Consider the following 115343-nt stretch of genomic DNA (forward strand, 5'->3'; position numbering starts at 1 on the left):
ACCACAAACCATTGATGCCGGTGCAGAAGGTCGCGCGGTGGTGAATCTTAACCGCTTCGACCTGGCGATGCTAAAACCGTTTATGCCGGAGACAACCCAGGCCAGCGGTGTGTTCACTGGCAAAGCTGATGTGAGCTGGGACACCACCAAAGAGGGGCTGCCACAGGGGCAGGTCACCCTGAGCGGACGTAACGTCAAGGTCACGCAAAGCGTGAATGATGCCCCGCTCCCCGTGGCGTTTGAAACGCTGAATCTGACCGCCGACCTGCACAATAACCGTGCCGAGTTGGGCTGGCTAATTCGTCTGACCAACAACGGGCAGTTTGACGGACAGGTGCAGGTAACGGACCCGCAAGGGCGTCGTAATCTGGGCGGTAACGTCAATATTCGCAACTTCAATCTGGCGATGGTGAACCCTATCTTCTCGCGCGGTGAAAAAGCGGCAGGGATGATCAACGCCAACCTGCGGCTGGGCGGCGATGTGCAAAGCCCGCAGTTGCTCGGACAGCTGCAACTGAGTGGTCTGGATATTGACGGTAACTTCATGCCGTTTGACATGCAGCCAAGCCAGTTAGCCGTTAACTTCAATGGAACACGCTCAACGCTGGCGGGCGTGGTGCGTACGCAGCAGGGAGAAATTAACCTGAGCGGCGATGCCGACTGGAGTCAGATAGACAACTGGCGGGCGCGTGTTGCGGCTAAAGGCAGCAGGGTGCGTATTACCGTACCGCCGATGGTCCGCCTCGACGTATCGCCGGACGTGGTCTTTGAAGCCACGCCGAGCCTGTTTACTCTCGATGGCAACGTGGATGTGCCGTGGGCGCGTATCGTGGTACATGACCTGCCGGAAAGTGCGGTTGGGGTTTCCAGCGATATGGTTATGCTTAACAACAACCTGCAGCCCGAGAAACCGCAGACCGCCGGCATTCCGATCAACAGCAACCTGAACATCCACGTCGGTAACAACGTGCGTCTTGACGCCTTTGGTCTGAAAGCGCGTCTGACGGGCGATCTGAAAGTGGTGCAGGATAAGCAAGGTCTGGGGCTTAACGGGCAAATTAATATCCCGAGCGGTCGCTTCCACGCCTATGGTCAGGATCTGATTGTGCGTAAGGGCGAGCTGTTGTTCTCCGGTCCGCCGGATCAGCCGTTGCTCAACATCGAAGCGATTCGTAACCCAGATGCCACCGAAGACGACGTGATCGCTGGCGTTCGCGTCACCGGTACCGCCGATGAACCGAAGGCGGAGATCTTCTCCGACCCGGCAATGTCGCAGCAAATGGCGCTTTCCTACCTGCTACGTGGACAAGGGCTGGATAGTGAACAGAGCGATAGCGCAGCGATGACTTCAATGCTTATTGGTCTGGGGGTTGCACAAAGTGGTCAGGTTGTGGGTAAAATCGGGGAGACATTTGGCGTAAGCAATCTGGCACTGGACACGCAAGGGGTGGGCGACTCATCTCAGGTGGTTGTCAGCGGATACGTACTGCCAGGTCTGCAGGTGAAATATGGTGTGGGTATATTTGACTCCTTAGCGACACTCACGCTACGTTATCGTCTGATGCCTAAGCTATATCTGGAAGCAGTGTCTGGCGTAGATCAGGCACTTGATTTGCTCTATCAGTTCGAGTTTTAGCAATGCGAATATTTGTCTACGGCAGTTTACGAACCAAACAAGGCAACAGCCACTGGATGACCAATGCCCTGTTGCTGGGAAATTTCAGTATCGATAACTACCAGTTGTACAGCCTGGGCCACTATCCAGGCGCGGTTCCGGGAAATGGAACAGTACACGGGGAAGTTTATCGTATTGATAACGCCACGCTGGCAGAGCTTGACGCTCTGCGTACCCGCGGCGGTGAATACGCACGCCAGTTAATTCAAACGCCGTACGGAAGTGCATGGATGTACGTGTACCAACGTCCGGTTGATGGCTTAACGCTGATTGAAAGCGGTAACTGGTTAGACAGAGACCAGTACTGATATATCGTCTACCAGAATAAACAACGCCGCCTTCGGGTGGCGTTGTTTATTAAAGGCTTAAAACTCCACGCGCGCGCCGAGGTTATAGCGGCGTCCTTCCACCTGCGCGGATTCATTCCATGCAGTCGTCAGTTTCGGATCTTCATCCAGCACGTTGTAGATCCCTGCCATCAGCTGCGTGTGCTTATTGAGCTTATAACGTACGCCTACGTCGACCATCGTGTAGTCATCGTACTTATAGTTATTGCCGCTGTTGCGGTTACTGCTGCGGTAATTCACCGTACTCCATACGTCCAGACTCTGCGTTGCCGCCCAGTTCAGCGACAGGTTCGCCATATGGCGCGGATAATCGTTGAGCGCGTAGCCTTTGTTTACGCCGCTTTTCTGTTCGCTATGGTTCCAGGTGTAGTTAGCGTTGGCTTTTACATCGGCGCTAATCTGCCAGTCGGCATTCAGTTCTATGCCGTACACGTCCGCTTTGCTGACGTTGAAGTATTTACTGACGGAGTCCGCCTTGTAGCCATTCACGGAGCACTGATTCGTCGATGTAGTTTCGCAAATGGTTTGTTCAGCAATTTTGTCTTTGAACTGCGTATAGAAGACGGTGCTATCCAGTGACAGCGCATTCCCCGTCCAGTAGAGGCCCAGCTCAGAGTTAACGCTTTGTTCTGGTTTCAGATCGTCGTTACCGACGGTCAGGAAGGGATAAGGTACGGTCGAGCCGTATGGGGTGACAAAGTCGCTGGATGTCGCACGCAGCTCAGGTTTTTTATAACCTGCGGAAACGCCGCCCTTCAGCGCCCAGTCATTGCTGAAGGCCCAGTTACCGTACATTTTCGGCGTAATATGTGTGCCAAAGTTATCATCCTGGTCCATACGCGCTGATGTGGTCAGGATGAAGTCGTCAATGCTCCAGCCGTCTTCAGCAAACAATGCCCAACCGTTACGGCTGATTTTTGTCACTGGCTCAGATCCGGGCAGCGTTTTGTTGGTCACATCAAAGCGGTCATTCAGCTCTTCGCGGGTGAAATTCGCCCCAACTGTCAGTTTATGGTTGTCGAGCGTGAAGGTGGTTTGCGAATTAGCGACGTAGTTCTCCATCTGTACATACTGCGGCGACTGGCCGTCATAAACGTACTTCGAACGGCCTTTTTCATAGTTTATGTAGTTGGTCGTTGCAATGGTGTCGTCGGCATACCAGCCGGTATGCGTTAAGGTGGCGGCGTTACGATCGAACAGCCATGACCACGGCGCGCCGCGCTTCTGGGTACGGTTTTTCTCCTGCTCACCGGTGACCACATTGAGGTCGAACAGGTTATTTTCGCTAGCGGCCAGGCCCAGCGTCATATCAACGGATTTACGGTTGTGTTTACCGAAATAGTTATTGCGATCGTCATCGCGACGGTCGAGCCAGTCGGCCGCTACGCTAAGGCCGAGAACATCGGGCACAATCGGCCCCATGGTAAACAGATTCATCTGGCTGGTATTACCCAAATACTGGTGTTCCTGAAGCCAGGTATTGGCGGCAATTGCCGTCGTCCACTCTTTTGCGCCATACGGTTTTTTGGTAATCACGTTGACCACACCGCCGATGGCATCTGAGCCGTACAGCGAGGACATGGGCCCGCGGATAACTTCGATACGCTCAATGGCCTCCATCGGCGGTAAGAAGTTGGCTTCAGTACCGATGTCATGTCCGTAAGGGCGAGATTCACCGGTATTTTGTTTGACGCTGTTGACCATAAACGCGGTATAGGACGGGTCCATGCCGCGAATCATAATGCTGCCAGCGTTCATACCGCTGCTGTTGGTGACCGAGACGCCAGGAAGGTTTTTAATCGCTTCACCAATGCTACGGTCCGGCTGAATATCCAGCGTTTTACGATCGATAACGGAAATGGTGGCCGGCGCTTCGCGCTTTTGCTGCGAGAACCCGGATGCGGTGATCACCATTTCATCTTCGCTATTGCGTGAGGTTTCGGTGAGTTCTTCTGCCTGAGTGGGGAAAATAACACCGCCTGAGAATGCAACGATCCCTGTCAGCGTAATAAGTTGACGCGTTTTCATAATATAGACACCTGAAAAGTAAAAAATAAAAGCATCACCTTGCAGCCCAGAAAAGCTGCAAGGTGTCAGAAGCGTTTTTAATTATTAATATTTGGAGAGGTCGATTTTCAGCACGTAGTCGGGCTTCACACCGGTCATTTTTTCCGGCTGTTTGACGCTGACATACAGGGTGTTGGCATCAGACGAGAGCGCCAGGCTGTTAGGTAACGCATTGGTTTCAATGCTTTGTTTTACCTGATAAGTCTTGCTGTCCACAATGCTGATGCGCTTTGCATTACGGTGGGTGATATACACTTCCTGGCGCTTTTCGTTATATATCACTGCCAGCGAGTTGATAACCTTAATGGGCGCAATAACCTTACCGGTATTAATATCAACAACCAGTACATCCGCTAAATCAGGATCGGTCAGGAATGCGCGATTATTTTTTGCATCCAAAGCAATATTCAGGAAAAAATGTTTTTTGCCTGGCTCAATACTAAAGCGGTTAATAATTTGATGGTTAGTGGTATCCAGCGTAATAAGTTCGTTGCGGCCATTTACGACATACAGGCGGTTCTTATTGGCATCTACGGCCATGCCGGTCGGATACTGGCCCATGTTTTCAAGGGTGGCGATTTTCTCGCGCTTTTGCGTATCCACCACCCAGACAATACCCTTTTCAGCCACGCCGGAAACGTACAGGCGGTGATGCTGTTTATCGAGCACCATTTCGCGGGTATGGACAATTTCTTTCGGGTTTTTGGCTTCGCTCAGTTGCAGTATCGCCAGCTCTTTACCGCTGCGGGTATCAATGAGCGTGACCGAACCCTCCAGCGTGTTGCCGACATAGAGCACCTGGTTTCCTGCATCCAGGGCAGTGGCAAAGGCACGACGGCTGGTTTCGATAACTTCAGTCGTGGTGAGCTTCTCCAGATCGAGTTTATAGATAAGCCCGCTGGTTTTATCTTTATCAAACGACGGCGACGAGGCAGCAAAAAGCGCATTCTGCTGGCTATCAACCGCCAGTTCATACACGCCGTTGCCAACGTCGCGGGTCAGAAAATCTTGCTCAGGTAGCGTCTGCGCCACGCTGGACAGGCTGGTAAATAACAGTGCTGTGGCGAGAGCCACGCAGGAATAGCGTTTCAGGGACTTCACATTGTGGAGGTTCATTGACTTTTATTCACATTTATTTACATGCTGAGAATGATAATGAGATCAAATCTCATTCGCAATTAAGATAAATGAAATGTGACTACCCAATCTGGTAGGTCAAAAAGAAAACAGCGAAGGGGAGGGGGAAAAGAAAGTAGAAATTAAAAAACCCTTACTAACCAGGGGCTGGCGTTCAGGGCTTTAAGCTAACGCGAACTTACTTCTTCGCGCGCTCGAAGGAAGCAACGATTTCAGCTTTAGCAGCTTCAGCGTTGTCCCAACCATCAACTTTTACCCATTTGCCCGCTTCGAGATCTTTGTAGTGCTCGAAGAAGTGGGTGATCTGCGCTTTCAGCAGGTCCGGCAGGTCGTTCACATCTTTGATGTGATCGTATTCTTTGCTCAGCTTGGTGTGCGGTACCGCAACCAGTTTCGCATCTTCACCGGATTCGTCAGTCATTTTCAGTACGCCAACCGGACGGCAGCGGATCACTGAACCTGGCTCCAGCGGGTACGGAGTCGGGACCAGAACGTCAACCGGGTCACCGTCCAGAGACAGGGTGTGGTTGATGTAACCGTAGTTGCACGGATAGAACATCGCGGTGGACATGAAGCGGTCAACGAACAGGGCGCCGCTCTCTTTGTCAACTTCGTATTTGATCGGATCTGCGTTGGCAGGGATCTCGATAACAACGTAGATATCTTCCGGCAGGTCTTTACCGGCAGGGACGTTGAGTAAGCTCATGTCTGTTTCCTTTAAATAAGCTATGGCAAACAAGTGGCGGGTATTATAGCCAACTCGCGCGGAATGTCTCCGCTTGTTTTCGCTTTCTCTGCGTGCATTTTCTTCTTTTTACCTCTCTCTCGTGACAGAAAAATCCATATCTTCAGCCGCATTTTTCATAGTGAGATGAAAGCGATTACAAAGTTGTGATTAACGTTTTATTTACTTTTTTGAAGTGTGATGTAACGCAATCCGTTACATGCTCAATTGTCTATAGTTTTTTCGCAACGGTTAATTAACCAACAATAATCACCCTACGAGGACGCACTTATGTGGAAGCGCTTACTTTTAGTCACAGCAGTTTCGGCAGCCATGTCGTCTATGGCAATGGCAGCCCCTTTAACCGTAGGATTTTCGCAGGTTGGCTCTGAATCCGGCTGGCGCGCCGCAGAAACCAACGTCGCGAAAAGCGAGGCCGAAAAGCGGGGAATTACGCTGAAAATCGCTGATGGCCAGCAAAAGCAGGAAAACCAGATTAAAGCAGTCCGCTCATTTGTTGCGCAGGGCGTCGACGCCATCTTTATTGCGCCGGTCGTGGCAACGGGTTGGGAGCCGGTTTTAAAAGAAGCTAAAGATGCCGACATTCCGGTCTTTTTGCTCGATCGTTCCATCGATGTAAAAGACAAATCTCTCTATATGACCACCGTCACTGCCGACAACGTGTTGGAAGGTAAATTGATCGGCGACTGGCTGATTAAACAAGTGGACGGCAAGCCGTGTAACGTCGTTGAGCTGCAAGGGACCGTTGGGGCCAGCGTGGCGATCGATCGTAAGAAAGGCTTTGCTGAAGCTATTGCCAGTGCGCCAAACATCAAAATTATTCGCTCTCAGTCCGGTGACTTCACCCGCAGTAAAGGGAAAGAAGTGATGGAGAGCTTTATCAAAGCGGAAAACAACGGCAAGAACATCTGCATGGTTTACGCCCACAACGATGACATGGTGATCGGTGCGATTCAGGCGATCAAAGAAGCGGGCCTGAAACCTGGCAAAGATATTCTCACCGGTTCTATCGATGGCGTACCGGATATCTACAAAGCGATGATTGACGGTGAAGCCAACGCCAGCGTCGAGCTGACGCCAAATATGGCTGGCCCGGCATTCGACGCACTGGAGAAATTCAAAAAAGACGGCACGATGCCTGAGAAGCTGACCATTACCAAGTCGATCCTCTATCTGCCGGATACGGCAAAAGAAGAGTTAGAGAAGAAGAAAAACATGGGCTACTAAGCCTTCATGAAAATGCCGGGGGCGCTGCGCTTGCCCGGCCTACATTACGCTCTTTTGTAGGCCGGATAAGCGTAGCGCCATCCGGCGTGATGCAGGGGGAACCATGACCACCGACCAACATCAGGAAATCCTCCGCACCGAAGGATTAAGCAAATTCTTTCCCGGCGTCAAAGCGTTGGATAACGTGGATTTCAGCTTGCGTCGTGGCGAGATTATGGCGCTGCTGGGAGAAAACGGAGCCGGCAAATCGACGCTCATCAAAGCGCTGACCGGCGTTTACCATGCCGATCGCGGCACTATCTGGCTCGAAGGCCAACCGATCACCCCCAAAAACACCGCCCATGCCCAACAACTGGGGATTGGCACCGTGTACCAGGAAGTGAACCTGCTGCCCAATATGTCGGTTGCCGATAACTTATTTATTGGCCGTGAACCGCGGCGCTTTGGCCTGCTTCAGCGCAAGCAGATGGAAAAACGCGCGACGGAGTTGATGGCATCATACGGTTTTTCCCTCGACGTGCGCGAGCCGCTGAACCGCTTTTCCGTGGCGATGCAACAAATCGTCGCCATCTGTCGGGCGATCGATCTCTCCGCGAAAGTGCTGATCCTCGATGAGCCGACCGCCAGCCTTGATACTCAGGAAGTTGAAATGCTGTTTGGCCTGATGCGACATCTGCGCGATCGGGGCGTCAGCCTGATCTTCGTCACCCACTTTCTTGATCAGGTTTATCAGGTCAGCGATCGCATTACCGTTCTGCGTAACGGCGGCTTCGTTGGCTGCCGTGAAACCCGAGAACTGCCTCAGATCGAACTGGTCAAAATGATGCTGGGCCGTGAACTGGATACCCATGCGCTACAGCGTGCGGGCCGCACGTTGCTGAGTGATAAACCGGTGGCGGCATTCAGCGGCTTTGGCAAAAAAGGCACCATCGCGCCATTTGATCTACAGGTGCGTCCCGGTGAGATCGTCGGTCTCGCCGGACTACTGGGATCCGGGCGAACGGAAACGGCGGAGGTGATCTTCGGTATTAAACCCGCCGACAGCGGAAGTGCGCTGATCAAAGGCAAACCGCAGCCTTTGCGCTCGCCACATCAGGCTTCGTGTCTGGGGATCGGTTTCTGTCCGGAGGATCGCAAAACGGATGGCATTATTGCCGCCGCTTCGGTGCGGGAAAACATCATTCTGGCATTGCAGGCACAGCGCGGCTGGCTGCGGCCTATTCCTCGGAAAGAGCAAAACGAGATTGCCGAGCGTTTTATCCGCCAGCTTGGTATTCGTACTCCGAACGCTGAGCAGCCGATCGAATTTCTCTCCGGCGGTAATCAGCAAAAAGTACTGCTCTCGCGCTGGTTACTGACCAAACCACAGTTCCTGATCCTCGATGAACCCACGCGTGGTATCGACGTTGGCGCGCATGCGGAGATCATTCGCCTGATCGAAACGCTGTGCGCGGATGGTCTGGCGCTGCTGGTCATTTCATCCGAACTGGAAGAGTTAGTGGGCTATGCCGATCGGGTCATTATTATGCGCGATCGCAAACAGGTGGCCGAGATCCCCCTGGCTGAACTGTCCGTACCGGCGATCATGAACGCCATTGCGGCCTAAGGAGACTATGGTGATGCCTCAATCTCTCCCTCAATCCAATCCGTCTAAACGGCGGTTCCGTTGGCCAAAGGGGATGCCACAGCTGGTGGCGTTACTGCTGGTGCTGCTGGTGGATAGCCTGGTCGCGCCGCACTTTTATCAGGTGATTTTGCAGGATGGTCGGCTGTTCGGTAGCCCGATTGATATTCTCAACCGTGCCGCGCCCGTGGCGCTGTTGGCGATTGGTATGACGCTGGTGATTGCTACCGGCGGCATCGACCTTTCCGTGGGGGCCGTCATGGCTATTGCTGGCGCCACTACCGCGGCGATGACGGTGGCCGGGCACAGTCTGCCGGTGGTTCTGCTTGCCGCCTTAGGATCCGGTATTCTGGCTGGGCTGTGGAATGGGATTCTGGTGGCCATCCTCAAGATCCAACCGTTTGTCGCCACGCTAATCTTGATGGTGGCCGGGCGCGGGGTGGCGCAGCTTATCACCTCCGGGCAGATCGTCACCTTTAACTCGCCCGAACTGTCATGGTTTGGCAGCGGCTCGCTCTTACTATTCCCCACGCCGGTAATTATTGCACTGCTCACGCTGGTGGTGTTCTGGCTGCTGACGCGGAAAACGGCGCTGGGTATGTTTATCGAAGCGGTGGGTATCAACATTCGTGCGGCAAAAAACGCCGGGGTGAACACCCGCATTATCGTGATGCTCACCTATGTGCTGAGCGGCCTGTGCGCGGCTATCGCTGGCATTATCGTCACAGCGGATATTCGCGGGGCAGATGCCAATAACGCCGGATTATGGCTGGAGCTGGATGCCATCCTGGCGGTGGTTATCGGCGGCGGGTCGCTGATGGGCGGGCGCTTTAACCTGCTGCTGTCGGTGGTAGGCGCATTGATTATTCAGGGCATGAACACCGGGATTTTGCTGTCGGGCTTCCAGCCGGAACTGAATCAGGTGGTCAAAGCCGTGGTGGTGTTGTGTGTGCTGGTCGTGCAGTCGCAACGCTTTATCAGCCTGATAAAAGGAGTGCGTGGTCATGATAAAACGTAATTTACCGCTGATGATCACCCTCGGCGTGTTTGTGCTGGGTTATCTCTACTGCCTGACGCAGTTTCCCGCTTTTGCTTCCACCCGGGTCATTTGCAATATCCTGACCGATAACGCCTTTCTGGGCATCATTGCCGTAGGCATGACTTTCGTAATCCTCTCTGGCGGGATCGACCTTTCCGTTGGCTCGGTGATCGCCTTTACCGGCGTATTTCTGGCAAAGGCCATTGGCTATTGGGGCATTTCTCCGCTGCTGGCGTTCCCTTTGGTTTTGCTGATGGGCTGCGCGTTTGGTGCGTTTATGGGGTTACTGATTGATGCGCTGAAGATCCCGGCATTTATTATCACTCTGGCGGGAATGTTCTTCCTGCGCGGCGTCAGCTATCTGGTCTCTGAAGAATCTATACCGATTAATCATCCGGTTTATGACACGCTCTCAAGCCTGGCATGGAAAATTCCCGGCGGTGGTCGCCTGAGCGCGATGGGATTGCTGATGCTGGCGGTTGTCGTCATCGGCATATTCCTGGCGCACCGTACGCGCTTTGGTAATCAGGTTTACGCGATTAGCGGCAACGCCACCTCTGCCAACCTGATGGGCATCTCAACCCGCAGCACCACCATCCGCATTTATATGCTGTCTACCGGGCTTGCGACGCTTGCCGGCATTGTCTTTTCCATTTACACCCAGGCGGGCTATGCGCTGGCAGGCGTTGGCGTCGAACTGGATGCGATTGCTTCAGTCGTGATTGGTGGAACGCTGCTCAGCGGTGGGGTCGGTACAGTGTTAGGGACGTTGTTTGGCGTCGCCATTCAGGGGCTGATCCAGACCTACATTAATTTTGACGGCACATTAAGTTCCTGGTGGACGAAGATCGCGATTGGCATTTTATTGTTTATATTTATAGCGTTACAACGCGGTCTGACGGTGCTTTGGGAAAATCGTCAAAGCTCGCCGGTTACCCGAGTGGGTACGGCGGCAACACCAAAGTAACATACTGATTTTGCACAAAACATTTAAATACCTAAACTTTTTCCGGTTGTAGTCGATAGGTTCTGTACAGGTCTGTTTTAACCCTACAACCGGAAATATAACGATGCCAAAATCCCTTTCAATTCGATCAAGTTTGTTGGTGTTATTGTCTCTGCTGACGTTCCTTCTGCTACTGACCGGTAGCATGGGGCTATATGCGTCTACCCGTGTCATTACCTCATTGATTTATCACGGTATTATGAGCGCTGCAATGTTGGCTGCTATCGCATTGCTGGCGGTCATTTGGTTTATGCTGCGAAATAAGTTTCTCAAACCGTTGGATAACATGGTTGAGCAACTGGAACGTCTGGCTACGGGGGATTTGTCGCCGGTTACCGCGTTGTCGGCCAGCGCCGAATTCAACCGCCTGAACGCAGCAATGGATGACATGCGCCATGCGCTGGGCGACTCGGTACAGCGCGTACGCGATGCCAGCTCGCAAATTGATATTGGCAGTCGTGAACTGACGGCCGGTAACCAGCATCTGGCGCAACGCACTGAATCGACAGCCACTTCGCTGGAGCAGACCGCCGCCAGCATGGAAGAACTCACGGCGACGGTGAAACAGAATGCGCAGAACGCGGAACAGGCGCACCAGCTGGCAAAATCGGTGTCGGATACTGCCGATCGCGGTAGCGAAATGGTGTGCTATGTGATCGAGAAAATGCGCGATATTTCCGGCAGTTCCAGCCGAATCGCCGATATCCTCAGCGTGATTGACGGCATTGCTTTCCAGACCAATATTCTGGCGCTCAATGCTTCCGTTGAAGCGGCGCGAGCTGGTGAGCAGGGGCGGGGCTTTGCGGTTGTGGCAGGTGAAGTGCGTAATCTGGCCAGCCGCAGCGCCGAGGCGGCCAAAGAGATCCGTACGCTAATCAGCGATTCGCACACCCATGTGGGGGAAGGCAGTGAACTGGCGCAGCAGGCGGGCGAAACCATGGATGAAATCGCGACCGAGGTTATGCGTATGACCAAACTGATGCGTGAAATTGCCAGTGCGTCCCAGGAACAGAGTCGCGGCATAGAGCAGGTGAATATCGCGGTAATTCAGATGGATGAAACGGCGCAGCAAAACGCGGCGCTGGTGCAGCAGTCTTCAGCGGCTACCCGCTCGCTGGAAGAGCAGTCTTCAGCGCTAATCGAAGCAATGGCCGTATTTAAGCTACAGAAAGCGTAAGCAGACGATGGATTTTGTAGGCCGGATGGCAACGCTACGCGTTTTATCCGGCCTACGTCCGTGCGATGAATGATACTTACGCGTCCGGGAACTCGCGGATAAAGCGTTCTACATCTTCAACCATATGGTCGTTACCCACGAAGAAGGAGCGGCGCTGGTGCAGGCTTTCTGGGGTGATATCCAGAATGCGTTCTTTACCATCGCTGGCTTTGCCGCCCGCCTGCTCGGCCAGGAAGGCCATCGGGTTGCATTCATACAGCAGACGCAGTTTCCCTTGCGGGTGGCTGGCGGTGCTTGGGTACAGGTAGATCCCGCCTTTCAGCAGATTGCGATGGAAATCTGCAACCAGAGAGCCAATGTAGCGCGAGGTATACGGGCGCTGGGTTGGCTTATCTTCTTCCTGGCAGAATTTAATGTACTTCTTCACGCCGTTCGGGAATTTGATGTAGTTACCTTCGTTAATGGAGTACGTGCTGCCTTTCGCCGGGAAGCGCATACGTTCCTGGCTGAGGCAGAATACGCCCAGAGAAGGATCGTAGGTGAAGGCATGTACGCCACAGCCGGTGGTATACACCAGCATGGTGGAAGAACCATAAACAACGTAACCTGCAGCAACCTGCTTGTTGCCCGGTTGCAGGAAATCCTCTTCCGTGACCGGTGTGCCGACTGGGGTTACGCGGCGGTAAATAGAGAAAATCGTACCGACAGAGACGTTAACATCGATGTTGGATGAGCCATCCAGCGGATCCATTAGCACAACGTATTTAGCGTGTTCACAGCCTTCAAAGACGACGATTTCATCTTCTTCTTCTGAGGCAATGCCCGCCACAATGTCGCGCGCCTTCAGTGCAGCTTTCAGTTTTTCGTTCGCGAACAGATCGAGTTTTTGCTGAACCTCTCCCTGCACGTTCTCAGCACCGCTGGCACCCAGGATATCGACCAGACCGGCCTTATTGATATCGCGGTGGATGATCTTGGCGCCCAGCTTTATTGCCGACAACAAAGCAGTGAGCTCACCGGTAGCATGAGAAAACTCGTGCTGCTTTTCGACAATAAATTCACCTAACGTTTTCATAACACTTTCCCTGCAATTTATGTGGAGTAAAGCGACCGCAACAATATTAACAAATATTTCCTTTGTTGCGCTTAGGTGAATCGCGCCAGCAAACTGCGGAATATCCTGAAATGCGTTTCTCACTTGCCGGACATGTGCGTAAAATGGCCCCCAGATTAAAAAAGGATAGTGACGTATGCGCATTCATATTTTGGGAATTTGTGGCACTTTCATGGGCGGTCTGGCGATGCTGGCGCGCTCGCTCGGTCATGAAGTAACCGGTTCGGACGCCAATGTGTATCCGCCGATGAGTACCTTACTTGAGAAGCAAGGCATTGATCTGATTCAGGGTTACGATGCCAGCCAGCTCGACCCACAGCCGGACCTGGTGATCATTGGCAATGCCATGACCCGTGGTAATCCGTGCGTGGAAGCGGTGCTGGAAAAGAACATTCCGTACATGTCGGGCCCGCAGTGGCTGCATGACTTTGTCTTGCGCGATCGCTGGGTACTGGCGGTTGCGGGTACGCACGGCAAAACCACTACCGCCGGAATGGCGACCTGGATCCTCGAAGCCTGCGGCTATAAACCTGGCTTTGTGATCGGCGGCGTTCCGGGCAACTTTGAGGTTTCCGCGCGCCTCGGCGAGAGCGACTTCTTCGTGATTGAAGCGGATGAGTACGACTGCGCGTTCTTCGACAAGCGTTCTAAATTCGTGCATTACTGCCCGCGCACGCTGATCCTCAATAACCTTGAGTTCGATCACGCGGACATCTTTGACGATCTGAAAGCTATTCAGAAACAGTTCCACCATCTGGTGCGTATCGTGCCGGGCCAGGGACGCATCATCTACCCGGAAAACGACATCAATCTGAAACAGACGATGGCGATGGGCTGCTGGAGCGAACAAGAGCTGGTGGGCGAACAAGGTCACTGGCAGGCGAAAAAGCTGACCACCGATGCCTCCGAGTGGGAAGTGTGGCTGGACGGTGAAAAAGTCGGCGAAGTGAAGTGGGGCCTGGTGGGCGAGCACAACATGCACAACGGCCTGATGGCGATTGCAGCCGCGCGTCATGTTGGCGTCGTGCCTGCGGATGCGGCTAATGCATTGGGTTCGTTCATCAACGCCCGTCGCCGTCTTGAGCTGCGCGGTGAAGCCAATGGCGTGACGGTGTATGACGATTTTGCCCATCACCCGACGGCCATTCTGGCAACGCTTGCGGCACTGCGCGGTAAAGTGGGCGGCACGGCGCGCATCATCGCGGTGCTGGAACCTCGCTCGAACACCATGAAAATGGGTTTGTGCAAAGATGACCTGGCGCCGTCGTTAGGGCGTGCAGACGAAGTGTTCCTGCTGCAACCCCCGCACATTCCGTGGCAGGTAGCAGAAGTCGCTGAAGCCTGCGTTCAGCCGGCACACTGGAGCGGCGATGTGGATGCACTGGCAGATATGGTGGTGAAAACCGCACAGCCTGGCGATCACATTCTGGTGATGAGCAACGGCGGGTTTGGCGGTATTCATCAAAAACTGCTGGATGGTCTGGCGAAGAAAGCTCAGGCAGAAGAAGAGTAAAAAAATGCCCGGTGGCGCTACGCTTACCGGGCCTACAACGGATCGTAGGCCGGATAAGGTATTTGCACCGCCATCCGGCACTTTCGGCGGACGAAGAGGTTAGGCCTCGTTTTCCGCCAGTTCACGCAGATACTGGAAGATCTGGCGGGAAGATTTTGGCGGCTTGTTGCCCGCTTTTTCTTTCCTGGCGTTACGCACCAGCGAACGCAGTTGCTGACGGTCGGCGTCAGGCCACAGGTTCATCACTTCTTCGATAGCTTCATCGCTACCGTCAACCATACGGTCACGCAGTTGCTCCAGCTTATGGAAGACAACGACCTGTTGGTTGTGACGGTTTTTCAGCTTGTCCAGCGCCTGACGGATAGGATCAACATCGCGCTGGCGCAACATTTTGCCAATCAGCTGCAGCTGACGACGGCGACCTTCCATCTTAATACGCTGGGCCAGCTCAATCGCGGCACGTAAATCCGCATCGAGCGGGATTTTATCCAGCGCGTTTTTCCCCAGTTTTACCAGTTCCACACCCAGGTGTTTTAACTCCTCGGCGTCACGTTTTATTTCACTTTTACTGACCCAGATAATTTCATCGTCTTCGTCTTCGATGTCATCACCGGGAACGTCGTCGAGCCAGTCTTCGGGCTGCTTAGTCATGTCAGGCTCCTTAAAAAAAGAGGCTAATGTTACCAGTTAAGATGCGCACTGAAAAACGGTTCTCTGTTAGACTTCAGAGAAACTCTCTCTACATTATGGCATTTGCGATGAAAGTAATCTCACAAGTTGAAGCGCAGCGTAAGATTCTGGAAGAAGCAGTCTCGACGGCACTGGAATTAGCATCAGGTAAGTCGGATGGCGCGGAAGTCGCTGTGAGCAAGACCACGGGTATTAGCGTCAGCACCCGTTATGGTGAAGTGGAGAACGTCGAATTCAATAGCGATGGTGCACTGGGGATTACGGTTTACCACCAGAACCGTAAGGGCAGCGCATCGTCCACCGATTTAAGCCCGCAGGCGATTGCACGCACCGTGCAGGCCGCGCTGGACATTGCACGTTACACTTCGCCGGATCCGTGTGCGGGCGTGGCAGATAAAGAACTGCTGGCCTTTGATGCGCCCGATCTGGACCTGTTCCACCCGGCGGAAGTTTCCCCTGACGAAGCTATCGAACTGGCTGCCCGCGCTGAACAGGCGGCGTTGCAGGCCGACAAACGCATCACCAACACCGAAGGCGGCAGCTTTAACAGCCACTATGGTATCAAAGTGTTTGGCAACAGCCACGGTATGCTGCAGGGCTACTGCTCCACGCGCCATTCCCTTTCCAGCTGCGTAATCGCAGAAGAAAATGGTGATATGGAGCGTGATTACGCCTACACCATTGGCCGGGCGATGGGCGATCTGCAAACGCCGGAGTGGGTGGGGGCAGACTGCGCTCGCCGTACCTTATCTCGCCTGTCTCCGCGAAAGCTTTCCACCATGAAAGCGCCGGTGATTTTCGCCAATGAAGTGGCGACCGGACTGTTCGGACACCTGGTTGGCGCCATTGCAGGCGGCTCGGTGTACCGCAAATCCACCTTCCTGCTCGACTCGCTGGGCAAGCAAATTCTGCCGGAATGGCTGACCATTGAAGAACATCCGCACCTGCTGAAAGGGCTGGCGTCTTCACCGTTCGACAGCGAAGGCGTACGGACCGAACGCCGCGACATTATTAAAGACGGTGTGCTGACTCAGTGGCTGCTGACCAATTATTCTGCACGTAAGCTGGGGCTTAAGAGCACCGGTCATGCAGGCGGGATCCACAACTGGCGAATTCCGGGACAGGGTCTAAGCTTCGAGCAGTTGCTCAAAGAGATGGGTACAGGTCTTGTGGTTACCGAGCTGATGGGACAGGGCGTAAGCGGCATTACCGGCGATTACTCGCGCGGCGCGGCGGGCTTCTGGGTCGAAAACGGTGAAATTCAGTACCCGGTGAGTGAAATTACCATCGCCGGTAACTTAAAAGAGATGTGGCGTAATATCGTCACCGTCGGCAACGATATTGAAACGCGCAGTAATATTCAGTGTGGTTCGGTCCTGTTGCCGGAGATGAAGATCGCCGGGCAATAATATCCGTCATACTTCAAGCTGTGGCGTGAATTATTGAGGGTATCTGGCGTTTGTTTATTTTTGAATAATAAAAAAGGAAGTGAGCAATGCGTAAACACCTGTTAGCGATCGTCGCAGCTTCAACGCTGGTTCTTGGTTCTTCTGCGTTTGCAGCCGATCTTGAAGACGATATGGGGATCCTCAACGACAACCTGAAAATCGTCGAAAAAACGGATAATGCGACTGAACTGAAAGATGCGTTAACCAAAATGCGTGCAGCCGCGCTGGACGCGCAAAAGGGAACGCCGCCGAAGCTGGAAAACAAATCCCCGGACAGCCCGGAGATGAAGGATTTCCGTCACGGTTTTGACACGCTGATCGGTCAGATCGACGGTGCGTTGAAGCTGGCGAACGAAGGTAAAGTTAAAGAGGCGAAAGCCGTTGCGGAAGAGCTGAAAACCACGCGCAACGAAAACCACAAGAAGTTCCGCTAATCTGCGCTATCCGGCCTGCATACCCGTAGGTCGGATACAACACCCCGCTACTGCACGTCCCATAAGTAAACGCTATCCCCATCACATTTTTTCATTTTTATCGCCCATTCATTGTTCGCACTTCCTTCCATTTTTCTGTTCGCTCTTGCGATCTCAATCACATTCTTCCAGTGATAAATCGTGGTTCCAGCTCTTTTTGCGGCACAGATCACTATCGCTGCACACCTTTCCACTTCGAAGTGGAAAACAACTCGCTACAAACTCATAACCTCCGTCGCTAATTTACCCTCAGAGACATTAACGGGGTAAGACGAGTGAATAACGGAGCTGTAATGAATGACATGGGGGAATCGGTGGAACTGGCCGACCGCATGCTGGCGCAGGTGTATGCCTTGCTGCGTGAACGCAACATTATTCCCAACGCCGTACAGGAACAGATGCTGACGTCGCATGTTCGCGCCATGGCGCACCGCTCGGTAACGGGTGAACCCTTACCAGAGGTCGATGCCAGCTTGTTTGATGAAATATCTGCCGAATCAATGGCGCTTGCCCGCGACGTGGTCGCCGAGTTTGGCAATCTTCCTGAGGAAGAGGCCTGGCTGCTGTCGGTGCACTTCGAAGTCGCGAAAGACAACCTTTAAGGAGCAAAAGATGGAACAGATTACCGTAGTGATTGGCGATCGTCTGGGTAAAGGCCAGAAAGTGGCGGCAGGCGTAGAGAAAGCGGGTGGCCGTGCCGTTGTGGTGCCGGGCGTTGCAGCAGATATGAAGCTGGGTGACGTGATGAAAGCGGAAAACGCCACCTTTGGTATCTCGTTTTGCGGCAGCGGTGGTGCGGGTGCGATTACCGCGCAGACCAAATACGGCTACAAGGCGAAATACGGCATGCGCTCGGTCGATGAAGGGGTAACCGCCATCAACGAAGGGTGCAACGTACTGGGATTCGGCTTTATGGACAAAGAAGAGCTCGGCGAGCGCCTGGTGCAGGCGTGGCAAAAGAAACACGGCGCTTAAGCATGAAAGAGCAATTCACCACCACGGTGAGAGTCACGGGTAAGGGCGAGACCAAAGCTCGCGCCTTTGCCGATGCCCTGAACCACGTTCAGGCTGCGGTGATGAAAGCGTCGCCGCATATCTTACTGCGTATTGAGCCACAGGATGTGCAGGTTGTTCAAGCGCGTGAATCGGTGCGTAAAGAGGCGTTTTTATTCCTCTTTTTGCGCCGGGAAAGACGCACTTTCAGCGTGGAGCTGGACGTGACCGTCAACGTGACTGCCATCAATCTCGACAAGGTGGATTTCGTTACGCAACGCTGATTTTTCTATTAAAAGGCATAATTATGTTCCTGATAATATTAATAAAATCGCTCATCATCGGCGCGTTGGTTGGCGTTGGTGTCGGCGCTGGGGCTGCACGCATGTTTCATGCGCCTACCACTCAAGGGATGGGCGCGTTTCGTACTCTGGGAGAACTGAATTCCTGCGAAGGGGATCCGGCTTCTCACTTCTCGTTCGGCCTGGGTTTCTTCTTTAACGCGTGGGCTTCCTCTGTTGCGGCGGGGGCGTTCACGCAGGACGTCGACCATCGCATCATCCCCAACTGGGGCGCCGCCGCGCTGATGATTAAAAATCGCAACGTCGGTGAAACGCTGCACGACCCCAAACGCATGGCAATTGCCTGCGGCGTTATCGGGATGATCGTGGTGACCTTCCTGAACCTCACCGCATCATCCGTACCGGAAGCGTTGCAGGTTACCGCCGTCAAGGTGCTGGTGCCCGCGGCTAACCTGCTGGTTAACACCGTGATGCCAGTAATCTTCTGGCTGGCGGCGATCGATGCCGGTAAGAAATCTGGCTTCTGGGCCACCGTTTTTGGCGGCGCGGCGCAGCTGATCATGGGTAACGCCGTTCCGGGTCTGGTTCTCGGCATTCTGATCGGCAAAGGTGTTGAAGAGAGCGGCTGGAACCACGTCACTAAAGTGATGATGGTGGCTATCGTCGCGCTGTTTGTCCTGAGCGGCTTCTTCCGTGGCTTCGACATGAAGATGATCGAATCCTTCCATCTGACCGTGCCTAACTGGCTCGAACTTATCCACAACTCGCTCAGCGGCAAATAACGGAGGTCATCATGGAACAGAATAAAGGTTTTTGGTTCGCTGACTGGTCGTTCCCGATCTTCGTGGGCCTGCTCTCCTCTGGCGTGTTTGCCGGAACACACATGTACTACCTGTACGGTATTGGCGCATTTAACGAAGTGGCTTTTGTGGCGATGCTGAAGGCGGGAATGGATACCGGCTCCTACGGAGCGGTGGCGGCATTTGGCGCAAGCTTCCTGTTTGCCCGCATCATTGAAGGTTCGCTGGTGGGGATTTTGGATATCGGCGGGGCGATTCAAACCGGGGTTGGGTTAGGTGTTCCGGCGCTGCTGCTGGGTGCGGGCATTATATTCCCGGTCGCCAACTTCGCCGCCTCGCTGGTCACCGGTCTGGTGATTGGTCTGGCGATTGGCTACATCATCATTCTGGCGCGTAAGTTCACCATCAACCAGAGCGACTCGACCTACGGTGCGGACGTCATGATGGGGGCCGGTAACGCCTCCGGACGTTTCCTCGGGCCGTTGATTATCCTCAGCGCGATGACGGCTTCTATTCCTATCGGAATCGGTTCTCTGGCGGGCGCGCTGCTGTTTTACCTGTGGCAAAAACCGATTACCGGCGGGGCGATCCTCGGCGCAATGATCCTCGGGTCCATCTTCCCGATTGCCATTAGTTGATGGTGTGTCGTTGTAGGCCTGATGGCGGCTGCGCCTTATCAGGCCTACACGACCGCCCCCATTTCAACAGGAGAGAGACATGTTTGATTTACTCCTGCGCCGTGCGCGCCTCGTTGACGATACGGTGAGCGATATTGCGCTCAAAGACGGCAAGATCGCGGCGTTGGGCGACGTTGATGGCCCGGCGCTGAAAACCATCGAGCTGGGCGGTGAGTGCTACGTCAGCGCAGGCTGGATTGACTCCCACGTTCATTGCTACCCGAAATCCCCGATTTACCACGACCAGCCGGATAGCGTTGGTATTGCGACCGGCGTCACTACCGTAGTGGATGCGGGCAGCACCGGAGCGGATGACATCGACGATTTTTACACCCTGACCCGGGAAGCTGCCACCGAAGTGTACGCGTTGCTGAATATCTCCCGCGTTGGGCTTATTGCCCAGAACGAGCTGGCCAACATGGTCAATATTGACGCTGATGCGGTGCGAGAGGCGGTGAAACGCCACCCTGATTTTATCGTCGGTCTGAAGGCACGTATGAGCAGCAGCGTAGTCGGTGAAAATGGCATCACGCCGCTGGATCGCGCCAAAGCGATGCAAGCGCAGAACGGTGACCTGCCGCTGATGGTGCACATCGGCAACAACCCGCCGGACCTGGATGAGATCGCCGAGCGCCTGAGCGCGGGTGACATCATTACCCACTGTTACAACGGTAAACCGAATCGCATTCTGACGCCGCAAGGCGAGCTGCGGGCGTCAGTGATGCGGGCAATTTCACGCGGCGTGCGTCTGGACGTTGGGCATGGCACCGCCAGCCTGAGCTTTGCGGTGGCAAAACGCGCTATCGAACTGGGTATTTTGCCGCACACCATCAGCTCCGATATTTACTGTCGTAACCGTATCAGCGGCCCGGTGCATTCCCTGGCGAATGTGATGTCGAAATTCCTCGCCATTGGGATGTCGCTTCCGCAGGTCATTGAATGCGTTACCGCCAATGCCGCCGATGGTCTGCGCCTGAAACAGAAGGGGCGGCTGCAGGTCGGTCTGGATGCCGATTTAACCCTCTTTACGCTTAAGCGCCAGCCAACCGTGCTGGTAGATGCAGAAAACGACAGCCTGCAGGCTGAACAACTGCTGGTGCCGCTTGCCGCAATACGTGCGGGCAAGGGCTATATGACCGAACAAGGGAGCGCGGAACATGCCTTCGATTTTTGAGAAATACGATTTAAAACAGGTGATTAATACCTCCGGCCGCATGACGGCGCTCGGCGTTTCCACGCCGCGACCAGAAGTGGTTGAAGCCGCGATGGCGGGGATGAACCAATATTTCGAGATGAAAGACCTGGTCAATAAAACCGGCGACTACATCGCGAAATTACTGGAAGTGGAGGGGGCAACGGTTGTCTCTTGCGCATCAGCCGGGATCGCCCTGTCGGTGGCTGGCGTATTGGTTAAAGACAGCGACTGGCTGCTGGAGAACCTGCACGTCACGCCCATCGAGAACAACGAAATCGTGCTGCCCAGAGGTCACAACGTCAACTTTGGCGCACCGGTGGGCACCATGGTAGCGCTTGGCGGCGGCAAGTTAGTGGAAGCCGGTTATGCCAACGAATGTTCCGCGGCACAGCTGGCGGCGGCCATTACACCGCGTACGGCGGCCATTCTGTATATCAAATCTCACCACTGCGTCCAGAAAAGTATGCTCAGCGTGGAGCAGGCAGCGGTGGTGGCGCGTACGCATAATCTGCCGCTGATAGTGGACGCGGCGGCGGAAGAGGATTTGCAGTGCTACTACCGGGTTGGTGCAGATCTGGTGATTTATAGCGGCGCCAAGGCGATAGAAGGACCAACCAGCGGTCTGGTGATTGGTAAAACCCAATATGTTGAGTGGGTGAAGCGCCAGACGGCGGGGATTGGCCGGGCGATGAAGGTGGGCAAAGAGGGAATTCTTGGACTGACCTGTGCCATCGAACTGTATCTGAACGCGCAGAAAGAGAGCGGCGCGGAGATGGTCGAGAAAATGACGCCGTTCATTAATGCGTTGAACCAGCTTAACGGCGTGAGCGCCCGCGTGGTGTGGGATAGTGCAGGGCGCGACATCGCACGCACGGAAATTAAGTTTGATGAAGCGGTAACCGGGATCGCCACGGGGGAACTGGTCGACGCGCTGAAACAGGGGGAGTACGCGATTTACTTCCGTGGTTACAAAGCCAATGAAGGCATTATCGAAGCCGATGTGCGCAGCGTCGATCGCGCGCAGCTGGAGATTGTGGCCCGTCGAATTGGTGAAGTGATTTCGCAGGAGAAAAACGCATGAAACTGACCCCTAACTTTTATCGCGACCGCGTCTGCCTGAACGTGCTGGCAGGCTCCAAAGAAAATGCCCGGGATATTTATGCGGCGGCGGAAGGACACGTGCTGGTTGGCGTGTTGTCAAAAAATTACCCGGATGTCGCAAGCGCGGTAGCGGATATGCGTGAATACGCGGCCCTTATCGACAATGCGCTCTCCGTGGGGCTGGGGGCGGGCGATCCTAACCAGTCGGCGATGGTCAGTGAAATCTCCCGTCAGGTGCAGCCACAGCATGTCAATCAGGTCTTTACCGGCGTGGCCACCAGTCGCGCGCTGCTGGGCCAGCAGGAGACAGTGGTCAATGGTCTGGTCTCGCCAACCGGCACGCCGGGCAGGGTGAAAATCTCCACTGGTCCGCTAAGCAGCCAGTCGCCGGACGGTATTGTACCGATAGAAACCGCGATTGCGCTGCTCAAAGACATGGGCGGTAGCTCAATTAAATACTTCCCGATGGGCGGCCTGAAATGCCGTGACGAGTACATTGCGGTCGCGCAGGCCTGCGCCCGTCATGACTTCTGGCTGGAGCCAACCGGCGGTATCGATCTGGATAATTTCACTGAAATCCTGCAAATTGCCCTCGATGCCGGAGTGAGTAAAATCATTCCTCACATCTATAGTTCGATTATTGATAAGGTGAGTGGTAACACTCGTCCGGACGACGTACGCCAGCTGATGGCGATGACCCGGGCCTGCGTAGGCTAACTGACTGATGAGGAAACTGACGTGCGATTCCCCAACCAACGTTTAGCACAGCTGTTTGACATGTTGCAAAACGAAGCGCTTCCACAGGACGAGCTGGCGCAGCGGTTGTCGGTTTCCACACGCACCGTACGGGCGGATATCACCGCGCTAAACGCGCTGCTCAACCAGTACGGCGCACAGTTTGTCCTCAGCCGGGGTAATGGTTATCAGCTCAAAATTGACGACCCGGCAAGCTTTCACACCCTGCAAACGCAGCAGCCCAATACGTTGCTGCGCATCCCACGCACCAGCCAGGAACGGATACACTGGCTGGTGGTGCGTTTTCTGACGTCGGCTTTCTCGCTGAAGCTGGAAGATTTGGCTGATGAATGGTTTATCAGCCGCGCGACGCTGCAAAACGATATGGCTGAGGTGCGCGAGCATCTGCAACGTTATCATCTGACGCTGGAAACGCGTCCCCGTCACGGCATGAAGCTGTTCGGCAGCGAAATGGCGATCCGCGCCTGTTTGACCGATCTGCTGTGGACGCTGGCGCAGCAGGATCCGCAGCATCCGTTAGTGACGCAAGAAGCGCTGAATGCGGGGCTTCCTGAACAGTTGCAACCCGTTTTGCAGGACATTTTTGCCCGTTTCCATATTCGTCTGACCGATGAGGGCGAGCTGTTTTTACGCTTGTACTGCGCGGTGGCGGTACGGCGGATTAGCGAAGGATATCCACTCCCGGATTTTGCCGCAGAAGAGGCCGATCAATCGGTGTGCCTGGCCACGCGGGAAATCGCGGCGGTACTGCACCGTCTGGCAGACAAACCGCTTTCCGTTTCCGAAGAAAACTGGCTACAGGTGCATATTGCTGCCCGCCAGGTTCAGGAGATCGCGCCCAGTGCTATCAATGCGGATGATGACGAAGCGTTGGTCAATTACATCCTGCGTTTTATCAACACCCAGTACAACTACAACCTGTTGAATGATAAACAGTTGCATGCTGACCTGCTGACGCATATTAAGACGATGATCACCCGGGTGCGTTACCAGATAATGATCCCCAATCCGCTGTTGGAAAATATTAAACAGCATTACCCCATGGCGTGGGACATGACGCTGGCCGCCGTCTCGGGATGGGGAAAATATACGCCGTACACCATCAGTGAAAATGAGATTGGCTTCCTCGTGCTGCATATTGGCGTCGGGCTGGAGCGTAGTTACAACATCGGTTACCAGAGACAGCCGAAGGTTCTGCTGGTATGCGATGCCGGAAATGCGATGGCGCGGATGATTGAAGCGGTACTGGCGCGTAAGTATCCGCAGATAGAGATCGTCGATACCGTAACGCTTCGCGACTACGAACAGCGGGAAAGCATCAGCGAAGATTTTGTCATCTCAACCGCGCGGATCGGTGAAAAAGATAAGCCGGTGGTGATGATTGCGCCGTTCCCTACCGATTATCAGCTGGAGCAGATTGGCAAACTGGTGCTGGTAGACAGAACCCGTCCGTGGATGTTGAACAAATTCTTCGATGCCGCCCATTTTCGTGTGATTGACGAGTCAATGGATCAACAAACGTTGTTCAAAACCTTATGCCGTCAGTTGCAGGATGAAGGTTTTGTCGACGCGGAGTTTCTTGATTCGGTGGTTGAGCGTGAGGCCATCGTCAGCACCATGCTGGGTGACAGCATTGCCTTGCCGCACGCCCTTGGTCTGCTGGCAAAGAAAACGGTGGTCTACACCATCCTCGCCCCACAGGGTATCGCCTGGGGCGATGAAACGGCCCACGTGATCTTCTTGCTCGCCATCAGCAAGAGTGAATACGAAGAGGCGATGGCTATCTACGATATCTTCGTCACCTTCCTGCGCGAACGCGCGATGACGCGACTCTGCGCGTGCCGTAATTTCACCGAGTTCAAAGCGGTTGCGATGGAGTGTGTGAGCCGTTTTTGAGAGGCGGATAACAGAATGTTTACCGCCTGAAAGTTAACGCAAATGATGTACAACCTGGTTGCTGCTACCGCGCCAGATCAGCGCCGGGTCTTTAAGATCCTGCACAAATTTACCATCGACCAGCACGTTGATGAGATCCACCACCTGCATTTGTGCGGCGTTGAGTTCATCAAGCTTGTAGCCGGTCCACACCCAGATATCTTTCCCCGGACACTCAGCGTGAATACGCTGTACCAGTTGCAGAATATCCGGCACGTTTTGCGGATGCAGCGGATCGCCGCCGGACAGCGAAATACCCTGGCGAGGGATTCGCGTGTCGTTCAGATCGGCAATGATCTTGTCTTCCATCTCTTTGGTAAACGGCTGGCCGGAATTGAGTCGCCAGGTGCTTTTGTTATAGCAGCCAGGGCATTCATGCACGCATCCCGACACAAACAGGGTGCAGCGAGTGCCGGGGCCGTTAACGATATCGACAGGATAGTATTGATGGTATCGCATTTTCGCTTCTCAATTGACGCCATTACTGCGTTGTCTGCGCTCGCTCACCCGGGTCACTTACTTATGTAAGCTCCCCGGGATTCGCTTGCTTGCCGCCTTGTCCTGGCGCCAATTGCTTTGCGAAAAGCGTCACATCGCCAGGCAATAATACTGTCGAAATTAACCTATCTGCCCATTACCTAAATGCTTAACGCGGCGCTTCACTTCTTCCTGCTTACCGGCGTTAAACGGACGAGCGTCCGGGCTGCCTAAATAACCGCATACGCGGCGAGTGACCGATACGCGCGCGGCGTCGTGGTTACCACATTTCGGGCAGGTAAAGCCTTTGCTGGTGCACTCGAACTCACCGGTAAAGCCGCACTCGTAGCATTCATCGATTGGCGTGTTGGTCCCGTAATACGGCACGTGCTGATAGCTGTAATCCCAGACGTCTTCCAGTGCTTTCAGGTTGTGCTGAATGTTCGGATACTCGCCGTAGCAAATGAAACCTCCGTTCGCCAGCGGCGGGTACGGCGCTTCAAAATCGATCTTGTCGTACGGGTTAACCTTTTTCTCCACGTCGAGGTGGAAGCTGTTGGTGTAGTAACCTTTGTCGGTAACACCCGGCACCACGCCAAACTCGGCGGTATCCAGACGGCAGAAACGATCGCACAGGTTTTCACTTGGTGTACTGTACAGGCTAAAGCCGTAGCCGGTTTCGTCTTTCCATTGATCGACCGCCTGACGCAGACGTTCCACAATGGCGATAGCTTTAGCGCGAAGCTGCTCGCTGTCGTACAAGTGTTTGTCGCCAAACAGCGCGTTGATGGTTTCGTGAATGCCGATGTAACCCAGAGAAATCGACGCGCGGCCGTTTTTAAAGATTTCAGACACGTCATCGTCTGCTTTCAGACGTACGCCGCAGGCCCCTTCCATATACAGGATCGGTGCAACGCGGGCCTTCACGCCTTCCAGACGCGCAATGCGGGTCATCAGCGCTTTACGCGCCAGGATCAGACGGTCGTCGAGCAGTTTCCAGAAGGTGGCTTCATCGCCATGAGCTTCCAGCGCGATACGCGGCAGGTTAAGGCTGATAACGCCGAGGTTGTTACGGCCATCGTGAACCTGTTCGCCGTTCTCGTTTTCCCATACACCCAGGAAGCTACGGCAGCCCATTGGCGTTTTGAACGAGCCGGTCACTTTAACCACTTGATCGTAGTTCAGGATGTCCGGATACATACGCTTGCTCGCGCACTCCAGCGCCAGCTGCTTGATGTCATAGTTCGGATCGCCAAACTTGTGGTTCAGACCGTCACGAATCGCAAACACCAGTTTCGGGAACACGGCGGTTTTACGATTTTTACCCAGGCCAGCAATGCGGTTACGCAGAATGGACTGCTGGATCAAACGCGATTCCCAGCTGGTTCCCAGGCCGAAACCGAAGGTGACGAACGGCGTCTGACCGTTGGCGGTATGCAGGGTATTCACTTCATACTCAAGGGACTGGAATGCGTCGTAGCACTCTTTCTCGGTACGGGAATGCGCATAACCGTCGGCATCTGGGATCTGCCACTCTTCAGCGGTTTTGCGATGCTTATTAAAGCTCTCGGTCACGAACGGTGCGAGAACTTCGTCAATACGGTTAATGGTGGTACCGCCATAAATATGGCTGGCAACCTGCGCGATAATTTGCGCGGTGACGGCCGTCGCGGTGGAGATGGATTTTGGCGGCTCAATCTCCGCGTTACCCATCTTAAAGCCCTGCGTCAGCATACCTTTCAGGTCGATCAGCATGCAGTTAAACATTGGGAAGAACGGAGAGTAGTCGAGATCGTGATAGTGAATATCACCACGCTCGTGCGCCTGGACGACATCACGCGGCAACAGGTGTTGACGCGCATAGTGTTTGGCGACGATACCGGCCAGCAGGTCGCGCTGGGTCGGGATCACTTTGCTGTCTTTGTTGGCGTTTTCGTTCAGCAGAGCAGAGTTGGTTTGCTCAACCAGACCACGAATTTCCTGGTTCAGACGGCCACGTTTTTCACGCTGTATATCACGGTCGTGGCGATATTCGATGTACGCACGGGCGAGTTGCTTGTACGGACCAGACATCAGCTGGTTTTCTACCGCTGTCTGGATCTCGTTGATATCGACCTGGCTGCGCTCATTCATCTGGCTACTAACGACTTCTGCGACGGTGGCACAGTAATCTGCGTCATCGACTCCCGCTGCTTTAGCTGCACGCAGAATGGCTTCTTTGATGCGCTCTGATTTAAACGGCACTTTACAGCCATCTCGTTTCATCACATGCGGTGTCATGATCACTCCATATTTATAAGAACAGGTTATCCACAGAGGTTGGGGAAGCGGTCATGGCTTTATTCATCTCTATTGCCAATGACTTCCCGCAATCCTGACCCACTTTATCCACAATTCCACCGTTAAACGGTGCACTGTAGTTGTAGCAATTGTAGTCGATTAATACAACATATTGGGTCGGCGTGCATTTTAAGTTCTATATGTAGTGATTTGCATCAAGGATGTTTACGATTTATTTGATGTAGCGCAAAGTAAAAATCGGAGCGTACAGATGACGGGCAGTACAGCGATTGTAAATTGTGGGCAGAAAATTCTGATTAATTATTCAACAAAAACAGGAAGCTAAGCTAAGCGTATATAGCAACGCCCGGTAGCGCTATGCGTACCGGGCCTGAACATAATTGCAAGCTATTTTTGCAACCACCAGACGGCCTCAAAAGGACGCAGTGTCATGCCCCCAGGTTGGCTGGCAACCTCGGCATAGTTGTGCATCAGCACCTGCCAGTTTCCGTCGGTCTGGGCTGGCTGCCAGCTCTGGAAGGTATCGCTAAGATTGGCAATGACCAGCAGCCGCTGCCCTTGCCACTCTCGTTGATAGCACCACAGATGCGGGCTGTCCGGTAGCAGATCCTGGTAGTCGCCCCAGGTGATAACCGGCTCCGCTTTGCGCAAGGCGATCAGCTTCTGATAGGTGTAGAACACCGAGTCGGCATCGTTCAGTGCTGCCGCCACGTTAATGTCTGCTGCGTTGTCACACAGATTGATCCACGGCTCGCCGTAGGTGAAGCCCGCGTGTTTGCTGCTATCCCATTGCATCGGCGTGCGGCTGTTATCGCGTGATTTACTGGCGAGGATCGCCAGCAGTTCTTGCGCATCGCGTCCCTGGCCGTTCAACTCGGCAAACATGTTATGGCTTTCCACATCGCGATAATCGGTAATCTGGCGGAAGTGCGGGTTGGTCATGCCAATCTCTTCACCCTGGTAGATGTAGGGGGTGCCCTGCATGCCATGCAGCACCATCGCCAGCATTTTGGCCGACGGAACGCGGTATTTACCTTCATCGCCAAAACGCGACACGATGCGCGGCTGATCGTGGTTACACCAGAATAGCGCGTTCCAGGCCTGATTGTGCATGCCCTGTTGCCAGTGGCGGAACAGGGTTTTTAGCGCCACATAATCGGGTTTTGCTAACGTCCACTTCTCACCGTTGGGGTAATCCACTTTCAGGTGGTGGAAGTTAAAGGTCATCGACAGTTCACTACCATCTTGTGCGGCGTACTGCTGGCAATGTTCAAGCGTAGTGGAAGACATTTCGCCGACCGTCATCAGGTTGCGTGGGGTAAAAATATCGCGGTTCATCTCACGCAAAAATTCATGCGCGCGCGGGCCGTCGGTATAAAAACGGCGTCCATCGCCGTCGGGATCGTTCGGGAAGTCCTGGTCTTTAGAGATAAGATTCACCACGTCGAGGCGCAGTCCGTCCACGCCGCGATCGGCCCAAAACTCGCATACTTTCTTTAGCTCGGCGCGTACCGCCGGGTTTTCCCAGTTCAGGTCGGCTTGCTCCGGAGCAAAGAGGTGCAGATAGTACTGCTCGCTTTCGGCGTGCCAGCCCCAGGCGTTGCCGCCAAACTTGGAGCGCCAGTTATTTGGCGGGCAGTCTGGCGTGCCGTCGCGCCAGAGATAAAACTGACGATACGGGCTGTCTTTATCCAGCGCTTCACGAAACCAGGCGTGCTGGGTTGAGGTGTGGTTAAACACCATGTCGAGAATAATACGGATGCCGCGCGCTTTCGCCTGCGCCACCAGTTCATCAAAGTCTTCCAGCGTGCCGTAGGCCGGATCGACAGACGTGTAGTCTGCGACGTCGTAACCGTTATCAACCTGCGGCGAAATATAGAACGGCGTCAGCCAGATGGCATCAACGCCCAGCTTTTGCAGATAGTCGAGGCGCTGCGTCACGCCGCGTAAATCTCCGGTGCCGCTGCCGGTGGTGTCCTGAAAACTCTTGGGGTAAACCTGATAGATAACGCCGTTTTGCCACCAGTGGGGAATAGTCATGGTTGTTTCCTGGAAATACGCTGGGGCGCAACTGCGCCCCGAAGAAAAGTTAGACAATCTGTAATGTGCCCAGACGGTGTTTACGCTGGTAAACGAATGAGGTCAGTACCATTGGGATGACAATCGCAATGACCATCGCCATGCCAAAGACCTGCCAGTAAGTCGGCTGGATGGAGAGGATGCCCGGCAAACCGCCGACGCCAATCCCGTTCGCCAGCACACCGTTCAGGCCGCACAGCAGTCCGGCGAGACCGGAGCCGATCATCGCGCACAGCATTGGGAAGCGGTATTTCAGGTTGATCCCGTACATTGCTGGTTCGGTTACCCCGAGATAGGCGGAGATCGCGGCTGGAACGGAGATTTCACGTTCGTTGTGTTTGCGACTGGAGATAATGATCCCGACCACCGCAGAGGCCTGAGCGATATTCGACAGTGCGATCAGTGGCCATACCGGCGTACCGCCCATGCTCTGAATCATCTGCATGTCGATAGCCAGCGTGGTCTGATGCACACCGGTGATCACCAGCGGGGCATACAAGAAGCCGAACATCGCCGCGCCAATCGGAGCAAAACTGCCGGTCAGCAGATGACGGACCGCAAACGCGACACCGTCGCCAATCATGCGGCCAAATGGACCGATAAAGGCGTGCGCAAGGAATACCGCAAGGATCAGCGAGCACACCGGGACGATCACCAGATACAGGTAATCCGGGACGATGCGCTTCATGCGTGTTTCAATAAACCCGAGCGCCAGCCCGGCCAACAGTGCCGGAATGACCTGCGCCTGGTAGCCCACTTTCTCAATGCTGAACAGGCCGAAGTTCCACACGTCCGGCACCTGCTGACCGAGCAAATAGGCGTTCATCAGTTGCGGAGAAACCAGGGTCACGCCCAGCACAATACCGAGGATCGGCGTACCGCCCATTTTCTTCACCGCCGACCAACAAATCCCGACCGGCAAATAGAAGAAGATCGCTTCGCCAATCAGCCACAGGAAGTCATAGAGGGTTTTCAGCGAAGGATGCATCTGCGCCAGCGTCTGCCCGTTACTCATGGGCAGATCGCCGATCACGTTACGGAAACCTAAGATCAGGCCGCCGCTAATCAGTGCTGGCAGCAGAGGGAAGAAGATCTCCGCGAAGTGAGAAATCAGCTGCTCGTGCCACTTCATGTTCTGCCGCGCCGCTTTCTTTGCCTGCTCTTTGTCGGCACTGGCTTGTCCGGTGGTCGCCAACAGCGCTTTGTAGTAATCGCCCACCTCGGTGCCAATTACCACCTGAAACTGCCCGGCGTTGGTGAAGCAGCCTTTGACCATTGGCAACAATTCGATCTCTTTCGGTCTGGCGTTTGCAGGCTGATTCAGCACAAAACGCAGGCGAGTAATGCAGTGACTCACCGTAGCGATATTGTCGCGCCCGCCAACCAGCTCAATCAGCCGGTCGATGTCTGCTTGTTTTATTTTGCTCATGATGGTGTGTGTTCCCCGTAGACCGGAAAAGACGCTGTTGCGTCGTCATTCGGCAACTCTCTCGTTGTTGGCGCCAGAGTATATCTTCGATGAATATTTAAAAATGGGAACGTTCCCGAAACGCAGCGAAGATCACAAATTAATGCTCAGAAAGCGATCAGGAGAGGGTGGAAGGAATAACGATTTGTCGTGGTTCGCTGCGGCCGTTGATCTGTTCGATCAGCTGCGAGGCCGCTTGTCGCCCGGCTTCGGCGTATCCTGGATCGACGGTGATAATTTCCGGATGGAGGAATTTCATCAGCGGCGTGCTGCCCACGCTCGCCAGCTGCAGGTTCTCAATCCGCTGCTCCTGCAGGTATTTGCTGACGCCAAGGGCAAGGGTATCCGTCGCACAGACTAAAGCGGTGGTTTCCGGGGTGATGACGTTGGCGGCCTGCTCATAGCCCTGCTTCATGGCCAGACCCGGCAGCGCGGCCACAGGATGTAGTTTGTGTTTTTTACAGAATGCCAGGTAGGCCTCATGGCGGCGTTTACCAGTGGTCACATCGCTATGCGGAACACCAAGAAAGCTAATATGGCGATGCTCGCGTTCGTATAAACGCTGCATCAGGGTACGAATGGCACCCTCATCGTCATAGCAGACGGAGGCAAAGCCTTTTGCATCTCTTGCCAGCAGCACCAGAGAATCTTGCCAGGAGGCGAGCATGGCTTCAGTAATGCCGGTAAAACCAAACAGCACCACGCCATCAATGTTGCGGCGTCTGAGCATGCCGAGATGTTCTTCAACCAGCTCGGGCGAGAACTGGCTTTCCATCATGATCGGATCGTAGCCCTGTTCATAAAAGGCGGGCAGCATGGTCTGCACGGCGAGATTTTCCGAAAGCGAGTCCAGACGCGTGACGATAATCGCCACCACCTTGTCGCTTTGTCCGCGCATGGCGCGTGCGGAGCGGGAAGGGGAAAAACCGTGCTGATTCATCACCGCCTCAACGCGTTCGCGGGTGCGTTCACTCACGCCGCTTTCATTGTTGAGCACACGGGAAACGGTTGATTTTCCCACACCGCTTAAGCGGGCGATGTCTTTAATGGTCAGCCGATTTTGCATCCTGTTTTCCCGTGTTGCGTGTGAAGTTATGCCAAATAGAGAATAACTTTACTCAAGCGCGGCGCAATGGGCAAAGTCTGGTATACGTTTGGTTTAGTTTCCATGGTTTATCATACCGCCATAATTGCCACAAACCTTATGGTTTTCTGCGTATAATCCGCGGCGCAAATCATTCACTTACCGGAGGCTATATGGATCCCGATCCCACCCCTCTCCCGAGATGGAGAAACAACCCTTTCCGGTAAGCCTGTCTTTCACTGTCTTACCGGAACAGTAAGACAGTGACGTTCTGACGTCCCTGTTGTGATTTTAATATTGCCACCAGGCAAGGCTTTGCCACGCCTGAAGGATTTACTGCGCCTGTTTATACTGGTGCAGAGGGACTGCCTATGTTCAAAAATATGACTCGCCAGCTGTTTGCCCGGCTAAGCCGCCATTTACCACATCGTCTGGTGCATCGCGATCCGTTGCCGAATGCTCAGACCGTTGCCAGCACACCGATCCCGCCATCGCTGAGCGAACATTGCCTGAAAATGGCGCTGATGGACGAAGACGCGCTGTGGAAAACGTTCGGCGCTCATCCGGAAGGCTTAAACGCCGCAGAAGTCGAGAACGCCCGCGAAATACATGGCGAGAACCAGTTGCCGGCACAGAAGCCGTCACCCTGGTGGGTGCATTTGTGGGTCTGCTATCGCAACCCGTTTAATATACTGCTGACCATTCTCGGGGCGATTTCCTATGCCACCGAAGATCTGTTTGCCGCTGGCGTCATCGCCCTGATGGTCGTCATCTCTACGCTGCTGAATTTTGTGCAGGAGGCGCGCTCCACCAAAGCGGCTGATGCGCTGAAAGCGATGGTCAGCAACACCGCCACGGTGCTGCGCGTCATCAACGAGAAAGGGGAGAACGGCTGGGTTGAACTGCCGATCGACCAGTTGGTTCCCGGCGATGTCATCAAGCTGGCGGCAGGGGATATGATCCCGGCCGATCTGCGCGTGGTGCAGGCTCGTGACCTGTTCGTCGCCCAGGCTTCGCTGACCGGTGAATCGCTGCCGGTGGAGAAAGTGGCAACCAGTCGCGATCCGCAGCAAAGCAACCCGCTGGAATGCGATACCCTGTGCTTTATGGGCACCAACGTGGTGAGCGGCACGGCGCAGGCCATCGTGATTTCAACCGGCGCCAATACCTGGTTCGGGCAACTGGCGGGTCGCGTCAGCGAGCAGGAAAGCGAGCAGAATGCCTTCCAGAAAGGGATCAGCCGCGTCAGCATGCTGCTGATCCGCTTTATGCTGGTGATGGCGCCCATCGTGCTTATTATCAACGGTTACACCAAAGGTGACTGGTGGGAAGCGGCGCTGTTTGCCCTGTCTGTGGCGGTGGGACTGACTCCAGAAATGCTGCCGATGATCGTCACCTCAACGCTGGCGCGTGGGGCGGTGAAGCTGTCAAAACAAAAGGTTATCGTTAAACACCTCGACGCTATCCAGAACTTTGGCGCGATGGATATCCTGTGCACCGATAAAACCGGCACCCTGACTCAGGATAAAATTGTACTTGAGAATCATACGGATATCTCTGGAAAGCCCAGCGAACATGTCCTGCATTCTGCGTGGCTGAACAGCCATTATCAGACCGGGCTGAAGAATCTGCTGGATACGGCGGTGCTGGAAGGTGTGGACGAAGAATCAGCCCGCCAGCTCTCGACTCGCTGGCAGAAAATCGATGAGATCCCGTTTGATTTTGAACGTCGCCGCATGTCGGTAGTGGTGGCAGAAGAAACCGATGTGCATCAGCTGGTCTGTAAAGGGGCGCTACAGGAGATCCTCAGCGTATGTACCCAGGTGCGTCACAACGGTGAGATAGTCCCGTTAGATGACAACATGCTGCGTCGGGTGAAACGCGTTACGGACACGCTGAACCGCCAGGGGCTGCGCGTGGTGGCGGTGGCGACGAAATACCTGCCAGCGCGTGAAGGTGATTACCAGCGTATTGATGAATCCGATCTGATCCTCGAAGGCTATATTGCGTTCCTCGATCCGCCGAAAGAGACCACCGCACCTGCGCTTAAAGCGCTGAAAGCCAGCGGCATTACGGTGAAAATCCTCACTGGCGATAGCGAATTGGTGGCGGCAAAAGTGTGTCATGAAGTGGGCCTGGATGCGGGCGATGTGGTTATCGGTAGCAGCATTGAAGGGTTAAGCGATGATGAGCTGGCTCGGCTTGCTCAGCGCACCACGCTGTTTGCCCGTCTGACGCCAATGCACAAAGAGCGCATTGTCACGCTGCTCAAGCGCGAAGGCCATGTGGTCGGCTTTATGGGCGATGGTATAAACGATGCCCCGGCGCTGCGCGCGGCGGACATTGGTATCTCCGTTGACGGCGCGGTTGATATTGCGCGTGAAGCGGCGGATATCATCCTGCTGGAAAAGAGCCTGATGGTGCTGGAAGAAGGGGTGATTGAAGGACGCCGTACCTTCTCTAACATGCTGAAGTACATCAAAATGACGGCAAGTTCAAACTTTGGTAACGTATTTAGCGTGCTGGTGGCGAGCGCCTTCTTACCGTTCCTGCCGATGTTACCGCTGCACTTACTGATTCAGAACCTGCTGTACGATGTATCCCAGGTGGCGATTCCGTTTGATAACGTCGACGAAGAGCAGATCAAAAAGCCGCAGCGCTGGAATCCCAGCGAATTGGGCCGCTTTATGATCTTCTTTGGACCGATCAGCTCGATCTTCGACATTCTGACCTTTTGCCTGATGTGGTTCGTCTTCCATGCCAATACACCTGAACATCAGACGTTGTTCCAGTCTGGCTGGTTCGTGGTGGGCCTGCTGTCGCAAACGTTGATTGTGCATATGATTCGTACCCGTCGCGTGCCGTTCATCCAGAGCCGCGCCGCGTGGCCGCTGATGCTGATGACGCTGGTGGTGATGGTCGTCGGCATTGCATTACCCTTCTCGCCGCTGGCCAGCTATCTGCAATTGCAGGCATTACCGCTGAGCTACTTCCCGTGGCTGATTGCGATTCTGGCGGGTTACATGACATTGACTCAATTAGTGAAAGGTTTTTATAGCCGTCGCTACGGCTGGCAGTAAACATCAAACGCCTCAGCAGGATGGTGTTAATACCATCCTGCATTCCTCATTTTCATTCGAAGATATTACCTCACAACATTAGTGTTTTATTTTTATTGAAATGCTAACGGGTGTTATTAGTATCAAATCGCCTTCCTTGCGTTGTTTTTTTATCAATAAAACGATCTGCATTGCAAAAATGAAACAGTGTGCTAAAAATTTTAAGCAACTACGATTTTTTGTGAACGCAGTCATCGAAATAAATTGTTACACCAGTTAGTCTGCGCAGGTAACGTCGTTAAGAAAGTTTCTCGCTGCCCGTTTTTAATTCCGGCAGTCATTTGCTCTGCAAGCTATTCCTGTTAATGGATATTATGAACTTCTGGAGAAGGACAAATGAAACTGACAAAAAACCTGTTAAGTCTGTGTATTGGCGCGTCTGTATTACTGATGAGTCATGCAACGCTGGCACAAACTTTTCGCGCCGCAGATGTGCATCCGGCTGATTACCCGAACGTTGTTGCTGTCAAACATATGGGGGAAAAACTTAGCGCCGCGACCGACGGGCGTCTGGAGATTAAAACATTTCCTGGTGGCGTGTTAGGCGATGAAAAACAGATGATTGAACAGGCGCAATTAGGCGCTATCGATATTATTCGTGTCTCAATGACGCCTGTTGCCGCCATTCTCCCTGAAATTAACGTGTTTACCCTGCCATATATTTTCCGCGATGAGGACCATCTGCATAAGGTTCTCGACGGCATGATCGGTCAGGAGATTGGCGACCGTCTGACGGCTAATACCAAATCGCGGCTGGTGTTTCTCGGCTGGATGGATGCCGGCACGCGTAACCTGATCACCAAAAATCCGGTGGTGAAACCGGAAGATTTACACGGTATGAAAATCCGCGTTCAAGGAAGTCCGATAGCGCTGGATACCCTGAAAGCGATGGGCGCTAACTCCGTTGTCATGGGCGTCAGTGAAGTATTTAGCGGCATGCAGACCGGCGTTATTGATGGCACGGAAAATAACCCGCCAACGTTTGTTGCGCATAACTATTTGCCGGTCGTGAAAAACTATACCTGGAGCAAACACTTTATTATTCCTGAGCTTTTTCTGTTTTCGAAAGCTAAATGGGATAAGTTGAAAAAAGAAGATCAGGATCTCATTATTAAACTCGCCAAGGAAGCACAGATAGAGCAACGAAAACTTTGGCAGGATTATAATGCGAAATCACTGGAGACCATGAAAGCCAACGGCGTTCAGTTCCACGATATTGATACGGACTATTTCTATAAAGCCACGCAGTCAGTGCGGGATAATTACGGTAAAGACCACCAGGATTTGATCAAACGTATTCAGGATGTGAAGTAATTCATCAGGTGGAGGATATCAACCCTCCGCCTGAATCTTTTGATTAATTCGAGGTGATAATTATGGGTGAATGCTATTCATCGGTAATGGATTTTCTTTATCGAGTGTCAATGTGGATTGCCGGTATCGCATTATTGGTCATGGTCGCCATTATCCCCATTGGCATATTCGCGCGTTATGTTCTGAATAACGCCCTGTCATGGCCTGAACCCGTCGCTATTCTCTGTATGGTGACATTCACCTTTATTGGCGCGGCGGTGAGCTATCGTGCAGGCTCGCATATCGCGGTGAGCATGGTGATTGACCGTCTGGGGGATGCTTCCCGCCGTTATTGCTCGGTAATCGCAGACGTTATGTTGGTGGCGATAAGCCTGTTTATCCTCTGGTACGGAACCAATCTCTGTCTTGAACTGTGGGACCAGCCCGTGGCGGAATTCCCGCTTTTAAGCGCCGGGCAAAACTATCTTCCGTTGCCGATTGGCTCTGCCATAACGCTGCTGTTTATCGCAGAAAAGATTTTCCGTGGTCCGCAGTACCAACGTCCCGTTGTCATGCTGGGATCGACCAGCTAGTTACCGCCCCCATTTCAGAAAGGAAAGCAGATGGATGCATTTATTCTCGTCTTTACGCTCGGCATTATGCTGGCGATTGGGGTACCGGTAGCGTACGCGGTTGGCATTAGCGCCATCATTGGGGCCTGGTATATTGATATTCCGCTGGAAGCGGTAATGATCCAACTGACCAGCGGGGTGAACAAGTTCTCTCTGTTAGCGATCCCATTCTTTATTCTGGCTGGGGCAATCATGGCCGAAGGGGGAATTGCGCGGCGACTGGTGAACTTTGCCTATATTTTTGTTGGTTTTATCCGCGGCGGACTGTCGCTGGTAAACATTGTGGCATCAACCTTTTTTGGCGCTATTTCCGGATCGTCTGTGGCTGATACCGCGTCCATCGGTTCGGTAATGATCCCGGAGATGGATAAAAAAGGTTATCCGCGTGACTTTGCCGCAGCGGTAACGGCCAGTGGTTCGGTACAGGCGATTCTTACGCCGCCCAGCCATAACTCGGTTATTTACTCGCTGGCGACCGGCGGCACGGTGTCGATTGCCGCGCTGTTTATCGCCGGGATCCTGCCGGGGCTGCTGTTAAGCCTCAGTCTGATGGTGATGTGTGTGGCTTTCGCGCACAAGCGCGGTTATCCAAAAGGAGAACGTGTACCGTTTCGCCAGGCGCTGAAGATTTTCGTTGATACGCTATGGGGCCTGATGACCGTTGTGATCATCATGGGCGGTATCCTGTCAGGTATCTTTACCGCAACGGAGTCTGCGGCAATTGCCTGCCTGTGGGCCTTCTTTGTCACCATGTTTATCTATCGTGACTATAAATGGTCTGAGCTGCCGAAGCTGATGTTCCGCACGGTGAAAACAGTCACTATCGTCATGATCCTGATAGGCTTTGCCGCCGCGTTCGGTGCTGTCATGACTTATATGCAGTTGCCGATGCGTATCACTGAAGCCTTCACCAGCATCTCGGACAACAAATACGTCATCCTGATGTGTATTAACATCATGCTGCTGCTGATCGGTACGCTGATGGATATGGCACCGCTGATCCTCATTCTGACGCCGGTTCTGCTGCCGGTGACCAACGCGCTCGGCATTGATCCGGTCCATTTCGGCATGATCATGCTGGTGAACTTAGGGATCGGACTGATTACGCCGCCGGTAGGGTCGGTGCTGTTTGTGGCCAGTGCGGTGAGTAAACAGAAAATAGAGCAGGTGGTGAAGGCGATGCTGCCGTTCTACCTCGTGCTATTCCTGGTGCTGTTATTAGTGACGTACATTCCGGCGATTTCGCTGTTCCTGCCGAAACTGTTTGGTGTGATGTGATAAATGCCCGGTGGCGCTTACGCTTACCGGGCCTGTAAACGACCCGTGCATTGGCCGGACGAGGCAAAGCCGCCATCCGGCACAAGGAGGCTTAGCGACGAACAGCGATCGCTTCAATCTCGATTTTCACGTCTTTCGGCAGACGGGCAACTTCTACGCAAGAACGTGCAGGGAAGGTCGCGTTGTGTTCGGTGAAGAACGCTTCGTAGGTCGCGTTTACAGTTGCGAAATCGTTCAGGTCTTTAACGAAAACGGTCGTTTTTACGATGTCGCCCACTTTCAGGCCTGCTGCTTCAACGATAGCTTTTACGTTTTCCAGCGACTGACGTGCCTGAGCGGACACGTCTTCCGCTACGGCACCGGTTTTCGGATCGACCGGGATCTGACCGGAAGTGATTACCATGCTACCCAGGTCAACGCCCTGAACGTATGGGCCGATTGCTGCTGGTGCATTTTCCGTCGCGATAGTCTTGCTCATGATTTCTCCTGAATTACAGCGGTAGTAGAATGTTCCCGCTCATTATAGGGAGCCGGGATCTCATAACCAACCCCAATTAGTTGGCCAGCACCACATAATGCGAAAACTCTTTTTCACAGTATTTGCATTTGAGTGCGATGTCATCAGCACGCTTTTTCACTGCAAAACTGGAGGAAACCGGCTCAGCATGGCTGATACAGTTGCTGTTCGGGCAAACCAGTACATTGTCGATACGCTCAGGCAGGCTCGGACGAGATTTACCCACCACGTCGTAATCGTCAATGCGGTTTACCGTTGCCTGTGGCGCGTACAGGGAGAGCTGGTTTACCTGCTCATCGGTCAGGAACGTGTTTTCAATTTTAATCAGGTCCTTACGGCCCATCTCGCCTGACGGCAGGTTCAGACCGATGGTGATACGCTGGTCGGTTTCCGTCAGTTTGAACAACGTCAGCAGCTTAAAACCAACCTGTGCGGGAATATGGTCAATCACGGTGCCACGTTTGATGGCTTCAACCTGCAGTTTGTTATCGTGTGTCATCTCTTTTTCTCCCTTACAGTGCCAGTTCGCTATTCAGTACCAGTGCCAGTAACGCCTGGCGGGCGAAGATGCCGTTGCCAGCCTGCTGGAAATACCAGGCGTGCGGCGTCTTGTCGACGTCGGTGGTGATCTCATCGATACGCGGCAGCGGATGCAGTACCTTCATGTTTGCTCTGGCGCCGTTCAGATCGCTGGCGCGCAGAACAAACTGCGCTTTCACGTTGGCGTATTCGGACGGGTCCAGACGCTCTTTTTGTACGCGGGTCATGTAGAGGATATCGACCTCCGCCATCACCTCTTCAATAGTGCCGTGCAGGCTCCAGGCGATACCTTTTTCATTCAACATATCCAGAATGTATTGCGGCATGGCCAACGCGTCCGGGGCGATGAAGTAGAAACGGTTACCTTCAAACTTCGCCAGCGCCTGGGTCAGGGAATGGACGGTGCGGCCATATTTCAGGTCACCCACCATGGCGATGTGCAGATTGTCCAGGCGACCCTGAGTTTCCTGAATGGTGAACAGATCCAGCAGCGTTTGGGTGGGATGTTGGTTGGATCCGTCGCCTGCGTTCAGTACCGGAACGTTACCAGAGAACTCCGTAGCCAGACGCGCGGCGCCTTCCTGCGGATGGCGCATTACGATGGCGTCGACATAGGTGCTGATGACGGAAATAGTGTCGGCCAGCGTTTCACCTTTTTTGCCCAGAGAGGTGTTGCTGCTGTCAGAGAAACCCACCACGCTGGCGCCCAGGCGGTGCATGGAGGTTTCAAAGGATAAACGGGTGCGGGTTGAGGCTTCAAAGAAGCAGCTGGCGATAACCTTATGCTTTAACAGCTCCGGCTGTGGGTTAGCTTTTAATTTCGCCGCTGTTGCGAGGACCAGATTGAGGTCATCGCGGCTGAGGTCGTTTATGGAAATGATGTGTTTTTGATAGAGCGGGTTAGCCATGTTTATCTCCTGACGCCTGGGCAAAAAAAAAGCCCCTCAATTGAGGGGCTCGGAATGGGTGATCAACGGAAAGAAAAACGGCAGGCCAGCGTCCTTTTTCAGACGCGGTAAGACAAAATGTCGTACACACTGAACCATACATCCTCCCGGCAAATTGTCCGCGATTATACTCAGCTCCGTTATGGGATCAAGCGAAAAATGCACAAATTATTCATCGCAAACGATTCTCATGAATATTCATTCACCCTGAGTGCCAAACAGCAACAATGAGATAAACATGCGTTGACGCAAAATATCGGCAAATAGCAGTCGTATGGCAGACCGTTTTTTCGTATAACAACTAAAATGAAACGATGTTTTAATTAAGGGGTTTGAGATGATTGTCGGCAATATTCACAACCTGGATGCCTGGCTGCCGGAAGAGCTGCGTCAGGCGATTGAACACATTAAAGCGCATGTGACGGATGAGACGGAAAAAGGTAAGCACGACATCGACGGCGATCGTCTGTTTTATCTGATTGCTGAAGATATGACGGAGCCGTTTGCACAGCGCCGCGCCGAGTATCACGCGCGCTATCTGGATATTCAGATCCTGCTCAAAGGTCAGGAAGGCATGACCTTCAGCACGCAGCCTGCGGGCGCGCCGGAAACTGACTGGCTGGCGGATAAAGATATCGCCTTCCTACCGGAAGGGGTACAGGAAAAAACGGTGGTGCTGAACGAAGGTGATTTCGTGGTGTTTTATCCGGGCGAAGTGCATAAACCGCTGTGCGCGGTCGGTGCACCAGCGCTGGTACGCAAAGCCGTGGTGAAAATGCGGGTGGCATAAGCGTATTTGCCGGGGGCGGCTTCGCCTTACCCGGCCTACGGGAGCGCGGTTGTAGGCCGGATAAGATGCTTAGCATCGCCATCCGGCATTCTTTTCATCCATGCTCTTACTTCGCCAGCGTCGCCACCATCACCGCTTTGATGGTGTGCATCCGGTTTTCCGCCTGATCAAATACGATGCTGGCGGATGATTCAAAGACCTCATCGGTCACTTCCATTCCACCGTGCAGACCATATTCCTGTGCCATTTGTTTGCCAAGCGTGGTTTGATCGTCATGAAACGCGGGCAGGCAGTGCAGGAATTTCACCTGCGGATTGCCGGTCAACGCCATCATCGCGCTATTAACCTGGTACTTACGCAGCAGCGCAATACGTTCGGCCCACTTCTCTTTTGCCTCGCCCATTGATACCCAGACGTCGGTATAGATGAAGTCTGCGTCTTTCACGCCCGTGGCGACATCTTCGGTCAGCGTAATATTGCCGCCGTTTTTCTGTGCCAGCGCTTTGCACTCCGCAACCAGACTTTCTTCCGGCCAGCAGGCCTGCGGTGCGACCAGACGCAGATCCAGCCCGGTTAACGCGGCGGCTTCCAGCATGGAATTGCCCATATTGTTACGGGCATCGCCGGTGTAGACCAGCGTCATCTCATTAAACGCTTTACCCGGCAGGTGTTCCAGCATAGTTAACAGATCCGCCAGGAGCTGGGTGGGATGAAACTCGTTGGTTAATCCGTTCCACACCGGAACTCCGGCATATTCCGCCAGCGTCTCGACAATCTCCTGACCGTGGCCCCGATACTGAATACCGTCGTACATGCGGCCGAGCACGCGGGCGGTGTCTTTGATCGACTCTTTATGGCCAATCTGGCTGCCGCTTGGCCCGAGGTATGTCACGCGCGCGCCCTGATCGTATGCGGCAACTTCGAAAGAGCAACGGGTACGGGTTGAGTCTTTTTCGAAGATGAGCGCGATGTTTTTACCGGTGAGCTTTGCGACTTCAGTGCCGTTTTTCTTTTCCGCCTTCAGCTGTGCGGCGAGCTGAAGCAGTGACGTGAGTTCAGCAGAGGTGAAATCAAGCAGTTTCAAAAAATGTTTCTGATAAAACGCAGACATGGTTCCCTCACATGGCTTAGGCCATTTATTGAATTAAAATTCAATTTATATGGATGTTTATTCATTTGCAACCTTGTTTAACAAATCTTTCCTGGAAAGGTGGAGGCAATGACAGCGGTATGTGACAATAAGAGTATCGGCAGGACATTATGAGGAACGAGCCATGGCAAACCCGGAACTACTGGAAGAGCAGCGTGAAGAAACACGCTTGATTATTGAAGAGTTACTCGAAGATGGCAGCGATCCAGACGCGCTGTACACCATCGAGCATCACCTTTCCGCGGATGACTTCGAAACCCTGGAAAAAGCGGCAGTAGAAGCCTTCAAGCTGGGTTATGAAGTGACCGAGCCGGAAGAGCTGGAAGTGGAAGAAGGCGACACGGTTATTTGCTGTGACATTCTGAGCGAATGTGCACTGAATGCGGAGTTGATCGATGCTCAGGTTGAGCAGCTGATGAACCTGGCTGAAAAATACGATGTGGAATACGACGGTTGGGGCACCTATTTTGAAGACCCGAACGGCGAAGAAGGTGAAGACGGCGACGATGAAGACCTCGTCGACGAAGATGATGACGGCGTGCGTCACTAAGTCATCAACTGACCTGCGGTAGCCCAGGCTGCCGCAGGCCAAGGACAAAGTATGGATTACCTGCAAATACTCTCCCCGATCCACAACTTCCTGCACTGTAAAACACCCCAGGCCTGGCTTGATAAAGCGCGGGACACGTCAAATCTGCCTCTGTTATTGACCGATCACCTCGTCTGTGAGCTGAAAGCGGCGCAAACGGCGATGCTGCTGGTGCGTAAGTATGTCGCGGATAAACAGGGATCGCAGGCGCTGCTGGACTGGCTGAAACCCTATGAAGCGTTTGCTTTCAGAGAAGGGGATGAGCCGGATTTTATCGCGCTGAATAAACAGATAAGCAAAAGCGTGATGCCGCAAACCGACGACCCGTGGGGACGCAAGCTTATCGACAGCATGGTTTTGCTGATCAAAGAAGAGCTGCATCATTTCTGGCAGGTGCGTGAGGCGATGATGAGCCGCAATATTCCCTATATCAAGATTACCGCCAGCCGTTATGCCAAAGGCATGCTCAAAGAGGTACGCACCCATGAGCCTTTAACGCTAATCGATAAACTGATATGCGGGGCTTACATTGAGGCGCGTTCCTGCGAAAGGTTCGCCGCGCTGGCACCGTATCTGGATGATGATCTGCAGGCGTTTTATCTGTCGCTGCTGCGATCCGAGGCGCGGCACTATCAGGACTATCTGGCGCTGGCGCAGCAGGTTTCGGCTGATGATATCAGTAGCCGGGTGCGGTTCTTTGGCGAAGTCGAAGCCGCGTTGATCACCTCTCCTGACGATGAATTCCGCTTCCACAGCGGTGTGCCAGCTTAGTTCCTTTCTTTGACGCGCGGTGTCCATCGCCGCGCGGTTTAATCCTTCCTCTTTCTGTTAGCAAAATCTGGTGGCTGGAAATCGCTCGCTGCTGCCGTAATAATCAAAACACACGAAGGGGAAATATATCCCCGTAACAGAGATGATTTGGCATAAGGATGGTTAATGAACTGGGCACACGTTTTGTTGGCAGGTTATATCGGGGCGGTGATTGCTATCGTCGTCGGCATGTTTCGCAAAAAAGGCTGGCTGGGCAAGATCTCCGGCGCGGTGGTTTTTGTGGTGGCGATCATCGCGTGGAATCTGTTTGATGTGCACTACCTGATCCCACGCGAAAGCCCGGATTATGGTCTGACCGAAGAGCAGCAATTTGAAAAGGCGATGCTCTCCAATCCGGCGTTTCAGGTGATTAAGGAGCAGGAACCTGAGCTGACACAAAAAATTATCAGCCAGGCAGCGCAGATGAAGAAAGCAGGGAGTAGCGAACAGCAGGTTATCGACGCGATACAGCCGCAAATTCTTCAGTTGCAAATGGCAAGATTGCAGCAGGCGCCAGATGCCAATGTCATTGAATATATGAAAATTAACCTTGAGCAGATCGCTGCTGTGGCCAAAATAGGTGATGACGAATGCTTCCGCTTTCTGTTTCCGGCAGTGAAAGGGGGGATTAACCCGGCACGTCTGGTTCCGCATGAGATCATGAACCGTCGTATGGCGAGTGATATGAGTATGATGCGTGCTGCCTATGGTCCGAACAAACATACGGTCACGGCAGAAGAGAAACAGCTGGCGTTGCAGGATCTGCAAGCAATAAGTCCTGGACTAGTACAGCGCTATGGGCCGGATATTCAGATCATGGCCGATCCGACTAAAGCGATCGGCAAAGAGAAGATTGCCTGTGAGATAGTGCAGGATCTCTGGTCACAGGTGCTGAAGCTGCCAACCGCCCGCGCGGCTGGCGTTATTCGACTGATGCTCTCAGCCGAGATGCAGTAACGCGGCTAAAGCCTCTCGGCGTAAGGTCAGAGGGGCTTTAACATTCGCACTTCACAATCCACGTGCCCGGTACAGCCCAGCGCTTCGCTGATATGCTCAAAGCCTAAATGCTCATACAGGCGGATTGCCTCAGTCAGAAACGCTGTGGTCTCCAGATAGCACTGTTTAAAACCCTGCTCGCGGGCATGTTCGAGCGCCATCAATGCCAGCTTTTTCGCCAGCCCCTGACCGCGCGCGCTCGACAGGAAGTACATCTTTTGCAGCTCGCAAATGCCTGGTTCACTACATCCTAACGGCGCAATGCCGCCGCCGCCCACGACTTCACCATTTTGCTCAACCACCCAGTAGGCCGCGCCCGGCTGGCTGTAAACCTGGAACAGTTCGTCCAGATTAGGGTCGGCAACGGTATAGCCCTTATCGGCGGTAAGCCCGTATTCAGCGGAAACTTTGCGGATAACACGGGCAATGGCGGCGTTATCATCGGCAGAAATTCGGCGCAGCGTTGCCGCGACGGAGGTAATGGCACTCATAGCGAACTCATGACATAAAAGTGAGACATATGCAGTTAATACCACTGCGGTGAGGGGAAGCGCAAGCGAGGATAATTCAATAAAAAGCCTCTGAGCATATGCGTCAGAGGCTTTATCGTCTGTGGTGTCGGATGAGCTACGCTTATCCGACCTACGATGACGGTGCCCGTTTGCCGGATAAGCTCAGCGCTATCCGGCATAGGCAATTACAGCGCGGCGATGACCGCCTGCTGTTCAATCAGCTTCGCTTTAGCTTCTGCGTAACCGTCCAGCTTCTCACGCTCTTTGGCGATGACTGCTTCCGGTGCGCGGGCAACGAAACCTTCGTTGGAAAGTTTGCCTTCGATACGGGCAATCTCACCTTCGATTTTCGCCACTTCTTTCGCCAGACGTGCCAGCTCATCTTCTTTGTTGATGAGGCCAGCCATCGGGATCAGCAGTTCGGCGCCGTCGATGATTTTGGTCACGGAGACCGGACCTTTGTCATCGGCTGGCAGCACGGTAATGCTTTCCAGACGTGCCAGGTTCAGCAGGAAGCTGCGGTTGTCGTTCACACGACGCATCGCATCAGCGCTGCAACCACGCAGCAGCAGCTCCAGCGGTTTGCCCGGGGCGATGTTCATTTCCGCACGGATGTTACGTACGGCAACGATCGCCTGCTTCAGCCATTCGGTATCAGCCAGCGCCGCTTCATCAACCTGCGCTGCGTTATATTCCGGGAACGGCTGCAGCATGATGGTATCTGCAGTGTTGCCACAAATCACTTTCACGCGCTGCCAGATGGTCTCGGTGATGAACGGAATGATTGGGTGCGCCAGGCGCAGCAGACCTTCCAGCACGGTAACCAGCGTATTGCGAGTGCCGCGCAGTTCAGATTCGGAACCACCGTTCATGACCGGCTTGGTCAGCTCCAGATACCAGTCGCAGAACTGGTTCCAGGTGAACTCGTACAGAATGCCCGCGGCGATATCGAAGCGGAAGTTATCCAGCGCTTCGCGGTACGCTTTGATGGTCTGGTTGAATTCAGCGAGGATCCAGCGGTCCGCCAGAGACAGGGTCATTTCGCCGCCGTTGAAGCCGCAATCCTGATCTTCGGTGTTCATCAGCACGAAGCGGCTGGCGTTCCACAGCTTGTTACAGAAGTTACGGTAACCTTCCAGACGCTTCATGTCCCAGTTGATATCGCGACCGGTAGAGGCCAGCGCTGCCAGGGTGAAACGCAGGGCGTCGGTGCCGTGCGGCTCGATGCCGTCCGGGAACTGCTTCTCGGTACGCTTGGCAATTTTCTCAGCCAGCTGCGGCTGCATCATGTTGCCGGTACGTTTCTCCAGCAGTTCTGCCAGAGATATACCGTCGACCATATCCAGCGGGTCAATCACGTTGCCCTTGGATTTGGACATCTTCTGGCCTTCGTCGTCACGAATCAGACCGGTCATGTAGACGGTCTTGAACGGAACCTGTGGCTTGCCGTTTTCATCTTTGATGAAGTGCATGGTCATCATGATCATGCGGGCAATCCAGAAGAAGATAATGTCGAAGCCGGAAACCATCACGCTGGTTGGGTGGAACTGACGCAGCGCGTCGGTATTTTCCGGCCAGCCCAGCGTAGAGAAGGTCCACAGTGCAGAAGAGAACCAGGTATCGAGAACGTCTTCGTCCTGACGCAGCGCAACGTCGGCGCCGAGGTTGTTTTCCTGACGCACTTCGTCTTCGGTACGGCCAACGTAGACATTGCCGTCGTTGTCATACCATGCCGGGATACGGTGACCCCACCACAGCTGACGGGAAATACACCAGTCCTGAATATCGCGCATCCAGGAGAAGTACATGTTTTCGTACTGCTTCGGTACGAACTGGATGTCGCCGTTCTCAACCGCTTCAACCGCCGGTTTTGCCAGCACGTCGGCACGGACGTACCACTGGTCGGTCAGCATCGGTTCGATAACCACGCCGCCACGGTCGCCGTAAGGTACGGTCAGGTCGTGCGGTTTAATTTCTTCCAGCAGCCCCAGGGCATCAACGGCGGCAACCACCGCTTTACGCGCAGCAAAACGTTCCAGCTTCTGGAACTCAGCCGGGATTTCATTGGAGTAAACGTCGGACTCTTCGCCTTTGGTGTCGTAAACTTCCGCGGTTTCGCGGATGTCGCCGTCAAAGGTCAGAATGTTGATCATCGGCAGGCCGTGACGTTTCCCGACTTCGTAGTCGTTAAAGTCGTGCGCCGGGGTGATCTTCACGCAGCCGGTGCCTTTTTCCATGTCGGCGTGTTCATCACCGACGATCGGAATGCGGCGGTTAACCAGCGGCAGAACAACGAATTTGCCAATCAGATCTTTATAGCGCGGATCTTCCGGGTTCACAGCCACGCCGGTATCACCCAGTACGGTTTCCGGACGGGTGGTGGCGACGACCAGGTAATCTTTACCGTCTGCGGTTTTCGCGCCGTCAGCCAGCGGATAGCGGATGTGCCACATGGAGCCTTTAGACTCGCGGTTTTCCACTTCCAGATCAGAAATAGCGGTGCGCAGTTTCGGGTCCCAGTTGACCAGACGCTTGCCACGGTAGATCAGATCTTCTTTGTACAGGCGAACAAAGACTTCTTTCACGGCATTGGAAAGACCTTCGTCCATAGTGAAGCGCTCGCGCTCCCAGTCAACGGAGTTGCCGAGACGGCGCATCTGACGGGTAATGGTGCCGCCGGATTCCGCTTTCCACTGCCAAATTTTGTCGATAAACGCTTCGCGACCGTAGTCGTGACGGGTTTTACCTTCTTCAGCGGCAATCTTACGCTCAACCACCATCTGGGTAGCGATACCCGCGTGGTCGGTACCGGCCTGCCACAGGGTGTTTTTACCCTGCATGCGCTGGTAGCGAATCATGGTATCCATGATGGTTTGCTGGAAAGCATGACCCATATGCAAACTGCCGGTGACGTTCGGCGGCGGGATCATGATGCAGAAGGACTCTTTGCTTTCATCGCCGTTAGGTTTGAAATAGCCCTGCTTTTCCCAGTGCTCGTAAAGCGGCTGTTCGATATCTTGTGGGTTGTATGTCTTTTCCATTATTTCCAGGTTGCCGTATTCAGGTTAAAACCAGCCACGCGGTAAGCTTTGTAGCGATCGCGTGCCGATTGTTTCAAAGAATCTTCGTAAGGAACGAAGTCTATCACTTCTGTGAAAGCGGTGGCAAAATCTGCAAAGCCAACGCGCAAACTGATGAGCAGGTCGCGCGGGCTGCTATTGCGTTTCTCCGGCCAGGCAATCTCTACCGGCGCGCCACCTCTGGGGCCTTCTCCCGCCAGATTATGCGGAACAAAACTTTCTGCCGGTCTCGCCCACAGAGCTTCATCCAGTCGAAGAGCCTGCTTTTCGTTTTCACAGGCGATCAGCACGCGCTTGCCAGCACGCCAACGTTCTGCGGCAATTTCACACACCAGTTGTTCAACGGCGCTTAAGCCATCGACGGTGTTGTCATTGTCCAGAATATAGAACGTTGCGTTTCTCATGATATGGGGCTTCTTGTTGTGGATTTAAATGCAAAGCCGGGTGGCGCTACGCTTACCCGGCCTACGGTTGAGTGACGTTGTAGGCCGGGTAAGGCGAAGCCGCCACCCGGCGTTTTACATCACTCTTCGCCGTTAAAACCGGCACGATTGAGCAGGAACTGCGACAGCAGCGCGACCGGACGACCGGTTGCGCCTTTGGCTTTCCCTGAACGCCATGCGGTACCGGCGATATCCAGGTGCGCCCAGTTGTACTTACGGGTAAAACGTGACAGGAAGCAGCCCGCGGTAATGGCACCGCCAGGACGTCCGCCGATGTTCGCCATATCCGCAAAGTTGGACTCTAACTGCTCCTGGTATTCATCACCCAGCGGCAAACGCCACGCGCGGTCACCAGCCTGCTCGGACGCACCGATCAGCTCATGCGCCAGTGGGTTGTGGTTCGACATCAAGCCGGTGATGTGATGGCCCAGCGCAATCACACACGCGCCGGTCAGGGTCGCGACGTCAATCACCGCTTCTGGCTCAAAGCGCTCGACGTAGGTTAACACGTCGCACAGCACCAGACGGCCTTCGGCATCCGTATTGAGCACTTCAACGGTCTGTCCAGACATCGTGGTCAGCACGTCGCCTGGGCGATACGCGCGGCCACCCGGCATGTTTTCACAGCCCGCCAGCACGCCGACAACGTTGATGGGGAGCTGAAGCTCGGCCACCATGCGCATCACGCCGTATACCGCTGCCGCGCCGCACATGTCGTATTTCATCTCATCCATGCCTTCGGCAGGTTTGATGGAGATACCGCCGGAGTCAAAGGTTAACCCTTTACCGACCAGCACAATCGGACGCGCGTCTTCGGACGGATTGCCTTTGTACTCGATGACCGACATCAGCGACTCGTTCTGCGAGCCGTGACCGACGGCCAGATAAGAGTGCATGCCCAGCTCTTTCATTTGCTGCTCGCCGATTACACGGGTCACAACATTTTTGCTGTAGCTGTCTGCCAGCTGGCGCGCCTGAGAGGCCAGGTAGGCGGCGTTACAGATGTTCGGCGGCATGTTGCCAAGATCTTTTGCCGCTTTAATGCCGGCGGCGATCGCCAGACCGTGTTGGATCGCACGCTCACCGCTGGTCAGTTCGCGGCGAGTCGGCACGTTGAAGACCATTTTACGCAGCGGGCGACGTGGCTCGCTTTTGTTGGTCTTCAGCTGATCAAAGCTGTACAGCGTTTCCTGTGCCGTCTCAACGGCCTGACGCACTTTCCAGTAGTTATTGCGCCCTTTGACGTGCAGCTCAGTCAGAAAGCAGACGGCTTCCATTGAGCCTGTATCATTCAGGGTATTGATGGTTTTCTGAATGACCTGCTTGTACTGGCGCTCATCAAGTTCGCGCTCTTTGCCACAACCAATAAGGAGAATTCGCTCAGACAGAACGTTAGGAACATGGTGCAGCAACAGGGTTTGACCCGGTTTGCCTTCCAGTTCGCCGCGACGCAGCAGTGCGCTGATGTACCCGTCGCTGATCTTGTCGAGCTGCTCTGCAATCGGAGAGAGGCGGCGTGGTTCAAAGACACCCACGACGATGCACGCACTCCGCTGTTTCTCCGGGCTACCGCTTTTTACACTGAACTCCATGCACTACGCTCCTGAATCTTAAAGACAACGGCGGTGGCTACGGATAGAATTGCAAGCTTTCGTAACTCATACCCGCTGTTGCGGTGACTTCGTGTTAATCTTAACGTTATTACGGCATTGGCACGTCAGAACAATTTCTGAGAGGTGGATCCGTTGAGTATAATGATCTTAGCGACGATTTCGACGACTCAAGAGAATAAATGACGTTTAAGCCATGAAACAAGCTAAATTCCGGCAAAAGACGGGTTTTTACGGGCGTATTTAAAGTGATAATCATAAGATATCTGGTTCGGGAAACGCTCAAAAGCCAACTTGCGATCCTATTCATCCTGCTTTTGATCTTCTTTTGTCAAAAGTTGGTCAGGATCCTTGGTGCGGCGGTTGACGGTGATATCCCGGCAAATCTGGTGCTCTCGCTGCTGGGGCTGGGCGTGCCAGAAATGGCGCAACTTATCTTGCCCTTAAGCCTGTTCCTCGGGCTGTTGATGACGCTGGGCAAACTGTATACCGAAAGTGAAATTACGGTCATGCACGCCTGCGGGCTGAGCAAGGCAGTGCTCGTGAAAGCGGCGATGGTGCTGGCGCTGTTTACCAGTATTATTGCGGCGGTCAACGTGATGTGGGCCGGGCCGTGGTCCTCCAGACATCAGGACGAAGTCCTGGCGGAGGCGAAAGCGAACCCCGGTATGGCGGCGCTTGCTCAGGGGCAATTCCAGCAGGCGACCAACGGCAGTTCGGTGCTGTTTATCGAAAGCGTTGACGGCAGCAACTTCAAAGACGTGTTCCTCGCGCAAATCCGCCCGAAAGGCAACGCTCGTCCTTCGGTCGTCGTAGCCGATTCCGGACATCTTACCCAGATGCGTGATGGCTCTCAGGTCGTGACGCTGAACCAGGGGACGCGCTTTGAAGGTACCGCGCTGCTGCGCGATTTCCGCATTACCGACTTCCAGGATTATCAGGCGATTATCGGTCATCAGGCCGTGGCACTGGATCCAAATGATACCGACCAGATGAACATGCGTACGCTGTGGACGACCGACACCGATCGTGCCCGCGCGGAGCTAACCTGGCGTATCACGTTAGTATTCACCGTATTTATGATGGCGCTGATGGTCGTACCGCTGAGCGTGGTGAACCCGCGTCAGGGGCGCGTGCTGTCGATGCTGCCAGCAATGCTGCTCTATTTGCTGTTCTTCCTGGTTCAGACGTCGCTGAAGTCGAACGGTGGCAAAGGTAAGCTGGATCCGGTGTTCTGGATGTGGACGGTTAACCTGGCGTATCTGGCGCTGGCGATTGTGCTTAACCTCTGGGATACGGTGCCGATGCGCCGCTTACGTGCCCGTTTTATGCGTAAAGGAGCGGTATAATGCAGCCTTTTGGTGTACTTGACCGCTATATCGGTAAAACCATTTTCACCACCATCATGATGACGCTGTTCATGCTGGTGTCGCTCTCCGGGATCATCAAGTTCGTTGACCAGCTGAAAAAAGCCGGGCAGGGGAGCTACGATGCGATGGGCGCCGGGCTGTATACCCTGCTCAGTGCGCCGAAAGATATCCAGATCTTCTTCCCGATGGCGGCGCTGCTGGGGGCATTGCTGGGGCTGGGCATGCTGGCCCAGCGCAGTGAACTGGTGGTGATGCAGGCTTCCGGCTTTACCCGTATGCAGGTGGCGTTGTCGGTGATGAAAACCGCGATTCCGCTGGTGCTGCTGACGATGGCTATCGGCGAATGGGTTGCGCCACAAGGCGAACAGATGGCACGTAACTACCGTGCGCAGCAGATGTACGGCGGCTCGCTGCTCTCTACCCAGCAGGGTTTGTGGGCGAAAGACGGTGACAGCTTTGTCTACATCGAGCGGGTGAAAGGCGACGCAGAGTTAGGCGGGATTAGCATCTACTCGTTTAACGACAAGCGCCGTCTGCAGTCTGTACGCTACGCTGCGAGCGCGACGTTTGACCCGGAGCAGAAGGTCTGGCGTTTGTCGCAGGTGGATGAATCCAACCTGACCGATCCGAAGCAAATCACCGGCTCGCAAACGGTAAGCGGCACCTGGAAAACCAACCTGACACCCGACAAGCTCGGCGTTGTGGCGTTGGATCCTGATGCGCTGTCGATTAGCGGTCTGCATAACTACGTGAAGTACCTGAAGTCGAGCGGCCAGGATGCCGGACGCTACCAGCTCAATATGTGGAGCAAAGTCTTCCAGCCGCTGTCGGTGGCGGTCATGATGCTGATGGCGCTGTCGTTTATCTTTGGTCCGCTGCGTAGCGTCCCGATGGGTGTGCGCGTGGTGACAGGGATTAGCTTCGGCTTTGTGTTCTATGTGCTGGACCAAATCTTTGGCCCGCTGACGCTGGTGTACGGCATTCCGCCGATTATCGGTGCGCTGCTGCCAAGCGCCAGCTTCTTCCTGATAAGCTTGTGGCTAATGCTACGTAAGTCGTAATCACAGTAATCGTAGGCCTGATAGCGTTGCGCTTTTCAGGCCTACTCCGGACCCGTAACACGGGGCTAGCGTTTTCTCCCGCCCATCAAACTCCCCAACATGCCGCGGATTATCTGATTGGTAACCTGCCTCGCTGCGCTTTTCGCCACGCTCTGCACTACGCCATCGCGCTTACCGCCGCGGGGGCCGGTGCTGCCAAACAGAATATCCTTCAACCCACCGAGAATACCGCCATCCACATCGACAGCTTTACCGTTGGCGGGAGGTGTATTTTGCTGCTCGGTACTGGCCTGCACGCCTTGCTGTAAACGTTCATAGGCGGACTCGCGGTCGATCTCTTCTTCATATTTGCCGTACAACGAAGAGTGATTAATCAGTCCGTTGCGCTCGTCGTCCGTCACCGGTCCCATCCGTGAGTATGGCGCAATCACCATTGCTCGTTCAACCACCGACGGGCTACCTTTGGCGTCCAGAAACGACACCAGCGCCTCACCGGTACCCAGCTCCTGAATGGCTTTTTCGGTATCAAATGCCGGGTTGGCGCGCATGGTTTGCGCCGCGCTTTTCACCGCTTTCTGGTCTTTCGGCGTGAACGCGCGCAAGGCGTGCTGCACGCGGTTTCCCAACTGACCAAGCACGTTGTCCGGAATATCCGACGGGTTTTGCGAGACGAACCACACGCCGACCCCTTTCGAGCGGATCAGGCGGATCACCTGTTCGATTTTATCCAGCAGCACCTGCGGAGCATCGTTGAACAGCAGGTGCGCTTCATCGAAGAAAAACACCAGTTTTGGTTTTTCCAGATCGCCCGCTTCCGGCAGCTGTTCGTACAGCTCGGAGAGCATCCACAGCAGGCTGGCGGCGTACAGTTTGGGCATCTGATAGAGCTTCTCGGCGCTGAGGATATTAATCATCCCTTTGCCGCTGGCGTCGGTACGCATCCAGTCTTTGATGTCCAGCATCGGTTCGCCAAAGAAGTGTGCCGCGCCCTGTTGCTCCAGCGATAGCAGCCCGCGCTGGATCGCCCCGACCGAGGCGCTACTGATATTGCCGTACTGATTCTGGAAGGATTTAGCGTTATCGCCAATGTACTGGGTGATAGCCCGCAGGTCTTTGAAATCGAGCAGCAACAGACCCTGGTCATCGGCAATGCGGAAGATAATATCCAGCACGCCGGACTGCACGTCGTTGAGGTTCAGCAGACGGGCCAGCAGCAGCGGCCCGAGGTCAGATACCGTGGCCCGCACAGGGTGACCTTTTTCGCCGAAGATATCCCACACCGTGACCGGATTAGCATGCGGTTGCCAGTCGGTAATGCCGATATTTTTCAGGCGGGCGAGCAGCTTTTCAGAGGTTTGTCCTTCCTCGGCCACGCCGGTTAAGTCACCTTTCACATCGGCCATAAATACCGGTACGCCAATCTCGGACAGCGATTCGGCCAGCTTCTGTAGCGTGACGGTTTTACCGGTCCCGGTCGCGCCGGTAATCAGCCCATGACGGTTAGCCATGCCTGGCAGTAAAAACAGTTCGGTGTCCGGCGTGCGGGCAATTAGCAGGGGTGCGCTCATTGAGATTTCCTCCATTTATCCTGCCTGGAGTATAGGCAACCGTGACGCACTCTTCACCGCTAAATTACGGAGATTGTGAGGAGAATTTAACCTGTCTGGAATAGCGGGGAGAATAGCCGGGAAGCTTACGCCACCCGGCAAAGAAGATCAGAAGTCGGCTTTAAGCACTACGCGGTAGCGGGCCTTACCGTCACGCACGTGCTGGATGGCTTCGTTAATTTGCGACATCGGGTACAGTTCGGTGGTGGGCGACACCTTGCTGCGCCCGGCAAACTTCATCAGCTTGCGCAGTTCGAACGGCGTACCGGTCGCCGAACCGGAGATGCTGCGATCGCCGGCTATTAAGGTGAACGCCGGAACCGGCAGCGGCTTCAGCACCGCACCGACGGTATGGAAGTTACCGCCGTAGGCCAGTGCTTCAAAATAGGGCTGCCAGTCGAGATCGACGTTAACCGTGTTAATAATGAGATCGAACTGGCCCGCCAGCGCTTGTAGCGCATCCGGATCGCGGCTGTTGACCACCTTATCCGCCCCCATTGCCAGCACTTCCTGCTCTTTCGCCGGATTGGAGCTGAACGCGGTCACTTCGCAACCCATCGCGTGTAACAGCTTAATGGCGATATGCCCCAGGCCGCCGATGCCGATCACCCCGACGCGGCTGGTGGCGGTGATATGGTGCATCAGCAGCGGTTTGAACACCGTGATGCCGCCGCACAGTAAGGGACCAGCTGCCGCCAGATCGATACTGTCCGGCAGCGGGATCACCCACTGCCAGTCGGCCCGCAGCTTCTCGGCAAAGCCGCCGCGATTAAGAATTGTGGGAACAGACCCTTCCAGACAGTTAATCTGATTGCCGCTGATACAGGCATCGCAGTGCCCGCAGCTGCGCGCTGTCCAGCCAACGCCGACGCGCTGACCAACCTTCAGACCTTTATCCTGCGCCGCGCTGCCGAGCGCCGCCACGCGACCAATCACCTCATGCCCGGCAACCAGCGGATACTGAGAGAATCCCCATTCGTTGTCGATCATCGACAAATCAGAATGGCAGATACCGCAGTAATCGACCTGGACTTCGACATCTTCCGGCTTAAGCTCGCCCGCATCATATTCATAGAGTTCGAGTTCGCTGCCCGCCGCTTTTGCGGCGTAGCTTTTTATCATCGACATCGTATTTCCCTCAGTATGGTGTTGAACTGGAAGTGTAGAGCATGGGGAAACGGGACGCTTCGCAGAAGGGGGGATTAAGGAGGGGGCAAACTGTGATGATGGTTACAGGTAAGAAAGGTAATGCTGAAATTTTCAACACTTAGCGAGCCAGACACACGCTGGCGCTTGCATGGTGGCGCATGACAGGTATAATCCACAACGTTTTCCGCATCCCTTCCGTGCCGGAGTGGCGAAATCGGTAGACGCAGTTGATTCAAAATCAACCGTAGAAATACGTGCCGGTTCGAGTCCGGCCTTCGGCACCATTAGTACTTCCAAGACTATCCGAGAAAGTCCAATTATCCCTTTAAAATCAATGCTTGCAGCGATTTTTACGTCCTGAGTCGTCCGAGGTTGTCCGTTGAAATCCGGATGTCATTGGGGACATAATTGGGGGCATCTTAACTTCGATTAGAAATGTGCCCCCAAATGAAGCTCAACGCCAGACAGGTCGAGACCGCAAAGCCAAAAGACAAAACCTACAAAATGGCCGATGGCGGCGGTTTGTATCTCGAGGTTTCGGCCAAGGGTTCTAAATACTGGCGTATGAAATACAGACGCCCCTCAGACAAAAAAGAGGATCGCCTCGCTTTTGGTGTTTGGCCCACTGTGACCCTTGCTCAGGCAAGAGCAAAGCGTGATGAAGCTAAAAAGCTTTTAGTACAGGGCATAGACCCAAAAGTCGAACAGAAAGAAGCTCAGGCCGAGAATTCGGGGGCATATACTTTTGAAACTATCGCCCGAGAATGGCATGCCAGTAACAAGCGCTGGAGTGAAGACCATCGATCGCGCGTTCTTCGCTATCTTGAGCTTTATATCTTCCCTCACATCGGTTCGTCCGACATTCGGCAGCTTAAAACCAGCCACCTGTTAGCCCCGATTAAAAAAGTTGATGCCAGTGGCAAACACGATGTCGCTCAGCGCCTGCAACAGCGCGTCACGGCCATTATGCGTTATGCCGTACAGAACGATTACATCGACTCAAATCCAGCCAGCGATATGGCCGGAGCGCTATCGACAACCAAAGCGCGACATTACCCTGCTTTACCTTCTAGCCGGTTCCCTGAGTTTCTTGCACGTCTTGCTGCATATCGTGGCCGTGTAATGACTCGGATTGCGGTCGAGCTTTCCTTGCTAACTTTTGTGCGTTCCAGTGAATTACGTTTCGCGCGTTGGGATGAATTCGACTTCGATAAATCTCTTTGGCGTATACCTGCAAAGCGAGAAGAAATTAAAGGCGTGCGTTATTCGTACCGAGGTATGAAGATGAAAGAGGAACATATCGTTCCGCTTAGTCGGCAGGCGATGATTTTATTAAACCAGTTAAAGCAGATTAGTGGTGATAAAGAGCTGCTTTTTCCGGGGGATCATGACGCAACTAAGGTTATGAGTGAAAACACGGTAAACAGCGCATTGCGTGCGATGGGCTATGATACGAAAACTGAGGTGTGTGGGCATGGGTTTAGGACTATGGCGCGTGGTGCGTTGGGGGAGTCGGGGTTATGGAGTGATGACGCTATAGAACGCCAGTTGAGTCATTCAGAACGTAATAATGTCCGTGCGGCTTATATTCATACATCAGAACACTTAGATGAAAGACGTTATATGGTTCAGTGGTGGGCAGATTACTTAGATGAAAATAAATTAGAGTATATAACACCATACGATTATGGAAAAAATACGGAGAATAATATTGTTAATTTCAAATTTTAAGATATAAGAATTTACCGATTTATAAATAATAGCAAGAGAATTTTCTCTTGCTATCTTTTTTTAAATCATCGAGCTGATTTTGTTTCTTATGTAGTCGAAGTCATTAAGCCAAGTATTACGCATTAATAATGGCTTTAAATTTTTTGACGTTATCGAGTCTTTTAATTTATAAAGGCAATGGTTTGGTGAATGGCCATTTCCGGTACACATAACACATTGTCGTATTGGTGGTGTGCCACACAAATCTTTGAACTGTTGAGCTGCACTTAACGTTTTTACGCAGAAGAAATGGAGTAACCATTTTCCTTTAGATATTTTTTTGAGGTCATCAATGTTTCTGGATATGGATAGACTATCTGCGAACGTCAATAGCTCATCTCTCTTTAACCTTACTTTGCTAACATCTTCTTCCGAAAAAATTCTGCCTTCAGAATAGCTATAGGCGAAATCACTTTCATAATCAGGATCTAAAGAATTTCTCAAAGATTCAAGACAGATTAAAAAGAAGTCTTCATTATTTAAGGAAATAAGATCATACAAGTGATCTATAAACTCACCGGTGATCAGCGAATGTGGTGTTTTAGTTATTAATTCGAGTACACTGGGTAAAACCTCTTTATGTACAAAATGAGATTCCATTGAGTAATATTTTAAAGTTAAAATTAGAGGGTTAATGGGTAATTCACCTCTATAATCCTTTATGTCTTTATCAATGATGCCTAAGATATAGTTATCATAGCTAACATTAGATGTTGGGAGTTCAAGTAAATCATCCATTGCCTTAATAACGTGGTTACATCCTGGGAAATATCCCTCAATCGTTTCAATAGGGAATATTTCAGCAGTTTTATCTACGCTTTTAACTATGCTGTCATATACTTGTATATCATCCACACCTTCTACGACGATACTTATCGTTTTCGTCATAAGGGCCGTGTTTAAAATTTCACTAATTTCGTATTTCATTTTCAACCTACGGACAAATTAAGCTCGCAAAGGAATTGAGGATTGCGATTTGCTAGCGAAGGACTGTGTGATGCCACTATTATTTGTGTTTGTGGGATTAGTTCTGAAAAAAGTGAAAGCAGTTCTCGTTGCCATTTTATGTTTAGGGATATTTCAGGCTCATCAATTATCAGGATGTTTCTTTTGCCACCTTCAAATAAAACTAGGCATAAAAATGTGAGAATATGTCTTTCACCACTTGATAATTCGCTGATGCTATGTGTGATCCTACCTACTTTCACATAGATATGTTCGTTCCTGATTATTAATTCTTTGCCTTGTATTAAAAAACGATTGAACGTGTCAATTAGAAGGTTTATTGAGCTTAACATCTGTTTTTCTAACTCAAGTTCGTTCATCATATTCATAAATAATTGACCTAGGATTTCATGATGCCTATAGCGAGAAACCTCCTCTTCGATATTTTCATCAGAAAGTATTTGTATTACTTTGTTTTTGAACTTATTTTCTTCGCCATCATCAAGTGCTTCGATAATCCTTTCTTTATTTTCTATTAATCTACGTTCGAAGTCGTTTGGAAGGCTTGATCTATGGTTTCTTTCTACAGATGTTTCGTTTAAAGTAATTGCTATAGATAAAGTGTCAAATAAAGCGCTTTGGATTCTCTTTGTAGCGGTGATTCTTGCCATTTTATATTTTTCAAGCAAAAGGCTTTCAATGTTTTCAATTTTAACAGACTGGAGGTGAAGGTTTTTCTTTACCATCTCAAATTGATTTTGGTCTGACCTTGATTTGTATTTGTTATGAGTGACTCTTAAAAACGTAGACATCTCATGAGCTATAGAGAATAAATCAACTTCTTTAATTAAAATTTCTCTATGCCTAACAAAGTAATCATAAATCTGCCTTGGCTCAATACGTGATGCTTGATTTATTACACCGCGTTCGACGCCTAGTGATAAGGATGATAATTCAGCGAGAGGAGAGTTCAAAAAGTCTGTCCAGTTATATTCAGTATTCTCATTTTTTTTAAGTGAATCACTTCGTCTATTGGATTCGTACTTTCTTTTTATTGTGGTTCTGTCGTAATTCCCATCAGGGTAACTATAGTATAAAACGACACTTGAAACTTTATTCTGTATTAAAACGGATTCATCTCTTTCTAAAATTGAATGTAATATTTTTAAAAAAGTTGTTTTTCCACTACCATTATCTCCATAAATAACAGAGATATTACTACCAGAAAGCAATACACTTAATTTTGATGTTGGGCTTTTGAAACCGTTAATTTCTATTTTTTGTATAAGAATCACTTGTTAAGACTCCATTCCATATTGATCGACATTCAGTAATGAACATACTAGCAAAAAATTATAATAGAAGCTGGGATCTTTGCAATTGGACTCACTCTGTAAGTGACGATGCTGCAGGGAGCTTTGTGAAAAGGATCACATAAGTACTCTGCTCATCCATTATAGGTAAATTTAAGTTAGGCTCTGGAGGGTGCGAGAGTTGCCAACCACATTAACTAATATCATTAAATTATCTGATGTTTCTAACTAAAGAGGGCAACAGAGCGTGCCAAAGAATAAAAAGCATTTTACTTCCAACGCGCAATGCTCTCCCCGCCACGCCTGCCCGCTTCCCGGGGCACTTTTAATGCAGGTGCGTGAGGGCACTCAGGCCGCACCAGTGCTGGTGCGGCGGGGTGTGAAAAATTCAGGGTTTTGCATGCAAAGCCATGCAGCGTAGGCATGCATGGCTATTTTTATTAAAAAGACGGGTATTTTCGGGGCGTTTTATGCGGATTTTTTGCGGGGCTGCGCGGCCTGTCGGCGCATGAAAATCTGACTCTGTTCAGGCGTATATTTTGCCCGGTTGTCGTCTCTCGATGCTCTGTCAGGCCGGAAACCGATGGTTGTCAGAATGTCGCGATCATCCTCTGCGTAATCAATATTTCCTCCGCGGGTTACATGAACGGACAGCGCTTCGCGAACACTGGCGGCCGCCCGGTCGAGAGCCCGTTCTCTGACGATGTCAGGTTGTTCGCTGAGATGCATTAATTCCGGTGCCAGTGCGGCGGCCAGCGCGTCGCCGCTTACCTGCATAAAGGCGTGGAGCTGACGCCGGATACTGATACGCTGCACGGCCTCATGTGACCGGATGTACTGCCCGGCCGACTGATTTACCGCCCATTTTTTCAGGTCAATATCATCCCGCAGCGCCTGTGCGGCCTCCGGTTCATAACGGGTGCAGGTCAGCTCCAGCTCTTTCAGCGCCATTTCAACCCGCGCCAGTGCTGACTTGCTGCTCATCCAGTCCGATTTATTCTTCTGACAGGTTTCAAAGGCCTGTTCCAGTAGTGCTCGTGCCATTGTCTTTTCTCCTGAATCAGTGGCGCAGCGATGAGCGGGCGCAGTCCAGAATTCGGGGCGGTGTTTCTGGCACTGTTTGTGGTGGTTCGTGCTTTTCTTCTGCCGGTGGCCGTATTACCTCGTCGATAGACTCGGTGGTGCGAAAGGTTGCGGAGCAAAAGACATTCACGCACTGGAGGTAGCTCTGTTTGACGTTATCCGACAGGTAACGGCTGGTACGGACATGGGCAGCCTGTTTGCAGTACGGGCAGCGCATCATGGCTTAGCCCCCTGCGTTTTTTTCTTCTGTGCCAGCTCCTTAGCCCGCGCCATTCTGAGAACAGGGCTTTTAAAGAGCTTCATATCCACGCCGGTGAGTGCCGGACGGTGAAGCCAAATTTTTGAAATTACCGGCTCCTGCGCCATGTTGAATGTGTAGTATCTGCTTTGCGCCAGTACATTCTCCCCCAGCTCCTGAATGAGAACGTTGTGAGGGTGTTCTTCTCCTTTCATTTCGAGTTCACGCAGACGTAACGCAAATGCGCGCACCAGTGAGGGAGGGATGTCTTTCATCACGGTCGCCCACTCATTCCGGGAGTAGGCAGAGAACACCGTAAAATGCGTGCCGACGTACTTATCTCCTGATGTACAGGCGGCCAGCATGGTACTGGCTTTATCATCGTTGAGCTCATCAATCAGGGCGGTGAATTCCTCCGCCAGCTCCCGACCAGCCACTCTCTGACTGTGTTCGGCTTTCAGTTCCGGGGTCATCGTGCCGCGCAGTTCGCGAAAACGGGTACGCCAGTTCTGTTCGGCTTCGGCACTTTCATTCAGGGCGTTCTGACGCTCTTTTTCGCTGCGGTTAATGGCGGCATCAATATCATTCAGTTTCAGCATATTTTCCGTGTGCGCGGATTTGGCCTTGCTGAACGCCTCAAGCGCATTATTTATCGTGGCCTCTGCGTTCTGGTTTGCTTTCTCGTTAAGGGTATCCAGTGCGCTGTCAATGGCCGTGCGGATGTTCTCATCCTGCGTGCTGCCGATAGTTTTCATTACTGCGGTAAACAAATCTGGTTTCATCGTCGGGTTCTCTCTGTGTTTTCAACCTGACGCTATTCTGCCGTCCCTCAGACAACAACTCGATTCATTGCCGTTGTAGCAGACATGGCACAAACAGGACTTAAAAACCCGGCTGGCCAGAGAAAGGTCGCAGGAAACCCCCTCTCTCTGTTTGTTTTTTTACTAATAACTATTCACTACTGTTCACTAAGAATAAAAATATAAGTAAAACAATAAATTAAAGAGTGAACAGTTGAGAGGGAAGTGTTCACCAACTGTTCACTACTGTTCACTGGTCTGAACATTCCGAATGTAAATTTTATGCGGTTTATCCTATTAATTCATGCTATTAGGGTGATTAAAGCAATTTGCATTTCACTTTTGAAATCTCCAGCTCCTTATAACTGCTTCCAGCACCTTTAAATGGTCATGAGTAAAAAAACAGCACCCGTTGTCCCGTGCTTTGTACAATTTCCCCCTGTTGCATTGAGAAAAAATATTCACAAAATAGAGCGCTACCTGATACCGGACGGACACGTCCGGATCTCTGCGGATATTAACGAGGTAGCGTTATGCACACGGTTTCATCAGTACCACCTTCCCCCACTGGCACGCACCCGATGCCGGTTTCAGCCCCGATTCAGGAACGTTTTTTACGTCTCCCGGAAGTCATTCATCAGTGCGGCCTGTCCCGCTCCACACTCTACGATTTAATTGCCCGCAATGCTTTCCCGGCGCAGGTTTCCCTCGGGGGTAAAAATGTCGCCTGGCTGCAGTCTGAAATCACGGCGTGGATGGCAGAACGTATCGCGCACCGCAACCGGAAATACGACGCATGAATCAGAGCAACTTTCACAAAGCCCCTTTTTCTGGCTTGCATCCGTTGTGTGTTTCCTGGTACAGTTTCGTCGCTGTCGCAAAATCGACAGCCGGAATTGGCGTTCCGTATAACTTCAAGGCGACACGACACGCGCCATGCGTGTTTTTTTACGTCGTTGCTCAGGCGCACCCATTTTTCGGGCTGTGGTGTTTATGCGTACACCATGGTTCCAGTCAGATAATGGTAGTCCGGGCGGGGCAGCCTTCGGGCTGGCCGGTACCCTTGAAGGCCGGTTACGCCAACCCCGTTCGGGCTGCCACCAGTGAAATTGGCGTTTCCGGTGGTAGTTTTTCAGACTACTTCAAGGAGATTGCCATCATGGCTACAACCCTCCCCTCGTCACAACCGCAGTTTGTCTTTGTGTTTGCCGCCGTCCGTCGCGCAGACCGTAAGCCTCGTATCTGTATGCTCCGCACCGTGGCCGGTGACGAGCTGGCCGCCCGCCGCACCCTTGTCCGGGAATATGTGCTTTCCCTTGCCGCCCGTCTGCCGGTTGTGGAGGTGTCACATGCATAATAAAAACACCCCTCAGACCGCCTCAGCGCGTCGTGATGACCTTAACCCCATGCAGGAACACCTCAGCATTGAGGCGTACCATAAACTCAATCGCGCCAGCGCCGTCTCGCAGTTCATCGGTGGAGATTTGCTGCGCCGTGAGCTGAACGGTTTACACCAGCTATACCTGCCGCAGATTTTTAGTTATATCCATGAGGACGTCAGCTACGTCCTGGAAGAGCTGAAAGCCAAAGGCCTGTGCCGTGACTTTCTTGCCACGACGTCAGGAAACGGAGGTGAGCACCATGTTTGATTTCCCTCAGCCGGGTGAAATATATCGCTGTACAGGATTTCCTGATGTGGTGGTGTCGGGTGTGCTGGCCGACGGGATTCCGTGGGATATGCCGTACCGCTGTCCGGGGCTGGTCTGGAACCCGTACCGGCGCACCTACACCATCCTCATTCGTATAATTGCCGGTGGCCGCATGGCAGAAATTCCGCTCGGTCGTTTTTTGCGGGACTTTACCTGTGAGCATCCCGACGTCTTTAAACGTAACCCTGAAAACCGCCACGCCGTATTACGCGAAATAGCGGCTGACCCGGCATTACAGCAATACCGGGCGCGGAATATTGATAACTATCCTGATGATATTCCCCCGGTTAAACGTCCGGCGCCGGTGGCGCATAAATGGCGGAATAATGTCAGGCCGGAAACGGAAATAAAACCGGATAACAGCTACCGCCATTATCTGTAATTAAAAACGACACCCAAAAATAAAATGTGCGTATCTGCGCAGGGATACGCACGTCCTCAGGAGACGAAATAATGCCTGTTAACAGTACGGAACGGCCGCAGAATATAAACCAGCCCACCATCAGCCGGGCAGACCTTGAATGCCTCGAACATATGCGCAACGTCGGCCAGCTTGTCGGCGACCTGATGCAGGTGCAGGGCTGCACCACCGTGCGCCACAATCCGGCGCAGCAGCTACAGCTCACCTCGGTGATTTACCTCATGACTGCCCGGCTCGACGGCGTGGTCGACCGCTGCAATCAGCGCTGGCTGACCGGGGAGGGCAGTGTATGAAAACCGCATTATCCCCCGTTCTGCGCGCTGCACTTTACCGCCGGGCGGTCGCCTGTGCCTGGCTGACCCTGTGCGAACGTCAGCACCGCTACCCGCAGCTCACACTCAGTACGCTGGAAAGCGCCATTGCCGCCGAGCTGGAGGGCTTCTACCTGCGCCAGCATGGCGAGGAAAAAGGCCGCCAGATTGCCTGTGCCCTGCTCGAAGATTTAATGGAAGCCGGACCACTCAAGGCCGCGCCGTCGCTGTCCTTTCTCGGGCTGGCCGTGATGGATGAACTCTGCGCCCGCCATATCACCGCACCGGCACTGCACTGAGGGAGAAAGTAACGATGAAAATGAACGTAACGGACACCGTAAAACAGGCGTGCGGCCACTGGCCGCGCATTCTCCCGGCGCTGGGGGTAACGGTCATCAAAAACCGCCATCAGGCCTGTCCGGTGTGTGGCGGCTCCGACCGCTTTCGCTTTGATGATAAAGAGGGGCGCGGGACGTGGTTCTGTAACCAGTGCGGCGCGGGGGACGGCCTGAAACTGGTTGAGAAAGTGTTCGGCGTGACCCCGTCAGAGGCGGCCAGGAAGGTGAACGCCGTGACCGGCAACCTGCCGCCGGTTGCCCCGGAAGTGATTGCGGCCGCAGAGGCTGAGACAGAGGCCGACCGCAAAGCGGCCGCCGCGCTGGCCGCCAGACTGACGGAGAAAGCCCGCCCGGCCACCGGCAACGCCTACCTCACCCGCAAGGGCTTCCCCGGCCGGGAATGTCTGACGCTCACCACCCTGCATAAAACCGGCGGCGTGACGTACCGCGCCGGTGATGTGGTTGTCCCGCTGTATGACGATAGCGGCGCACTGGTTAACGTCCAGCTCATTAATGCGGACGGTCTCAAGCGCACTCTGAAAGGCGGTCAGGTCAAAGGGGCGTGTCATATTCTCGACGGGAAAAAAGAGGCGGGAAAACGGCTGTGGATAGCGGAGGGCTATGCGACCGCGCTCACCGTGCATCACCTGACCGGGGAAACCGTCATGGTGGCGCTGTCCTCCGTGAACCTCCTTTCTCTGGCAAGCCTTGCCCGTAAGAAATATCCGGCCTGTCAGATTGTCCTCGCCGCCGACCGTGACCTTAACGGCGACGGCCAGACCAAAGCGTCTGTGGCCGCAGAGTCCTGCGAGGGCGTGGTCGCCCTGCCACCGGTGTTCGGTGACTGGAATGATGCGTATACACAGCACGGCGGGGATGCCACGTGTAAAGCCATGTATGACGCCATCCGGCCACCGGCTGACAGCCCGTTCAGCACCATGAGCGAGGCGGAATTTACCGCCATGAGCACCAGTGAGAAAGCCATGCGGGTGCATGAACATTACGGCGAAGCGCTGGCGGTGGATGCGAACGGGCAGCTCCTGTCCCGCTATGAGGCGGGAATCTGGAAAATCATTCCGCCGTCGGACTTTGCGCGCGACGTGGCCGGGCTGTTCCAGCGTCTGCGCGCCCCGTTTTCATCAGGGAAAATTGCCTCGGTGGTGGACACCCTGAAACTGATTATTCCGCAGCAGGACGCCCCGCCACGGCGGCTGATTGGCTTTCGCAACGGCGTGCTCGATACCAAAAGCGGCGTATTCAGCCCGCACAGCAAAACGCACTGGCTGCGCACCCTGTGCGACGTGGATTTCACCCCGCCGGTGGAGGGGGAAACGCTGGAGACGCACGCGCCGAATTTCTGGCGCTGGCTCGACCGCGCCGCCGGTTCGCGCGCCGATAAACGGGAGGTGATACTCGCCGCGCTGTTTATGGTGCTGGCGAACCGTTACGACTGGCAGCTCTTCCTCGAAGTGACCGGTCCCGGCGGCAGCGGGAAAAGTATTCTGGCCGAAATAGCGACGATGCTCGCCGGGGAAGATAACGCCACGTCGGCCACCATCGAGACGCTGGAGTCGCCCCGCGAACGTGCGGCGCTGATTGGCTTCTCGCTGATACGTCTGCCTGACCAGGAGAAATGGAGCGGTGACGGGGCAGGACTCAAGGCCATCACCGGCGGGGATGCGGTCTCCGTCGACCCGAAATACCGCGATGCGTACTCCACCCATATTCCGGCGGTGATACTGGCCGTGAACAATAACCCGATGCGCTTCACCGACCGCAGCGGCGGGGTGTCACGTCGCCGGGTGATTATGCACTTCCCGGAACAGATTGCCCCGGAAGAGCGTGACCCGAAGCTGAAAGATAAAATCGCCCGGGAGCTGGCCGTCATCGTGCGCCAGCTTATGCAGACGTTCAGCGACCCGATGACCGCGCGCACACTGCTCCAGTCGCAGCAGAACTCCGACGAGGCGCTCAGCATCAAGCGCGACGCTGACCCGACGTTCGATTTTTGCGGTTATCTGGAGGCTCTTCCCGAGCCTGACGGTATGTACATGGGGAATGCGAATATCATCCCGCGACAGCCGTGCCTGTATCTGTATCACGCCTATCTGGTGTACATGGAGGCACACGGCTACAAGAACACACTCAGCCTGACCATGTTCGGCAAAGGACTGTCATCGATGCTGAAAGAGTACGGGCTGAATTACGCCAGGCGGCGAACAAATCAGGGGATGCAGACGAATCTTGCGCTCAGGGAGGAAAGCAACGCCGACTGGCTGCCCCGGTGCGACGAAACCACCGCGACATAACCTACCCGGACCGGCATCAGCCGGTCTTTTTTTACCTGAAATCCCGGAAAGTGAACAGTAAAGTGTTCACTGTTCACGGACTGTTCACCGTATATCACATTGAAATTAAAGATAAATAATAGCGAGTGAACAGTGTGAACAGTTTTCCGTAAAAAAAGTTTTTTTTAGGTTCTTCATTCTTCCGATTTGGATCCGTAGCACGGATCCAAACCGGAGATCATTTTTTGAAGTTATTAATCTTTCTTATCAAGGTGTTGTCGTCTGAAGGGGGTTAAAAAATGATGGGGGCACAAATGGGGGCACTTTAATGAGTTGCTATAAATAAAATCTTTATATTTAACATGTTAAGTTGTGATTTGAGTCCGGCCTTCGCACTCACCCTCTAAACACCTCCTTCCTGTGCCACTCCACAAAACCTTCTTTTGGATAATTCTCGCGCATCATCGGTAGAGCAATCTCCTTCCCGTCGAAATCCCAGAATAGTCTGCCCACCATGCCGCTGCCATTTACTGCGGGTGACACCTGAACTCGCATACTCTCATCCAGCCCAATCGAACCTTTATCAAATGCTTTATGGTGGATTGCACACAGCGCCAGGCCGTTCGAAATCTCGCACGGACCGCCGTGCTGTTTCCATTTGATATGGGCGGCTTCCAGGGCAACCGAAGTGCTGTCGTGGCGCATATTGAAGCCACAAATGGCGCATTCATAGTTATAGGCACGCAGAACCTGCTGGCGGAACAATGGGTCCCGCTGTTTGCGGATTTGCAGGATATCAAACCCCAGTTCATCCGCGATCTCTTCCTGGATGCTTTCGGTGAAGTGAGCCTCGAGAATTTGCTGTGCCAGGGTGTTAATGAGGTTGTTGCTCTTTTTCAGCAGGGCAAAATGTTGTTCATCAAAGCCTCCGGCAACGTTATGCGCCACCAGTTCTCCGGCAGGGGGCTGTTTGCTGCTGCCGGATGTTGAACAATGCTCGGCGTTTTGTAGCTCCCAGAATCCATCGCCCTGTAAGCGCCAGAAGGGCATATCCGGGCGATACTGCGCGCGTTGCGGTCCAAATCGCTCCAGCAGGCTATGCAAGGGGTCGCGAACTTCTAAACCGTAATCAAACAGGCGGCCATGGCCCTGCTGATACCCCGCCAGCACATGAAGCAGCAGCAGAGGCTTGTGCGGCGCACGCTGCTCGCCTTTACGCCAGATGGTGATGTCGGCAATTGCCTGTTGCAGGGATTTACTAGAAGCCATTGATTTCATTTTCGGGTAAATAATTGCGATGATGCTCGCAAAATATCACTTAATCAAGCGTTGCTGTGCCTATTTCGGCCAACACTAAAAACAATATTCATTATCGAATTCGCAGATTAAATAAAAAACTTTTTTCGCCATATTATTTTTTAGTTATTCATGCTTATTCATCGGGGGTGGTATAAGAATAAACCTTTCTTTAGTAAGTGTTATTTTTCTAACTATACGAAAAAAAGATTATTTCCTGGGGTGCTATGCTGGTTTCTGCTTGTTAATAAAAGCAATATCGGTAATTTGAAGTATTGGATTTATCATATTTTAAACATGCATTACATTCCCTTTATATTTTTGAATGTTTGGCAGAAATAGAACGCTCGGTTCCCAATACACAGAGCGAAATAGATACGGGTGAAGATAAAAATTATTCCCTTTGACGAAAAGGTCTACGGATACACCACATCAAAAAAGGCGCCAGTGGGCGCCTTTAAACCTGACCATCACCCCTCAGGCTTTGCGAGATGGATAAGCGTGTCGACACGCGCGGGGGAGAGCGGTTCGCGCGGCTGCGGCAGCGGCCAGCCGTACAGCCAGCGGGCGCTGGTGGCGCAGACTTTCCCCTGACAGGCCCCCATTCCACAGCGTGTGGCGAGCTTTGCCGCCTGCCAGCTTTCGGCGTTTTGCACGTCGCCACAACGAATATCCTCACAACGGCAGAGCAGCGTATCTGCGGTGGTCGCGGCTTTTAGCGACTCCGGCAGCGCAAACGTCGTATGCAACGCCTGGGCAAAACGCTGCCAGCGGGCGCGCGCGGAGATGGCGCTTTGGGCCTTTTGCGGACAATTTGCGGCGGCATAGCCGGCAATTTCTCCCTCGGCTAACGCCAGCTCGCTGCCGCCAAAGCCGGTGCATTCTCCTGCCGCATAGATGTCCTGCACACTGGTGCGTTGATCCGCATCGACCCAAATAGCCTGATTTTCTGTTTTGCAGCCAAAGATTGCGCCAGGTTCTATATTCGGTACCAGCCCATAGCCAATGGCCAGCCTGTCGCAGGCGATCTCTCGGGTTTGTCCCTGGTGGCGCACGGTCACTGACTGCAGACAGGTATCACCCTGCGCTTGGATGACCTGGCTTGCCGGATGATAGCGGGCTGGAAAGAGCTCGCCGAACTGACGCAATTTTTCAGGCCAGCGCCATAGACCGGTTGCGAAACGGGCCAGTGCGGTCATCGGGGCCTGTTCGATGATGGCGACAATATTCCCGCCAGCGCGTTTCACCGTACTGGCGACCGCCAGCAGAAGAGGACCGCTGCCTGCAATGACCACGCGTTCCCCCTTGAGTTGTAGGCCGTGTTTTATCTGCGCCTGCAGGCCTCCGGCCCCCGTCACATTGGGTAGCGTCCAGCCGGGAAAAGGCAGCGAGAGTTCTCTGGCGCCGCAGCATAAAATCAGCCGCTGCCAGCGGATTTCGCCGCAGTCGTCTGCGGTTTCGAAGACTACGGAATGTGGGTTGGGGCGGGCAATCAGCCGGGCACCGCTCAGCAGCGTAATGTGGGGATGTTCAGCTACCGCCTGACGAAGCCGTCTGGCGTCCCGGGGGAGTGAGACCTGCGGCCCGTCGCGCCAGATTTGCCCGCCGGGGCGAGGGTTGTCATCAAGGATTATCACTGATTTTCCACAGCGTGCGGCAGCCAGTGCCGCCGACAATCCGGCAGGCCCTGCGCCAAGGATCAGGATCTCACAGTCAACGCTTTGCATGATGGCTCCTTTCAATCACCATTTCGGGCTGGCATTCCGTCTGGCAGGCCAGTACCCGGTGCCCGTTCACCGTGACGCGGCACTCCTGACAAACGCCCATTCCGCAGAAGGGTGCGCGCAGTTGACCACTCACCGAACGACGGGTCACGCCGTTGCCCACCAGGGCCAGTGCTGCTGCAATACTCATTCCGACGGGAACCTCACAGCTCTGGCCGTCGATAATTACGTTCAGGGTCGTCATGCGATGGCCTCCTGCTTGTGCAGGCGAGCGGGAAGCCAGGCATCCGGGGACACCGCCGGGCGCTCGCCAAGGATCTGGGCGCAAAGTAACTCGGCGGTTGCTGGCGCGGTTGTGACGCCGAGTCCTTCATGTCCCAGCGCCAGCCAGATACCCGGACGCGCAGGATGTGGGCCAATCAGCGGGTTACCGTCAGCCGATGCCGCGCGAAAACCGCTCCAGCAACGGATGATATTTAGCGTCTCCAGAGAGGGTAAAAAATGGCGCGCTCGCGCCAGCATCTGTGCCAACAGGGGGAGATCAACCTCGCGGTAGGTGTTATCAAACTGGCGGGAGGAGCCAATCAGCAACTGTCCGGTGGGGCGTGGCTGAATGTTAAATGCCACTGAGGTGCCGCCTGCATGGGCGCTGGCACCGTATCCCAACTCTACCAGCTGGTGGCTGAGCAAGGGGCCGTAGCGGTCGGTGATCGCCAACTGGCCTTTTTTGGGTATGAGCCAGTTTTCACCCAGCAGCGTGTTGGCACCCAGACCGCTGGCGATGACGATGGCGCGCGCGCGCAGTCGTTTGCCGCTGTGTAGGGTGACGTAAGGGGCATCAACAGTGAGGGCGCTATCCCGAAGGTGCGTTAAATCGGCATCGTTAATAAACCAGCGGGCGACGTTTGGGGCGTAAACTATCCCGTCGCCGGGGACCCACAGCCCGCCAGCGAGTCCGGCGGTGAGCAGTGGTTCGCGCGCGGCAAGCCGATCGCGGGTCTGCATTTCGCTGACAACCTGGTATTGTGCCATCCGTTGTTTTTTTTCTTCTGCCAGCGCAAGCTCTTGCGGCGTTTCCGCCAGCCACAGCGTGCCGCATCCGCGCAAGGCACAGCTTTCCGGCATCCGGGGCGTCAGTTTGCGCCAGCTCTCCAGAGACCAGGCGGAGAGTGCGAGCTCCGCAGGATCGTCATCCATGCACACCAGGTGACCCATACCCGCCGCCGTCGCGCCCGCATTGCCGTCATCGACCAGCGTGACTCGCTGTCCGCGAGCGGCCAGTTGCCAGGCGCAGGCGGCCCCGATAATCCCGGCACCGATGACGATGACGTCACTTTCGATCACAGCGAGATCCCCCAGCGGAACGGATCTTCAGGATTGAGGATCAGCTTATTATCACCACAGACCCATGCCTCTCCGCGGATCGTCGGGACGATCTTGTCGCCATGCGGCACGAAATGCGCCGTAAATTCGCTGCCGATGATGCTCGCCTGCCGCCAGGATTCTCCGGATTTGAGTTTTCCGTCCTCTGCCAGACAGGCCAGCTTAGCGCTGGTGCCGGTGCCGCAGGGCGATCGATCCCAGGCTTTACCGGGGCAGAGTACAAAACTGCGGCTGTCCGCGCGATCATCTTCTGCAAACAGTTCGATGTGATCGATAATACCGTCATGTTCGCCACGGATGCCTGCACGATCTAACCCTTCACGGATTGCCCATGCGTACTCCGTCAATTCAGGGATCTTTTCCGGCGAGACCGCGAACGGATGATCGTTGACAAGGAAGAACCAGTTGCCGCCCCAGGCGATATCACCCGTTACCGTACCGTGGATGGTTTCAACCTGTACCTGCTTACGCCAGCGGTAGGCCGGCACGTTTTCGACCGAGACGCTGCCGTCTTCGTGCAGCGTGGCGGTCACATCGCCCACCGGCGTTTCAATCAGATGTTTACCGGGTTGAATGCGCCCAAGCCATGCCAGCGAGGCAATCAGCCCGATGGTGCCGTGACCGCACATGTTCAGAAAGCCGCAGTTGTTAAAGAAGATGACTCCCGCCGTGGCCTGTGGCGAAACTGGCTCACAGAGCAATGCACCGACCAGAACGTCGTTACCGCGCGGCTCAAGAATAATGGCTTTACGCCAGTCGTCGTAGTCGCGGGAAAAGCGCTCGCGACGCTCGCTCATGTTCCCCGCTCCCAGATCCGGAAAGCCGTCGATGACCAGGCGAGTGGGTTCACCGCCGGTGTGAGAATCAATCACTCTCAGTTCACTGTACTGTGCTGTCATAGGATCTCCGGGAAGTTAATATTTTGTTGCTAAATGCTGACGCAAGCCCTGCGTCCCGGCTTGATCGCTTTCGTCACCGTAAATGACGAAATCAGCATAATGGCCGCTGTCATCGTTAAGGCGATATCATATTTATTTGTTATTAATCATTTTGTTAGTGGTGTGGTAAACCAAAAAAGGCAACCGCGCCAGTGGCTGGAAAAGGGGAAATTATAAATCTACGGCAGGATCGCAAAACGCAGTAAGGATGCTTGCTGAGTTAACAAAAAGTTAATAAATATTCAGATCACTAATCGGGAGGAAGCGTGATGTCCTGTGTGATTAATGATGTGCGGGCCCCGTCGCCGGTGCCTGAAGTGGCTGAACTTAGCCAGATATGTGAGGGGTTGGCGCGTCAGCGTCCGGACAATATCCAGACGTTGCTCCATGCGATGGCATTGATTGCGCCGCTGCTCAATGCTATTCCGAATGTGGTCTTTTTTATCAAAGATGTGCAGGCCCGCTATTTGATGGTCAATATGACCCTGGTACGACGCTGCGGGTTTAAGACGGTCGTTTCTCTGCTGGGTAAAACCTCTGCCGATGTTTTCCCTTCAGCGCTTGGGCTGGGCTATACCGAGCAGGATATGCGGGTGCTGCGCGAAGGGGTAACGCTGCGCGATCAGCTGGAAATGCATCTCTACAACGGTCGTGAACGCGGCTGGTGTTTGACCCAGAAGCTGGCGCTGCGGGATGCGCAGGGCCAGGTCATCGGTATGGCGGGGATTTCACACGATCTGCAGGAAGCGCAGGCGCGTCACCCGGCGTGGCAGCGGCTGGCGATCGTCGACGATCATATCCGCAACCATTATCACCGTCCCATCGCGATGGAGGAACTAACCGCCCTGAGCGGCATGTCGGTGGCGCAAATTGAGCGCTACTGTAAGCGTATTTTTCATCTCACGCCGCGCCAGATGATCCACAAAGTTCGGCTGGAAAAAGCCACCGAACTGCTGGCGGGCGATACGCCGATTACCGATATTGCGTTGCAGTGCGGTTATACCGATCACAGCGCGTTTAGCCGCCAGTTTAAGGCGATGACGGGCTCTACGCCGCGTGATTTTCGCATTACGCTTGCCGGGTAAGACACACTCACTGTGCTAATTTCGTCATCAAAGAGGAAGAAAACCACCAAGCAGTCGGTCGCCTGAAACGTCAATCTGTCAGTGAATATTCACCATTCATTCACTTTAAATTAACAAATTGACGACAAGGAACCGAACATGAGCAAGAAAGCCATTCACTGGAGCGGTGTATTCCCGGCAGTCAGCACCCAGTTTCGTAGCGATTATTCCCTGGATCTGGATGCCACCCATACGGTGATGAAAAACCTGGTCAAGGATGGTGTTTCTGGCCTGGTGGTGTGCGGCAGCGTGGGGGAGAACACCTCTCTGACAACGCAGGAAAAGCTACAGATCATCGAAGTAGCGAAAGATGCTGCGGGTGGTCAGATCCCGGTTATTGCGGGGGTGGCCGAATTCACCACCGCGTTTGCACAGAAGATGGCGAAAGAGGCAGAGCGCGTGGGCGTCGACGGTATTATGGTGATGCCTGCGCTGGTGTATTCCTCAAAACCGCATGAAACAGCGGCCCACTTCCGCAGTGTGGCTACGGCTACCGACCTGCCTATCATGGTGTACAACAACCCGCCGATTTACAAAAACGACGTGACGCCGGACATCCTGGCGACGCTTGCCGACTGCGACAACATCGTCTGTTTCAAAGACTCCTCCGGCGATACCCGCCGTTTTATCGACCTGCGTAATTCTGTTGGCGACCGCTTTGTGCTGTTCGCTGGGCTGGATGATGTGGTGGTCGAGAGCATTGCCGTTGGGGCGGAAGGCTGGATCTCCGGAATGTCGAACGCCTTCCCGCGTGAAGGGGAGACGTTGTTCCGCCTGGCGAAACAACAGCGTTATGAGGAAGCGATGGCGCTTTACCGCTGGTTTATGCCGTTGCTGCATCTGGATGCGCGCCCGGATCTGGTGCAGTGCATCAAGCTCTGTGAAGAATTGCTGGGGCGTGGCAGCGCCATTACCCGTCCACCGCGTCTGGCGCTGGAAGGGGATACCCGTGCGCAAGTGGTGGCGATTGTTGAGAAGGCGCTGGCGACCCGTCCACAGCTGCCGGATGTTGGCCTTTAAGTAAAGGAGTGATGATGACGCTACCTCTCTCTGTTTCGGGTCAGCAGTTTATCGCCGGACGCCGCGTGGCAAGCGGTGAGGCGACGCTGCCAAGCCTGCGTGCCGCTGACGGCAAGCTGACCGGATACCATTTTTACCCGGCCTCTCATGAGGAGGCCGCCGCCGCGGCGGAGGCGGCTGACCAGGCGTTTCCTGTCTATTCACAGACAGCGCCAGACGTGCGTGCCCGCTTTCTCGACACCCTTGCCGACGAGCTGGATTTGCTCGGCGAGGATTTTTTCGCCATAGCCCACCAGGAAACGGCACTGCCGCTGGCGCGGTTACAGGGAGAGCGCACCCGTACCAGTAATCAGCTGCGCATGTTTGCCGGGGTGCTGCGTCGGGGCGATGCCTTTGGCGTACGCATTGATACCGCACTCCCTGACCGCCAGCCCCTGCCACGTCCGGATCTGCGTCAGTATCTGACCGCGCTTGGCCCGGTGGCGGTGTTCGGGGCCAGCAATTTTCCGCTGGCCTTTTCTACGGCGGGAGGCGATACCGCATCCGCGCTGGCGGCGGGTTGTCCGGTGGTGGTGAAAGCCCATCCCGGACATATGGCGACGGCGGAATTGACTGCCCAGGCGATTGTGCGTGCGGTCGCGGCATCTGGCCTGCCTGCGGGCGTTTTTAACATGATTTTCGGCACCGATATTGGCGCGGATCTGGTTCGCCATCCGGCGATTCAGGCGGTGGGTTTTACCGGTTCGCTGCGCGGCGGTAAGGCGCTCTGGCAGCTGGCGCAGCAGCGTCCGCAGCCGATCCCCGTCTTTGCGGAAATGTCGGCCATTAACCCGCTGATTATTCTGCCGCAGGCCGTCGCCACGCGGGCAGAAACGCTGGCCAATGAGCTGGTGTCCTCTTTCACTTTGGGATGTGGGCAGTTTTGTACCAAGCCGGGGCTGATCCTTGTCTTACGCGGCGAGGGTATGTCCCGCTTCACGCAGGCGCTGAAGGTCGCGGTTGACCAGGCTCCGGCACAGATCATGCTGAATGCCCCGACGCTTGCCCATTATGAAGAGGGTGTCAGCGCGCTTGAGGCACATCCGCATATTCAGCGCTTGGCAGGGTCTGATGAATCGGTTATCGGCCGCGCGCAGGCCCGGTTGTATCAGGCTCCGGCTTCGCTGCTGCTGGCACAGGATCTACTGCTACAGCAGGAAGTGTTTGGCCCGCTGGCGGTATTGGTCGAGGTGGCCGATGAGGCGGAGTTGCAGTCCATTTTGCGCGTGATTCCGGGTCAGCTGACGGCTACTGTGCACGCTGAATCTGATGATGGGCCGCTGGCACAGCGCCTGCTGCCAGCCCTCACTGAAAAAGCGGGACGCGTTTTGTTTAACGGTTATCCGACCGGGGTCGAGGTTTGTGATGCCATGGTGCACGGCGGTCCGTGGCCTGCCACCACCGATGCTCGCGGTACCTCGGTAGGAACGCAATCCATCGACCGTTTTTTACGCCCGGTATGCCTGCAAAATGTGCCTGCCGCGCTGCTTCCGCCTGCTGTCCAGGATGACAACCCTCTGAACCTGCTGCGCCTGATTAACGGGCAGTGGACCCGGGAAGCCATTTCCCCCTCTGTTGACTGAAGGGCATGACCATGACGATTCACTCTACGCACCAAACACAGGCCCGCGTTGCTGAGGTGGGTAAATTTAAAAAGCAGCTAACGCTAACCGACCTGACGTTTATTGGGCTTGGGGCTATCTTCGGTTCCGGCTGGCTGTTTGCCGCAAGCCATGTGGCATCGATTGCCGGACCTGCGGGCATTGCCTCGTGGGTCATCGGTGGGATTGCCGTTCTGCTGTTAGGGATTGTCTATTGTGAGCTGGGCGCGGCACTGCCTCGTGCCGGGGGGATTATCCGTTATCCGGTCTTTTCCCACGGTGAGTTGATGGGGTATCTGCTTGGATTTATTACGCTGATTGCGTTTTCAAGCCTCATCTCCATAGAGATTGTTGCTGCGCGGCAGTATGCGGCAGCATGGTTCCCGATGCTGACTCAAACTGGTTCAAGCGACCCAACGTTGCTGGGATGGATAGTGCAGTTTTTGCTGCTGTGTTTGTTCTTCGGGCTGAATTACTACAGTGTAAAAACGTTTGCCCGTTCCAATAACATCATCAGTATTCTGAAATTTTTGGTGCCGTTGGCGGTCGTTGTGACGCTCTTTACCTTTTTCAAACCTGAGAACCTGCACGTTCAGGGAATTGCACCCTTTGGTATGTCGGGCGTTGAGGCTGCGATTAGCGCCGGTGGGATCATCTTCGCCTACCTGGGGTTGACGCCAATTATTTCTGTGGCGAGTGAAGTAAAGAATCCACAGCGTACCATCCCGGTGGCGCTGATTTTATCCGTGGTGCTGTCGACGATTATTTACGTGCTGTTGCAGTTGGCATTTCTTGGCAGTATTCCGACCGAAATGCTGGGTGGCGGCTGGGCGGAGATCAGCAAGCAATTCTCGCTGCCGTACCGGGATATCGCCATTACGCTCGGTATGGGCTGGCTGGCGTTTATGGTGGTGTGCGACGCGATTGTCTCCCCAAGTGGTACCGGCAATATCTACATGAACGCCACGCCGCGCGTGATTTATGGTTGGGCGAAAGCAGGCACCTTCTTTAAGACGTTTACCCACATCGATAAAGAGTCTGGCATTCCGCGTCCGGCGCTGTGGCTGACCTTTGCATTGTCTATCTTCTGGACATTACCGTTCCCGTCATGGGAACAGCTGATAAGCGTGGTGTCGGCGGCGCTGGTACTGAGCTACGCCATTGCCCCGGTCACGGCGGCGGGGCTACGTCGTAATGCACCGGATTTGCCGCGCCCATTCCGCGTGCGTGCCTTCGGGATTATCGGTCCGGTGTCGTTTGTGATTTCGGCGCTGATTGTATTCTGGTCTGGCTGGGGCACGCTGTCATGGCTGCTGGGACTGCAGATTGTGATGTTTGTCGTCTATGTGCTTTGCAAATCAAAAGTGCCGGTACACACCGTGAGTCTGGCGCAGCAGGTGAAATCGTCTCTGTGGCTTATCGCTTTCTACGCGCTGATTATGCTCTTCTCCTGGCTGGGCAGTTTTGGGGGCACAGGGGTGATTGGTCATCCGTGGGATACGGTGGTGGTAGCGGTGATGTCGCTGGGAATTTACTACTGGGGTGAGCGAACCTGTCTGCCGCGGGCTAACTTTACCGGTGATGAAGAAGAGTAAAGGAGTCAGTCATGGAGATGGTAAACCTCTCGTTAACAGAGGCTTATGCGCTGGCATATAAGGTGCTGCGCGGGAACGGATTCAGTGAAGCGCATGCCGTGGCGATCGCGACAAACGTGACCCACGGTGAGCGTGATGGCTGTGCCTCGCATGGTTTGTGGCGGTTGCTGGGGATTGTGGAGACGCGACGTAAAGGAAAGGTGTCACCTGATGCTGAGCCGGTTATCACCGATACCGCGCCGGCCATTGTGAAGGTGGACGCCGGTGGGGCATTTTCCCTGCTGGCATTCGAGCGCGCGCTTCCACTGCTGATAGAAAAGGCGCGCCACAGCGGTATTGCAGCCCTGGCGATTAACCGCTGTGTGCACTTTTCGGCGCTGTTTGCCGACGTTGAGCCGCTCACGGAGGCGGGGCTGGTGGCGCTGGCGACGACGCCCAGCCATGCGTGGGTTGCTCCCGCAGGCGGGACGCAGCCGCTTTTTGGCACTAACCCGATAGCATTTGGCTGGCCGCGTGAAGAAAAACCCCCGTTTATCTTCGACATGGCCACCAGTGCGGCGGCACGGGGAGAGATCCAACTCCATCAACGGGCGGGAAAAGCGGTGCCGGAAGGGTGGGGGATTGACGGTGACGGTCAGGCCACCACCGACGCGCAGGCGATCCTCGACGGTGCGATGTTGACGTTTGGCGGGCATAAAGGGTCGGCACTGGCGGCAATGGTGGAACTGCTTGCCGGACCGCTCATCGGCGATATGACCAGCGCGGAATCGCTGGCGTGGGATAAGGGGGCTGGCGGGTTGCCCTATGGTGGCGAGCTGATTCTGGCCCTGGACCCGGCCCGCTTTCTGGGACTGGAGGCTCCGCAGCATCTTGCACGTGCCGAGAGACTCTTTGCCGATATGCAGCGGCAAGGGGCGCGTTTGCCGGGCGAGCGTCGCTATCATTCCCGTACGCGTACAACTCGTGACGGTGTGGAAATAGCCCATTCGCTGTTCAAGGATATATCTGCGTTAGTGAAATAATTATTGGCATTATCGCGATAACAGGAGGGATGATGTCCCTCCTGTTATACGTTTATATAAATAGTTACTGTGATTAGCGATGCGCAGGTGTTAGCACACCTTCGTATCGCGCTAATAAAACCCCTGTAAATTACGCCAGTAAACTGGGGGAAGTCCAGATGTAAATAAGATGAAATAAGCGCGAATAGCACGCTTTTGGAATAAATAGAAAACGCCTTCATCCCAATAAATCCGGTATTATTCATCGTATTTATTCATTATCTTTCTCGCGCCTGAATATCCCCACGCTCCAGAAAACAACGCCTGTCGGCATCAGACCAAAAATGCGATCTAACTCACTGAAGCAAATAGCAAACTCTGAAACAACGCTTAATTGTACACTTTGCTTTACACTTTTAGTGATGTGAATCACAAATATAAACCCGCGAAGTGATCCGACTCTCACAAATTGGGGTGTACTCATTGAGCAATACATTATGAGAACAGCCTGGAAAGTTAAGTTTTCAGTATTTTCCTTCTCCAGTGACATGCAACGGTCAAGGGCAAATCAACACGCAAAAAAAAACTCGTTGAATATGAACGGGTAAAAAAATGACGTGTGATTTGCATCACTCATATTTACAGCTTTCTAAATTATTGCCAGTGATTAATGTTGACCGGGCTATTTCCATAATCAATCAAATCTTGCATAGTGCCTCCACATTATTTCTCCCCCTGGCTCAGGAGGCGAATAGTTATATTTCATCAGACTTTATTGATGAACCAGGTATGATTTACTTCACATTAATACGTACATGACCACTGTTACTGGAGAAACAAAATGAATTATCCGGCAGAACCCTTCCGTATTAAAAGCGTTGAAACTGTATCTATGATCCCGCGTGATGAGCGCCTTAAGAAAATGCAGGAAGCGGGTTACAATACTTTCCTGTTAAATTCGAAAGATATTTATATTGACCTGCTGACCGACAGTGGCACCAACGCAATGAGCGACAAGCAATGGGCCGGAATGATGATGGGTGATGAAGCTTACGCGGGTAGCGAAAACTTCTATCATCTGGAAAGAACCGTGCAGGAACTGTTCGGCTTTAAACATATTGTTCCGACTCACCAGGGCCGCGGCGCAGAAAACTTATTATCACAACTGGCTATTAAACCAGGGCAATATGTTGCCGGGAATATGTATTTCACTACCACCCGTTATCACCAGGAAAAAAATGGTGCGGTGTTTGTCGATATCGTTCGTGACGAAGCGCACGATGCCGGTCTGAATATTGCGTTTAAAGGTGATATCGATCTTAAAAAATTACAAAAACTGATTGATGAAAAAGGCGCCGAGAATATTGCCTATATCTGCCTGGCGGTGACGGTTAACCTCGCGGGCGGGCAGCCGGTCTCGATGGCGAACATGCGTGCGGTGCGTGAACTGACACAAGCGCACGGCATTAAAGTGTTCTACGACGCTACCCGCTGCGTAGAAAACGCCTACTTTATCAAAGAGCAAGAGCAGGGCTTTGAGAACAAGAGCATCGCCGAGATCGTGCATGAGATGTTCAGCTACGCCGACGGTTGTACCATGAGTGGTAAAAAAGACTGTCTGGTGAACATCGGCGGTTTCCTGTGCATGAACGATGACGAAATGTTCTCTTCTGCCAAAGAGTTAGTCGTGGTTTACGAAGGTATGCCATCCTACGGCGGCCTGGCCGGACGCGACATGGAAGCGATGGCGATTGGCCTGCGCGAAGCCATGCAGTACGAGTACATCGAACACCGCGTGAAGCAGGTTCGCTACCTGGGCGATAAGCTGAAAGCCGCTGGCGTACCGATTGTTGAACCGGTAGGTGGTCACGCGGTATTCCTCGATGCGCGTCGCTTCTGCGAGCATCTGACGCAGGACGAGTTCCCGGCACAAAGTCTGGCCGCCAGCATCTATGTGGAAACCGGCGTGCGCAGTATGGAGCGCGGAATTATCTCTGCGGGCCGTAATAACGTGACCGGTGAACACCACAGACCGAAACTGGAAACCGTGCGTCTGACTATTCCACGCCGTGTTTATACCTACGCACATATGGATGTCGTGGCTGACGGTATTATTAAACTTTACCAGCACAAAGAAGATATTCGCGGGCTGAAGTTTATTTATGAGCCGAAGCAGTTGCGTTTCTTTACTGCACGCTTTGATTACATCTAAAAAATAGTTATGGCCCCATCACGCGATGGGGCTTTTTTGTATTCCTTTTCCATGAACAGGAAGCCTTTGCGGTGCCCGTTACCGTGACATAACTAAAAAAAGTAAACCCTGACTCCGACATTTTTATTATCCGCATGATGTACAAATGACAGCTGTAATTATAACGAATAGTCTACAGGAACATTTATCATGGATATTAATGCCATTGAGCGACAGAGTAGTACCCCCGGACTGATTAGCGGAACCATGTTGGTTATCGCGACCGTAGTGGGTGGCGGGATGTTCTCCCTGCCGATTGCGATGGCCGGCGTATGGTTTCCCGGTGCGTCTGTTATTCTTCTGTTTATTGCCATCATGATGTTATTAACCGGTCTGATGCTGGTTGAAGTCAACCTGCATTATGGCGCCGGTGCCAGTTTTAATACCTTTACTCAGGATTTATTAGGCCGTAAGTGGAATATCGTTGTCGGTATCGCTTTCGGCTTTGTGCTGTATATTCTGACCTATGCCTATATTTCCGGATCGTCAGCGGTGATGGCGCAAACCGTGTTCAAATACAGCGGCGTGCGTTTTCCGGCGAATATCTCGGTGGTGATCGTCAGTATGCTGGTCGGCGCGATTGCCTGGTACAGCTCCTTGCTGGTCGGACGCATCACTACCGTGTTGATTATCGGTAAGTTTATCGCGTTCTTTGCTACTTTCTCCGGGCTGGTTGGTCATATTGAAGTGGCGAAACTTGTCGACAGCGTGGCGGTGGCGCTGCCCAACTCACAGTACCTGCCTTACATTCTGATGACGCTGCCGTTCTGTATTATCTCGTTTGGTTTTCACGGTAACGTGCCGAGCCTGGTCAAGCTGTATGGCAAGAGTGGGGTCTCGAATATCACGCGTTCGATTATCATCGGTACGCTGTTTGCCCTGCTGCTGTACATCTTCTGGCTGGGCGTCACGATGGGTAACATCAGCCGTTCCGCGTTCCCGCCAATTATCGCCAAAGGCGGCAATATCGACGTGTTTGTTGAAGCCATCAGCGAGCTGTTCACCAGCCGGTATATGGATCTGATCCTGACCTTCTTCGGCAACTTCGCAGTAGCCAGTTCTCTGCTGGCGGCGACGCTTGGCTTGTTCGATTACATCGCCGACCTGTTTCACTTCCCGGATGACGGCATGGGCCGACTGAAAACCGCGCTGGTGACCTACTTCCCGCCAGCCGCCGTGTGCTTCTTCTTCCCGAACGGTTTTGTGCACGCGATTGGCTATGCCGGTCTGGCCTTTACCATCTGGAGCGTGATCCTGCCGCCGTTCCTGGTGAAAGCCGCGCGGAAACGTTTTCCGACCGCCAGCTATACCGCGCCCTGTAATAACACCGTGCTTAACCTGGTGATTGTCTGTGGGGCGGTTGTCTATCTGACGGTTGTTCTGGACGTATTTGGTCTGCTGCCAACGTTTCGTTAGACGGAGTCAAAATGAAAAACGTGTTGTCTGTTCAGTCGTCAGTCGTTTATGGCTATGCCGGAAATAAAGCCGCTGTGCTGCCGATGCAGCTTTCGGGGATCGATGTCTGGCCGTTTTACACCGTACAGTTTTCCAACCACACCCAGTACGGGATGTGGCAGGGCATGGCGATGCCGCACGGCGAGCTGAGTGCCATCATCAGCGGGCTGGATGACCTGCAAAAGCTGGCGCAATGCGATGCCGTGCTGTCCGGGTATCTCGGGGATAAACGTCATTGTGAAGAGGTGATGCACGCGGTCACCACCATTCGTCAGCGTAATCCGCAGGCGCTCTATTTTTGCGATCCGGTGATGGGCGACCCGCAAAAAGGCTGCATTGTCGCGCAGGGCGTAGAGTCCTTTTTTGTCGATGATGCCATTCAACTGGCCGACATCATGGGACCGAATCTCTATGAGCTGGGCGTGCTGACGGGCAGACAACTGCGTGGTTTTGACGAGGTGGTGGAAGCTGCGCAGCAGCTGGTGTCGTGGGGTGTGAAGAAGGTGCTGGTGAAGCATCTCGGCGACTGTTCGCGGGACAAACAGGTGTTTGAAATGCTGCTGGTGACGCCGGAACAGACGTTACACATTGCCCGGCCGCTGTATACCTTTGCCAAAATGCCGGTGGGCGTTGGGGATCTGATTTGCAGCGTGATGCTGGCTTCACTGCTCAATGGTTATGAGGACAAGCAGGCGCTGGAGCGGACCACCAGTGTCGTCGATGCTGTGATGCGACTGACAAAAGAGCATGATTCGTATGAACTGCGGCTGATAGATGCGCGTCACCAGATAATGGATCCGCAAATTCGCTATCGGGTAGCGGTATTGTAGCGCCACGAGGGGGCTCTATGTTTCTGACATTGCTGCGGCTTCAGCATCCTCTGGTCTACCGTTTCGCGTGGCTTCGTCTGTGGGTGGCGGTGTTAAGAGCATGCGGTCTGCGTAAGAGGAAGGGGTGAGCATTTTACGCTGCTGTCGCTGCCGGATGCGGCTCGCGCCTTATCTGGCCTATAAATGAGCGTGAAACGCAGGCCTACAAATGAGTGTGAAATGTAGGCCTGATAAGCGAAGCGCCAGGTATTACACGCGGAAGTAGCGTGGTGGAATCAACGCGGAAAAGGCGTCGAACTTCTTCACCATCTTTTTCCAGAACAACATAACAACAATCCTCGATTTGAAACATCGGCGCTATTTTAGTCAGCGCCGACAAATCGTAAAGCCTGTCGCCTTGTTCCGTTCCTGGGGCGGTGTAAACCTTTTTGGTCACTGTGTCGTCAAATACGATTGCCGCGAATTTGACGGGGTTGACAATGGCTTACGCCATAAACCAGTAATAAAAGAGACCGACTTTCAGGCCGAGGATCACAATGTAGGCGCAGCAGTATTTCATGGTGCCAGACATAATCTGGTTGGCCTGACCGTCCATTTTGGTGGCAGAAACCGCGATGGCGATGCTTTGCGGCGAAATCATTTTCCCCCCCGTAGCGCCAGAGGTATTGGCCGCCGCCAGCCAGTTAGGATCGATATGCAACTTGCTGGCAGCAATGGTTTGCAGCTTGCCGAACAGAATGTTCGAGTTGGTATCGCTGCCGGTAACGAACGTGCCCAGCGCGCCAATCACCGGGGCGAGGAAGACGTACGAGCTGCCGGTCAGATCGACAATCGACTGCGCCAGCGTGGAGATAATCCCGCTGAGGTCCATCACCGTGGCCAGCGCGACGATCGCCATAATTGCGACGATAGAGTTTTTAAGCTGGAAAATGGTTTTGATAAATACTTCCAGCATCCCGCGTGCGGACGCCCCCTGAATAAAACCGCCGATAATGGTCGCAAAGATGATCAGCATCCCTGGTGTGGTCACCCATTCAACTTTCAGTGCCATCGTTTTACCGTCAGCCAACGTGAAATGCAGCACCGAAGCCAGTTGGGACGCCGCGCCTTTTATTGTCGGGAACAGCGGCGAACACAGCAGGATAAACACAAAAATAAACAGATAGATAGAGCCCACGCGGAACAGCACTTTTGCCGAGCGCGGCGTGGTTTCGCGGGTATGGCTGACCTCAATGCGCCACTCTGGATCGGTTTTCCCTTTGCGCAGGCGACTGACCATCGCCACGGCAAACAGGCTGACCAGGCTACCGGCAAAAGCGGGTAATTCCGCGCCAAGATGGATGGCGACAAAATATTGCGGAATCAGCGTGGAAATGCCGCAAATCAACGTGATCAGAAATACGCCACGAATGGCTTTCAGGCCGCCGCCAATAATGCAGACAATCACAAACGGCAGCAGGATATTAAACAGCGCGAGCTGCAAAATAATGGTTCCGCCTAAGGTATAAACCGGCAGATTAACCTGTTCAGCCAGAATAGAAACCGGGATCCCGACCGCGCCGAATGCGGTGGGAACGGTATTCGCCACGAGAGAAGCAATCGCTGCTTTCAGCGGGTTGAATCCCAGCGCAATGAGAATGCCGATCGGAATAGCGACCGCCGTGCCATAGCCCGCTGCGGCTTCAAGAAATCCACCAAAACACCATGAAATCAGCAGCACCTGAATACGCTTATCTTCGCTAATGCTGGCGAGAATATCGCGCAAAATATCCAGCGCTTTGGTCGCCTGCATGACGTTATAACTGAAAATAGCGCCGAGGATCACAATCACAATCGGCCATAATCCCTTCAGTGCGCCATAGCCTATCGCGGCTTTCAGATTTTGTACGGGCATTTCCCAGAATATTGCCGATAGTGCAGCGGTGAATACCAAAGAAATCAGTACGGAATAATGGATGGGCATTTTTAATTTCAGTATTAAAAATACCATAAGTAGTAAAGGAGAGAGTGCCAGGGCAAACATAAAATATTCGTTCATTGCTATTCCTGATTGGTTCATTAAACCTGATTTATATTTATGGCGGGAAGGCTACATTGCTGTGTAAATAAAATATGTAAACTGAATCGCTTCAGTGAATAAAGTAATTATGATTTATGGTTTTGTAACTATTGTAATCTTTTAATTAAAATTCAATGCCAGATAAATATACTTAAGAGCAAGGTAAATACCCATAAGTGGTTATTTAATAACATTTTTAATAATGGTATTGACGAAGATAGTAATCATTCGAAACTATTTTATAAGGTGTTAATAACACTGTTGTTTTCAATATAAAAATGTGAGCAAGTCCGAAATAAATAAACATGGGTATTGCATATGCATGTTGATTAGGGGATTATTTGATTTTGTCATACAAATGAAAATACAGACATTTGCGATTGTCCTGATATAAGAAGAGGAGAGTCGCTATCAAAGGAAAACGATCCGTGCATCATAATGAGCCCAGACATTAGTAAAACAAGCAAATACAAAAACTGGGCGTGAAATACAGCTGAATCTTTGCTTGATATCGCGATATCAAGCGCAATAAACAGAAATGAAGCAATGGAGTAGTTATTGTGAATGTAAATTTCTTTGTTACCTGCATTGGTGACGCACTGAAATCACGGATGGCACGAGACTCCGTATTGCTGCTGGAAAAACTGGGTTGTCGCGTGAATTTCCCCGAGAAGCAAGGGTGTTGCGGTCAGCCAGCCATCAACAGCGGATACATCAAAGAGGCGATCCCCGGGATGAAAAACCTGATCGCCGCGCTGGAAGACAACGACGACCCGATTATCTCTCCGGCAGGCTCCTGCACCTACGCGGTAAAAAGCTACCCGACGTATCTGGCCGATGAACCGGAATGGGCGCTGCGTGCTGAGAAAGTTTCCGCGCGTATGCAGGATCTCACCTCCTTTATCGTCAACAAACTGGGCGTGGTGGACGTTGGTGCCAGCCTCCAGGGCCGCGCTGTGTATCATCCTTCCTGTAGCTTGACCCGCAAACTGGGGGTGAAGGAAGAGCCGCTCACGCTGCTGAAAAACGTGCGCGGACTGGAGCTGTTGACGTTTGCCGATCAGGATACCTGTTGCGGCTTTGGCGGGACGTTCTCGGTCAAGATGGCCGAGATATCCGGTGAGATGGTGAAAGAGAAAGTCTTACATCTGATGGATGCAAAGCCGGAATTTTTGATTGGCGCAGACGTTAGCTGCCTGCTGAACATTGGCGGCCGACTGCAACGGGAAGGCCAGCCGGTCAAAGTGATGCATATTGCTGAAGTGCTGATGAGCCGCTGAGGGGAAAGAGATGTCGATAAAAACCAGCGATGTAGAATTTAAACTGCGTATTCGTCAGCAGATAGAAGATCCGATCATGCGCAAAGCCGTGGCTAATGCGCAGGAGCGTATCGGCGCGAATCGGCAAAAAATGGTCGATGAGTTAGGCCACTGGGAAGACTGGCGCGATCGTGCCAGCCAGATCCGCGATCACGTTCTGAGCAACCTCGACGCTTACCTGTACCAACTCTCCGAGAAAGTGACGGAAAACGGCGGACACGTCTATTTCGCCAAAACCAAAGAAGACGCTACTCGCTACGTTTTGCAGGTCGCGCAGAGTAAAAATGCGAAGAAGGTGGTGAAGTCCAAGTCGATGGTGACCGAAGAAATCGGCGTCAACCACGTGCTGCAGGATGCCGGAATCCAGGTGATCGAAACCGATCTCGGGGAATATATTCTGCAGTTGGATCAGGATCCGCCTTCGCACGTCGTGGTTCCGGCGATTCATAAAGATCGCTACCAGATCCGCCGCGTGCTGAACGAACGTCTGGGGTACGACGGCCCGGAAACCCCGGAAGCTATGACTTTGTTCATTCGTCAGAAGATCCGCGAGGATTTCCTCAGTGCCGAAATCGGTATTACTGGCTGTAACTTTGCCGTGGCGGAAACCGGCTCGGTGTGTCTGGTGACCAACGAAGGCAACGCGCGCATGTGCACCACGCTGCCGAAAACGCACATTGCGGTGATGGGCATGGAGCGTATCGCGCCGACCTTTGCCGAGGTGGATGTGCTGATCACCATGCTGGCGCGCAGCGCCGTGGGCGCACGTCTGACGGGCTACAACACCTGGCTGACCGGCCCGCGTGAGGCTGACAACGTTGACGGACCGGAAGAGTTCCATCTGGTGATTGTCGATAACGGTCGCTCGCAGGTGCTGGGCTCAGAGTTTCGCGATGTGCTGCGCTGCATCCGCTGCGGAGCCTGTATGAACACCTGTCCGGCGTACCGCCACATCGGCGGACACGGCTATGGCTCTATCTATCCTGGACCTATCGGCGCGGTGATTTCTCCGCTGCTCGGTGGCTATAAAGATTTTAAAGACCTGCCGTACGCCTGTTCTTTATGCACGGCCTGTGACAGCGTCTGCCCGGTGCGTATTCCGTTGTCAAAACTGATCCTGCGTCATCGCCGGGTGATGGCCGAGGGGGGCATTACGCCGAAAGCCGAGCGACGGGCGATCAAGATGTTCGCCTATGCCAATAGCCATCCGGGGCTGTGGAAAGTCGGGATGATGGCGGGCGCGCATGCGGCGAGCTGGTTTATCAATGGCGGCAAAACCCCGCTCAAGGTTGGCGCGATTGGTGACTGGATGGAGGCGCGCGATCTGCCTGATGCTGACGGCGAGAGCTTCCGTAGCTGGTTTAAGAAACATCAGGCGCAGGAGAAAAAGAATGGATAACCGTACCGCGTTTTTAAACACCATCGCCCAGGCGCTGGGTCGCCCGCTGCGCTTCGAGCCGCAAGCAGATGCCGCGCCGGTTAACAACTATGCCAACGAGCGCCTGACCGAGCTTAGCCCCGAGCAGCGCTGCTCTGCGTTTATCCAGTTTGCCAGCGAAGTGATGCTGGCCCGCTGCGAACTGACCAGCGAGGACCAGGCCGCAGACGCGGCGCTGCGCCTGTGTAAAGAATTGGGTCAGCAGCCTGTGGTGCTGAGCGGCGACAGTCGGCTGGTGGATCTGGGCATCACCGAACGCTTGCAGCAGGAATGCAACGCCGTGGTCTGGGATCCGGCGCGTGGTAGCGAAAATATTACCCAGGCCGAGCAGGCGAAAGTCGGCGTAGTGTATGCCGAATATGGCCTGACGGAGTCCGGCGGCGTGGTGCTGTTTTCCGCACCGGAGCGCGGGCGTTCTCTGAGCCTGTTGCCGGAGTCCTCGATTTTCGTGCTGCGTAAAAGCTCCATTCTGCCGCGCGTGGCGCAACTGGCAGAAAAACTGCATCAGAAAGCACAGGCCGGTGAGCGTATGCCATCGTGCATTAATATCATCAGTGGACCCAGCTCGACGGCGGATATTGAGCTTATCAAGGTGGTCGGGGTGCATGGCCCGGTGAAGGCGGTGTATCTGATTATTGAGGATTGTTGAGGCAGGATGGAAAACCGCTCTGGCGCTATAGGCCAGAGCGGTATCGACGTTATGCAATCATGCTGATGATCAACACGATAATCAGGCCAACCACGGAGTTTACCAGCTCCAGCAGACCCCAGGTTTTCAGCGTATCCTTCACCGACAGGTCAAAGTAGCCTTTGAACAGCCAGAACGAGGCATCGTTGATATGGGTCAGGGTGTTGGAGCCGGCCGCTGTTGCCAGCACCAGCAACGCCGGGTCGACGCCCACCAGTTGACCGGTTGCCGGGTCGAGGATCGCTGCGCTAATAATCCCCGCCGCCGTCATGGCTGAGACCACGCCCTGACCCGTTGCCAGACGAATCAGCACGGTTATCAACCACGCCATGATGTAGGGAGAAATATTGCCGTGCGACATCAGCATGCCGATGGTATCGCCGATGCCGGTATCGATAATGGTTTGCTTCAGTACGCCGCCCGCGCCGATGATCAGGATCACCATGGCGATGCTTTTCACCGCGTTTTCAAAGGCGTTCATCACCCACTGCATATCGTGACCGCGCGCGGTACCAAACAGCACGAAGGCGACAACCATGGCGATAAACATCGCAATCGGCGAGGAGCCTAAGAAGTTGACCACTTCCCACGCCTGCGTCCCTTTCACCAGCCAGATGTTGGCGATGGTGGTGGAGATCATGATGATCGCCGGGATCAGCGGCACCAGAATAGACACGCCGAAGGACGGCAGGTTGTTCTGGTCAACCGGTACGTCGGCCTTCATGAATGACGGCGTTGGACGATCGAGGTTGCCGAGGAATTTCGGCAGGATAAGTCCGGCGCAGATCACGCTCGGAATGGTCACCAGGATACCGTAGATGTAAACCATGCCCATGTCAGCGCCGTAGGCGTTAACCAGCGCGACCGGACCCGGCTGCGGTGGGAACAGTGAGTGAGCGGTGGTGGCGGCGGCAACCGCAGGAATCGCCAGCTTGAGGAACGGGATCTTCGCTTCCGCGGCAATGACGATCACCAGCGGTGCCAGCATAATAAACGCCACTTCATAGAACATCGCCAGGCCGAAGATCAGACCAATAATGATCACCGACAGCTGCACGTAACGTAGACCGAGTCGCGCCAGTAGCGTATGGGCAATCTGATGCGCCGCACCGGAGTCAACCATCAGCTTACCGATGACTGCCCCGAATACCACGATAATCGCCAGCTCCCCCAGCGTGCTGCCAAAACCGGATTTCATGGTATGCAGCAGTTCCATTAAATCCATTCCCGCCAGCATACCGACCGAGAGTGCCGCCAGCAGCAGAGCGACCATCGAGTTTATCTTGAATCTTAAATTGAGCACCAGCATCAGGCCGATGCCGAATACAACCCACAGAATATTGAGAACGTGCATATAACGTCTACCTTACTTTGGTTGAACTATTATGATTTTGGTTGAGATGTTACAGGTATTGGTCAACCTATGATGCGATGGATGTCACATTGCGTTACATGTTTACATTAATACTGGGTTGTATGGCCGTTAATTAGCGGTATGGTCAGCAGATATCGTGATTTGGTTAACCAATTTATCGCTTCAGGTTGACATGTAATACCAAAAGGAGGAATTTATGTGCCATATCGTCGAGTCCATAACGTAAACGAGGAATAAAACATGGAACAGACATGGCGCTGGTATGGTCCTAACGATCCGGTCACCTTAGCGGATGTGCGTCAGGCGGGTGCAACGGGCGTTGTCACTGCCTTGCACCATATCCCGAACGGGGAAGTGTGGACGGTTGATGAGATCCTAAAACGCAAAGCCATTATTGAGCAGGCGGGCCTGGTATGGTCGGTCGTCGAAAGCGTACCGATCCACGAAGACATTAAAACCCGTTCTGGCAACTATCAGCAGTGGATTGCCAACTACCAGCAAAGCCTGCGTAACCTGGCCGAGTGCGGCATTCGTACCGTGTGCTACAACTTTATGCCGGTTCTCGACTGGACCCGTACTGACCTGGAATACGTCCTGCCGGACGGCTCCAAAGCGCTGCGTTTCGATCAAATTGAATTTGCCGCCTTTGAGCTGCATATCCTCAAACGCCCTGGCGCGGAAGCGGACTACACCGCCGAAGAGATTGCGCAGGCGAATGAACGCTTCACCACCATGAGCGAAGAAGACAAAGCACGTCTGACCCGCAATATCATCGCCGGTTTGCCGGGCGCGGAAGAGGGCTACACGCTCGACCAGTTCCGCCAGCATCTTGAACGCTATAAGGATATCGATAAAGCTGCGCTGCGTGAGAATTTTGCCGTCTTCCTGAAGGCGATTATTCCGGTAGCAGAAGAGGTCGGTGTGCGCATGGCGGTACACCCGGACGATCCGCCGCGCCCAATCCTTGGCCTGCCACGCATTGTTTCCACCGTGGAAGACATGCAGTGGATGGTCGATACGGTCAACAGCATGGCGAACGGTTTCACCATGTGTACCGGCTCCTACGGCGTTCGTGCGGATAACGACCTGGTCGACATGATCAAACTGTTTGGCCCGCGCATCTACTTCACCCATTTGCGCTCCACGCTGCGTGAAGATAACCCGAAAACCTTCCATGAAGCGGCGCATCTAAATGGCGACGTTGACATGTACGAAGTGGTGAAAGCGATCGTTGAGGAAGAACAGCGCCGTAAAGCCGAGGGCAAAGAGGATCTGATCCCTATGCGCCCGGACCACGGTCACCAGATGCTTGACGACCTGAAAAAGAAAACCAACCCAGGTTACTCCGCGATTGGTCGCCTGAAAGGCCTGGCGGAAGTGCGTGGCGTTGAGATGGCTATCCAGCGCGCTTTCTTTAGCCGCTAAAGCAGTGTTGCCGGTCGCCTGTCTGGCCGGCTTTTTTCTTTTCTCTCCGTTGGTATTTCCGACGGGATCTGGAGTTCACAATGACAACGACAATTGCCAATAGCAACCTGCCGGTTGCACGCCCTGCATGGGACAGCTCTCGTCTGCAATCCCGCATTGTTCACCTGGGATGCGGCGCTTTTCACCGCGCGCATCAGGCGCTGTACACCCACCATCTGCTGGAAACCACCGACAGCGACTGGGGTATCTGTGAAGTTAACCTGATGCCGGGTAATGACTGCATACTGATTGAAAACCTGCGCAAGCAGCAATTGCTGTATACCGTGGCGGAAAAAGGCGCGGATAACACCGTGCTGAAAGTGATCGGCTCGATGAAAGAAGCGCTGCACCCGGAGCTTGACGGCTGTGATGGTATTTTACAGGCCATGGCACGCCCGCAGACGGCAATTGTCTCGCTGACGGTCACGGAAAAAGGCTACTGCACCGATGCTGCCAGCGGCCAGTTAGATCTCAATAACCCGCTGATTAAACACGATCTGGCAAATCCAGCCGCGCCGAAATCGGCGATTGGTTACATCGTACAGGCGCTGCATCTGCGTCGTGAGCAGGGGCTGGCGGCCTTTACCGTGATGTCCTGCGATAACGTGCGTGAAAATGGGCATGTGGCGAAAGTCGCGGTGCTGGGCCTGGCGCAGGCGCGTGACCCGCAGCTGGCGCAGTGGATTGAAGCAAACGCCACTTTCCCGTGCACCATGGTAGACCGCATTGTTCCGGCGGCAACGCCAGAAACGTTGCAGGAGATTGCCGACCAGTTGGGCGTTTACGATCCGTGCGCTATCGCCTGCGAACCGTTCCGCCAGTGGGTGATTGAAGACAACTTTGTTAACGGTCGCCCTGACTGGGACAAAGTCGGCGCACAGTTTGTTGCCGACGTAGTACCGTTTGAAATGATGAAACTGCGCATGCTCAACGGCAGCCACTCTTTCCTCGCTTATCTGGGCTATCTCGGCGGTTATGAAACCATCGCTGACACCATGACCAATCCAGCATACCGCAAAGCGGCGTTTGCGCTGATGATGCAGGAGCAAGCGCCAACGCTGTCGATGCCGGAAGGTACCGATCTCAACGCCTACGCGACGCTGCTGATCGAGCGTTTCAGCAACCCATCTCTGCGCCACCGTACCTGGCAGATTGCGATGGACGGCAGCCAGAAACTGCCACAGCGTCTGCTGGATCCGGTGCGTCTGCATCTGCAAAACGGTAGCGGCTGGCGTCATCTGGCACTGGGCATCGCGGGCTGGATGCGCTACACCCACGGTGTGGATGAACAGGGGCAGGTCATTGATGTTGTCGACCCAATGCAGGCTGAATTCCAGCGCATTAACCAACAGTTCCAGGGAGCCGAACGCGTGACGGCGCTGCTGGGGTTGAGCGGCATTTTTGGTCATGATCTGGCGGAAAACGCCGACTTTGTTGCGACGGTTACCGCAGCGTATCAACAGTTGTGTGAACACGGCGCACGCGAGTGCGTTGCAGCGTTAAGCGCTGACGCATAACCTCCCAGGTATGACGGGTCAATCAAAATACTAATTTGGTTGACCCGTTTTCTGTTTTTGACTTGCCGCAAATGCTATAGTTCGATACCTATTCACCGTATCTGATTACACGCTTCTGACGGACATAACACGATGAAATCGAACACTTCTCAACAAAGACCCTACCAGGAAGTGGGTGCCATGATCCGCGATCTGATTGTCCAGACACCGTACCAGCCCGGTGAGCGTTTGCCACCGGAACGTGAGATTGCCGAGATGCTCAACGTCACTCGCACGGTGGTTCGCGAAGCGTTAATCATGCTGGAAATTAAGGGGCTGGTGGACGTGCGTCGTGGCGCTGGGATCTACGTGCTCGACAATGCGGATGCGCAGACCATCGACAGTTCGGATGTCAATCATTGCAATGATGCGGGCCCGTTTGAGCTGCTGCAGGCGCGACAGTTGCTGGAAAGCAATATCGCCGAATTTGCCGCGCTGCAGGCTACCCGTGAAGATATCGTCAAAATGCGCCAGGCGTTACAGCTGGAAGAGCGTGAGCTGGCGTCCAGCGAGCCTAACGGCTCTGAAAGCGGTGACATGCAGTTCCATCTCGCCATCGCTGAAGCTACGCATAACAGCATGCTGGTGGAGCTGTTTCGCCAGTCATGGCAGTGGCGCGAGAACAACCCGATGTGGATCCAGCTTCATAGTCACCTCGACGATACTCACTATCGTAAAGAGTGGATGGGCGACCACAAGCAGATCCTGGCGGCGTTAATCAAAAAGGATGCCCGCGCGGCCAAGCTGGCGATGTGGCAGCATCTGGAAAACGTCAAACAGCGCCTGCTGGAGTTTTCAAATGTTGATGACATCGACTTCGATGGCTATCTGTTTGACTCCTGGCCGCTGGATAAAGTTAACGCCTGATTTTACCACCTCTCCCACGCGGGCTGTTCCGGCCCGCTCGGCATTGCATAGCAACCTTTCTTTTCACGTCTTAAACCTCATGTAAAAAATGGTTTCCATAGTCTTCAATGATCATTTTTTTCGCTGCCCCTGTGTGATGTAAATTGATTTTCATCAATTAAAAACAACTTATTTTTGCTTGCGAAAAAATGCGCTATTTACCTTATTTTTACCTTTTCGTGCGTATTTTTAGACAAAACTGGTCTGTATTAAGTGAGAATCAAAGTAATTTCCGCTGTGGTTAGGGCAGGGCCGCCTGGCATAGCAGCGCATAAAAACACGTGGTTTGCGTAAAAGTAGACATTAATAACGATATGTAACCTATTGGCAGCAATGATGTTTTGAATGCATGTCATTTTACATGTGAATGATTCATGCCTTTTTAATCAAATGAATAAAAACGAATATGTGTAAAGCTAACATTACACATTATTCTATAATCAAGTTATCTTTCATTTGAAATAGTGTTCCAGTTTTTCTTTGTTTATTAACAGTTTCATTACTATTGTGACTGTATTTTGCCGTTGACATGTTTTTACACTGACTGCATATTTCATCGCCATAAGCGTGTTTGCGTTCAGGAGATGACTATGCCCTCTCGAGATTACCCTGATATCCGAAAAGCCAGGGGAACCCGATCAAAAGATATGGTTCTATTAAGTGCCCGTGTCGATACTTCTCTATGGGAATATGTTCGGACGCTGGCATTTGAAACCCGTAAAAGTAAACAAGACATTATTGCCGAGGCATTAATGTTGCATCGCTCTATTAATGAGAGCACAAGCGAAGAATCTAAGTAATTACTCTCTGTTCGGGTTTTATTTAAAACCCAAAATTGAAATAGGTCTTGCCACTTCATTATTGCCTTTATTGGTATATTTTTTCGGTGTGTTATTGGTGTTTCCCCTTATCTGGAGGGGACTTTTTTATGTGGGCATTCCGCCTTCATAACAAAGTTGATAGCAAAATTCACAATTAAAAGTGAGTAATAATATGAAAAAGTCAGTAGTGGCATTAGCTGTAATGGCATTAGGGGTAACCTCCGCTCAGGCAGCGGAAATTTATAATAAAGATGGCAACAAACTGGATCTGTACGGCAAAGTCAAAGCGGTCCATTCCTGGACTGACGGCACTAATGCCGATGAGACTTATGCGCGTCTGGGTTTTCGCGGTGAGACTCAAATCAACGATCAACTGACTGGCTATGGTCAGTTTGAAAGTCAATTTGATGCCGCTAAAGCAGAAGGTTCTCAGAATGGTGTTAATACACGTCTGGCGTTTGCTGGTCTGGATTATGGCCATGACGTTAGCTTTGACTACGGTCGTAACTACGGTATCGCTTACGACGTGGGAGCTTACACTGACACTCTCTCAGAGTTCGGCGGTGACTCCTTTGAAAATACTGACCGCTTCCTTACTACACGCACTTCTGGCGTTGCAACACTCCGTACCAAAAATCTGTTTGGTGCCGTTGATGGCTTGAGCCTGGGCGCGCAATATCAGGGTCAGGATGATTCCGATAAGGATCCGACGAAACAGCACGGCAATGGCTACGGCTTCTCCCTGGGCTACGACAATATCGCTGATTCCGGCGTATCTGCCATTGCAGCCTACACCAACAGTTCTGTGACTGCTCAGCAGAAACAAAATGGTTGGGATGGCGAAAACGCAGAATTCTGGGGTGCTGGCCTGAAATATGATGCAAACGCTATCTACGTTGCGACCATGTACGGCGAATCCCACAACCTGATTCAGGATGCGGACAAAGCGCAGCACTTTGAAGCGATGGCGGCCTATGTGTTTGATTTTGGTCTGCGTCCGAACGTGGCATACGTTCATGCACGTGACAACAACAACACTGATCTGACCGAATACGTTGCGCTGGGCACAGACTACTACTTCAACAAAAACATGGTTGCTGATGTGGGTTACAAAATTAACCTGCTCGATGGCAAAGACGGCGACAATCAGGTTGTTGCGGGTCTGACCTATCAGTTCTAAGTAGTTATACTAGTACGAAAAAGGCGTCTTGGTTAAGACGCCTTTTTTACATCTGTTGGAGTTTAAACCGGCTGGCTTTCTTTCATCTGTACACCGCTAAACAGCCATTGCCAGATGCCCACTTTTACCCATGCGACCACGCAGAGGATCAGATAAAAAAGCGGATTATGGGTAATGGTAACGCGCATGACTTCCATTAAATCCACATGCAAATTTCCGGCAATTGCCATATTGATAACAAAAATAGAGGCTACCGCGCTGGCCAGTAAAATAAGTATGGCATGTAACTTTGTTATCTCTGGTAACTTGCCAGAGGCCCATTGCCATAAGAATGTTGTTGATAACAGGAAGATAATAAACAATCCCAGTGCGCCAAACAGGCCAAAGTCTTTATAATCCTTTAGCGTGCCAATTAAACCCGCCAAAATAATTAACCCCAGTAGTATTTTTTTAAACCACGACATGTGCCTTTCCCGAAGATGGTGTTGATGTTGAATTAATATGTCCATTTTTACGCATTTTAAATTGAGTTTATAAATGAACAGCTGGGAATTATAAATTGTCTGGCGGGTAATTGCCGATTATTTGCGGTTTATTAAATGCTGACATTTAATTGCGGACTAATCCGAATATATCTTCTTTAGACGTTAGCCGGTTATACCCTTTTGGGCGAGGCGAAACGCTGTTTGTATAATTGCGTGAGGCTGATAAGCGCCGCAATAAACAACGCGACCGCGCCGCACACCGTGGCGTTAACGATTGCCTGTGCGCCGCTTCCCAGCAGGCTGGTTAATAGCGGACCAAGTATTTGTCCAATGCCGTAAGTCAGAGTGACCAGGCCCAGCAGATTAATATTGCGCGGCACGCTTAGTTGACGGGCAAGCGGCATCACCAGTGAAGTAGTTCCCATAAACGTTGCGCCAAACCCCATGCTGCTTATCACCAGCAGCGGCAAGGAGCCGCTGGCGAGCGTCATGACCACGCAGGCGCTTTGAATCAGCAAATTCGCCGTCAGGCATTGCAATACTCCCCAGCGTCGGGCGGCCCACAGCCAGGCGAAACACCCCGGAATTATCGATATGCCGACCAGCGACCAGAGATGGGCAGTCAACAGCGGCGAACCGGCACTTTTCGCCATTAGCGGCAGGTAGGTGGCGACAATGATGTAGCCAAATCCGGCCAGCCCGTACAGTAGAGCCAGCAGCCACCAGGACATAGGCTGATGCTCTGTTTTTACCGGGGCCGCAGCGGGGAGCACGTGATCGCGAGATGGCAGGAGTATAACCAGTAGCACGAAGAACAGAGCCGAGGCTGCCGCTGCGCCCAGCCAGAGCGTGTGCGATGAAAGCGCAAAATGCAGACCGCTAATGACATATTCATTGCCCAGCAAAATACCTGCACCAACGCCGGAGAACAACGCCGCGATCACGAAGGGATGCCGGGTATGATGCAGAACGATCATTGAGCCAAAGATCATCATACCGGCACTGGCGACGCCCGCCAGAAAGCGGATCAGCATCACCAGCGCGGGCTGCGTTAAGCTTGCCATCGCCAGAATCAGCCCTGCGGTAGCGAGCGCGGACGTTAGCAACATCGGGCGTAAGCGAGAGGGAAGATGGAAGAGCCCGAAGGAGAAGAGCAGGCTTCCTGCCAGATACCCGGCGTAGTTGGCGCTGGCAATCCAGGAGAGTTGGTCAAATGTAAATTGACCTTCCGACAGCAGCACCGGCAGCATTGGCGTATACAGAAAGCGCCCAATTCCCATACCCAGTGTTAAGACCAGCATGCCAAAAAGCGCGACGCTGATGGCATGACGATTTGAATCTGGGCTTCCCTGGGACATACGGACTCTCATTTCGCGCTGTTAGCTGATAATTGTTATATTACATGTGTAAATGATAATGAAAAGTAAAATAAAAATAAGTCCCCTGGCACGTTCAGGAAGGAGGAAAAGTGGCAAGGCAGCGCCAGTCTCCGTTTTCAAGACGGTAGATAGATTCGGTATGACCCGCAATTATCCACTCATCCTCCTTGCCAGCAACACAGTCGATGTAAATGCACAGCCCGCAGCCACCGCGTAGCTCGCGGGGAATATCTGCCACCCGAAAGCACATACCCGCAGCCTGTAGCGCTTTACGCGTTTTGATGACGCCGAGGGTAGTATGAAACAAGAACAGTGTTTCCTTCACTCACGTTTCCCCTGACGCTGACCAATTAACGCGGCTCCAATCGCCCCAGCAAACTGCGCGTCGGGATGCGTGTGTACGGGAATGCCAATGTGGCCTTCAAGCATACGAGCAAAGGCGTGACAGTGGCTTACTCCCCCGGTAAATAACAGTGGAGCCTGCCCTGAAAGCCGTCCGATGAAATTCGCGCTGCGTCGGGCCATCGCGTTGATCACACCCGCTAAAATGGTCTCCGGCGCGACACCCGCAGAGCGCAGGCTGATAACCTCTGACTCGGCAAAAACCGTGCACATGCTGGTGATGGCATGTGGTTCGACGCCAGTGGTAATCGCATCTAGCTGCTCTACGCTGGCGCCGAGCGTGCGTGAGATGACTTCCAGAAAACGTCCGGTCCCAGCCGCACATTTGTCGTTCATCAAGAAATCGCTGAGGTTACCATCATCATCTAGCTGGATGACTTTACTGTCCTGACCGCCGATATCAATCACTGTGCGGGTACCGGGAGCCAGCAAGCGTGCCCCCAGTCCGTGGCAGGAAATTTCAGTGACCTGTTTGTCAGCATAATCCACGAGCTGCCGTCCGTAGCCAGTGAGGGTTAAAAATGGTCTAACGTCCAGCCCCGCCTGCAGCGTTTCCCATGCCTGCGCGATTGCTTCGGCAGGGCGAAAAGGTGTTGGGCAGAGAAAGCGACGTCTGATGACGTTACTTTCCAGCAAAATACCTTTAGTCGCTGTGGAGCCGGAATCTATCCCTATTGAGTATGTCATCCCTGTTCCTCACAACATTTCAATGAACGCGGCGACACGAGTGCTAAGCTGGCCGATATCCGCGCTGGAGTAGTCAGTTTCAGTGGCGATGTAGGGAATGTTGTGCTGTTGGCGGACGTGGCGTTTGATGGCGAGTGATTCAACGGCGTAAGTGTGGCAAGCCTGTAAAATGACATCGACGACGCCGTCAGCCTGGTACTCTTCAACCATTTGGCTGAGCATTTTCAGACGTTGATCGTTAGGGGAAATACATGAGCAGCCGATGGCGAGGTATTTATCGGTCAGCGCGTCGTAGACGTCGCCAGTTTCCTCCACGCACTGTTCAGTGGCTTTCGCCCCGGTGCAGTTTTCATAGCCCACCACCCAACCGCCGTTTTCTTCAATGGCACGAACCACTTTTTCTGCCGCGCCGCCGATGGGGCAGCCGGTTATCAGTATGCGTGGACGCGACGCCAGACGTTTCCCGGCCTGCCATTCCTGATGTACCCGCTCGGCCATGCTATTAAGCTCGTCGATCAGTGCTGCTTTATCAAAGCGGAAGGTTGCGCCGTAAACAACTTTCAGAATGTCACTGCCGCTGAGTGCGGGTGGATTGAGTTGGCCAACGCGGTAAAAATTCGCCAGTGCGCGACGTTCCTGATTTTTTAGAATGATGGCTTCACGTAGCGCGGCTTCGGTAATCGGGGTGCCAAAACGGGCTTCGATTGCCTGCTGCAGACGCAGGATCTCGGCTTTCCACAGCGCCCGCGAAGCCGCATCACTGGCGCTGTTGGGCAGTTGCATCACATGTACCGCTTTAAATTCAGCCATGTACTCGTACATCTTCTTTTTACCATCGCAGGTCGTTTCGCCCACCACCAGGTCAGAGAAGTAGAAGTAGGGACATTTATCCGTTTTACCAAACCCGTAGCTGCTTTTGATCAGTGGACACAGGTTTCGTGGCAGATCTTTTTCGGCCTCTTCAATCGTTTCATCAGAGGTTGAGCATAGCGAAACGACGACCGCGCCTGCCGCCATCGCTATCTCCTGCGGCATAAAGGTGCAATAGGTCCCAACGAGCGGGATACCCTGCTCTTTAAGATCCATTACGGTGAGAAAACCTTTCTGACGGGCGTCGGAGAATTGATTAAAAATGGCGGGTAAATCGGTGATTAGCGACATGATTTTCCTTCCCCGTAACACGGGAGACAGTAAAAAGACGTCGCATTATAACCATGCAATTTATCTGGCTTTATTGATGTACAACAATTGTGCGCTTACAGATTACGACTGTAGACCCGTGAGACTTCCCCCCACGGATGATAGCCCGGCCCGTCAAAGTAAAATCCCGCTTTCTCGTATAAGCCTTCCAGGTCAGTACACAAATGGAGCTGCATAAAGCCTAGCTGTTTAGCCTGCTGCGCAATATGTTCAATCAGGCGAAATGCCAGACCGTGACCACGATAGCGAGGATCGATATAGAGTGCGCATAGCCACGGCCACAGTTCGCCGCGACTGATAAAATCATTGGTGATCAATCCGGCGCAGCCAACAATGCTGTCGCCGTCCTGCATCCAGTACCACTGCGGTAGCGGGTTCTTTGCGCCAATACAACGATGCAGTGCATCCTCGTAAACTCTCATGGAGTCTTCTGAGGCCCATTGTTGCTGAAAGTAAGCGGTGACCTCGTGCAGTTTTTCCGGTGTTTCGCGCAGGGAAAAAATGCGGATGTTCATCGTCATTGAATTTTTCTCCTTAAAAATTCGCCAGCGTCAGCAGGGAAGGAATTTGCGACAACAGATATAACACCAGCCCAATAGAACCGCCAACCAACGTGCCGTTGACGCGGATAAACTGCAAATCTTTACCGATGTTCAGCTCGATTTGCTGCGACATATCGCGTGCATCCCAGCTTTTCACCGTGTCGCTAATGTGGCGCGTCAGGAAGGTGGCGAACTCTGGCGCTACTTTATGTGCGGCCTGCTCCAGATGCCCATTCAGTGAGGCGCGCAGGGCGCTGTCGGCTACCAGCGTTTCGCCGAACCACTGCCCGGCGCTGGCGATGCGCTGCTTCACGCGGGAATCATCGGCGTTAATGTCGGTTTTCACCCACTGACGCAGATCTGCCCACAGCTCGCCAAGATAACGGTTGAAGGCTTCATCTTCCTTCAGATAGCTTTTCAGGCTTTCGGCCCGCACGGCCATCTCCGGATCGTGTTTGAGCTTATCGATGAGCTTAAACGTGGCGCGATCGAAGGCATGGCGGATCTGATGTGCGCGATCGTGGCTGATGTCATCCAGCAAGGAGTTAACGGCATCAGACACCAGCTCGGCGCTGTGCTCGCCCAGCCATTCGGTTGGCAGGATCTTCGCTTTCAGCGGATGCTCGGTTTCCAGCCAGTGCACGACCTGTCTGGCGATAAACTCTCGCGAGCTGTCGCGCTGGAGCAGGGCGATCAGTTGGGCGATCAGCGTGTCGAGTAGCACCTGATGGCGATTGTTTTTGGTCATGCTTTCCAGCATCAGCGCACTGGTACCTGAGAGATCGACCTTGTCGATGGCCTTGTGCACCGCCCGCTTGATCAGCCGCTGAATGCGCGAGTCGTCGGTCAGTTCGAGAAAACCGCTCATGATCTGCAGCAGATGCTGGCCAATACGCTGGGCGTTTTCCGGCTGGCTGAACCAGTTGCCGATCAACAGCGCCGGTTCATGGCGGCGGATCAGCGCGACCAGCGACTGGGTATCGAGAAATTTTTCCTGGACAAATTGCCCGAGATTTTCGCCGATCCGATCCTTATTGCGCGGGATAATCGCCGTGTGCTGCGAGATAAACGGGATCGGCACCCGGCGAAAAAGCGCCACCACGGCAAACCAGTCCGCCAGCGCGCCCACCATCGCCGCTTCGGCGATCGCTTTGATCCCCAGTACCCAGAAATTAGGCGGCAGAAAAAGCGTGATGACGAAGGTGGCAGCGGCAATCAGCAGCAATGAGAGCGCCAGTCGCTTGGCGCGTTTGAGTTCAGCAATTTTATTCATAGGCTTAAGGATAGAGCCAGACGGGGGGATCGCGCAAAAAATGTGGAGCGCCTCCCATTTTCAGGTGGGCTGGGCTTACTCAGGGATCCAGTTGTCCCAGGCGGGCAAGGGGCCGAGTTCCGCCACCAGAAAATCGATAAACGATCGCACCTTCGGATTGCTGTACTTGCTGGGAAAGTACAGCGCATACAGGGCGTGAGTTTCACAGGTGATAGTGCCGTCGAGCATCAGCGGCGTTATCTCTTCTTTTTGAATATGATCGCCAATCAGATAGGTGGGCAAATACGCCACTCCCTGATCTTCTAACACTGACTTCAGCAATACCAGACTGCTGTTGGCCTGGATCGGCATATGCAGTTTCAACTGATGCAGACGATCCTGTTCATCCGCCACCTTCAGCACCGGTGTGAGGCCGGGATAAACCAGACAATCATGATCCACCAGATCGCTTCGACGCTGGGGCATGCCTTTTTTGGCGAGGTAGCCGGGTGAGGCACAGTACGCCCAGCGAACAGGCACCAGCTTGCGCATCGCATAGTTTTGCGGCGGTGCGGTGGAGATGCGCAGGGCGATGTCGAAATCTGTTTCGTTCAGATTCACAAAGTTATCGTTGAGATCGATATATAGGTTCACATCCGGGAACTGGGAGCGATATTTATCCACCAGGTTCACCAGCCGGGAATAACCAAACGCAATTGAGCAGGTTATGCGTAATTCACCCTGCGGGCTGTGGTAATAACCGGAAGTGGTATTCAGCGTTTCATCGAATTCTTTCAAAAGCTTATTAGCGCGGTTGAAGAGATATTGCCCTGCGTCGGTCAGGGTAATACTGCGGGTGGTGCGTTTAATTAATGTCGTGCCCAGCGTGTCTTCCATCGCAGCCAGACTTTTGCTGACCGCAGACGGCGATACGTTGAGCTGCGTCGCGGCTTCTGACAATCCTCCGCAGTCGACGATTTTAGTAAAAAACTCCAGATGCTTGAGTGAAATCGGCGTACTCATAGTTTCCTTTAATTCACAAGTGATTTGCAAAAACGGTACGAATAGGCCGTTACATTCGCGTTTTAAACATGCAACTATTGAATCACAGGAAACAACTTGCTGGCAAAATGAAAAAATAACAACTTAGGTGAGTTACGTCACAAAATAAAAGGAGGCGAAACGGAAACTCATCACATTGTGAATTTAATCTCATTAATTATTATTCTAAAGGTACCGATTATGTGGTCACGACTCGAACCCTACAAATCGTCGATTATTTTATTAGTTGCTCTGGTGATTGGCGGCTTATTAGGTATTTATGCCCCATCGTTTGCAAGTAAACTCCAGCCAATAGGCCAGATATTCTTAAACCTGTTATTTATGATTATTGTGCCGCTGGTGGGGATCAGCGTTATGTCTTCGATCGCCAGTATGACCGACCTGAAAAGGCTGGGACGCATTATGGCGATTATCTTTATTGTTTCGATCGCTATGGCCTTTATTCCGGCGGCCGGGATCGTCGCGCTGGCGCTCTGGTATAACCCGGCGCAGGGCGTCACTATCGATCTCTCGCAGTCGGTGCAGGCGGGCAGCGGTAAGATGGATTTTGTCAGTATGATCACCACCAGCGACTTTATCGGACTGTTTTCTAAGTCCAATATTCTGGCGCTGATCGTAATGGCGATCATCGCCGGTGTCGCAATTGGCCAGTCGGATCAGGCCGGTAAACGCATTGCGTCGCTGCTGGAAGACGCCAATACCGTGATCATGAAGATCGTTTCGATCATTATGAAGGTCGCGCCGATTGGTCTGGGCTGCTACTTCGCCGCCACCATGGCCAGTCAGGACTCTGCACTACTGTTAACCTTTGCCCGCGCCATCGGCCTGTTTATGGTTGCTACGCTGGTCTACTTTGTCTTTGGCTCGATTCTCTATTCGTATATTGGCGGCGGTATTCCGGCGGTCAAAGCCTTTTGGCGTAACGCGATTGAACCGTCTGCGACCGCGCTGGGTACCTGCTCTTCACTGGGGACGCTCCCGGTGACGCTGCGTGCCGGTAAGGCGATGGGGATCAACCCGGAAATCGTTGATGTCTCCATTCCGCTGCTGGTTAACCTCAACAAGGGCGGCGTGGCGATGATTGCCGCGCTAAAAATTGTCTTTATCTATTCCGTGCTGGGCATGGAATTCACCACCGAAACCTTCTTCCTGACGATGCTGATTGCGGTGCTCTCCGCCATTATCGTTGGTGGCGTGCCGGGCGGGGCGTTCCTGGGTGAAATCTTTATCGTCACAACGCTCGGCCTGCCGATGGAAGCAATCCCGATGCTGGTGGTGCTGGGCACCATTACCGATGCGCCTGCCACACTGATTAACGTTATCCATGATTTGAATGCGGCGCAGATTGTTGAACGGTTCGCTGGAAAAAAGCAGACCAACACTGAAATAAACTCTACTGCTGCGGTGGTATAGGTTTCACACGGATTAAGAACAGGAGATGTTATGAAAGACGCAATGAAGCTTGAAACGCACCTGGTTGTTGCTGGTCGCGACAAACGCTATACCCAGGGAGCGGTGAATCCGGTTATCCAACGCGCCTCTTCACTGGTATTTGATACCGTGAAGGACAAGAAATTTGCCACCGCCAATCGCGCGAACGGCGAGCTGTTTTATGGTCGTCGCGGAACCTATACCCACTTTGCCTTCCAGAAGGCAATGAGCGAACTGGAAGGCGGCGTTGGCTGCGCGCTGTACCCATGTGGTGCTGCGGCGGTGACCAATGCGATTCTGGCGTTTGTTCAGGGTGGCGATCATATTCTGATGACGGGGGCGGCCTATGAACCAACCCAGGATTTTTGCAATAAGATCCTGAGTAAATTCAACGTGGAAACAACGTATTACGATCCGCTGATTGGTGCAGGTATCGTCGATCTTCTGCGTCCGGAAACAAAGGTTGTATTCCTTGAGTCACCAAGTTCTATCACCATGGAAGTCCAGGACGTGCCGGGGATGGTGAAGGCTATCCGCGCGGTGAATCCGGAGATTGTCATTATGATCGACAACACCTGGGCGGCAGGCGTGCTGTTCAAAGCGCTGGATTATGGCGTGGATATTTCCATTCAGGCGGGAACGAAGTACACCATCGGCCATTCGGACGCCATGCTGGGCACGGCGGTGTCGAACGCCCGTTGTTGGGATCGTTTACGTGAGAACTCCTATCTGATGGGGCAAACGCTGGATGCCGATACGGCCTACAACGGCAGCCGCGGATTGCGCACCCTGGCGGTACGCCTTAAGCAGCATCAGGAGAGCAGCATCCATATTGCCCGCTGGCTGTCGGCAAGGCCGGAAGTGGCACGGGTGAATCATCCGGCATTACCGGAATGTCCGGGCCATGAGTATTTTCAGCGTGATTTTATCGGAAGCTCAGGCCTGTTCTCGTTTGTGCTGAAAAAGAGACTGACCGACGAACAGATGGCGAATTTCCTCGATAACTTCTCGCTGTTCCATATGGCCTATTCGTGGGGCGGATTTGAGTCGCTCATTCTGGCGAACCAGCCGGAAGAGCTGAACAGCATTCGCCCGGCCGGAGAGGTAGATTTCAGCGGCACGCTGGTCAGGGTGCATATCGGCCTTGAGGATATCGACGACCTGATTGCCGATCTAGACGCGGGATTTGCACGCATTGCGTAAGGTGAGGTGACCGTAGCCGGAAGCGGCGCTAGCGCCTTATCCGGCCTACATAGTTGTCGTAGGCCGGATAAGCGGGCAGGTTAGTTTTCAGTGGCTAACGTCGTTGCCTCATGCTGGCGTACCCGTTTGAGTAAGCCTGCCAGCGTGAACACGACAGCTATCCCTGCCGCAACCGCCAGCAGATGAAACGAAATCCTGCCGCCGTTAAACCATAGCCAGCGTCCAATTTCGACAGAAACCGCCATCACCGTCAGGATCACCATATTCAGCGACGCCGAAACCGTACCCTTCGGTAAGTTGTTGGAAAACAGCGTAAAGCGGAACAGCGTCGGGAAGATCATCCCAATACCAAACGCATACAGGCTGGTCCCCAGCACCGACCACAGCCAGACGTGCGGCCACAGTAAATTGCCGACAATCAGCACTGCCAGCCCGCTCAGCTGTATAGGTGCGGCCCGCCAGATGAAGCGCGGTCGGGTCGGATCTTTCACGAAACGAACCACCACCATATTGGCGACGATCACTGCGCCGAACACCGGGGCCTGTGCCCAGGCAAACTCCGATGTGGTCATGCCGCCAGCATCGATCAGAATAACCGGTGAGACCGCCACCCAGCTCATCATCGGAATATAGCTTAACGACAGCGTGGCTGCGCCAAACAGGAACACCCGGTTGCGGAAAACGTCGCGGAAATCACGCACTACGCCGCGGGCACTGAACGGCACCGCGCCGCGCTGGACGGTTTCCGGCATGGCTAACATTAACCCAATCAGGGCGATAAACCCCATGACGGCAATGATGGCAAACAGGATCTTCCAGTGTACAAAGTGCATTAGCGCCGCTCCAGAGAGCGGGCCGATAACCGGTGCAACCAACACAATGGAAGTGATTATCGCCATTAACTTAATGGCCTTCGTTTGCCCAAACGCCTCCTGCACCGTGACATAGCCAACGGTCGCGATAAAGCAGATGCTGGTACCCTGCACAAATCGGGCTACCAGAAACTGCGTCATTGAGGTAGTGAACAGCGTGGCAGCGCAGGCGAGGGTAAAGATTAACGCCCCCGCAATCAGCACGGGTCGACGGCCAATTCGGTCGGAAAGCGGCCCCAGCAGCCATTGCAGCGCCATGCCGCCCGCCAGATAGAGGCTCACCGCAGCGGGTGCCAGGCTAACATCGGCGTTGAAATCACGTACCACATTGATGATGCCAGGCTGGATCAGGTCCGTCGACAGATAGGCGGCGAAGTCATATAAAATCAACGCGACAGGAAAAAATAGCGTTGTGGCGCGTTGGGAGAAAAACGCGAGAATCCGTTGCATAAAACAGCTCCTTGTCGGGAGAAAACCCTCAACGGGAATAGCGAAATTCAATACCGTCTTTGAGACGTCAGACCGATGACAGAAAAAAGCAGACTGCAAATGTACTGAATTTCATGTAATCAAAAACGCTGTCTGCGCGAAGCGCAAACAGAAGATACGCTCACTGACGCGGGGTCAGAAAACGTAACGATTACAGGTAACAATCAGCACATCGCACCTCAGGAAGAGTAAGTTGAACGGGTAATAACCATCCGCAGTTTAATGCGGATTGGATATTAATTAAACGAGTTTATCCGGTTTATGTGCAGAAAATCGCCCTGGAAATCAGACTACGATGCTCTGCAAAAACCGCAGAGCGATGGCACAACCGAAGATAATCAATACACCCCCAGCGATACGTTCTACCCATAATATCCCTCTGAATAACCGTCGCTGGATCTGCGGTAAACCGATGAACATCACGATCAGCAGATCCCAGCACAGCACTATGCTGGTCATCCAGATCCCGCTCATGGTTTGTTGCAGCAGCGTCACCGACGGGCCGAGCAGGGCGGTCATTAGTGCCAGATAGAACAGTGCATTTTTTGGGTTGAGCAGTGACGAACCCAATCCCAGCAGTAGCTGTTTGCCAAATTCTGGACAGGTAGACTCAGCGTCTGTTCCGGTCAGCGTTTGCGGGCGGCTGCGTACCAGCAGGCTGCCAATCCACAATAAATAAAGCGCACCCAGCAGCTCAATAACCGTAAACAACAGGGGAAGCTGGCGCAGGATCCCCCAACCGATAATTGCCAGCAGGATATACAGCCCGTTGCCGAAAGCGATCCCCACGCACAACCCGGCGCTGCCGCGCATCCGGTATCGTGCGGCGTAACCGACCAGTAAAAAGAAGTCCGGCCCGGGGCTAAGCAATGCGACGAAATGCGCCAGCGCCAGCGCGGGAAAAGCAGAAGGAAAAAGTACAGAAAGCAGCGACATAGCGACCTCAGAGAATGAATCTGAGATCACCGTACGCCTGACGCAGCGCTAATTATTGTCTGATATTGATCGTCCCAACGCGTACTGGCGCGGTGTGGCGGCGGTGTAGCGAACAAAGGTGCGATGGAAATGGCTCTGGTCGGCAAACCCGCTCTGGTAGCCGACATCGGCAATTTCGTCCCCGGCCCGTAGCCGCTGGCGAGCATAGTCAATCCGTATGATGTTCAGATAACTTCCTGGCGTCAGCCCGGTATCTTGCTTAAAGGTACGGATCAGCGTCTCTTTACGCATATGACACTCATGTGCCAGCTCATCGAGCGAGGGCGGCGCGAGCAGGCTGGACTGCAACCGTTCGCGCAGATACTGGCTGGTTGCGCTTAGGTTTTCTGGTGTGACCGACTGCAACGGCAGCGTGTGCAGCAATGCTTGTGCGGCATCCGTTATTTGCGCGGTTTGGCGTTGCGGCATGAGCGTCACAAGGTGCATATAACGCTGGAATAATTGCGCATCGCGTATAACGGGAGCAGGCGTGCAAAGCCGCTGATTGGTGTTCTGCGCAGGCAGATTAGCAAGACACCACTGGGTATCAAGATAAAGCATATGATAGCTGCGAAACTGTCCGTTAACAGGATTACAGCTGTGAGGTGCCAGCGGCGGTATCACAATCAGATCGCCCACCTGCAGATGGTATAGCTCGCCATCGCACAGACAGCACGTTTCCCCCTCGAGAATTGCCCCAATCGAGAGCTGAGAGTGGTGATGCCGCTTATAGGCCTGCTGGCTCTGCCAGGTGCTGCGCAGTTCCAGCCACGGCAACTGCTCATCACGCCAGAACGATTGTGGAATATCTCGGGTATGCGTCACATCGTGTCCTCCCTGAAAGTGATGATTTGTTATAGCACAGGCCGAGTGGTGAAAAAGTGGGAATGCGCATTGAGATGGCGATTCTGCGTGACGTGTTCCAGACAAATGTAGACGTTACATAAGGGCGTTGTTATCCCGGAAATCGCCTCGCAAAGAGAGAAAGTTGCAGGTGAGGATGTGGTTTTCCGGCGCTACAGTCATGGCATCTTATTTTCAGGTGAAGGATCGCCATGAACAAAGCTTCCGCTTCAACACCGCATGATGCGGTTTTTAAAACATTTTTACGTCACCCTGAGACTGCACGGGATTTCCTACAAATACATCTTCCCGCTTCGCTGCGCGAGCTTTGCGATCTTCAGACGCTTAAACTCGAGTCAGACAGTTTTATCGAAGAGAATTTACGTGCGTACTATTCCGATGTGCTGTGGTCGGTGAAAACGACGGATGGGGATGGATATATTTATGTAGTGATTGAACACCAAAGCACACCGGATGCGCATATGGCATTCAGACTGATGCGCTATGCGGTAGCGGCCATGCAGAAACATTTAGATGCCGGGCATCAGCAGTTGCCGCTGGTGGTGCCGATGCTGTTTTATCACGGCGCTAAAAGCCCGTACCCTTATTCGCTGTGCTGGCTGGATGAGTTTGCCAACCCGAAGCTGGCTCGTCAGCTGTATGCTGCGGCGTTTCCGCTGGTGGATATTACGGTTATTCCGGATGACGAAATTGTGCAGCATCGACGTATGGCGTTGCTGGAGTTAATCCAAAAACATATCCGTCAACGCGATCTTATGGGGTTGGTCGAGCAAATTGTTTCCCTGCTACTTACCGGACTGACTAATGACACTCAGATAAAGACGCTGTTTAATTATATTTTACGAACTGGCGATGCACCTCGATTCAGTGAGTTTATTCGCGGGGTTGCCGAACGTTCACCGCAGCACAAGGAGCATTTGATGACGATCGCGGACAGATTACATGAGGCAGGATTTCAAAAAGGATGGCTTGAAGGCAAGCTGGAAGGTAAACAAGAAGGCAAACAGGAAGGCAAACAGGAAGGACTGATAAAGGGGCGACGTGATGAGGCGCTACGTATTGCCCGCACCATGCTGGCAGATGGCATCGATATCAGCACGGTACAAAAAATCACCCGACTTTCCGCTGAAGATATTCAGGGTTTAAGCCATTAGATATAGCTTAAACTGCCTAATTGCCTGCCCGGAAGCGCCGGGCAGCTCGATCTACTCTATTGCCGTTTTTACCGCCTCTCCGAGCTTCTGCATTACTTCCCGATGCTTATCGTTTGGCGGCAATGCGCAGTTGATGCGCACACAGTTGCGATACTTCCCCGATGCGGAGAACAGAGAACCCGGTGCAACCTGGATTTTGAGGCGACAGAGCTGCTTAGCGACACAGAACATATCAACCTGGAGCGGCAGCTCGACCCACAGCATAAAGCCACCTTTTGGTCGGGTGACGCAGATCTCGCAGGGGAAGTATTCCCGTACCCAGCAGGTGTAGATCTCCATATTGCGCTGATAAATCTGGCGCATACGCCGGATATGCCGATGATAATGACCTTCGCGCACAAAGGTCGCCGCCGCCAGTTGCGTAGCGGGAACGTTAGTGCCGATGACGGCGTACTTCATGTGCAGCAGCTTGTTGTAATAACGACCGGGCACCACCCAACCCACGCGCAGACCGGGGGCGACGGATTTGGTAAACGAACTGCAGAGTATTACGCGGCCGTCGCTGTCCCAGGAGTGGATCGTGCGCGGGCGCGGATACTCTGTGGCCAGCTCGCCATACACATCGTCTTCAAAAATGACGATGTCGTGACGCTGGGCGAGGGCGAGCACCGCCCGTTTACGCGCATCCGGCATAATGAATCCGAGCGGGTTGTTGCAGTTGGGAACCAGCAGGACCCCTTTAATCGGCCACTGATCCAGCGCCAGCTCCAGCGCTTCAACACTGATCCCGGTATCCGGATCGGTTGGGATCTCAATAACTTTGATCCCTAAGCCGCGCAGTAGCTGCATCGTGCCGTAGTAGGCTGGTGATTCAACGGCGACAATATCGCCAGGCTGGCAAACCGTTAGCAGCGCCAGCGACATTCCGCTCTGACTGCCGCTGGTGATCACAATATCATCTGCATTAACCACCGAACCGCCGTCCAGCACCAGCCGCGCAATCTGCTGACGCAGTTCACGGCATCCGGATATTTCATCGTAGCCCAGTATCGCGCGCAGATTATGCTGTGCCACGCGGCTGAGCTCGCGCCACAGCGGCTTCAGGCTGGGTTGATTAATATCGGGCACGCCGCTGCTAAACGGGATTATCGATTTGTCCGCGTTGCCCTTTAGCATATCCAGCACCTGATCCCACTGGGTTATTTCGACCGGACGCTGTACCGGGCGCGACATTGGTGGCACGGGTGGCTGCGCTTTTTGTGGCGCGACAAAATAACCGGAACGTGGTTGGGGCGTGATCAGCTGGCGCTGTTCCAGCGTCTGATACGCCTGCTGGACGGTGCTGATGCTGACCCCATGCTCCTGGCTCAGGCTGCGAACCGAGGGCAGTTTTTCGCCATGGCGATACAGCCCCTGCTCAATGCGTTCGGCCAGCAGATTGGCCAGATGTTGGTAACGCGTCATGCTGTATCCCTCATGGGTACCATACAGATTAAAAAATCAGTACAGATTGGCGTGAAAAAAGCGATGCAGAACTCTTTTTAACCAATCTGTATGTTAAATAAAAGTACTTTGTGAGTCTGTATTGTTTTAGGCCAGATCCGTGAAGATAAAGCCTCTGGCAAGGTGGGGAGGTAAGGTATGGAATTTCACGAGAATAAAGCAAAACAGCCGTTTATTGGGTTTGTACTGATCTGGCGGGCATACAAGGCGTGGCGGCTGCGAGCGCAAACGCGGCGCCTATTGCAACAGATGAGCGATGAGCGGCTGCGGGACGTCGGGCTGCGACGCGATCAGGTGGAGTGATTTTCTTTCATCGACAGAGGCTGGGGGTTATCGCCCCTCCTCTTTTACATTCACGATATTTATCAATTCATGCTTCTGGTTAGTCCGTTTCTTGATACTTATCCTGATAAGTATTATTTTCTCTTCAGCGATGAGAGGAAAGTAAGATGACTGAAGATGAACTGTTTGCCCGCCGCCCGATGGGGATGCGCATGGCAATGGTGGTGCGCCAGTGGCGGGCCATTATTGATGCTGCCATCACCGATACTGGTTTGACACAGTCAAGCTGGACGGTACTGATGCAGCTGTATCAACTGGGAGACAACGTCTCAGTCAGTGAACTGGCACAAATGCAGGGCATTGAACTGCCGCCGCTGATGCGCACCCTCTCGCAGCTGGAAAAGCAGGGGTATTTGCTGCGCTCCACATCGCCTTATGACAAACGCATCCGCCTGCTGGCGCTGACCGCGCAAGGTCGCGCAAGGCTGGACGAACTCAACCGGGTGATAGAGACATACCAACATCGCGTCACCTGCACCATCCCTGAGGCGGAACTCGCTTCCTTCAGCGCCACGCTCAATCAAATCGCCTGCAATCTGCGGACAATCCGCGAAGAAGACAATCAACACTAAAAAACTATGATGACCCCAGAACAAAAATTTGCCCGTTGGGTAAGGGTGAGTATTGCCGCTTTCCTGGTAATATTCGCCTGGTTTATCGTTGCCGATATCTGGATCCCGCTGACGCCGGACTCCACGGTGATGCGCGTGGTAACGCCTGTTTCCTCACGCGTTTCCGGCTACGTCTCGCAGGTGCATGTACACAATAATAGCCAGGTGAAGAAGGGCGATTTGCTGTACGAACTGGATCCGACGCCATTTATCAATAAGGTCGAGGCTGCGCAAATTGCCCTTGAGCAGGCGAAGCTGAGTAACCAACAGCTGGATGCGCAGATCGCCTCTGCCCGTGCCAACCTGCGCACCGCGCAATTCAACGCCCGCAACGATAAGACCACCTTAGACCGCTATCAGCGCCTGAGCGCCATGCAGAACGTGTCGCAATCCGATCTCGACAAGGTGCGTACCGCCTGGCAAACCAGCGAGCAGTCGGTGGCGGCGCTGAATGCCAGTATTCAGAACCTGCTGATCCAGCGCGGCGAGCGCGATGACAAACGTAACGTAACGCTGCAAAAATACCGTAACACGCTGGAAGAGGCGCAGCTGAACCTCGGCTGGAGCAAAGTATATGCCCAGACCGACGGTACGGTGAGTAATCTCCAGCTTAGCCCAGGGCTGTACGCCACCGCGGCCACGCCGCTGCTGGCGCTGGTCAGCCATCAGACCGATATCGTGGCCGACTTTCGCGAGAAAAGTCTGCGCCACACTCGCGTGAATACCGATGCCGCCGTGGTGTTCGATGCCTTGCCGGGCAAGGTTTTCTCTGCCCGCGTCACCAGTAGCGATGCCGGTATTCTGGCGGGTCAGGAGCAGGTTAACGGCCAGCTGTCGCAGCCGGAACAGTCCACCCGCTGGGTGCGCGATGCCCAGCGTATGCGCATTCACGTCGCGCTGAACGAACCGCTCGACACGCCGTTACCGACCGGGGCGCGCGCCACGGTACAGCTGTATAACAGCGAGGGCGTGTTCGCCCGCACCTTTGCCGGGGCGCAGATCCACCTCGTCAGCTGGCTGCACTATGTCTATTAACACGCTGGCCCACGTCTTTACGCCGCACGGGAATATTGTCTACACCGCCAATGATTTTCGCCAGACCCTGCGTATCTCCGTTGCCGGGACAATCGCGCTGAGTATTTCGACCTTCTACAACGTGCAGTATGGCGTGTTTTTTGTGGTTTATCCGCTGATGCTGCTGTCGCTGGTACCGGTATTCAACCGCCATGTGGCAACACAGTTCGTGTGCAGCGCGGCGGTGAACTGTGTCGAAATGGTGCTGATCGTCGGCTATCTTTCACAGTGGCCGCTGGTTATGACACTGGTGGTGTTCGGCCTGTATGTGATGCGTTTTCGTTTTATGAGCAAAGGACCGCTGTTTCTGCTCGGTTCGATGGGCGTGGTGTGCCAGAGTACGATGCTCAACTTTATGAGCTATCCCACCACCAACTGGCATACGCTGATGTTCTCCAATATGGAAGCCTGCGTCATGGCGGTGGCGCTGAGCGCGCTGCTGCATTATCTGATCCCGGACGTGGAACCCCGCCAGCCACCACCGCGCATTGAGAAAGATGCCGCCCGGGTGCGCCATGAATCGCTGCTTTCCGGCACGGTGGCGACGATGATTTTTGTGGTCTTCCAGATCTGCGATTTGAGTGATTCGCTGTCGGCGCTGATGGCAGGCATTTTGATCCTGTTTCCGATGCACTACCGCGGCGCGGTGATCAGCTCGATTTGGCGCGTGGTCGGCGTGGTGCTGGCCTGCCTGTATATTCTGCTGGTGCAACTGCTTATCTATGATTTCAGCAACCATATGCTGCTGATGATGCCGCTGATTGGCCTCGGGCTGGCGTTCAGTGCCCGCCTGCACGTAATGGAAAAAGTCGGGGCAGGCGTGGGGTTTGCCAGTATCACTACCATCGGCATTATGTTTGGCCAGAACCTGCACCCGGATCAGGACCTGGTATTCAGCGATCTGTACCGTATCACCTCCGTCACCGTCGCGCTGGTGGTAACGCTCACCATGGTATTTCTGGTGCACCGGGTTTTGAACTGCTTTGCCGCGACGCGGTTTGTGATTACCGAATGAGTGGGGGCAAGTGCCGGATGGCGGCTGCGCCTTATCCAGCCTACGGGAAAGTGCCATTTGTAGGCCCGGTAAGCGTAGCGCCACCGGGCGTTTTCAAATTGCCTGCTATTTCACCGTTCTCAAATTATTCAGAATACGATTTATTTGTTCGAGAAATAAAAATATATAAATTATAAATATTCTGAATTTTAATAATTGTGACCTTATAAACAAATTTATTTTTACGATTAAATATGATGGGTGTGATTATTATATTTTAAAGGGTATAAATCCATATGACATGGGAATATAAAGTATCGACAGGTATACTGAGCCATAACGGTGAGTTAATTTCTTAATGCTACAGTGGTGCCGGTGAATCAAAGGATAAACCGAACTGTGAACACATACGTAACAAGGGCCCCATTCCTCGAGGTATTTATTTTATTGCAGGATGGAATAATCACAAAAGCCCCTCCGCTATCATCCTTGAACCTATTGCAGGGACCAATACTTTTGGCAGAGATCATTTCGAAATTCATGGCGATAAAAAAGGGCAGCCACCGGGAACGGCATCTGCAGGGTGTATCATTATGAATG

110 protein-coding genes, 1 tRNA gene and 1 pseudogene (2 of these 112 cut by a window edge) are annotated in these 115343 nt (G+C 53.4%); 65 read left to right on the top strand and 47 right to left on the bottom strand.

Translation table 11 applies throughout. The annotated features are described in order from the left end of the window. A protein-coding gene (tamB, locus tag OGY67_RS09525; RefSeq protein WP_286573889.1) for an autotransporter assembly complex protein TamB crosses the window boundary here: on the top strand, positions 1-1636 show its final stretch. The gene continues 2141 nt to the left of window position 1, outside the view; 1636 of the gene's 3777 nt are visible here — the last part of the coding sequence; the start codon falls outside the window, past its left edge; the stop codon is at positions 1634-1636. Between the two features lie 2 nt (positions 1637-1638). Further along, on the top strand, positions 1639-1983 hold the full coding sequence (locus OGY67_RS09530; RefSeq protein WP_003025723.1) for a gamma-glutamylcyclotransferase family protein: 345 nt from the start codon (positions 1639-1641) through the stop codon (positions 1981-1983). 57 nt (positions 1984-2040) lie between these two features. Here the strand turns inward: OGY67_RS09530 and OGY67_RS09535 are convergent, their stop codons facing one another. From OGY67_RS09535 to ppa, 3 genes are all read right to left on the bottom strand, one after another. Continuing rightward, a complete protein-coding gene (locus tag OGY67_RS09535) occupies positions 2041-4050 on the bottom strand; it encodes a TonB-dependent receptor domain-containing protein (protein ID WP_286573890.1) in 2010 nt (669 codons plus the stop codon). An 84-nt stretch (positions 4051-4134) separates the two neighbouring features. Then, complete coding sequence (gene yncE, locus OGY67_RS09540) at positions 4135-5205, bottom strand: 7-bladed beta-propeller protein YncE (protein ID WP_128612171.1); 1071 nt, start codon at positions 5203-5205, stop codon at positions 4135-4137. Positions 5206-5404: 199 nt separating this feature from the next. After that, positions 5405-5932, bottom strand: a complete 528-nt coding sequence (ppa, locus tag OGY67_RS09545; protein ID WP_005134479.1) for an inorganic diphosphatase — start codon at positions 5930-5932, stop codon at positions 5405-5407. 309 nt (positions 5933-6241) lie between these two features. Here ppa and ytfQ point away from each other — a divergent pair, with 309 nt between their 5' ends. From ytfQ to OGY67_RS09570, 5 genes are all read left to right on the top strand, one after another. After that, a complete protein-coding gene (gene ytfQ / locus OGY67_RS09550; RefSeq protein ID WP_003025728.1) occupies positions 6242-7198 on the top strand; it encodes a galactofuranose ABC transporter substrate-binding protein YtfQ in 957 nt (318 codons plus the stop codon). A 103-nt stretch (positions 7199-7301) separates the two neighbouring features. Beyond that, the gene (gene ytfR / locus OGY67_RS09555; protein WP_286573891.1) at positions 7302-8804 is read left to right on the top strand and encodes a galactofuranose ABC transporter, ATP-binding protein YtfR; all 1503 of its coding nucleotides are present in this window, start codon (positions 7302-7304) and stop codon (positions 8802-8804) included. A gap of 13 nt (positions 8805-8817) precedes the next feature. After that, complete coding sequence (gene ytfT / locus OGY67_RS09560; RefSeq protein ID WP_003830397.1) at positions 8818-9840, top strand: galactofuranose ABC transporter, ATP-binding protein YtfT; 1023 nt, start codon at positions 8818-8820, stop codon at positions 9838-9840. After that, entirely contained in the window at positions 9827-10828 is a 1002-nt protein-coding gene (gene yjfF, locus OGY67_RS09565; RefSeq protein ID WP_286573892.1) for a galactofuranose ABC transporter, permease protein YjfF, read from the top strand. Before ytfT ends, yjfF begins: the two co-directional genes overlap by 14 nt. Before the next feature lie 103 nt (positions 10829-10931). Then, positions 10932-12044 (top strand): methyl-accepting chemotaxis protein, encoded by a 1113-nt coding sequence (locus tag OGY67_RS09570; protein ID WP_191215219.1) that lies wholly within the window; start codon positions 10932-10934, stop codon positions 12042-12044. A 76-nt stretch (positions 12045-12120) separates the two neighbouring features. On the opposite strand, the gene fbp is transcribed toward OGY67_RS09570, so the two are convergent. Continuing rightward, positions 12121-13119: a class 1 fructose-bisphosphatase gene (fbp, locus tag OGY67_RS09575; RefSeq protein ID WP_003830390.1), complete on the bottom strand. Its 999-nt coding sequence runs from the start codon at positions 13117-13119 to the stop codon at positions 12121-12123. Between the two features lie 175 nt (positions 13120-13294). Here fbp and mpl point away from each other — a divergent pair, with 175 nt between their 5' ends. Next, positions 13295-14671: a UDP-N-acetylmuramate:L-alanyl-gamma-D-glutamyl-meso-diaminopimelate ligase gene (mpl, locus tag OGY67_RS09580; RefSeq protein WP_003830388.1), complete on the top strand. Its 1377-nt coding sequence runs from the start codon at positions 13295-13297 to the stop codon at positions 14669-14671. 99 nt (positions 14672-14770) lie between these two features. Here the strand turns inward: mpl and yjgA are convergent, their stop codons facing one another. Then, positions 14771-15322, bottom strand: a complete 552-nt coding sequence (yjgA, locus tag OGY67_RS09585; protein ID WP_008786039.1) for a ribosome biogenesis factor YjgA — start codon at positions 15320-15322, stop codon at positions 14771-14773. A gap of 95 nt (positions 15323-15417) precedes the next feature. Here yjgA and pmbA point away from each other — a divergent pair, with 95 nt between their 5' ends. The 11 genes from pmbA (at position 15418) to OGY67_RS09640 (ending at position 25002) form a co-directional block, all read left to right on the top strand. After that, complete coding sequence (gene pmbA / locus OGY67_RS09590; RefSeq protein WP_003830385.1) at positions 15418-16770, top strand: metalloprotease PmbA; 1353 nt, start codon at positions 15418-15420, stop codon at positions 16768-16770. An 86-nt stretch (positions 16771-16856) separates the two neighbouring features. Then, positions 16857-17243 carry a cytochrome b562 gene (gene cybC / locus OGY67_RS09595; RefSeq protein ID WP_003025756.1) on the top strand — a complete coding sequence of 129 codons (387 nt, stop codon included), beginning with the start codon at positions 16857-16859 and terminating at the stop codon, positions 17241-17243. A gap of 332 nt (positions 17244-17575) precedes the next feature. Then, positions 17576-17884, top strand: coding sequence for a glycine dehydrogenase (locus tag OGY67_RS09600; RefSeq protein WP_003025758.1), 309 nt, complete (start codon positions 17576-17578; stop codon positions 17882-17884). 10 nt (positions 17885-17894) lie between these two features. Further along, complete coding sequence (locus tag OGY67_RS09605) at positions 17895-18257, top strand: SFCGS family glycine-rich protein (protein ID WP_003830384.1); 363 nt, start codon at positions 17895-17897, stop codon at positions 18255-18257. 2 nt (positions 18258-18259) lie between these two features. After that, a complete protein-coding gene (locus tag OGY67_RS09610) occupies positions 18260-18559 on the top strand; it encodes a DUF4312 family protein (protein ID WP_003025762.1) in 300 nt (99 codons plus the stop codon). A gap of 23 nt (positions 18560-18582) precedes the next feature. Further along, entirely contained in the window at positions 18583-19359 is a 777-nt protein-coding gene (locus OGY67_RS09615; RefSeq protein WP_003025764.1) for a DUF4311 domain-containing protein, read from the top strand. A gap of 11 nt (positions 19360-19370) precedes the next feature. Next, positions 19371-20015, top strand: coding sequence for a DUF4310 family protein (locus tag OGY67_RS09620; protein WP_003830379.1), 645 nt, complete (start codon positions 19371-19373; stop codon positions 20013-20015). Between the two features lie 79 nt (positions 20016-20094). Next, positions 20095-21228 carry an amidohydrolase/deacetylase family metallohydrolase gene (locus OGY67_RS09625; RefSeq protein ID WP_111466200.1) on the top strand — a complete coding sequence of 378 codons (1134 nt, stop codon included), beginning with the start codon at positions 20095-20097 and terminating at the stop codon, positions 21226-21228. Then, complete coding sequence (locus tag OGY67_RS09630) at positions 21212-22330, top strand: DgaE family pyridoxal phosphate-dependent ammonia lyase (RefSeq protein WP_032942188.1); 1119 nt, start codon at positions 21212-21214, stop codon at positions 22328-22330. The genes OGY67_RS09625 and OGY67_RS09630 overlap by 17 nt, the downstream gene beginning before the upstream one ends. Further along, entirely contained in the window at positions 22327-23067 is a 741-nt protein-coding gene (gene dagF, locus OGY67_RS09635) for a 2-dehydro-3-deoxy-phosphogluconate aldolase (RefSeq protein ID WP_060682829.1), read from the top strand. The genes OGY67_RS09630 and dagF overlap by 4 nt, the downstream gene beginning before the upstream one ends. 21 nt (positions 23068-23088) lie before the next feature. Then, the gene (locus tag OGY67_RS09640) at positions 23089-25002 is read left to right on the top strand and encodes a BglG family transcription antiterminator (RefSeq protein WP_020996256.1); all 1914 of its coding nucleotides are present in this window, start codon (positions 23089-23091) and stop codon (positions 25000-25002) included. 33 nt (positions 25003-25035) lie between these two features. Here OGY67_RS09640 and nrdG read toward each other — a convergent pair whose 3' ends face one another. The 5 genes from nrdG to treR form a co-directional block, all read right to left on the bottom strand. Beyond that, entirely contained in the window at positions 25036-25500 is a 465-nt protein-coding gene (gene nrdG, locus OGY67_RS09645; protein ID WP_048227187.1) for an anaerobic ribonucleoside-triphosphate reductase-activating protein, read from the bottom strand. A 159-nt stretch (positions 25501-25659) separates the two neighbouring features. Then, positions 25660-27798, bottom strand: coding sequence for an anaerobic ribonucleoside-triphosphate reductase (gene nrdD / locus OGY67_RS09650; RefSeq protein WP_003830363.1), 2139 nt, complete (start codon positions 27796-27798; stop codon positions 25660-25662). A gap of 408 nt (positions 27799-28206) precedes the next feature. Beyond that, entirely contained in the window at positions 28207-29859 is a 1653-nt protein-coding gene (gene treC / locus OGY67_RS09655; protein ID WP_267452357.1) for an alpha,alpha-phosphotrehalase, read from the bottom strand. A gap of 49 nt (positions 29860-29908) precedes the next feature. Continuing rightward, positions 29909-31327, bottom strand: coding sequence for a PTS trehalose transporter subunit IIBC (gene treB, locus OGY67_RS09660; protein ID WP_286573893.1), 1419 nt, complete (start codon positions 31325-31327; stop codon positions 29909-29911). Between the two features lie 157 nt (positions 31328-31484). Continuing rightward, entirely contained in the window at positions 31485-32432 is a 948-nt protein-coding gene (gene treR, locus OGY67_RS09665) for a trehalose operon repressor TreR (protein ID WP_032942194.1), read from the bottom strand. Positions 32433-32623: 191 nt separating this feature from the next. Here treR and mgtL point away from each other — a divergent pair, with 191 nt between their 5' ends. From mgtL to OGY67_RS09685, 5 genes are all read left to right on the top strand, one after another. Beyond that, positions 32624-32677, top strand: coding sequence for a mgtA regulatory leader peptide MgtL (mgtL, locus tag OGY67_RS23705; RefSeq protein ID WP_223240846.1), 54 nt, complete (start codon positions 32624-32626; stop codon positions 32675-32677). Positions 32678-32821: 144 nt separating this feature from the next. Next, positions 32822-35530 carry a magnesium-translocating P-type ATPase gene (gene mgtA, locus OGY67_RS09670; RefSeq protein WP_032942195.1) on the top strand — a complete coding sequence of 903 codons (2709 nt, stop codon included), beginning with the start codon at positions 32822-32824 and terminating at the stop codon, positions 35528-35530. 375 nt (positions 35531-35905) lie between these two features. Continuing rightward, on the top strand, positions 35906-36883 hold the full coding sequence (locus OGY67_RS09675) for a TRAP transporter substrate-binding protein (protein ID WP_008786055.1): 978 nt from the start codon (positions 35906-35908) through the stop codon (positions 36881-36883). 62 nt (positions 36884-36945) lie between these two features. Beyond that, positions 36946-37455 (top strand): TRAP transporter small permease, encoded by a 510-nt coding sequence (locus tag OGY67_RS09680; protein ID WP_020996255.1) that lies wholly within the window; start codon positions 36946-36948, stop codon positions 37453-37455. Between the two features lie 30 nt (positions 37456-37485). Continuing rightward, a complete protein-coding gene (locus OGY67_RS09685) occupies positions 37486-38772 on the top strand; it encodes a TRAP transporter large permease (protein ID WP_057066551.1) in 1287 nt (428 codons plus the stop codon). A 91-nt stretch (positions 38773-38863) separates the two neighbouring features. Here the strand turns inward: OGY67_RS09685 and ridA are convergent, their stop codons facing one another. From ridA to pyrL, 5 genes are all read right to left on the bottom strand, one after another. Then, the gene (gene ridA, locus OGY67_RS09690) at positions 38864-39250 is read right to left on the bottom strand and encodes a 2-iminobutanoate/2-iminopropanoate deaminase (protein WP_000047544.1); all 387 of its coding nucleotides are present in this window, start codon (positions 39248-39250) and stop codon (positions 38864-38866) included. A gap of 76 nt (positions 39251-39326) precedes the next feature. Further along, positions 39327-39788: an aspartate carbamoyltransferase regulatory subunit gene (gene pyrI, locus OGY67_RS09695; RefSeq protein WP_003025816.1), complete on the bottom strand. Its 462-nt coding sequence runs from the start codon at positions 39786-39788 to the stop codon at positions 39327-39329. Positions 39789-39801: 13 nt separating this feature from the next. Next, a complete protein-coding gene (pyrB, locus tag OGY67_RS09700; RefSeq protein ID WP_003025818.1) occupies positions 39802-40737 on the bottom strand; it encodes an aspartate carbamoyltransferase in 936 nt (311 codons plus the stop codon). 2 nt (positions 40738-40739) lie between these two features. Further along, entirely contained in the window at positions 40740-40793 is a 54-nt protein-coding gene (locus OGY67_RS23710) for a pyrBI operon leader peptide (RefSeq protein ID WP_106875647.1), read from the bottom strand. Continuing rightward, positions 40774-40875: a pyr operon leader peptide gene (pyrL, locus tag OGY67_RS09705; protein ID WP_003025819.1), complete on the bottom strand. Its 102-nt coding sequence runs from the start codon at positions 40873-40875 to the stop codon at positions 40774-40776. Before pyrL ends, OGY67_RS23710 begins: the two co-directional genes overlap by 20 nt. Between pyrL and OGY67_RS09710 the strand changes: the two genes are divergently transcribed. Both OGY67_RS09710 and OGY67_RS09715 read left to right on the top strand, forming a co-directional pair. Continuing rightward, positions 40855-41007, top strand: a complete 153-nt coding sequence (locus OGY67_RS09710; protein ID WP_167820377.1) for a hypothetical protein — start codon at positions 40855-40857, stop codon at positions 41005-41007. The two genes, pyrL and OGY67_RS09710, sit on opposite strands and share 21 nt — an antisense overlap. 106 nt (positions 41008-41113) lie before the next feature. Further along, positions 41114-41566: a YhcH/YjgK/YiaL family protein gene (locus OGY67_RS09715; RefSeq protein WP_048215052.1), complete on the top strand. Its 453-nt coding sequence runs from the start codon at positions 41114-41116 to the stop codon at positions 41564-41566. 106 nt (positions 41567-41672) lie between these two features. Here OGY67_RS09715 and argF read toward each other — a convergent pair whose 3' ends face one another. Continuing rightward, positions 41673-42677, bottom strand: coding sequence for an ornithine carbamoyltransferase (gene argF / locus OGY67_RS09720; protein ID WP_286573894.1), 1005 nt, complete (start codon positions 42675-42677; stop codon positions 41673-41675). After that, positions 42647-42742, bottom strand: a complete 96-nt coding sequence (argL, locus tag OGY67_RS23785; RefSeq protein ID WP_370867251.1) for a putative translational regulatory protein ArgL — start codon at positions 42740-42742, stop codon at positions 42647-42649. The genes argF and argL overlap by 31 nt, the downstream gene beginning before the upstream one ends. A gap of 98 nt (positions 42743-42840) precedes the next feature. On the opposite strand from argL, the gene rraB reads away from it, so the two are divergent. The 3 genes from rraB (at position 42841) to OGY67_RS09735 (ending at position 45072) form a co-directional block, all read left to right on the top strand. Beyond that, positions 42841-43266, top strand: coding sequence for a ribonuclease E inhibitor RraB (gene rraB / locus OGY67_RS09725; protein WP_003025845.1), 426 nt, complete (start codon positions 42841-42843; stop codon positions 43264-43266). Between the two features lie 51 nt (positions 43267-43317). Then, entirely contained in the window at positions 43318-44076 is a 759-nt protein-coding gene (gene miaE, locus OGY67_RS09730; RefSeq protein WP_286573895.1) for a tRNA isopentenyl-2-thiomethyl-A-37 hydroxylase MiaE, read from the top strand. A 165-nt stretch (positions 44077-44241) separates the two neighbouring features. Beyond that, a complete protein-coding gene (locus OGY67_RS09735) occupies positions 44242-45072 on the top strand; it encodes a hypothetical protein (protein WP_032942198.1) in 831 nt (276 codons plus the stop codon). Between the two features lie 26 nt (positions 45073-45098). Here OGY67_RS09735 and OGY67_RS09740 read toward each other — a convergent pair whose 3' ends face one another. From OGY67_RS09740 to pepA, 4 genes are all read right to left on the bottom strand, one after another. Continuing rightward, a complete protein-coding gene (locus OGY67_RS09740; protein ID WP_286573896.1) occupies positions 45099-45602 on the bottom strand; it encodes a GNAT family N-acetyltransferase in 504 nt (167 codons plus the stop codon). Between the two features lie 206 nt (positions 45603-45808). After that, a complete protein-coding gene (locus OGY67_RS09745; RefSeq protein ID WP_008786064.1) occupies positions 45809-48664 on the bottom strand; it encodes a valine--tRNA ligase in 2856 nt (951 codons plus the stop codon). Continuing rightward, positions 48664-49107 carry a DNA polymerase III subunit chi gene (holC, locus tag OGY67_RS09750; protein WP_003830256.1) on the bottom strand — a complete coding sequence of 148 codons (444 nt, stop codon included), beginning with the start codon at positions 49105-49107 and terminating at the stop codon, positions 48664-48666. The genes OGY67_RS09745 and holC overlap by 1 nt, the downstream gene beginning before the upstream one ends. 119 nt (positions 49108-49226) lie before the next feature. After that, positions 49227-50738, bottom strand: coding sequence for a leucyl aminopeptidase (gene pepA / locus OGY67_RS09755; protein ID WP_003025870.1), 1512 nt, complete (start codon positions 50736-50738; stop codon positions 49227-49229). 153 nt (positions 50739-50891) lie between these two features. Here pepA and OGY67_RS09760 point away from each other — a divergent pair, with 153 nt between their 5' ends. From OGY67_RS09760 to lptG, 3 genes are all read left to right on the top strand, one after another. After that, positions 50892-50942 carry a hypothetical protein gene (locus tag OGY67_RS09760; protein WP_212723231.1) on the top strand — a complete coding sequence of 17 codons (51 nt, stop codon included), beginning with the start codon at positions 50892-50894 and terminating at the stop codon, positions 50940-50942. 62 nt (positions 50943-51004) lie between these two features. Further along, the gene (lptF, locus tag OGY67_RS09765) at positions 51005-52105 is read left to right on the top strand and encodes an LPS export ABC transporter permease LptF (RefSeq protein WP_032942200.1); all 1101 of its coding nucleotides are present in this window, start codon (positions 51005-51007) and stop codon (positions 52103-52105) included. Beyond that, on the top strand, positions 52105-53187 hold the full coding sequence (lptG, locus tag OGY67_RS09770; protein WP_008786067.1) for an LPS export ABC transporter permease LptG: 1083 nt from the start codon (positions 52105-52107) through the stop codon (positions 53185-53187). Before lptF ends, lptG begins: the two co-directional genes overlap by 1 nt. A gap of 65 nt (positions 53188-53252) precedes the next feature. On the opposite strand, the gene OGY67_RS09775 is transcribed toward lptG, so the two are convergent. Beyond that, positions 53253-54755, bottom strand: coding sequence for a helicase HerA-like C-terminal domain-containing protein (locus OGY67_RS09775; RefSeq protein WP_286573897.1), 1503 nt, complete (start codon positions 54753-54755; stop codon positions 53253-53255). A gap of 147 nt (positions 54756-54902) precedes the next feature. After that, on the bottom strand, positions 54903-55922 hold the full coding sequence (gene ahr / locus OGY67_RS09780) for an NADPH-dependent aldehyde reductase Ahr (protein ID WP_234692595.1): 1020 nt from the start codon (positions 55920-55922) through the stop codon (positions 54903-54905). Between the two features lie 220 nt (positions 55923-56142). On the opposite strand from ahr, the gene OGY67_RS09785 reads away from it, so the two are divergent. Next, a tRNA-Leu gene (locus tag OGY67_RS09785) sits at positions 56143-56227 on the top strand. Positions 56228-56390: 163 nt separating this feature from the next. Further along, the gene (locus tag OGY67_RS09790; RefSeq protein ID WP_286573898.1) at positions 56391-57674 is read left to right on the top strand and encodes a tyrosine-type recombinase/integrase; all 1284 of its coding nucleotides are present in this window, start codon (positions 56391-56393) and stop codon (positions 57672-57674) included. A gap of 60 nt (positions 57675-57734) precedes the next feature. Here OGY67_RS09790 and OGY67_RS09795 read toward each other — a convergent pair whose 3' ends face one another. The 5 genes from OGY67_RS09795 to sid form a co-directional block, all read right to left on the bottom strand. Continuing rightward, the gene (locus tag OGY67_RS09795; protein WP_286573899.1) at positions 57735-58640 is read right to left on the bottom strand and encodes a DUF4435 domain-containing protein; all 906 of its coding nucleotides are present in this window, start codon (positions 58638-58640) and stop codon (positions 57735-57737) included. 2 nt (positions 58641-58642) lie between these two features. Beyond that, positions 58643-59953, bottom strand: coding sequence for an AAA family ATPase (locus tag OGY67_RS09800; protein WP_286573900.1), 1311 nt, complete (start codon positions 59951-59953; stop codon positions 58643-58645). Positions 59954-60439: 486 nt separating this feature from the next. Then, complete coding sequence (locus tag OGY67_RS09805; RefSeq protein WP_286573901.1) at positions 60440-61015, bottom strand: phage polarity suppression protein; 576 nt, start codon at positions 61013-61015, stop codon at positions 60440-60442. Positions 61016-61031: 16 nt separating this feature from the next. Beyond that, positions 61032-61274, bottom strand: a complete 243-nt coding sequence (locus tag OGY67_RS09810; RefSeq protein ID WP_286573902.1) for an ogr/Delta-like zinc finger family protein — start codon at positions 61272-61274, stop codon at positions 61032-61034. Then, complete coding sequence (sid, locus tag OGY67_RS09815) at positions 61271-62074, bottom strand: capsid size-determining scaffold Sid (protein WP_286573903.1); 804 nt, start codon at positions 62072-62074, stop codon at positions 61271-61273. Before sid ends, OGY67_RS09810 begins: the two co-directional genes overlap by 4 nt. Before the next feature lie 551 nt (positions 62075-62625). Between sid and OGY67_RS09820 the strand changes: the two genes are divergently transcribed. The 7 genes from OGY67_RS09820 to OGY67_RS09850 all read left to right on the top strand — a co-directional run bounded on the left by OGY67_RS09820 (position 62626) and on the right by OGY67_RS09850 (position 67180). Then, positions 62626-62892: a helix-turn-helix transcriptional regulator gene (locus tag OGY67_RS09820; protein WP_114675940.1), complete on the top strand. Its 267-nt coding sequence runs from the start codon at positions 62626-62628 to the stop codon at positions 62890-62892. Continuing rightward, positions 62889-63449: a host cell division inhibitor Icd-like protein gene (locus OGY67_RS09825; RefSeq protein WP_286573904.1), complete on the top strand. Its 561-nt coding sequence runs from the start codon at positions 62889-62891 to the stop codon at positions 63447-63449. Before OGY67_RS09820 ends, OGY67_RS09825 begins: the two co-directional genes overlap by 4 nt. After that, positions 63442-63741 carry a derepression protein gene (locus OGY67_RS09830; protein ID WP_286573905.1) on the top strand — a complete coding sequence of 100 codons (300 nt, stop codon included), beginning with the start codon at positions 63442-63444 and terminating at the stop codon, positions 63739-63741. The genes OGY67_RS09825 and OGY67_RS09830 overlap by 8 nt, the downstream gene beginning before the upstream one ends. Next, complete coding sequence (locus OGY67_RS09835) at positions 63734-64183, top strand: hypothetical protein (protein WP_286573906.1); 450 nt, start codon at positions 63734-63736, stop codon at positions 64181-64183. The genes OGY67_RS09830 and OGY67_RS09835 overlap by 8 nt, the downstream gene beginning before the upstream one ends. Before the next feature lie 71 nt (positions 64184-64254). Continuing rightward, positions 64255-64515, top strand: a complete 261-nt coding sequence (locus OGY67_RS09840) for a hypothetical protein (RefSeq protein WP_502872207.1) — start codon at positions 64255-64257, stop codon at positions 64513-64515. Further along, a complete protein-coding gene (locus OGY67_RS09845; protein ID WP_016151192.1) occupies positions 64512-64832 on the top strand; it encodes a DUF5375 domain-containing protein in 321 nt (106 codons plus the stop codon). The genes OGY67_RS09840 and OGY67_RS09845 overlap by 4 nt, the downstream gene beginning before the upstream one ends. A 14-nt stretch (positions 64833-64846) precedes the next feature. Next, the gene (locus tag OGY67_RS09850) at positions 64847-67180 is read left to right on the top strand and encodes a primase-helicase zinc-binding domain-containing protein (RefSeq protein ID WP_286573907.1); all 2334 of its coding nucleotides are present in this window, start codon (positions 64847-64849) and stop codon (positions 67178-67180) included. Positions 67181-67555: 375 nt separating this feature from the next. Here the strand turns inward: OGY67_RS09850 and OGY67_RS09855 are convergent, their stop codons facing one another. The 5 genes from OGY67_RS09855 to OGY67_RS09875 form a co-directional block, all read right to left on the bottom strand. Then, entirely contained in the window at positions 67556-68428 is an 873-nt protein-coding gene (locus OGY67_RS09855; RefSeq protein WP_234692594.1) for a phosphorothioated DNA-binding restriction endonuclease, read from the bottom strand. A gap of 497 nt (positions 68429-68925) precedes the next feature. Then, positions 68926-70182 carry an NAD(P)/FAD-dependent oxidoreductase gene (locus OGY67_RS09860; RefSeq protein ID WP_286573908.1) on the bottom strand — a complete coding sequence of 419 codons (1257 nt, stop codon included), beginning with the start codon at positions 70180-70182 and terminating at the stop codon, positions 68926-68928. Further along, a complete protein-coding gene (locus OGY67_RS09865; protein ID WP_008786074.1) occupies positions 70169-70423 on the bottom strand; it encodes a (2Fe-2S)-binding protein in 255 nt (84 codons plus the stop codon). The genes OGY67_RS09860 and OGY67_RS09865 overlap by 14 nt, the downstream gene beginning before the upstream one ends. Next, positions 70420-71523, bottom strand: coding sequence for an NAD(P)/FAD-dependent oxidoreductase (locus tag OGY67_RS09870; RefSeq protein ID WP_286573909.1), 1104 nt, complete (start codon positions 71521-71523; stop codon positions 70420-70422). Before OGY67_RS09870 ends, OGY67_RS09865 begins: the two co-directional genes overlap by 4 nt. Next, on the bottom strand, positions 71520-72461 hold the full coding sequence (locus tag OGY67_RS09875; protein WP_286573910.1) for a 4-hydroxyproline epimerase: 942 nt from the start codon (positions 72459-72461) through the stop codon (positions 71520-71522). The genes OGY67_RS09870 and OGY67_RS09875 overlap by 4 nt, the downstream gene beginning before the upstream one ends. A 308-nt stretch (positions 72462-72769) precedes the next feature. Between OGY67_RS09875 and OGY67_RS09880 the strand changes: the two genes are divergently transcribed. The 8 genes from OGY67_RS09880 (at position 72770) to pdxY (ending at position 83416) form a co-directional block, all read left to right on the top strand. Beyond that, on the top strand, positions 72770-73585 hold the full coding sequence (locus tag OGY67_RS09880; protein ID WP_267442377.1) for an AraC family transcriptional regulator: 816 nt from the start codon (positions 72770-72772) through the stop codon (positions 73583-73585). A gap of 138 nt (positions 73586-73723) precedes the next feature. After that, the gene (locus OGY67_RS09885; RefSeq protein WP_003830108.1) at positions 73724-74644 is read left to right on the top strand and encodes a dihydrodipicolinate synthase family protein; all 921 of its coding nucleotides are present in this window, start codon (positions 73724-73726) and stop codon (positions 74642-74644) included. Positions 74645-74658: 14 nt separating this feature from the next. Next, positions 74659-76266, top strand: a complete 1608-nt coding sequence (locus tag OGY67_RS09890) for an aldehyde dehydrogenase (NADP(+)) (protein ID WP_286573940.1) — start codon at positions 74659-74661, stop codon at positions 76264-76266. An 11-nt stretch (positions 76267-76277) separates the two neighbouring features. Next, on the top strand, positions 76278-77879 hold the full coding sequence (locus OGY67_RS09895) for an APC family permease (protein ID WP_286573911.1): 1602 nt from the start codon (positions 76278-76280) through the stop codon (positions 77877-77879). An 11-nt stretch (positions 77880-77890) separates the two neighbouring features. After that, positions 77891-78901, top strand: coding sequence for an Ldh family oxidoreductase (locus OGY67_RS09900; RefSeq protein ID WP_286573912.1), 1011 nt, complete (start codon positions 77891-77893; stop codon positions 78899-78901). 820 nt (positions 78902-79721) lie between these two features. After that, the gene (locus OGY67_RS09905; RefSeq protein WP_048215031.1) at positions 79722-81092 is read left to right on the top strand and encodes a tyrosine phenol-lyase; all 1371 of its coding nucleotides are present in this window, start codon (positions 79722-79724) and stop codon (positions 81090-81092) included. A gap of 189 nt (positions 81093-81281) precedes the next feature. Then, positions 81282-82547, top strand: a complete 1266-nt coding sequence (locus OGY67_RS09910) for an aromatic amino acid transporter (RefSeq protein WP_032942280.1) — start codon at positions 81282-81284, stop codon at positions 82545-82547. 11 nt (positions 82548-82558) lie between these two features. Continuing rightward, positions 82559-83416, top strand: coding sequence for a pyridoxal kinase PdxY (pdxY, locus tag OGY67_RS09915; RefSeq protein WP_286573913.1), 858 nt, complete (start codon positions 82559-82561; stop codon positions 83414-83416). A 484-nt stretch (positions 83417-83900) separates the two neighbouring features. Here the strand turns inward: pdxY and OGY67_RS09920 are convergent, their stop codons facing one another. Further along, positions 83901-85454: an L-lactate permease gene (locus OGY67_RS09920; RefSeq protein WP_057068974.1), complete on the bottom strand. Its 1554-nt coding sequence runs from the start codon at positions 85452-85454 to the stop codon at positions 83901-83903. A gap of 581 nt (positions 85455-86035) precedes the next feature. Here OGY67_RS09920 and OGY67_RS09925 point away from each other — a divergent pair. Genes OGY67_RS09925 through OGY67_RS09935 form a run of 3 tightly spaced genes read left to right on the top strand, consistent with a single transcriptional unit; the run spans position 86036 to position 88881 of the window. Continuing rightward, on the top strand, positions 86036-86755 hold the full coding sequence (locus OGY67_RS09925) for a (Fe-S)-binding protein (RefSeq protein WP_001102105.1): 720 nt from the start codon (positions 86036-86038) through the stop codon (positions 86753-86755). Positions 86756-86765: 10 nt separating this feature from the next. Next, positions 86766-88193 (top strand): LutB/LldF family L-lactate oxidation iron-sulfur protein, encoded by a 1428-nt coding sequence (locus OGY67_RS09930; RefSeq protein ID WP_286573914.1) that lies wholly within the window; start codon positions 86766-86768, stop codon positions 88191-88193. Further along, a complete protein-coding gene (locus tag OGY67_RS09935; protein WP_032941698.1) occupies positions 88186-88881 on the top strand; it encodes a LutC/YkgG family protein in 696 nt (231 codons plus the stop codon). The genes OGY67_RS09930 and OGY67_RS09935 overlap by 8 nt, the downstream gene beginning before the upstream one ends. Before the next feature lie 49 nt (positions 88882-88930). On the opposite strand, the gene gntP is transcribed toward OGY67_RS09935, so the two are convergent. Continuing rightward, on the bottom strand, positions 88931-90274 hold the full coding sequence (gntP, locus tag OGY67_RS09940; protein WP_003033260.1) for a gluconate permease GntP: 1344 nt from the start codon (positions 90272-90274) through the stop codon (positions 88931-88933). A gap of 261 nt (positions 90275-90535) precedes the next feature. Here gntP and uxuA point away from each other — a divergent pair, with 261 nt between their 5' ends. From uxuA to OGY67_RS09965, 5 genes are all read left to right on the top strand, one after another. Next, a complete protein-coding gene (gene uxuA, locus OGY67_RS09945; RefSeq protein WP_286573915.1) occupies positions 90536-91720 on the top strand; it encodes a mannonate dehydratase in 1185 nt (394 codons plus the stop codon). An 80-nt stretch (positions 91721-91800) separates the two neighbouring features. Next, a complete protein-coding gene (locus OGY67_RS09950) occupies positions 91801-93276 on the top strand; it encodes a fructuronate reductase (RefSeq protein ID WP_048236203.1) in 1476 nt (491 codons plus the stop codon). Positions 93277-93408: 132 nt separating this feature from the next. Then, complete coding sequence (uxuR, locus tag OGY67_RS09955; protein WP_286573916.1) at positions 93409-94182, top strand: Uxu operon transcriptional regulator; 774 nt, start codon at positions 93409-93411, stop codon at positions 94180-94182. A 629-nt stretch (positions 94183-94811) separates the two neighbouring features. Then, entirely contained in the window at positions 94812-95021 is a 210-nt protein-coding gene (locus OGY67_RS09960) for a hypothetical protein (protein ID WP_003830087.1), read from the top strand. A 193-nt stretch (positions 95022-95214) separates the two neighbouring features. Beyond that, positions 95215-96222 (top strand): porin, encoded by a 1008-nt coding sequence (locus OGY67_RS09965; protein ID WP_286573917.1) that lies wholly within the window; start codon positions 95215-95217, stop codon positions 96220-96222. A gap of 62 nt (positions 96223-96284) precedes the next feature. On the opposite strand, the gene OGY67_RS09970 is transcribed toward OGY67_RS09965, so the two are convergent. The 8 genes from OGY67_RS09970 to OGY67_RS10005 all read right to left on the bottom strand — a co-directional run bounded on the left by OGY67_RS09970 (position 96285) and on the right by OGY67_RS10005 (position 103192). Next, positions 96285-96731, bottom strand: coding sequence for a hypothetical protein (locus tag OGY67_RS09970; protein ID WP_236249200.1), 447 nt, complete (start codon positions 96729-96731; stop codon positions 96285-96287). 146 nt (positions 96732-96877) lie between these two features. Then, positions 96878-98065 (bottom strand): MFS transporter, encoded by a 1188-nt coding sequence (locus OGY67_RS09975; protein WP_137377270.1) that lies wholly within the window; start codon positions 98063-98065, stop codon positions 96878-96880. Between the two features lie 94 nt (positions 98066-98159). Beyond that, complete coding sequence (locus tag OGY67_RS09980; RefSeq protein WP_057067059.1) at positions 98160-98411, bottom strand: putative Se/S carrier protein; 252 nt, start codon at positions 98409-98411, stop codon at positions 98160-98162. Beyond that, a complete protein-coding gene (gene yjiL, locus OGY67_RS09985) occupies positions 98408-99175 on the bottom strand; it encodes a putative 2-hydroxyacyl-CoA dehydratase activator YjiL (RefSeq protein ID WP_032942289.1) in 768 nt (255 codons plus the stop codon). Before yjiL ends, OGY67_RS09980 begins: the two co-directional genes overlap by 4 nt. A gap of 9 nt (positions 99176-99184) precedes the next feature. Next, positions 99185-100336 (bottom strand): double-cubane-cluster-containing anaerobic reductase, encoded by a 1152-nt coding sequence (locus OGY67_RS09990; RefSeq protein WP_234692585.1) that lies wholly within the window; start codon positions 100334-100336, stop codon positions 99185-99187. A gap of 95 nt (positions 100337-100431) precedes the next feature. Continuing rightward, positions 100432-100896, bottom strand: coding sequence for a GNAT family N-acetyltransferase (locus OGY67_RS09995; protein WP_204191940.1), 465 nt, complete (start codon positions 100894-100896; stop codon positions 100432-100434). A 13-nt stretch (positions 100897-100909) separates the two neighbouring features. Further along, a complete protein-coding gene (locus OGY67_RS10000) occupies positions 100910-102190 on the bottom strand; it encodes a DUF445 domain-containing protein (RefSeq protein ID WP_008786098.1) in 1281 nt (426 codons plus the stop codon). A 75-nt stretch (positions 102191-102265) separates the two neighbouring features. Next, entirely contained in the window at positions 102266-103192 is a 927-nt protein-coding gene (locus OGY67_RS10005; protein WP_239605970.1) for a LysR family transcriptional regulator, read from the bottom strand. Positions 103193-103411: 219 nt separating this feature from the next. Between OGY67_RS10005 and OGY67_RS10010 the strand changes: the two genes are divergently transcribed. Both OGY67_RS10010 and metC read left to right on the top strand, forming a co-directional pair. After that, positions 103412-104644, top strand: coding sequence for a dicarboxylate/amino acid:cation symporter (locus OGY67_RS10010; protein ID WP_003830065.1), 1233 nt, complete (start codon positions 103412-103414; stop codon positions 104642-104644). Positions 104645-104674: 30 nt separating this feature from the next. After that, positions 104675-105865 (top strand): cystathionine beta-lyase, encoded by a 1191-nt coding sequence (gene metC / locus OGY67_RS10015; RefSeq protein WP_032942294.1) that lies wholly within the window; start codon positions 104675-104677, stop codon positions 105863-105865. A gap of 80 nt (positions 105866-105945) precedes the next feature. Here the strand turns inward: metC and mdtM are convergent, their stop codons facing one another. The 3 genes from mdtM to OGY67_RS10030 all read right to left on the bottom strand — a co-directional run bounded on the left by mdtM (position 105946) and on the right by OGY67_RS10030 (position 109026). After that, positions 105946-107187, bottom strand: a complete 1242-nt coding sequence (mdtM, locus tag OGY67_RS10020; protein ID WP_060682797.1) for a multidrug efflux MFS transporter MdtM — start codon at positions 107185-107187, stop codon at positions 105946-105948. A 324-nt stretch (positions 107188-107511) separates the two neighbouring features. Next, positions 107512-108162, bottom strand: a complete 651-nt coding sequence (locus OGY67_RS10025) for a LysE family translocator (RefSeq protein ID WP_286573918.1) — start codon at positions 108160-108162, stop codon at positions 107512-107514. Between the two features lie 48 nt (positions 108163-108210). Beyond that, positions 108211-109026 (bottom strand): helix-turn-helix transcriptional regulator, encoded by an 816-nt coding sequence (locus OGY67_RS10030; RefSeq protein WP_286573919.1) that lies wholly within the window; start codon positions 109024-109026, stop codon positions 108211-108213. Positions 109027-109256: 230 nt separating this feature from the next. Between OGY67_RS10030 and OGY67_RS10035 the strand changes: the two genes are divergently transcribed. Beyond that, positions 109257-110219: an Rpn family recombination-promoting nuclease/putative transposase gene (locus tag OGY67_RS10035; RefSeq protein ID WP_286573920.1), complete on the top strand. Its 963-nt coding sequence runs from the start codon at positions 109257-109259 to the stop codon at positions 110217-110219. 51 nt (positions 110220-110270) lie between these two features. Here the strand turns inward: OGY67_RS10035 and OGY67_RS10040 are convergent, their stop codons facing one another. Next, on the bottom strand, positions 110271-111683 hold the full coding sequence (locus OGY67_RS10040) for an aminotransferase-like domain-containing protein (RefSeq protein ID WP_286573921.1): 1413 nt from the start codon (positions 111681-111683) through the stop codon (positions 110271-110273). A gap of 177 nt (positions 111684-111860) precedes the next feature. On the opposite strand from OGY67_RS10040, the gene OGY67_RS10045 reads away from it, so the two are divergent. From OGY67_RS10045 to OGY67_RS10065, 5 genes and pseudogenes are all read left to right on the top strand, one after another. Further along, positions 111861-112025, top strand: coding sequence for a DUF1127 domain-containing protein (locus OGY67_RS10045; RefSeq protein ID WP_003019180.1), 165 nt, complete (start codon positions 111861-111863; stop codon positions 112023-112025). A gap of 146 nt (positions 112026-112171) precedes the next feature. Next, positions 112172-112636 carry a MarR family winged helix-turn-helix transcriptional regulator gene (locus OGY67_RS10050; protein ID WP_111466167.1) on the top strand — a complete coding sequence of 155 codons (465 nt, stop codon included), beginning with the start codon at positions 112172-112174 and terminating at the stop codon, positions 112634-112636. Positions 112637-112642: 6 nt separating this feature from the next. Further along, positions 112643-113710, top strand: a complete 1068-nt coding sequence (locus OGY67_RS10055; RefSeq protein ID WP_286573922.1) for an HlyD family secretion protein — start codon at positions 112643-112645, stop codon at positions 113708-113710. Next, the gene (locus OGY67_RS10060; protein WP_286573923.1) at positions 113700-114764 is read left to right on the top strand and encodes a DUF2955 domain-containing protein; all 1065 of its coding nucleotides are present in this window, start codon (positions 113700-113702) and stop codon (positions 114762-114764) included. The genes OGY67_RS10055 and OGY67_RS10060 overlap by 11 nt, the downstream gene beginning before the upstream one ends. 353 nt (positions 114765-115117) lie before the next feature. Beyond that, positions 115118-115343 (top strand): annotated as a pseudogene (locus tag OGY67_RS10065) (tlde1 domain-containing protein) (its annotated part continues 59 nt past the right edge of the window); the annotation flags it as partial.

Source organism: Citrobacter sp. Cpo015, assembly GCF_030333035.1.
GTDB classification, from domain to species: Bacteria; Pseudomonadota; Gammaproteobacteria; order Enterobacterales; family Enterobacteriaceae; genus Citrobacter; species Citrobacter portucalensis.

Coding starts and splice junctions, on each gene's coding strand:
- OGY67_RS09530 (WP_003025723.1), top strand. CDS start 1,639: ATGCGAATATTTGTCTACGGCAGTTTACGAACCAAACAAGGCAACAGC.
- OGY67_RS09535 (WP_286573890.1), bottom strand. CDS start 4,050: ATGAAAACGCGTCAACTTATTACGCTGACAGGGATCGTTGCATTCTCA.
- yncE (WP_128612171.1), bottom strand. CDS start 5,205: ATGAACCTCCACAATGTGAAGTCCCTGAAACGCTATTCCTGCGTGGCT.
- ppa (WP_005134479.1), bottom strand. CDS start 5,932: ATGAGCTTACTCAACGTCCCTGCCGGTAAAGACCTGCCGGAAGATATC.
- ytfQ (WP_003025728.1), top strand. CDS start 6,242: ATGTGGAAGCGCTTACTTTTAGTCACAGCAGTTTCGGCAGCCATGTCG.
- ytfR (WP_286573891.1), top strand. CDS start 7,302: ATGACCACCGACCAACATCAGGAAATCCTCCGCACCGAAGGATTAAGC.
- ytfT (WP_003830397.1), top strand. CDS start 8,818: ATGCCTCAATCTCTCCCTCAATCCAATCCGTCTAAACGGCGGTTCCGT.
- yjfF (WP_286573892.1), top strand. CDS start 9,827: ATGATAAAACGTAATTTACCGCTGATGATCACCCTCGGCGTGTTTGTG.
- OGY67_RS09570 (WP_191215219.1), top strand. CDS start 10,932: ATGCCAAAATCCCTTTCAATTCGATCAAGTTTGTTGGTGTTATTGTCT.
- fbp (WP_003830390.1), bottom strand. CDS start 13,119: ATGAAAACGTTAGGTGAATTTATTGTCGAAAAGCAGCACGAGTTTTCT.
- mpl (WP_003830388.1), top strand. CDS start 13,295: ATGCGCATTCATATTTTGGGAATTTGTGGCACTTTCATGGGCGGTCTG.
- yjgA (WP_008786039.1), bottom strand. CDS start 15,322: ATGACTAAGCAGCCCGAAGACTGGCTCGACGACGTTCCCGGTGATGAC.
- pmbA (WP_003830385.1), top strand. CDS start 15,418: ATGGCATTTGCGATGAAAGTAATCTCACAAGTTGAAGCGCAGCGTAAG.
- cybC (WP_003025756.1), top strand. CDS start 16,857: ATGCGTAAACACCTGTTAGCGATCGTCGCAGCTTCAACGCTGGTTCTT.
- OGY67_RS09600 (WP_003025758.1), top strand. CDS start 17,576: ATGAATGACATGGGGGAATCGGTGGAACTGGCCGACCGCATGCTGGCG.
- OGY67_RS09605 (WP_003830384.1), top strand. CDS start 17,895: ATGGAACAGATTACCGTAGTGATTGGCGATCGTCTGGGTAAAGGCCAG.
- OGY67_RS09610 (WP_003025762.1), top strand. CDS start 18,260: ATGAAAGAGCAATTCACCACCACGGTGAGAGTCACGGGTAAGGGCGAG.
- OGY67_RS09615 (WP_003025764.1), top strand. CDS start 18,583: ATGTTCCTGATAATATTAATAAAATCGCTCATCATCGGCGCGTTGGTT.
- OGY67_RS09620 (WP_003830379.1), top strand. CDS start 19,371: ATGGAACAGAATAAAGGTTTTTGGTTCGCTGACTGGTCGTTCCCGATC.
- OGY67_RS09625 (WP_111466200.1), top strand. CDS start 20,095: ATGTTTGATTTACTCCTGCGCCGTGCGCGCCTCGTTGACGATACGGTG.
- OGY67_RS09630 (WP_032942188.1), top strand. CDS start 21,212: ATGCCTTCGATTTTTGAGAAATACGATTTAAAACAGGTGATTAATACC.
- dagF (WP_060682829.1), top strand. CDS start 22,327: ATGAAACTGACCCCTAACTTTTATCGCGACCGCGTCTGCCTGAACGTG.
- nrdG (WP_048227187.1), bottom strand. CDS start 25,500: ATGCGATACCATCAATACTATCCTGTCGATATCGTTAACGGCCCCGGC.
- nrdD (WP_003830363.1), bottom strand. CDS start 27,798: ATGACACCGCATGTGATGAAACGAGATGGCTGTAAAGTGCCGTTTAAA.
- treC (WP_267452357.1), bottom strand. CDS start 29,859: ATGACTATTCCCCACTGGTGGCAAAACGGCGTTATCTATCAGGTTTAC.
- treB (WP_286573893.1), bottom strand. CDS start 31,327: ATGAGCAAAATAAAACAAGCAGACATCGACCGGCTGATTGAGCTGGTT.
- treR (WP_032942194.1), bottom strand. CDS start 32,432: ATGCAAAATCGGCTGACCATTAAAGACATCGCCCGCTTAAGCGGTGTG.
- mgtA (WP_032942195.1), top strand. CDS start 32,822: ATGTTCAAAAATATGACTCGCCAGCTGTTTGCCCGGCTAAGCCGCCAT.
- OGY67_RS09675 (WP_008786055.1), top strand. CDS start 35,906: ATGAAACTGACAAAAAACCTGTTAAGTCTGTGTATTGGCGCGTCTGTA.
- OGY67_RS09680 (WP_020996255.1), top strand. CDS start 36,946: ATGGGTGAATGCTATTCATCGGTAATGGATTTTCTTTATCGAGTGTCA.
- OGY67_RS09685 (WP_057066551.1), top strand. CDS start 37,486: ATGGATGCATTTATTCTCGTCTTTACGCTCGGCATTATGCTGGCGATT.
- ridA (WP_000047544.1), bottom strand. CDS start 39,250: ATGAGCAAGACTATCGCGACGGAAAATGCACCAGCAGCAATCGGCCCA.
- pyrI (WP_003025816.1), bottom strand. CDS start 39,788: ATGACACACGATAACAAACTGCAGGTTGAAGCCATCAAACGTGGCACC.
- pyrB (WP_003025818.1), bottom strand. CDS start 40,737: ATGGCTAACCCGCTCTATCAAAAACACATCATTTCCATAAACGACCTC.
- OGY67_RS09710 (WP_167820377.1), top strand. CDS start 40,855: ATGTCGTACACACTGAACCATACATCCTCCCGGCAAATTGTCCGCGAT.
- pyrL (WP_003025819.1), bottom strand. CDS start 40,875: ATGGTTCAGTGTGTACGACATTTTGTCTTACCGCGTCTGAAAAAGGAC.
- OGY67_RS09715 (WP_048215052.1), top strand. CDS start 41,114: ATGATTGTCGGCAATATTCACAACCTGGATGCCTGGCTGCCGGAAGAG.
- argF (WP_286573894.1), bottom strand. CDS start 42,677: ATGTCTGCGTTTTATCAGAAACATTTTTTGAAACTGCTTGATTTCACC.
- argL (WP_370867251.1), bottom strand. CDS start 42,742: ATGAATAAACATCCATATAAATTGAATTTTAATTCAATAAATGGCCTA.
- rraB (WP_003025845.1), top strand. CDS start 42,841: ATGGCAAACCCGGAACTACTGGAAGAGCAGCGTGAAGAAACACGCTTG.
- miaE (WP_286573895.1), top strand. CDS start 43,318: ATGGATTACCTGCAAATACTCTCCCCGATCCACAACTTCCTGCACTGT.
- OGY67_RS09735 (WP_032942198.1), top strand. CDS start 44,242: ATGAACTGGGCACACGTTTTGTTGGCAGGTTATATCGGGGCGGTGATT.
- OGY67_RS09740 (WP_286573896.1), bottom strand. CDS start 45,602: ATGAGTGCCATTACCTCCGTCGCGGCAACGCTGCGCCGAATTTCTGCC.
- OGY67_RS09745 (WP_008786064.1), bottom strand. CDS start 48,664: ATGGAAAAGACATACAACCCACAAGATATCGAACAGCCGCTTTACGAG.
- holC (WP_003830256.1), bottom strand. CDS start 49,107: ATGAGAAACGCAACGTTCTATATTCTGGACAATGACAACACCGTCGAT.
- pepA (WP_003025870.1), bottom strand. CDS start 50,738: ATGGAGTTCAGTGTAAAAAGCGGTAGCCCGGAGAAACAGCGGAGTGCG.
- lptG (WP_008786067.1), top strand. CDS start 52,105: ATGCAGCCTTTTGGTGTACTTGACCGCTATATCGGTAAAACCATTTTC.
- OGY67_RS09775 (WP_286573897.1), bottom strand. CDS start 54,755: ATGAGCGCACCCCTGCTAATTGCCCGCACGCCGGACACCGAACTGTTT.
- ahr (WP_234692595.1), bottom strand. CDS start 55,922: ATGTCGATGATAAAAAGCTACGCCGCAAAAGCGGCGGGCAGCGAACTC.
- OGY67_RS09790 (WP_286573898.1), top strand. CDS start 56,391: ATGAAGCTCAACGCCAGACAGGTCGAGACCGCAAAGCCAAAAGACAAA.
- OGY67_RS09795 (WP_286573899.1), bottom strand. CDS start 58,640: ATGAAATACGAAATTAGTGAAATTTTAAACACGGCCCTTATGACGAAA.
- OGY67_RS09805 (WP_286573901.1), bottom strand. CDS start 61,015: ATGGCACGAGCACTACTGGAACAGGCCTTTGAAACCTGTCAGAAGAAT.
- OGY67_RS09810 (WP_286573902.1), bottom strand. CDS start 61,274: ATGATGCGCTGCCCGTACTGCAAACAGGCTGCCCATGTCCGTACCAGC.
- sid (WP_286573903.1), bottom strand. CDS start 62,074: ATGAAACCAGATTTGTTTACCGCAGTAATGAAAACTATCGGCAGCACG.
- OGY67_RS09820 (WP_114675940.1), top strand. CDS start 62,626: ATGCACACGGTTTCATCAGTACCACCTTCCCCCACTGGCACGCACCCG.
- OGY67_RS09825 (WP_286573904.1), top strand. CDS start 62,889: ATGAATCAGAGCAACTTTCACAAAGCCCCTTTTTCTGGCTTGCATCCG.
- OGY67_RS09830 (WP_286573905.1), top strand. CDS start 63,442: ATGCATAATAAAAACACCCCTCAGACCGCCTCAGCGCGTCGTGATGAC.
- OGY67_RS09835 (WP_286573906.1), top strand. CDS start 63,734: ATGTTTGATTTCCCTCAGCCGGGTGAAATATATCGCTGTACAGGATTT.
- OGY67_RS09840 (WP_502872207.1), top strand. CDS start 64,255: ATGCCTGTTAACAGTACGGAACGGCCGCAGAATATAAACCAGCCCACC.
- OGY67_RS09845 (WP_016151192.1), top strand. CDS start 64,512: ATGAAAACCGCATTATCCCCCGTTCTGCGCGCTGCACTTTACCGCCGG.
- OGY67_RS09850 (WP_286573907.1), top strand. CDS start 64,847: ATGAAAATGAACGTAACGGACACCGTAAAACAGGCGTGCGGCCACTGG.
- OGY67_RS09855 (WP_234692594.1), bottom strand. CDS start 68,428: ATGGCTTCTAGTAAATCCCTGCAACAGGCAATTGCCGACATCACCATC.
- OGY67_RS09860 (WP_286573908.1), bottom strand. CDS start 70,182: ATGCAAAGCGTTGACTGTGAGATCCTGATCCTTGGCGCAGGGCCTGCC.
- OGY67_RS09865 (WP_008786074.1), bottom strand. CDS start 70,423: ATGACGACCCTGAACGTAATTATCGACGGCCAGAGCTGTGAGGTTCCC.
- OGY67_RS09875 (WP_286573910.1), bottom strand. CDS start 72,461: ATGACAGCACAGTACAGTGAACTGAGAGTGATTGATTCTCACACCGGC.
- OGY67_RS09880 (WP_267442377.1), top strand. CDS start 72,770: ATGTCCTGTGTGATTAATGATGTGCGGGCCCCGTCGCCGGTGCCTGAA.
- OGY67_RS09885 (WP_003830108.1), top strand. CDS start 73,724: ATGAGCAAGAAAGCCATTCACTGGAGCGGTGTATTCCCGGCAGTCAGC.
- OGY67_RS09890 (WP_286573940.1), top strand. CDS start 74,659: ATGACGCTACCTCTCTCTGTTTCGGGTCAGCAGTTTATCGCCGGACGC.
- OGY67_RS09895 (WP_286573911.1), top strand. CDS start 76,278: ATGACGATTCACTCTACGCACCAAACACAGGCCCGCGTTGCTGAGGTG.
- OGY67_RS09900 (WP_286573912.1), top strand. CDS start 77,891: ATGGAGATGGTAAACCTCTCGTTAACAGAGGCTTATGCGCTGGCATAT.
- OGY67_RS09905 (WP_048215031.1), top strand. CDS start 79,722: ATGAATTATCCGGCAGAACCCTTCCGTATTAAAAGCGTTGAAACTGTA.
- OGY67_RS09910 (WP_032942280.1), top strand. CDS start 81,282: ATGGATATTAATGCCATTGAGCGACAGAGTAGTACCCCCGGACTGATT.
- pdxY (WP_286573913.1), top strand. CDS start 82,559: ATGAAAAACGTGTTGTCTGTTCAGTCGTCAGTCGTTTATGGCTATGCC.
- OGY67_RS09920 (WP_057068974.1), bottom strand. CDS start 85,454: ATGAACGAATATTTTATGTTTGCCCTGGCACTCTCTCCTTTACTACTT.
- OGY67_RS09930 (WP_286573914.1), top strand. CDS start 86,766: ATGTCGATAAAAACCAGCGATGTAGAATTTAAACTGCGTATTCGTCAG.
- OGY67_RS09935 (WP_032941698.1), top strand. CDS start 88,186: ATGGATAACCGTACCGCGTTTTTAAACACCATCGCCCAGGCGCTGGGT.
- gntP (WP_003033260.1), bottom strand. CDS start 90,274: ATGCACGTTCTCAATATTCTGTGGGTTGTATTCGGCATCGGCCTGATG.
- uxuA (WP_286573915.1), top strand. CDS start 90,536: ATGGAACAGACATGGCGCTGGTATGGTCCTAACGATCCGGTCACCTTA.
- OGY67_RS09950 (WP_048236203.1), top strand. CDS start 91,801: ATGACAACGACAATTGCCAATAGCAACCTGCCGGTTGCACGCCCTGCA.
- uxuR (WP_286573916.1), top strand. CDS start 93,409: ATGAAATCGAACACTTCTCAACAAAGACCCTACCAGGAAGTGGGTGCC.
- OGY67_RS09960 (WP_003830087.1), top strand. CDS start 94,812: ATGCCCTCTCGAGATTACCCTGATATCCGAAAAGCCAGGGGAACCCGA.
- OGY67_RS09965 (WP_286573917.1), top strand. CDS start 95,215: ATGAAAAAGTCAGTAGTGGCATTAGCTGTAATGGCATTAGGGGTAACC.
- OGY67_RS09970 (WP_236249200.1), bottom strand. CDS start 96,731: ATGGACATATTAATTCAACATCAACACCATCTTCGGGAAAGGCACATG.
- OGY67_RS09975 (WP_137377270.1), bottom strand. CDS start 98,065: ATGTCCCAGGGAAGCCCAGATTCAAATCGTCATGCCATCAGCGTCGCG.
- yjiL (WP_032942289.1), bottom strand. CDS start 99,175: ATGACATACTCAATAGGGATAGATTCCGGCTCCACAGCGACTAAAGGT.
- OGY67_RS09990 (WP_234692585.1), bottom strand. CDS start 100,336: ATGTCGCTAATCACCGATTTACCCGCCATTTTTAATCAATTCTCCGAC.
- OGY67_RS09995 (WP_204191940.1), bottom strand. CDS start 100,896: ATGACGATGAACATCCGCATTTTTTCCCTGCGCGAAACACCGGAAAAA.
- OGY67_RS10000 (WP_008786098.1), bottom strand. CDS start 102,190: ATGAATAAAATTGCTGAACTCAAACGCGCCAAGCGACTGGCGCTCTCA.
- OGY67_RS10005 (WP_239605970.1), bottom strand. CDS start 103,192: ATGAGTACGCCGATTTCACTCAAGCATCTGGAGTTTTTTACTAAAATC.
- OGY67_RS10010 (WP_003830065.1), top strand. CDS start 103,412: ATGTGGTCACGACTCGAACCCTACAAATCGTCGATTATTTTATTAGTT.
- metC (WP_032942294.1), top strand. CDS start 104,675: ATGAAAGACGCAATGAAGCTTGAAACGCACCTGGTTGTTGCTGGTCGC.
- mdtM (WP_060682797.1), bottom strand. CDS start 107,187: ATGCAACGGATTCTCGCGTTTTTCTCCCAACGCGCCACAACGCTATTT.
- OGY67_RS10025 (WP_286573918.1), bottom strand. CDS start 108,162: ATGTCGCTGCTTTCTGTACTTTTTCCTTCTGCTTTTCCCGCGCTGGCG.
- OGY67_RS10035 (WP_286573920.1), top strand. CDS start 109,257: ATGAACAAAGCTTCCGCTTCAACACCGCATGATGCGGTTTTTAAAACA.
- OGY67_RS10040 (WP_286573921.1), bottom strand. CDS start 111,683: ATGACGCGTTACCAACATCTGGCCAATCTGCTGGCCGAACGCATTGAG.
- OGY67_RS10045 (WP_003019180.1), top strand. CDS start 111,861: ATGGAATTTCACGAGAATAAAGCAAAACAGCCGTTTATTGGGTTTGTA.
- OGY67_RS10050 (WP_111466167.1), top strand. CDS start 112,172: ATGACTGAAGATGAACTGTTTGCCCGCCGCCCGATGGGGATGCGCATG.
- OGY67_RS10055 (WP_286573922.1), top strand. CDS start 112,643: ATGATGACCCCAGAACAAAAATTTGCCCGTTGGGTAAGGGTGAGTATT.
- OGY67_RS10060 (WP_286573923.1), top strand. CDS start 113,700: ATGTCTATTAACACGCTGGCCCACGTCTTTACGCCGCACGGGAATATT.